68 protein-coding genes (1 of these 68 cut by a window edge) are annotated in these 115343 nt (G+C 52.0%); 40 read left to right on the top strand and 28 right to left on the bottom strand.

From position 1 onward, the window contains the following. The first annotated feature begins 449 nt into the window (after window positions 1-449). The 6 genes from H6624_00840 (at window position 450) to H6624_00815 (ending at window position 7133) form a co-directional block, all read left to right on the top strand. Window positions 450-1190, top strand: coding sequence for a hypothetical protein (locus H6624_00840; protein ID MCB9082855.1), 741 nt, complete (start codon window positions 450-452; stop codon window positions 1188-1190). An 84-nt stretch (window positions 1191-1274) separates the two neighbouring features. Next, on the top strand, window positions 1275-2024 hold the full coding sequence (modA, locus tag H6624_00835) for a molybdate ABC transporter substrate-binding protein (GenBank protein MCB9082854.1): 750 nt from the start codon (window positions 1275-1277) through the stop codon (window positions 2022-2024). Between the two features lie 73 nt (window positions 2025-2097). Then, window positions 2098-3216, top strand: a complete 1119-nt coding sequence (locus H6624_00830; protein ID MCB9082853.1) for an SDR family oxidoreductase — start codon at window positions 2098-2100, stop codon at window positions 3214-3216. After that, window positions 3213-3977: an acetoacetate decarboxylase family protein gene (locus tag H6624_00825; protein ID MCB9082852.1), complete on the top strand. Its 765-nt coding sequence runs from the start codon at window positions 3213-3215 to the stop codon at window positions 3975-3977. Before H6624_00830 ends, H6624_00825 begins: the two co-directional genes overlap by 4 nt. Beyond that, on the top strand, window positions 3970-5283 hold the full coding sequence (locus H6624_00820; GenBank protein MCB9082851.1) for an FAD-dependent oxidoreductase: 1314 nt from the start codon (window positions 3970-3972) through the stop codon (window positions 5281-5283). The genes H6624_00825 and H6624_00820 overlap by 8 nt, the downstream gene beginning before the upstream one ends. Before the next feature lie 47 nt (window positions 5284-5330). Then, a complete protein-coding gene (locus H6624_00815; protein MCB9082850.1) occupies window positions 5331-7133 on the top strand; it encodes an ABC-F family ATP-binding cassette domain-containing protein in 1803 nt (600 codons plus the stop codon). Between the two features lie 306 nt (window positions 7134-7439). Here H6624_00815 and H6624_00810 read toward each other — a convergent pair whose 3' ends face one another. Then, complete coding sequence (locus tag H6624_00810) at window positions 7440-8225, bottom strand: hypothetical protein (protein MCB9082849.1); 786 nt, start codon at window positions 8223-8225, stop codon at window positions 7440-7442. 506 nt (window positions 8226-8731) lie between these two features. Here H6624_00810 and H6624_00805 point away from each other — a divergent pair. Beyond that, window positions 8732-34690, top strand: a complete 25959-nt coding sequence (locus H6624_00805; protein MCB9082848.1) for a choice-of-anchor D domain-containing protein — start codon at window positions 8732-8734, stop codon at window positions 34688-34690. 402 nt (window positions 34691-35092) lie between these two features. Here the strand turns inward: H6624_00805 and H6624_00800 are convergent, their stop codons facing one another. Further along, window positions 35093-36574 (bottom strand): right-handed parallel beta-helix repeat-containing protein, encoded by a 1482-nt coding sequence (locus H6624_00800; GenBank protein ID MCB9082847.1) that lies wholly within the window; start codon window positions 36572-36574, stop codon window positions 35093-35095. Window positions 36575-36883: 309 nt separating this feature from the next. Here H6624_00800 and H6624_00795 point away from each other — a divergent pair, with 309 nt between their 5' ends. Next, on the top strand, window positions 36884-38830 hold the full coding sequence (locus tag H6624_00795) for a TonB-dependent receptor (GenBank protein ID MCB9082846.1): 1947 nt from the start codon (window positions 36884-36886) through the stop codon (window positions 38828-38830). Window positions 38831-39214: 384 nt separating this feature from the next. Here the strand turns inward: H6624_00795 and H6624_00790 are convergent, their stop codons facing one another. Together H6624_00790 and H6624_00785 are read right to left on the bottom strand one after the other, a co-directional pair. Next, window positions 39215-39592, bottom strand: coding sequence for a response regulator (locus H6624_00790; GenBank protein ID MCB9082845.1), 378 nt, complete (start codon window positions 39590-39592; stop codon window positions 39215-39217). A 3-nt stretch (window positions 39593-39595) separates the two neighbouring features. After that, a complete protein-coding gene (locus H6624_00785; protein MCB9082844.1) occupies window positions 39596-41203 on the bottom strand; it encodes a HAMP domain-containing protein in 1608 nt (535 codons plus the stop codon). Between the two features lie 191 nt (window positions 41204-41394). On the opposite strand from H6624_00785, the gene H6624_00780 reads away from it, so the two are divergent. Together H6624_00780 and H6624_00775 are read left to right on the top strand one after the other, a co-directional pair. After that, on the top strand, window positions 41395-42153 hold the full coding sequence (locus H6624_00780) for a PhnD/SsuA/transferrin family substrate-binding protein (protein ID MCB9082843.1): 759 nt from the start codon (window positions 41395-41397) through the stop codon (window positions 42151-42153). Further along, a complete protein-coding gene (locus H6624_00775; GenBank protein MCB9082842.1) occupies window positions 42144-43037 on the top strand; it encodes a hypothetical protein in 894 nt (297 codons plus the stop codon). Before H6624_00780 ends, H6624_00775 begins: the two co-directional genes overlap by 10 nt. 257 nt (window positions 43038-43294) lie before the next feature. Here H6624_00775 and H6624_00770 read toward each other — a convergent pair whose 3' ends face one another. From H6624_00770 to H6624_00755, 4 genes are all read right to left on the bottom strand, one after another. Then, window positions 43295-45619 carry a hypothetical protein gene (locus H6624_00770; GenBank protein ID MCB9082841.1) on the bottom strand — a complete coding sequence of 775 codons (2325 nt, stop codon included), beginning with the start codon at window positions 45617-45619 and terminating at the stop codon, window positions 43295-43297. 474 nt (window positions 45620-46093) lie between these two features. Then, complete coding sequence (locus tag H6624_00765; protein ID MCB9082840.1) at window positions 46094-46657, bottom strand: hypothetical protein; 564 nt, start codon at window positions 46655-46657, stop codon at window positions 46094-46096. A gap of 37 nt (window positions 46658-46694) precedes the next feature. Beyond that, window positions 46695-48716, bottom strand: coding sequence for a hypothetical protein (locus H6624_00760; GenBank protein MCB9082839.1), 2022 nt, complete (start codon window positions 48714-48716; stop codon window positions 46695-46697). A 26-nt stretch (window positions 48717-48742) separates the two neighbouring features. Beyond that, a complete protein-coding gene (locus H6624_00755; protein MCB9082838.1) occupies window positions 48743-49549 on the bottom strand; it encodes a hypothetical protein in 807 nt (268 codons plus the stop codon). 175 nt (window positions 49550-49724) lie between these two features. Here H6624_00755 and H6624_00750 point away from each other — a divergent pair, with 175 nt between their 5' ends. After that, window positions 49725-51077, top strand: a complete 1353-nt coding sequence (locus H6624_00750; GenBank protein MCB9082837.1) for a DsbA family protein — start codon at window positions 49725-49727, stop codon at window positions 51075-51077. Between the two features lie 2 nt (window positions 51078-51079). On the opposite strand, the gene H6624_00745 is transcribed toward H6624_00750, so the two are convergent. Both H6624_00745 and H6624_00740 read right to left on the bottom strand, forming a co-directional pair. Continuing rightward, window positions 51080-51901, bottom strand: coding sequence for an OmpA family protein (locus H6624_00745; GenBank protein ID MCB9082836.1), 822 nt, complete (start codon window positions 51899-51901; stop codon window positions 51080-51082). A gap of 2 nt (window positions 51902-51903) precedes the next feature. Beyond that, a complete protein-coding gene (locus H6624_00740; protein MCB9082835.1) occupies window positions 51904-52701 on the bottom strand; it encodes a MotA/TolQ/ExbB proton channel family protein in 798 nt (265 codons plus the stop codon). A gap of 240 nt (window positions 52702-52941) precedes the next feature. Between H6624_00740 and H6624_00735 the strand changes: the two genes are divergently transcribed. Then, window positions 52942-53994 carry a hypothetical protein gene (locus H6624_00735; protein ID MCB9082834.1) on the top strand — a complete coding sequence of 351 codons (1053 nt, stop codon included), beginning with the start codon at window positions 52942-52944 and terminating at the stop codon, window positions 53992-53994. Between the two features lie 260 nt (window positions 53995-54254). Here the strand turns inward: H6624_00735 and H6624_00730 are convergent, their stop codons facing one another. Further along, window positions 54255-56093, bottom strand: coding sequence for a SpoIIE family protein phosphatase (locus H6624_00730; protein ID MCB9082833.1), 1839 nt, complete (start codon window positions 56091-56093; stop codon window positions 54255-54257). Window positions 56094-56283: 190 nt separating this feature from the next. On the opposite strand from H6624_00730, the gene H6624_00725 reads away from it, so the two are divergent. The 5 genes from H6624_00725 to H6624_00705 all read left to right on the top strand — a co-directional run bounded on the left by H6624_00725 (window position 56284) and on the right by H6624_00705 (window position 60905). Next, a complete protein-coding gene (locus H6624_00725; GenBank protein MCB9082832.1) occupies window positions 56284-56745 on the top strand; it encodes a hypothetical protein in 462 nt (153 codons plus the stop codon). A 184-nt stretch (window positions 56746-56929) separates the two neighbouring features. Then, the gene (modB, locus tag H6624_00720; GenBank protein ID MCB9082831.1) at window positions 56930-57610 is read left to right on the top strand and encodes a molybdate ABC transporter permease subunit; all 681 of its coding nucleotides are present in this window, start codon (window positions 56930-56932) and stop codon (window positions 57608-57610) included. Next, a complete protein-coding gene (gene modC / locus H6624_00715; GenBank protein ID MCB9082830.1) occupies window positions 57607-58683 on the top strand; it encodes a molybdenum ABC transporter ATP-binding protein in 1077 nt (358 codons plus the stop codon). The genes modB and modC overlap by 4 nt, the downstream gene beginning before the upstream one ends. A 207-nt stretch (window positions 58684-58890) precedes the next feature. Then, entirely contained in the window at window positions 58891-60264 is a 1374-nt protein-coding gene (locus tag H6624_00710; protein ID MCB9082829.1) for a hypothetical protein, read from the top strand. 8 nt (window positions 60265-60272) lie between these two features. Continuing rightward, window positions 60273-60905 carry a hypothetical protein gene (locus tag H6624_00705; GenBank protein MCB9082828.1) on the top strand — a complete coding sequence of 211 codons (633 nt, stop codon included), beginning with the start codon at window positions 60273-60275 and terminating at the stop codon, window positions 60903-60905. A gap of 605 nt (window positions 60906-61510) precedes the next feature. Here the strand turns inward: H6624_00705 and H6624_00700 are convergent. Continuing rightward, complete coding sequence (locus H6624_00700; protein MCB9082827.1) at window positions 61511-62596, bottom strand: radical SAM protein; 1086 nt, start codon at window positions 62594-62596, stop codon at window positions 61511-61513. 183 nt (window positions 62597-62779) lie between these two features. Here H6624_00700 and H6624_00695 point away from each other — a divergent pair, with 183 nt between their 5' ends. Beyond that, window positions 62780-63283 carry an outer membrane beta-barrel protein gene (locus H6624_00695; GenBank protein MCB9082826.1) on the top strand — a complete coding sequence of 168 codons (504 nt, stop codon included), beginning with the start codon at window positions 62780-62782 and terminating at the stop codon, window positions 63281-63283. Between the two features lie 111 nt (window positions 63284-63394). Here H6624_00695 and H6624_00690 read toward each other — a convergent pair whose 3' ends face one another. Both H6624_00690 and H6624_00685 read right to left on the bottom strand, forming a co-directional pair. Beyond that, window positions 63395-65260, bottom strand: a complete 1866-nt coding sequence (locus H6624_00690; GenBank protein MCB9082825.1) for a S8 family serine peptidase — start codon at window positions 65258-65260, stop codon at window positions 63395-63397. Window positions 65261-65971: 711 nt separating this feature from the next. Continuing rightward, entirely contained in the window at window positions 65972-67498 is a 1527-nt protein-coding gene (locus H6624_00685) for a SurA N-terminal domain-containing protein (protein ID MCB9082824.1), read from the bottom strand. A 113-nt stretch (window positions 67499-67611) separates the two neighbouring features. On the opposite strand from H6624_00685, the gene mreC reads away from it, so the two are divergent. From mreC to rodA, 4 genes are read left to right on the top strand one after another with little or no spacing between them, the layout of a single operon-like run. Beyond that, window positions 67612-68532: a rod shape-determining protein MreC gene (gene mreC, locus H6624_00680; GenBank protein MCB9082823.1), complete on the top strand. Its 921-nt coding sequence runs from the start codon at window positions 67612-67614 to the stop codon at window positions 68530-68532. Window positions 68533-68535: 3 nt separating this feature from the next. Beyond that, on the top strand, window positions 68536-69078 hold the full coding sequence (locus H6624_00675; GenBank protein ID MCB9082822.1) for a hypothetical protein: 543 nt from the start codon (window positions 68536-68538) through the stop codon (window positions 69076-69078). Further along, window positions 69071-71074 (top strand): penicillin-binding protein 2, encoded by a 2004-nt coding sequence (gene mrdA / locus H6624_00670; protein MCB9082821.1) that lies wholly within the window; start codon window positions 69071-69073, stop codon window positions 71072-71074. Before H6624_00675 ends, mrdA begins: the two co-directional genes overlap by 8 nt. Continuing rightward, window positions 71071-72192: a rod shape-determining protein RodA gene (rodA, locus tag H6624_00665; protein MCB9082820.1), complete on the top strand. Its 1122-nt coding sequence runs from the start codon at window positions 71071-71073 to the stop codon at window positions 72190-72192. Before mrdA ends, rodA begins: the two co-directional genes overlap by 4 nt. On the opposite strand, the gene trxA is transcribed toward rodA, so the two are convergent. Beyond that, on the bottom strand, window positions 72189-72509 hold the full coding sequence (gene trxA / locus H6624_00660) for a thioredoxin (GenBank protein ID MCB9082819.1): 321 nt from the start codon (window positions 72507-72509) through the stop codon (window positions 72189-72191). The genes rodA and trxA overlap by 4 nt on opposite strands. A 178-nt stretch (window positions 72510-72687) precedes the next feature. Between trxA and H6624_00655 the strand changes: the two genes are divergently transcribed. Next, window positions 72688-74625 carry a response regulator gene (locus tag H6624_00655; GenBank protein ID MCB9082818.1) on the top strand — a complete coding sequence of 646 codons (1938 nt, stop codon included), beginning with the start codon at window positions 72688-72690 and terminating at the stop codon, window positions 74623-74625. Window positions 74626-74675: 50 nt separating this feature from the next. Here the strand turns inward: H6624_00655 and H6624_00650 are convergent, their stop codons facing one another. Next, a complete protein-coding gene (locus H6624_00650) occupies window positions 74676-75566 on the bottom strand; it encodes a hypothetical protein (protein ID MCB9082817.1) in 891 nt (296 codons plus the stop codon). 208 nt (window positions 75567-75774) lie between these two features. On the opposite strand from H6624_00650, the gene kdsA reads away from it, so the two are divergent. Next, the gene (gene kdsA / locus H6624_00645) at window positions 75775-76686 is read left to right on the top strand and encodes a 3-deoxy-8-phosphooctulonate synthase (protein MCB9082816.1); all 912 of its coding nucleotides are present in this window, start codon (window positions 75775-75777) and stop codon (window positions 76684-76686) included. Between the two features lie 62 nt (window positions 76687-76748). After that, window positions 76749-77813 carry an LptF/LptG family permease gene (locus H6624_00640; protein MCB9082815.1) on the top strand — a complete coding sequence of 355 codons (1065 nt, stop codon included), beginning with the start codon at window positions 76749-76751 and terminating at the stop codon, window positions 77811-77813. Window positions 77814-77836: 23 nt separating this feature from the next. Here H6624_00640 and H6624_00635 read toward each other — a convergent pair whose 3' ends face one another. The 3 genes from H6624_00635 to H6624_00625 form a co-directional block, all read right to left on the bottom strand. After that, a complete protein-coding gene (locus H6624_00635) occupies window positions 77837-78700 on the bottom strand; it encodes a DNA-protecting protein DprA (protein ID MCB9082814.1) in 864 nt (287 codons plus the stop codon). 97 nt (window positions 78701-78797) lie between these two features. Beyond that, complete coding sequence (locus H6624_00630; GenBank protein ID MCB9082813.1) at window positions 78798-80654, bottom strand: LysM peptidoglycan-binding domain-containing protein; 1857 nt, start codon at window positions 80652-80654, stop codon at window positions 78798-78800. 33 nt (window positions 80655-80687) lie between these two features. Further along, a complete protein-coding gene (locus H6624_00625; protein ID MCB9082812.1) occupies window positions 80688-81359 on the bottom strand; it encodes a tetratricopeptide repeat protein in 672 nt (223 codons plus the stop codon). A gap of 386 nt (window positions 81360-81745) precedes the next feature. Between H6624_00625 and H6624_00620 the strand changes: the two genes are divergently transcribed. Together H6624_00620 and H6624_00615 are read left to right on the top strand one after the other, a co-directional pair. After that, on the top strand, window positions 81746-82651 hold the full coding sequence (locus H6624_00620) for a ComEC/Rec2 family competence protein (GenBank protein MCB9082811.1): 906 nt from the start codon (window positions 81746-81748) through the stop codon (window positions 82649-82651). Continuing rightward, window positions 82615-83415 carry a hydrolase gene (locus H6624_00615; GenBank protein ID MCB9082810.1) on the top strand — a complete coding sequence of 267 codons (801 nt, stop codon included), beginning with the start codon at window positions 82615-82617 and terminating at the stop codon, window positions 83413-83415. Before H6624_00620 ends, H6624_00615 begins: the two co-directional genes overlap by 37 nt. 10 nt (window positions 83416-83425) lie before the next feature. Here the strand turns inward: H6624_00615 and ald are convergent, their stop codons facing one another. Next, window positions 83426-84532: an alanine dehydrogenase gene (ald, locus tag H6624_00610; GenBank protein MCB9082809.1), complete on the bottom strand. Its 1107-nt coding sequence runs from the start codon at window positions 84530-84532 to the stop codon at window positions 83426-83428. 395 nt (window positions 84533-84927) lie between these two features. After that, the gene (locus H6624_00605; protein ID MCB9082808.1) at window positions 84928-85836 is read right to left on the bottom strand and encodes a UDP-3-O-acyl-N-acetylglucosamine deacetylase; all 909 of its coding nucleotides are present in this window, start codon (window positions 85834-85836) and stop codon (window positions 84928-84930) included. A gap of 236 nt (window positions 85837-86072) precedes the next feature. On the opposite strand from H6624_00605, the gene H6624_00600 reads away from it, so the two are divergent. Beyond that, window positions 86073-86381 (top strand): hypothetical protein, encoded by a 309-nt coding sequence (locus H6624_00600; protein ID MCB9082807.1) that lies wholly within the window; start codon window positions 86073-86075, stop codon window positions 86379-86381. 236 nt (window positions 86382-86617) lie between these two features. Further along, window positions 86618-91294: an Ig-like domain-containing protein gene (locus H6624_00595; GenBank protein ID MCB9082806.1), complete on the top strand. Its 4677-nt coding sequence runs from the start codon at window positions 86618-86620 to the stop codon at window positions 91292-91294. Between the two features lie 7 nt (window positions 91295-91301). On the opposite strand, the gene ruvB is transcribed toward H6624_00595, so the two are convergent. From ruvB to ruvC, 3 genes are read right to left on the bottom strand one after another with little or no spacing between them, the layout of a single operon-like run. Further along, window positions 91302-92324 (bottom strand): Holliday junction branch migration DNA helicase RuvB, encoded by a 1023-nt coding sequence (ruvB, locus tag H6624_00590; protein ID MCB9082805.1) that lies wholly within the window; start codon window positions 92322-92324, stop codon window positions 91302-91304. Between the two features lie 55 nt (window positions 92325-92379). Further along, the gene (gene ruvA / locus H6624_00585) at window positions 92380-92958 is read right to left on the bottom strand and encodes a Holliday junction branch migration protein RuvA (GenBank protein MCB9082804.1); all 579 of its coding nucleotides are present in this window, start codon (window positions 92956-92958) and stop codon (window positions 92380-92382) included. Beyond that, window positions 92955-93467, bottom strand: coding sequence for a crossover junction endodeoxyribonuclease RuvC (gene ruvC / locus H6624_00580; GenBank protein MCB9082803.1), 513 nt, complete (start codon window positions 93465-93467; stop codon window positions 92955-92957). Before ruvC ends, ruvA begins: the two co-directional genes overlap by 4 nt. Window positions 93468-93556: 89 nt before the next feature. Between ruvC and H6624_00575 the strand changes: the two genes are divergently transcribed. The 7 genes from H6624_00575 (at window position 93557) to H6624_00545 (ending at window position 105340) form a co-directional block, all read left to right on the top strand. Further along, a complete protein-coding gene (locus H6624_00575) occupies window positions 93557-94414 on the top strand; it encodes a hypothetical protein (GenBank protein ID MCB9082802.1) in 858 nt (285 codons plus the stop codon). Window positions 94415-94530: 116 nt separating this feature from the next. Beyond that, the gene (gene efp, locus H6624_00570) at window positions 94531-95094 is read left to right on the top strand and encodes an elongation factor P (protein MCB9082801.1); all 564 of its coding nucleotides are present in this window, start codon (window positions 94531-94533) and stop codon (window positions 95092-95094) included. A 204-nt stretch (window positions 95095-95298) separates the two neighbouring features. Next, window positions 95299-96351 (top strand): hypothetical protein, encoded by a 1053-nt coding sequence (locus H6624_00565; GenBank protein ID MCB9082800.1) that lies wholly within the window; start codon window positions 95299-95301, stop codon window positions 96349-96351. Next, entirely contained in the window at window positions 96351-100325 is a 3975-nt protein-coding gene (locus H6624_00560; protein MCB9082799.1) for a translocation/assembly module TamB domain-containing protein, read from the top strand. Before H6624_00565 ends, H6624_00560 begins: the two co-directional genes overlap by 1 nt. A 5-nt stretch (window positions 100326-100330) precedes the next feature. After that, window positions 100331-103132: a BamA/TamA family outer membrane protein gene (locus H6624_00555; GenBank protein ID MCB9082798.1), complete on the top strand. Its 2802-nt coding sequence runs from the start codon at window positions 100331-100333 to the stop codon at window positions 103130-103132. Window positions 103133-103339: 207 nt separating this feature from the next. Continuing rightward, on the top strand, window positions 103340-104653 hold the full coding sequence (locus H6624_00550; protein MCB9082797.1) for a proprotein convertase P-domain-containing protein: 1314 nt from the start codon (window positions 103340-103342) through the stop codon (window positions 104651-104653). A gap of 183 nt (window positions 104654-104836) precedes the next feature. After that, window positions 104837-105340 (top strand): hypothetical protein, encoded by a 504-nt coding sequence (locus H6624_00545; GenBank protein MCB9082796.1) that lies wholly within the window; start codon window positions 104837-104839, stop codon window positions 105338-105340. 138 nt (window positions 105341-105478) lie between these two features. On the opposite strand, the gene H6624_00540 is transcribed toward H6624_00545, so the two are convergent. After that, window positions 105479-107164 carry a hypothetical protein gene (locus H6624_00540; protein ID MCB9082795.1) on the bottom strand — a complete coding sequence of 562 codons (1686 nt, stop codon included), beginning with the start codon at window positions 107162-107164 and terminating at the stop codon, window positions 105479-105481. Window positions 107165-107446: 282 nt separating this feature from the next. Between H6624_00540 and H6624_00535 the strand changes: the two genes are divergently transcribed. The 4 genes from H6624_00535 to H6624_00520 all read left to right on the top strand — a co-directional run bounded on the left by H6624_00535 (window position 107447) and on the right by H6624_00520 (window position 112844). Beyond that, window positions 107447-108334, top strand: coding sequence for a hypothetical protein (locus tag H6624_00535; GenBank protein ID MCB9082794.1), 888 nt, complete (start codon window positions 107447-107449; stop codon window positions 108332-108334). Window positions 108335-108441: 107 nt separating this feature from the next. Then, window positions 108442-110487 (top strand): amidohydrolase family protein, encoded by a 2046-nt coding sequence (locus H6624_00530; GenBank protein ID MCB9082793.1) that lies wholly within the window; start codon window positions 108442-108444, stop codon window positions 110485-110487. A 69-nt stretch (window positions 110488-110556) separates the two neighbouring features. Further along, complete coding sequence (locus H6624_00525) at window positions 110557-111858, top strand: NupC/NupG family nucleoside CNT transporter (GenBank protein MCB9082792.1); 1302 nt, start codon at window positions 110557-110559, stop codon at window positions 111856-111858. Beyond that, complete coding sequence (locus tag H6624_00520) at window positions 111855-112844, top strand: hypothetical protein (GenBank protein ID MCB9082791.1); 990 nt, start codon at window positions 111855-111857, stop codon at window positions 112842-112844. The genes H6624_00525 and H6624_00520 overlap by 4 nt, the downstream gene beginning before the upstream one ends. Window positions 112845-113147: 303 nt before the next feature. Here the strand turns inward: H6624_00520 and H6624_00515 are convergent, their stop codons facing one another. The 3 genes from H6624_00515 to H6624_00505 all read right to left on the bottom strand — a co-directional run. Next, window positions 113148-113690 (bottom strand): hypothetical protein, encoded by a 543-nt coding sequence (locus H6624_00515; GenBank protein ID MCB9082790.1) that lies wholly within the window; start codon window positions 113688-113690, stop codon window positions 113148-113150. A gap of 675 nt (window positions 113691-114365) precedes the next feature. After that, the gene (locus H6624_00510) at window positions 114366-115265 is read right to left on the bottom strand and encodes a hypothetical protein (protein ID MCB9082789.1); all 900 of its coding nucleotides are present in this window, start codon (window positions 115263-115265) and stop codon (window positions 114366-114368) included. A 67-nt stretch (window positions 115266-115332) separates the two neighbouring features. Further along, window positions 115333-115343, bottom strand: partial view of a hypothetical protein gene (locus H6624_00505; GenBank protein MCB9082788.1) — the 3' end only. Its footprint extends 3154 nt past the window's final position; the window shows 11 of its 3165 coding nt (coding positions 3155-3165); its start codon lies off the right edge, out of view; it ends in the stop codon at window positions 115333-115335.

The raw sequence follows: 115343 nt of genomic DNA, 5'->3' as shown, positions 1-115343 counted from the left end.
GTAGAATGAAGGGGAGCTCGGGGAGGACTGCAGGGCCCACAAACACTGACCGACACGGAATTCTCCGATCCACTTGCCCTCTTCCTCCTCGTTCTTTTTGTTGTTTTTCACGTTCTATCTGACAAGGAACAATCTCATACGGATTCGGGGGAGGGAAGCGGACCAGACACACCCTCCCCCGAAATTTATTCAGGGGCATTTTGTCCGCTCTTAATCCGAACCCAACATTGGCCGGCGGGGATTTTCAGTCTTTGTGGAATTTTCCCTTCTCTAGGACGGAAATTTTGACAACCTTCCATCTCTTCTGTCGAAAACCCAAGGCTCGTGACAACTTCCTGGTGAATCCGTCAACCACTTTAATTGCGGAATAACAGACTTCCGCTATGTTTGGTCGCGAAAGAACACATACACAAGCAAACCACCCCCAGCTTGTACACAGGAGGAATCTTATGAAAAAAGCGATTTTGGGTGCCATTTCCCTAGCCCTTTCACTCACTGCCGTAGCTGATCCCACCATCAACCCGATGGGTATGGAAACTTACGAAAAACTAGAACTCTATGACCAAGACGGAAAGGACTTCACCGTTGAGGTGGACTACGTTCTGCAGCGTTCTTGTGGAGCCGCCTACATGTATCAGGTTTCAAAGATTGACGAGGAAACAGCCATTGTCACCAAGCGAGCCCTTCCTCGCCGCGCCTACTGCCCCCCGCCTGAGCACTGGCCGCTGGTTCAGCACGGAATCAAATTTGATGTGCCTTCGAGCGGACGCTATTCTCACCTCTACTTGCTCGTTCCCAAAGGATCAAAAGTTGTCCTGCGCGGTTCTGACTATCACAGCAATCTGCCGGCTGGCTTAGGTGCCTTGGACTTGTCCCTGCAGAGCAAGTTTGGTTCTAACCCTGGTTTCATGATCAATATCTCTGGTGAACTCAACAGTCCAAACTACGGCATTGTTCTTGGCAAGCCCAAGGTGGATGAGGCCAAGCGCACTGTTCTGATTCCTGTCCGAGTCACTTACAACTCCCGTGGCGATCTGAACGTGCCAGCTGTTGGCGTTCCTTTCTCAAACACCATTGACATCAACACCTACCAGGAAGGCACCTGGACAGTGGTTCTTGTCGACGGCGATGGTAATAGCCTGCGCAAACAACAAGTCGACGTCTTTAACGTTTACTTCGGCGGCCGATAAGGCTTATAAACAGACAGCTTCCGACTGGGGATTCCACTTGGCATCCCCGACTTCGGAAGCTGTTTTTGTTTTGAGGCCTTTTAAATGAATCGAACAGTTTTACCCATTCTTTGTCTCTTCGCCCTTTTGACCCAGCATCCGGCTGCAAGCGAAGATCTTCATGTCGCGGTGGCCGCCAACTTTTCCCGCACCTTTAAAACTCTCGCCCAAAAGTTTGAGCAAGAATCCGGACACAAGATTTTAATTTCAAGTGGTTCCTCTGGTAATCAATATGCGCAGATCCTTAATGGTGCTCCTTTTCATGTCTTTTTGAGTGCCGATAGCCTGCGACCCCAAAAACTGGAGGAGGCAAAAAAGATTGTTACCGGCACCCGGTTCACCTATGCCCTTGGGATTTTGGCCCTGTGGACCTCGCGACAAAATTTGGATTTGCAGGAAGGTGAAATTCTGAAATCCACTGGTCTAGGCCATATCGCCGTGGCCAACCCGCGCCTGGCTCCCTATGGGATGGCAGCCGAACAAACTCTCAAGGCCTTTGGCCTATGGGACGAGAAAAAAGGGCAACTTGTGCGTGGGGAAAACGTCAATCAAGCCTTCCAATACGTGGAGAGTGGAAATGCCCAAGTGGGATTTGTCGCTCTTTCCCAGGTCCTGAGCCTGGCAGAGAGCAAACGAGGCCAATACTGGAAGGTCCCGAGCCAATATTACAGACCCATTGAGCAGCAGGCTGTCCAGCTGAAGGACTCCAAAGCGGCTAAGGAGCTGTTGGCATTTCTAAAATCACCTGAAAGTCGAAAGATCATTGAGGCTTCGGGATACGATATCCCTCAGTAACCGGTTAAAACTGGCCCCCTTAATTGTTGAGCCGCAAAACTGTGTGCTGACTTTATCCGGGAGTGAGGTCCGAATGCCGAGCCATTTCCGTAAATCCGAATCCTCACCGTCGCGCAGGGCGTATCCGAGGCGCGGCAGGAAACTGACGCGACCCGAAGACGAGCCTGCGGCCGAAAAGGTGCGTGAGGATTTGCGGGGAATGGTCGGCAAAGGACCGATTTTACTGATAAAGGATTTTGCGGCTCAACAATTAAGGGGGCCAGTTTTTAACCTGTGGACCTCGGCCAAGGTCCATCTTTCGGCAGAGAGTGATCTCCCTTACAATAGAGCTATGGCAAAAGAGGTGCCTTTAAAAGGCAAAACCGCCCTTGTCACCGGCGCCGCCTCCGGCATTGGCCGCCAGGTGGCCTGGGATCTTTTTAGCAGAGAAGGTTGTCGGTTGATTCTAGTCGACCGCAACCAAAACGGCATTGAACAACTGGCCGAACAACTCCTGGGTCAATCCAGTCGTAAAGATAATTCCATGACCATTGAGACCATCGCCTGTGATGTTTCGCTGACTCAGGAGATGGATAAACTTCAACATATCACCACTCTCGATATCCTAGTGAACAACGCCGGACTTACCTTCAATGGGACATTTGAATCCTCGCAAATCGAAGACTTTCAACGACTGCTGGATACCAATTTGATGGGCCCTGTGCGGGTGACAAAAACTTTGCTGCCTGCTCTTCTTAAGGGTTCCTCCCCCACCATTGTCAATTTGGCTTCATTGGCCGGATTGATTGGCGCACCCGGAATGTGTCCTTATTCGACTTCCAAATTTGGTCTTATTGGATTTTCTGAAGCCCTGAGTGCGGAGCTGCACGGACGAGTGTTTGTTTCCATGGTCTGTCCCTCGTTTGTGAAGACTGAAATTGCTCACCATGCTTCGTTCAGCTCTTCGGCCAGCGATAAAGACAAAAAGGAGTTCATCGCGCAAATGGATGACATCATCCGCAAGTTTGGCAGCTCCACACAAAAGGTGTCGAGAAAGATCATTAGAGGGATAAAGCGACGGGAGCGATTGGTGGTCATCAATCCCGAAGCCAATGTTCTCTATTTCCTCAAAAGGGTGGCCCCTTCCTTAACGGACTCGGTAGTCTCCAAGGCCTATGGCAAGCTGCTGACCCGTGGGGTGTTTCGCTCATGACTTTTCTCGACCGCAGCCAACAACCCATTCGCTTTGGCGACTTTGAGGCCAAGAGTCCCCTCCTTTATCCCTCAGTCAAAATGATGGGCGGTGTTTTTGTCTCCCCTTTAAAGGCCATCATGGAAATTCTCCCTGAGGGACCCTATCGCCCCCTGCAGGTCAGTCCGACTCACGGGCTGGTGGGACTTCACTGCATGGAGTATGTGGACTCAGACATTGGCCCCTACAATGAAGTCTCTCTCGCCATTGGAGTGCAAAAAAAATCAGCCCTGCCTTTATCTGGTATAAAGATCCTCAAGTCCCTTCTCACCAATCGCTTTGAAGGTCGGGTGATGGATTTGCCCGTCACCACTGAGATCGCCTTACAAGGCGGGGTTGAGGTTTACAACTACCCCAAGTACTTGGCCGATATCAGCTACCGAGAAACCAAGAACTATCGAATCTGTACTGTGCGTGATCGAGAAAGCCAGGATCTTATTGTCGAGTTTGATGGCCGCAAGCTGGAAACCAAGCATCCCTCACGCCCCAATCTTGATTTTCACAACTACCCGGAAAAAGCGGGACGTCACCTTCATGCGCGAGTGGAGATCAATCGCTGCCAAAGTGCGACGAGCTTTTTTCTCCCCCATGCGAGAATCCGCATCGGCTCCCATCCCCACTCGGCCGTGTACCAACGACTGCAGCTGGGCATATTGATGCAGTACTTTTTTGTCCCTGAGGCAGAGGCCGTGCTTTACCCACCAGAGGCATTCAATGGATAGAGGCAAAAAATCCATTGCCATTGTTGGTGGGGGCATCGGCGGACTTACGGCTGCCTATTACCTTTACCCCCACCACAAGATCAGGCTCTTCGAAAAATCGAATCGCTTGGGTGGCAACGCCTACACCTATGTGACCCAGGATGGGCAGTACTTGGACATTGCCGTCGCCGCATTTGGCAAGGCTGGATACCATCACTTTTACGGACTCCTTAACGATCTAGGGATTGAAACCCGCCTCTGTGCCAACTCCTATATGAGCTTGCACAATATGGACAGCAAAGAAGGACTCTACCTCACACCCACCCTGCGCGGAGCCGTTGCCCAGGGGCGTGATTTGGTGAACTTTGCAAACTTCAAAAGTGTCGCCGGCTTGTTTGTGGGACTTCAGTGGGCCTTTCGCCAGCTCGATGCGGGAAAGCTCCACTACCGAACCATGGAAGAGTGTCTACAGATGATTCCTGCATTCAAAGGCGACGCCCGCAGGCTTCTTGTCAGCGCCCTTTGTTTGCTGTCTTCCATGTCAGCACCGGAAATCATGGCCAGTCCGGCTGAGTTTTTTCTACTCAAGCTTAAGCGCCACAATGATGTGATTTCTCCGCGCGCCACCTACAGCGTGCGCTGCGTGGAGGGAGGAACCCAGTCCTACGTCAACGCTTTGGCCGACCGTTTTCGGGAACACATTACTTTTTCGTCTGAAATTAGCAGAATCGTGCGCAATGAGAGCTCTGTACAGGTGGTCATGAGTTCAGGTCAGACAGAGACATTCGATGCCATTATATTGGCACTGAACGCCGATCAAGCATTGGCCCTTTTGGATCATCCGACCAAGGAAGAAAAACGACTTTTGGGTGCCTGGAAATACAAGGAAGGACGCGTGGTCGTCCATCGTGATTACTCTGCCTTCCCGCCCCGAGATCTTATGCAGGCCTACACTTTTTTGTACACGGATCGAGAGGGGAAATTTGAAACATCGGTGAACGGAGCACTTTGGCACGAACCCAATGTCCCTAACGACAGTGAGTACATTTGCACCCAGCACCCAAACTTTGCCATTAACCCTCACCTGATTGAATTTGAAACCACTTTGCGCACGCCCATTTTTGATTTCAAGTCTTTCCCTGTGGTGCCAGAGATGCCGTCACTCAATGGAACTCTCAATACCTTTTACTGCGGTAGCCATTTTGGCTTTGGCCTCCACGACGATGCAGTTCGCTCGGCCATGGAAGTCGCCCAATGCTTAGGCGCCACTGTTAAGGTGAACCTGGAGCCCAAAGCCCTTTCGGCCATTAAAGCCTTGATCGGCTAAGTAAGATCACTTGCCTGGGATGAGCCCATCCTATAGAACTGAGACCTATGTCGACTCTCATCTCCGTCAGCAAATTGGAAAAGACCATGGGATCTAAGCTTCTGTTTGAAGACTTGAGTCTCGGAGTCTTTGAGCGCCAGCGCGTTGGTCTGCTGGGCCCCAATGGTGCGGGAAAGTCCACCTTGCTCAAAATTCTGGCAGGGCTTGAGCTGCCCGATCAGGGCGAAGTGTCTAAGCGAAAGGGACTGGCATTGGTCTATGTCCCCCAGGAGGAAGTCTTCCCTGCCGAAGGAACCGTCCTTGATACGGCGATTGGCAAACTGAGGGCCGCCGGCATGGACGCAGATGAGGCCTTGATTCAAGCACCCATTCATTTGTCCCTGGTTGGCTTCACCGATCACGGTCAGTGCCTCTCCGTTCTGTCAGGCGGTTGGAAAAAGCGCCTGAGCCTGGCGATTGCATTTGCCCAGGAGCCCGAGCTGCTACTGTTGGACGAGCCTACCAATCATATGGATTGGGAAGGGATCTTGTGGCTAGAAGATTTGCTGCAGTCCTTCAAAGGGGCTTTTGTTCTCGTCAGCCACGACCGGGCCTTCCTCAACAGCCTGTGCAATCGCACGGTTGAGATCAATCGTCTGTACCGTGACGGCTATCTCTCCTTTGACTGCCGCTACGAAGATTTCCTTGTAAAGAAGGAAGAGTATATCCAAACTCAACTCACCTTGCAGGAAAGCCTCTCCAACAAAGCCCGGCGGGAAATCGACTGGCTCAGAGCCGGTGTCAAAGCGCGAACGACAAAAAGTCAAAGTCGGATCAAGGAAGCCCATCAGCTCATTGACAATTTGGCTGATGTTAAGGCCCGCAATCAAGCCGGCAAGGCCCGCATCCGCTTGGAAATCGAATCCGGCGGTAAACAATCTAAAAAGTTGATGGAACTAAAGGCTGTGGGTATCCAGTTTTCAGAAAACCCACTGGTAAGTGACCTCAATCTTGTACTAGGTCCCAAGTCCTGTCTAGGTGTCTTGGGTTCCAACGGCAGTGGAAAATCCAGCTTACTCAAGATTTTGGCAGGACAGCTAAGCCCGAGCGGTGGAGAACTGGTGCCGGCTGAAAAGTTACAGATTGTCTACTTTGACCAGAAGAGAGAGGACCTGCCACAAGACATTGATCTGATTGAGTACCTGGGAGACGGATCGGACTACACTTTGTTCAAGGGACAATCTGTTCATGTGGCCTCCTACGCTAGTCGTTTTCTCTTTCAATCGGAGAAAATGCGTTTGAAGATCTCCCAGCTCTCTGGTGGTGAACAGGCTCGGCTATTGATTGCCAAACTGCTGCTGCAACCGGCTGATGTGTTATTGTTGGATGAGCCCACCAATGATTTGGATATTGACAGTATTGAGGTGCTGGAGCAGGCCCTTTTGTCATTTGAAGGCCTGGTCGTCCTCGTCTCCCATGACCGCCAGTTCCTGAACAACTTGTGCACCCGATTTCTCGCCCTAGATGGCAAAGGGAGCTGGCAAGTCTATGCCGATCTCCATCAGTGGCTGCGGGACCGACAGACAGGATCAACGCCTCTGGCAAAGGCCGAGACCAAGAGTTCAAGCCCCGAATCGCGTCCAGCAGCGCCCCAAAAAGTCCGGCTCTCTTACAATGAGAAGCGCCAGCTGGAGACCATCGAAGAGGACATTGAGAAGGCCGAGCAAGACTTGCAACAGGCCCAGGCGGACTTGGAATCGCCAGAGGTCTACTCAGATCACAAAAAAATGGCTGACTGTGTGGAGATGCTGAATCAATGCCAAAAGAAAATCGATGACCTCTACGCCCTTTGGGAAAAAGGCTCCCAATAGCAGCTGGCCCCTTTGATTGTTGATCTCAGCCTCATGAAGGCTGTCTTGGGAGTTCGTCCTCCTGCGATCAATAAGCTTAAAACCTCAGACATAGCGTCCGGCAGCAGCGCTCTCTCTCAGAGCGCAGCACCAAGCCGAACTCGGTTTTAAGCACATTGATCCTCCGGAGTCCGGCCTCGCAATTCAGGTTCCAGTTTTGCCTTCGATCAAGGGATCCGCTTCCCGGCGAGGGTCTCCCTGCTATTTAGTTGGGAAGTGTGAATGCGAGGTGGATCAACAATTAAGGGGCCAGCCGATATCGGGTACCTATTGGGGAAGGTGGCCGGGTTTGACGGCGAATTCGCGGGTGGCGGGGTCGGAGTTGCCGCGGAGGGCGCCGGTAGCGATAAGAATGATGCGGTACTGCCCTGGCTCTAGCTCTTGATCCAACCGCCAGTAAGATTTATTCACTTCCTTTTCCTCAGTAAGCAGGGTCCATTTGTCCTGACCTATCTCTCTGTGAAAGAGCTGAATGTTGACCTTGGCATCTTCGACCGTGCGCCACTCAATGCGCGGACGATCATCGCGTAGAGAAATGTTGGTTATTTCAGGAGAGGGGATCTTGCTCCCATACAGGGTGAAGAAAAACGGATCCGACTTTCGTTGGTAGCTCACCCCACTCTTGGTGAGCACTCCCACTTCCCACATGTATTTTCGTCCGACAGTCAGTTGGACGGGCATACTGCTTTTGAACACCCGTTGGATCCTGGATTTTGCCCGGCCCTCGTTCACCTCCCAAACTCGAAAGTGGTACTCTTTGGCCCCGCGAACGGCATCCCAAATAAAGTTCACTGTCGCCTGAGCACCTTTAGCTTTTATCATCTTGCCATTTGCTGGAGCCTTGAGATCCACCTCAAAGGACCCGGCCAACAGCTCAACCGATTCACTCCACTCTCCCAGTCGCCCACCTTTGGCGACTGAGCGAATGCGAAACTGATAACGGCCCTGGGGCAGCTCAGTTCGATAGGAAGACTTGGGAGTTTTATAGCTCAGCGGCGGGCGAGCGGTGTCCAAAGGTTTAAACTCCAGCTCATAGGAAATGGCACCGGCCATTTCTTCCCAACCTACCTCGACAGTCGCCGTTTCACCCTCTTGTCCATAGGCCAAAGGGAGACAAACTGATAGCGCGAGACAGAAGATCACGCGAAAAATGGAAGTCGATGTGAGCCTAATGATGTGACACCCGGTTGATGTTAAATACGCCTTTATCATTTAAACAGAATTTAAATTGAAAGGCAGCATCAAGTGACTGAAATCATATCTGATCTGGCCCTCTTGATGGCTCACCAAGACCTCGCCAAAAGACAAGACAATTGGCCAAAGTGGTTCACTTTAACTCACCGACTTTGGCCCAATACTGAATGTCTCAGAATGTCTGTCTCAGACTCAGCCTGATTTGTGAGAACTCCTGCAAATTCTCACATCAGGACGCCATTTACTCAACCTAAAGGCCAGATGGGCCGATAGAGCATCTATATAACAGCCGTCAATTTCAACTCAACTGAAGTGAACACGTCGATGACATTGAAACAGACGACAATAAAACTCGCGGAGCGTTGGTGGATTTATTGAGTTTTATTTACAGCCTTAAGCGGTTCTCGCTTGTTCACAGCTTGTGGACCAAGGCCCTCGTCTTGTCTGTTGCGGCTATCACCATCACATCTTGTTCTGAAGGTCCCGGTAACAAGGAAATTTCCGACAAAGGTAGCTTTGGTATCTCACTGGTGGCCAATACCGGCTGTAACCAGTTTGCTGAGCCCGGACAGAAGTTCACCTATCCAGTGGTGGTCAAATCCGTCGACCCACTGGGCGATCCCGTCCCTGGAATCGACATCAAGTTTTCCACCGATGGAACTTCAGGTGTCACCATTCTCACCGAAAGTGCAACATCCGATAGTACCGGATCTGTCGCCACCAACGTCCTGGCTCCCAATGCTCTCAACAAGAGCTTTAATATTTTTGCTGAGATCGCAGGCAGCAAGATCAAAATCAGCTGCGCACTGGCGACCTATCCCGAGCAGCTGTTAGTGATTTCCGATGGTCCCACTTACAACTTTGAAACTGAAGCCGTCGGCGGTTCACGTTCGTACACTTTTGTTCTCGACAACACCGGGACGACCCAGGCCACCAACGTCTTTGGCCAGGTTAAAGATCTTCCCTTCCAGTTTAAGGGCGGGACTTACCCTGGTACCGGTGGAACTTGTGGAACCACGGTCGATGGCGGAAACAGTTGTACACTGGTTGTTGAATTTGCTCCGACAGCTATTGGCTTTAACTCTGGCACCTTAGAGGTCAACTACAAAGATGGGGACATTGATCGCCTTGCTGTGCGATCCATCCAGGGTACAGGCGCTAATCTCGGGAAACTGGAAATCTCAGAAGATCCTTCCTACAACTTTGGCAACGTGGTCGTCGGCAGCACAGCTGATCACACGTTCACCGTTACCAACATCGGGACTCTGCCGGTTACCACCATTACAGCCACAGGCATGGTTGGCTCCTTCCAATTTAAGGGTGGCAGCTATCCAGGCACTGGCGGCGATTGTGCCGCGACCCTCGCTCCGGCTGCTGTTTGTAACGTGGTGGTGACTTTTGCTCCGCTGACATCAGGTCTGAAACTCGATAAGATCGACTTGTCTTATGCCAATGGTGTTGGAACAGATCGCTCGGAACGTGACCTACAAGGTGTGGGCGCCACTCCAGCTCTTCTCGAACTTTCTGATAGTCCGGTCTATGATTACGGTGTGCAGGCGGTCAGCTCGACCACTGACCATACCTTCACCGTCACCAACAATGGAGCTAGTCCGGCCACTTCATTGGCGGCAGGGATTACGTTGGCTCCCTATAGCTACAAAGGAAGTGTCTTCCCCGGAACGGGTGGAACCTGTACCGCCACTCTCAATGCAGCCTCTACTTGTACCATCGTTATTAGCTATTCGCCGACGACCACTGGTCTTCACAGTGGTGTTGTTCGCCTCGATTACAGCGATGGAGCTTCAAGCCAACAGGCGACACGAAATGTTCAAGGTACAGGCGCTAATCTCGGGTATTTGGACATATCTGCTGGCCCGATATACGACTTCTCTTCCAAGCCCATTGGCTCAGTGACAGACTTTACTTTTACAGTCACCAATACTGGTACGGGTCCCGCCTCCTCAGTTTCGGGAACAGGACTCCTTGCCCCCTTTAGTTTTAAGGGTGGCAGCTACCCTGGAACGGGTGGTACATGTGGAGCCAGCTTCACTCCTGCACAAGCTTGTACCATTGTCGTGAGCTTTGCTCCCACCGCCGGTGGAGCCTTCTTTGACACTATTCAGTTGGATTACAACGACAGCGTGAATCCTAAAGCTGCCCTTCGCGACGTGACGGGAACCGGGATTTCCGCGGCCCAGTTGTTGATCTCCAATGCCCCACTATACGACTACGGCACTCAGGCGCTGGGCTCTTCAACTGATTTCACATTTACGGTTGATAACACGGGTGCTGTGACGGCAACGGCTTTGGCCGGAACCGGCTTGGCAGCACCTTTTACTTATAAAGGCGGCAGCTACCCAGGTACGGGTGGAAATTGCGGAGCCTCTCTGGCTGCCGCTGCCTCGTGTTCCATTGTGGTCACCTACTCTCCGACCACCACGGGTGCTCACACCGACACCATCCAAATTGATTATAATGATGGGGCCGTCGCCCAATCGGCGACTCGCGATATCCAAGGGTCAGGAACCAACAACGCGGTCCTGGCGATCAGCGACAATCCACAGTATGACTTCGGAACATTGGGCCTGGGCGCCACAGCCGAACACACCTTCACCGTGGACAACACCGGTGGCATCTCAGCAACAGGTGTCTCCGCCGTTGCCCTGTCGGCCCCTTACTCATTCAAAGGCGGTACCTACCCCGGAACGGGCGGTTCTTGCGGAGCCACACTGGTGGCAGCAGGAAGCTGTAGTATCGTGGTTGTTTTCGCTCCCACCACCACAGGGGTCCATGCCTCGTCCATTCAGTTAGATTATAATGATGGATCAGGTCCCCAATCTTCGGTTCGCAATATTATTGGTCAAGGTGCCGACGCGGCGAACTTAGTTATTTCTGATGGCCCCACCTATGACTTTGGGACCAAAGCAGTCAGCACTCAGACGGACAAGACTTTTAATGTCAATAACGCCGGCGGTTTGACGGCGACAGGGATGAGTGGAGCGGGACTGGCAGCACCCTTTAGCTATAAGGGTGGAAGCTACCCAGGGACCGGTGGAAATTGCGGAGCCACTCTGGCTTCTGGAGCCAGCTGTAATATTGTTGTCGCCTACACGCCGACTGCGACTGGAGTTCACAGCGATACCGTTGAAATCAACTATAACGATGGAACTGGTCCTCAGATTGCGACTCGTGATGTGACAGGAACAGGGGCCACAGTTGCACTGCTGTCACTCTCTGATGGCCCCACTTATGATTACGGCACCCAGGCCATTGGTTCCACCAATGATCATATCTTTACTATGAACAACACTGGTGGCCTGCCCGCCACCGCCCTGTTGGACCTTGGCCTCACAGCTCCTTTTAGTTTTAAAGGTGGCAGCTATCCGGGAACAGGCGGTACCTGTAGCGCCACCCTCGCCGCTTCTGCCAGTTGCGTTCTGGTTGTCACCTACGCACCTACTACGACTGGAATTCACACCGATACCATTCAAGTCTCTTACAACGATGGTCTGGCTCCACAAACCGTCAGCCGCGACCTTCAAGGTACTGGTGCCGCGGCCGCCTTGGTGACTATTTCTGATGGACCCACCTACAATTATGGCAGCCAAGCTGTTGGCTCAGATACCGATCACAGCTTTACTCTTAACAACTCAGGCTCCATCACCGCCACGGCCATGGCGGGAACTGGCCTGGCATCTCCCTTTGCTTTTAAGGGCGGAACATATCCTGGAACTGGCGGAAACTGCGGACTGACTCTTGCAGCGGCAGGGACTTGTACCATTGTGGTCACTTACTCGCCGACAGCCACCGGTGCCCACTCCGACACTATTCAGGTGGACTATAATGATGGAACTTCGACGATCAATGCAACTCGTGACGTTCAAGGTACAGGAACCACAGCTGCCAGTCTGAGTATTTCCGAGGCACCCTTTTATGACTATGGCACCCAGGCTCTTGGCGCCACCGTTGATCACACATTTACCGTCGACAACACCGGTGGCATCCCCGCATCCGCCATGTCTGGCACAGGCTTGGCTGCTCCATTCACATTTAAAGGTGGAAGCTATCCAGGAACTGGGGGATCATGCGGCGCCACTCTTGCTGCAGCGGCCAATTGTACCATTGTTGTGACTTACGTTCCCACTGTGGCAGGCCCTCATTCGGACACCATTCAAATTGATTACGATGACGGCGTCAGTGCCACCAACACCACTCGCGACGTGCAGGGAACAGGTGCTGTTGCTGCCTTCCTATCAATCTCCGACGGCGCCACCTTCGACTTTGGCACTGTTGCTCTGACGGCTACGTCTGAACACTCCTTTACTGTCACCAATACTGGCGGATTAACGGCAACGACCATTGCCGGCTCAGGACTGGTAGCCCCATTTGCATTTAAGGGTGGATCCTACCCTGGCACCGGTGGAACATGTAGTGCCTCACTGGCAGCTGCCGGTACATGTACGATCATTGTCACCTATGCACCGACGGCTTCAGGCGTCCACAACGACACCATTGTTCTCGATTACAACAATGGACTTATTGCCGCTGCAGCTAATCGCGATGTGCAAGGGACTGGAGCTTCAGCAGCCAATATTACCATTTCCGACAGTCCTCTCTATAACTATGGAACTCTGGCTACCTCCTCTTCCGCTGATCACACCTTCGTTGTGAACAATACAGGAGGCGTGACTGCCACCGCCTTGGCTGGCTCAGGCTTAGCTGCTCCATTCACATTTAAAGGTGGGTCCTACCCTGGAACAGGTGGAAACTGCGCGGCCTCTCTCACCGGTGGCACGAGCTGTACCATTGTTGTCAACTATGCACCGACAACCACTGGTGTTCACAACGACACCCTCCAACTTGACTTCAACGATGGAATCGCCGCCAACAGTGCCTCTGTTGACGTCACCGGTACGGGAGCTACGACAGCTCTGTTAGCTATTTCTGATGGTCCTCTTTACGACTTCGGCGGACTCGCCTTGGGCGCATCGGCGACCTATTCTTTCACCATTACTAACAGTGGTGGTGTGGCAGCCACGTCCATGTCGGGCACTGGCCTTATTCCGCCCTTCAGCTTTGATGGTGGTAGCTACCCGGGAACTGGAGGAACTTGCGGAGCCACTCTGGCAAGTGCAGCCAACTGTACAATTGTGGTGAAATTCCTGCCCACAACTAATGGCCTTCACACGGATACCATTCAGGTTGACTATGACGATGGCAGTGGTGCACAAAGCGTGAGTCGGGATGTTCAAGGTACGGGTCTAAGTGCGGCCCTTCTAGTGATTTCTGATGGCCCTACTTATGATTTTGGACCCAAAGCACTTTCATCTGTCACCGAAAAGACGTTTACGGTTAACAATACCGGGGATGTGGCCGCCTCCTCTATGGCCGGTGTGGCCCTCGTAGCCCCTTTTGCCTACAAAGGTGGTGGAGCTTATCCTGGAACGGGCGGAACTTGCGGTGCCGCTCTTGCCAACGGCGCCTCATGTACCATTGTTGTGACTTATTCACCGACGGCCAACGGGCCTCACAGCGACAACTTGAGAGTCAACTACGACAATGGGGTTTCCGCCCAAGTCTCCTCACGACCATTACAAGGTACCGGAGCTGACCCGGCCAACCTGACCATCTCCGATGGTCCCACTTATGATTTCGGTATTCGCTCTGTTGGCTCAACCGTCGATCACACATTCACTGTCGACAATATCGGTGGAGTTCCGGCAACGGCAGTCATTCCATCAAGCCTCACCGCACCCTTCTCCTACAAGGGAGGTCTGTTCCCCGGCACAGGTGGAACTTGCGGCGGAACCATCAACAATGGAACCAATTGTACCATCGTCGTGACCTTTGCACCTGTTTCAGTCAACACCTACGCCGATACCATGCAACTCGATTACAACGATGGCGTAACTCCTCAGTCTGTCGCCCGACCCCTTGCCGGTGAAGGCGCCACCTTGGGCTTCCTCGTGATTTCCGATGGGCCCACATTTGATTATGGTACCCAGGCCACTGGTTCCAGCACCGATCATACCTTTACCGTCAACAACACTGGGGGCATGACCACTACGGGTATTACTCCGGCAGCTATTGGCGCCCCATTTGGTTTCAAAGGCGGCGGCTATCCTGGAACTGGAGGAACTTGCGGAGCCAGTCTGGCAAATGGTGCCAACTGTACGATCGTTGTCACATATGCCCCAAGCATTGCTGGTGTCCACAACGGAACGATCCGCTTGGATTATAATGATGGCGTCAATCCGGCCAACTCCACCCGTGCGGTAACCGGAACTGCGGCCGATCCAGCGGTGTTGTCGATTTCCAATGGACCTACTTACGACTTTGGCGTGATCGCCGTCGGCGCCTCAATTGATTTCACATTTTCAGTAAACAACACCGGCGGCGTTTCTGCGACCGGCGTGAGCGGACTAGGATTGGCTGCTCCCTTTAGCTTTAAAGGTGGTACTTATCCGGGAACAGGCGGTAACTGCGGACCTTCCGTCGCACCTTCGACCAGCTGTAACATTGTCGTAACTTTTGCACCTACGGCGACTGGTCTGTTCCTTGATACAATCCAAATGGATTATCACGATGGTACGGCCAACACCAATGCCACACGGCCTGTGCAAGGAACGGCCTCCTCCCCTGCTCTGCTCACTATTTCTGACGGACCTCTCTATGATTTTGGATCCAAAGCCATTGGTTCCAACACCCAATTCGCATTTACCGTCACCAACATCGGTGGTGTTCCGGCCACGAGCGTAAGTGGAGCCGGTCTTGCAATCCCCTTTACCTTCGCCGGTGGAGCTTATCCGGGCGTGGGTGGAACTTGTACTTCGGTGATCAACAACGGAAGTGCTTGTACGGTTGTTGTGAACTTCTCACCTGTAGCCCCCGGCCTCCAGGTCGACACCATGGACATCAACTACACGGATGGTGTGAGCCCTCAAGTTGTGTCTCGCGATATGCAAGGTATGGCCAGCAGCTCGGCCCTCTTGGCGATTTCTGATGGACCTACGTACGATTTTGGTGCCAAAGCCACCGGCTCTTCAACAGACTACACCTTCACCGTGGATAACACTGGTGATGTGGCAGCCACGGCCATGTCAGGAACCGGCCTGGCAGCACCTTTCACATTTAAAGGTGGCAGCTATCCCGGTACAGGTGGAACTTGTGCTGCCTTCCTCAACGCCCTCTCTAACTGTACGATTGTGGTGACCTATTCGCCGGTTTCAACTGGTGGTCATGCCGATACGGTGCAAATTGACTACTTTGATGGAGTGGTCAGCAAGAATTCCACTCGTGATCTCACCGGTACGGGCGCCGACCCTGCACTGCTCAATATCTCTGGTGGCCCCCTTGTTGATTTTGGCAACAACGCCATTGGCGGTACTGCGACTCAGCTTTTGACCGTCACCAACGCAGGCGGCGTTCCTGCGACAGGCATGGCCGGTTCTGGACTTGCCGCACCCTTTAGCTTTAACGGCGGCACCTATCCTGGTTCGGGAGGAAATTGCGGAGCCACTCTGGCCGCAGGTGCCAACTGTCAGATCCAAGTGGCGTACACTCCCACTGTGACTGGTCTCCATGCAGACACTGTTCAAGTGGACTACAACGATGGGGTTTCCGCACAAAACTCCCAGCGCGATCTACAGGGAACTGGAGTTTTAGCTGGCTTTTTGACCATCACTGACGGCCCCACTTATGACTACGGAACGATTGCGGTCGGCGCTTCAGCTGATCACACCTTTACGATCTCAAATACAGGTGGTGCCACGGCCACGGCAATGAATAGCTCTGCCCTGACAGCACCTTTTAGTTACAAAGGCGGAACCTACCCTGGTACGGGTGGTAACTGTAGCGCTAGCTTAAATGCCGCCGCTAACTGTACCATTGTGGTCACTTACGCCCCAGCGGGAGCCGGTGTTCATTCCGACACCATTCAGATCAACTACAACAATAGTTTGATTGTCACTTCCAGCACCAGGGACATCCAAGGAACTGGCGCCACACCGGCCAGTCTCGCCATCTCTGACGGTCCCACTTACAACTATGGTAATTTAGCTGTTGGCTTGTCTGCGGACAAAACCTTTACTGTGACGAACTCTGGCGGTGTATCCGCGTCCTCAGTTTCGGCCGGCACTTTGACCGCTCCTTTTAGTTACAAAGGCGGAGTTTTCCCCGGTACAGGGGGAACCTGTACCGCGATTATTCCAGGACTTGGCAACTGTACCATCGTCGTCACCTACTCACCGACAGCCACCGGCGTGCATAGTGATACCATTTCGCTTAACTACAATGACGGCATTGGCGCACAAAATACCACAAGGGATATCCAGGGAAGTAGTGCCACTCTCGCGGTGATCACTATTTCGGATGCCGTTCTCTATGATTACGGCACACAGCCATTGGGATCGAACACGGATCACACCTTTAATCTCAATAATACTGGTGGTGTCCCAGCTACAGCTTTGGCTGGAACTGGACTGGCTGCTCCCTTTAGCTACAAAGGCGGAAGCTATCCTGGTACAGGTGGAAGTTGCGGAGCTACCCTTAACAATGGGGTTTCATGTAGCATTGTGGTGACCTACTCGCCCACAGCTCCAGGTCTTCACGCCGACACCATTCAAATTGATTACAACGACGGCTCCAGTGTAGTGAACGCCACCCGCGATGTGCAGGGAACTGGTGCATCGGCCGCCTTCCTGGCTGTCTCGGATGGACCTTTCTACGACTATGGCACCAAGGCCAATGGCTCTACTACAGACTATACCTTTACCGTCGACAACACGGGTTCTATTGCTGCCACCACCATCGCCGGTTCTGGACTGGTTGCTCCCTTTACTTTTAAAGGCGGCAGCTATCCTGGTACGGGCGGAAGCTGTGCTTCCTCACTAGCTGCCGGATCCAACTGTACGATTGTGGTGACCTATGCTCCAACGGTTTCGGGCCTTCACAATGACACCATTCAGTTGGACTATAATGATGGCCTGGCTCCACAGACCAGCACTCGCGATGTACAAGGAACGGGAGCTGCACCGGCATTGTTGTCGATTTCTGATGGACCCACCTATGATTATGGAACGAGGGCCATTGGTGCAGCTGTTGACCACAGCTTCACTGTCGACAACCTGGGTGGCATCACGGCCACAGCTGTGAACAATGTGGCCTTGACGGCCCCCTTCAGTTTCAAGGGCGGAACCTACCCGGGTACAGGCGGTAACTGCGGTGCCACTTTAGCTGCCGGGTCCTCTTGTACCATGGTAGTGACCTACTCACCGGCTTCAAGTGGCCTACACACTGATACGGTTCAACTGGATTACAATAACGGCGTTAACAGCCAGTCATCTACACGGCCTGTTCAAGGAACAGGGGCTTCACTGGGATTCCTCACTCTGTCTGATGGGCCCACCTTTGACTATGGCACTCAGGCCACAGGCTCTGCGACTGATCACACTTTTGTCGTCAACAACACAGGTGGGGTGACCACCACTGGAATGGCTGGTAGCGGTTTGATTCCTCCGTTTGCCTTTAAAGGCGGAAGTTATCCCGGTACCGGTGGTAACTGTACTACCACCTTGGCTCCTGCCGGCACCTGTAACATTGTGGTCACCTACTCTCCCACGGCCAGTGGCGCCCACGCCGATACAATTATTTTGGATTACAACGATGGCGTGGCCGCTCAGTCCGTGACCGGTGATGTACAAGGAACAGGAGCTGCGGCAGCCGTCTTGGCCATCTCAGATGGACCCACCTATGACTTTGGGACCTTTGCAGTTGGTTCTTCCAATGACTACACATTTACCGTGAACAACACCGGTGGAGTGACAGCCGCTGGAATCTCCGGCACTGGATTGGCCGCGCCCTTTACATTTAAAGGTGGCAGCTATCCCGGAACTGGAGGAACTTGCGGAGCCAGCCTGGCGGGAGGCGGAAGCTGTACCCTGGTGGTCAACTATTCACCCACAGCAACAGGTGTTCATACAGACACTATTCAGCTGGATTACAACAATGGGGCTAGCGCTCAGAACTCATTAAGAGATATTCAGGGTACGGCCACTTCTCCAGCCTTAATTGCTATTTCTGACGGACCCACCTATGACTTTGGACCACGGGCCCTAGGGTCAACCTTGGACAAGGCCTTCACCCTCAGCAACAGTGGCGGAGTTCCGGCCACTTCAGTTGCCGGAAGCGGATTGGCCGCTCCCTTTGAGTTCAAGGGCGGAAGCTATCCCGGACTTGGCGGCACCTGCGGAGCCACAATCGCCAACGGTGCCAACTGTACTGTGGTGGTTTCATTCACACCCACAGCACCAGGCCTGGCCTCGGACACATTTGACATTGACTACAATGATGGCGCGGCTGCACAAACATCGAGTCGCGATATCCAAGGTACAGGCAACAGCGCGGCCGTTTTGGCCATCTCTGACGGCCCGACTTACAATTTTAATTCGCAGACAGTGGGCTCAGCGACAGATGCCACGCTGACCATTAACAATACGGGATCAGTCACCGCAACCGCCATTGCCGGATCTGGGCTGGCAGCGCCCTTTACCTTTAAAGGTGGCAGCTTCCCGGGAACCGGTGGAACATGTACGGCCAGCCTTTCAGCTGGTGGCAGCTGTAGCGTGGTTCTGACTTATTCACCCCTGGCGACTGGTGTTCACAATGACACTTTGGTCATCGACTACAACGATGGAGCCAGTCCCAAGACCGCCACTCGTGATGTGACCGGTACGGGAGTGGGAGCTGCCTTGCTGGTGGTTTCCAACTCGCCCCTTTATGATTTCGGTGATGTGGCGACCGGCTCAAGCAAGGAATTCACATTCACCATTAACAATGGTGGCGGTAGCTCAGCTTCAGCCATGAGTGGAACAGGATTGGCCGCGCCTTTCACTTACAAGGGTGGCACTTATCCTGGTACTGGCGGAACTTGTGGAGTCTCTCTCGCCAGTGGGGCTAACTGTACAGTGATTGCTGTCTTTGCCCCAACTGTTACCGGCCTTCAGACAGACACCATGCAAATTGACTATTTTGATGGAGCGGCAGCCCAGTCGGCCACAAGGGATATTCAAGGTACAGGCGTGATCGCAGCCTTCTTGACTGTTTCTGACGGACCGACATTTGATTTCGGCACTAAGGCCCGTGGCTCGAATACAGATCACACCTTCACCATTAACAACACAGGCGGCGCTTCGGCCACCAGTATGGCCGGTGGGGCTCTCGCTGCACCCTACACCTACAAAGGTGGAAGTTATCCAGGAACGGGTGGAACTTGTAGTAGTAGTCTGGCGGTCGCCGGCTCTTGTACGATTGTGGTAACTTTCTCACCCACCACCAATGGCATTCACACCACCACTCTCAACCTCAATTACAACGACGGGGTGGGAGCTGCGGTTGGAGCACGGGACGTTCAGGGTACTGGGGCTGATCCTGCGGTTCTCGCTATTTCTGACGGACCCACTTACAATTTCGGAACTCTCACTGTCGGTGGCACGGCTGACTTTACTTTTACTGTCGATAACAGTGGTGGCGTTCCTTCAACAGTGATGGCGGGATCTGGACTGGCAGCGCCCTATACTTTTAAAGGTGGCAGCTACCCGGGTACCGGCGGAGACTGTTCTGCCAGCCTGGCAGCTGGTGGCAGCTGTACCATGGTGGTGACATTTAATCCCACTATCACTGGTGTGTTTGGCGACACCATTCAGTTGGCTTACAACGACGGCGCTGCTGCCCAATCGGCCACTCGTGATGTGTCTGGTACAGCTGGTACTCCTGCGATCTTGAGTATCTCAAATGCTCCATTCTATGACTTTGGTACCAAACCTCTTGGGTCGGTGACCGACTTTACACTGAGTGTGAACAACACTGGTGGCGCCAACGCAACCAGTGTGGCTGGTAGCGGTCTGGCCGCACCCTTTACATTTAAAGACGGCAGCTACCCAGGAACTGGTGGTACATGTGGCGCTACGATAAATCAGTCTTCAAGCTGTTCCATCGTCGTCACCTACACCCCCACGGCCACAGGCCTGCAGACGGACACTGTGCAACTGGATTACAACGATGGCGTTGCTCCGCAGACCGCCACTCGGGATGTGCAAGGTACGGGTGCAAACGCCGCCTTCCTAGCAATCTCCGATGGTCCTCTTTATGATTTCGGCAATAAAGCCCTTGGCTCAGTCAGTGAACACAGTCTAGTGGTCAACAACACCGGATCTTTGACTGCCACCGGAATCACCGGCTCAGGTCTTGCGGCTCCCTTTGTCTTTAAGGGCGGAAGCTATCCGGGAACTGGTGGTACCTGCTCGGCTTCTCTGGCCGCAGCTGCCAACTGTTCCATTGTCATCACCTATTCGCCGACGGCACTGGGTGCCCATTCGGACACCATGCAATTGGATTACAACGATGGCCTAAGCCCACAGGTTAGCACCCGCGACCTGCAAGGAACAGGCGTGGCCGCAGCCTCTCTGTTGATTTCGGACGGCGCCACCTATGATTACGGCACAAAAGGTATTGGCTCCACATCAGATCACACCTTCACTGTCGACAACACCGGCGGCGTTGACGCCACCAGCATGATGGGCTCTGGCCTTGGCGCACCCTTTAGCTTTAAAGGCGGAAGTTATCCAGGTACGGGTGGAACTTGCGGTGCCTCTTTGGCCGCTGCTGGTTCTTGTACAATTGTCGTGAGCTATGCGCCGACGGCCACTGGTCTGCTGAGTGATACTATCCAGCTTGATTATAACAACGGAGCCACGACTACCAACACGACCCGTGACATTCAGGGTACGGGTGCAAACCTGGCCTTCTTAGCCATTTCCAACGGCCCCACATTTGACTTTGGTACCCGCGCTATTAGCTCCACGGCTGAACATACATTCACTGTGGATAACACCGGTGGTGTGATCGCCACAGCGATGGCAGGATCTGGTCTGGCTGCGCCTTTCAATTTTAAAGGTGGTAGCTACCCAGGAACAGGTGGAACTTGTGCGGCCACCCTCGCTGCTGCCGGCTCGTGTACTATTGTGGTGACTTACTCCCCTTCGGCGGCTGTTGTCAGTAATGATACTTTGGTTTTGGACTACTTTGATGGTGATTCGACCATCAATGCCACTCGCGATATGGTGGGAACCGGCGCACCCAGCGCCCTCCTCAGCATCTCAGATGGACCGGTTTACAACTATGGAGCCCGGGCTGTTGGTTCGGCCACCGATTATACCTTTACTGTCAACAACATAGGTGGCGTGACCGCAACATCAATTGCCAATGCCGCCATCGGCGCCCCTTTTGCGTTCAAAGGCGGATCTTATCCTGGAACAGGCGGATCCTGCGGCGCGAGTTTGGCGGCCTCAACCAATTGTACTCTCGTACTGACCTACTCACCCACAGCGACCGGAGCCCACTCCGATACACTGCAATTGAATTACAATAACGGAGTTTCAGGAGTTAACAGCTCCATCACTGTTCAAGGTAACGGAACTTCACCCGCTGTCTTGGCCATCTCCGATGGACCAACATACAACTACGGAAGTAAAGCCCTCGGTTCATCCACTGACCGCATTTTCACTGTCAACAACACCGGCGGTGTGACGGCCTCGTCCATTGATGGTGTGGGTCTGGCGGCACCTTTTGAATTTAAGGATGGAAGTTACCCAGGTACCGGTGGTTCTTGTGGTCTGACTTTGGCCAATGGTGCCAACTGTACTGTGGTGGTCACATTTAGCCCCACCGCTGCAGGTCCAGCCTCGGACACCATGGACATCACCTACAATGATGGTGCAGCTCCGCAAACAGCCTCTCGTGATTTAACAGGTACAGGCGCTTCTTCAGCCCTGTTAGTGATTTCCAATAATCCGACCTATGATTTTTCCAATAAGCCGGTTGGCTCAACCACTGATGCCACTCTTACTGTTGATAACACCGGTGCTGTCACGGCAACGACCATGGCTGGAAACGGCCTGGCTGCTCCGTTTACATTCAAGGGAGGAAGCTACCCGGGATCAGGCGGAACCTGCGGAGCCTCACTCACTGCTGGTGGAACATGTAGCATTGTCATCACCTATGCTCCGACAGCAACAGGTGCTCATAGCGATACAATTAACATCGACTACAACAATGGCGCCTCACTGGTTGCCGCCACCCGGGATGTGGCAGGTACAGGAGTTGGTCCTGCGACACTGGTTCTTTCCAACTCTCCGCTTTACAACTATGGCACTAAGGCCACTGGCTCCTCTACTGACGCCACCTTAACTTTGGATAACACCGGAGGCTATCAGGCCAGCTCAATTGCAGGTCTAGGATTGGCCGCCCCCTTTAGTTTCAAGGGCGGAACTTACCCTGGCACGGGCGGTAGTTGCGGAACCACTCTATCGGCAGGAAGCAACTGTACGGTCGTGGTGACCTACTCGCCGTCCACAGTTGCCGTACACAGCGACACCATTCAAATTGACTACAACGATGGTGTGAGTGCTCAATCCGAGACCCGTGATGTACAGGGAACTGGGGTTGTGGCCGCGAGCTTGGATATCTCCCATGGCCCCACTTATGACTTTGGCACCAAAGCTCTGGGCTCCAATACGGATCATACGTTTACCATCGATAATACTGGTGGTGCGACAGCAACTGCCATTGCTCCCGGTGTGCTTACCGCACCTTTTACCTTCAAAGGTGGAAGCTATCCCGGAACTGGTGGAACTTGCGCTGGCAGCTTGGCGGCAGCCGGTTCCTGTACAGTGGTTGTCACTTACTCTCCAACGGCAACAGGTATTCACTCGGATACAATGACCTTGAACTATCAAGATGGTGCTGGCGCCGCAGTGTCAAACCGGGATGTTCAAGGTATTGGTGCCAATCCCGCTGTCATCGCCATTTCCAATGCGCCAAACTTTGACTTTGGCACTGTCACCGTTGGGTCTACAACCGATCAAACCTTAACCTTGGATAATACTGGCGGAGTCCCGGCCACGCTGATGAGCGGAACTGGCTTGGCCGCGCCGTTTAGTTTTAAGGATGGCACCTACCCTGGAACAGGTGGCACTTGTACAGCTAGTCTTAATGCCGGTGCCAATTGTACGATTGTGGTTACTTTTAATCCGACCATCGCCGGTGTCTTTAACGATACCGTACAGATCGATTACAACGATGGAGCTGCAGTACAAAACGCCACCCGCGCTTTGGATGGTACAGCTGGGACGGCGGCGATCCTGGCGATTTCCAATGCTCCCTTCTATGATTTTGGCACCAAGCCCCTGGGTTCAAACACAGATCAGACTTTGACTATCAACAACACGGGTGGTTCTCCCGCAACCTCCATGGCGGGAACTGGTTTGGCAGCTCCGTTTACATTCAAAGGTGGAAGCTATCCTGGCGGTGGTGGAACTTGTGCCGCAACACTTGCCAATGGAGCTAACTGTACGATCGTGGTCACCTACTCGCCCACAGCATCGGGTGCTCACAGCGATGCAGTCCAGATTGATTACAATGATGGCGTCAGCGCCCAATCGGCCACTCGCGACGTCCAAGGTTCGGGAGCCAATGCTGCCCTGCTTGTGATTTCTAATAATCCGCTTTACGACTTTGGAACTCTGGCGGTGGGCGCTAGTGGTGATTTCTCGTTTACAGTCAATAACACCGGTGCTCTAACAGCCACGGCAATCACCGGAACTGGTCTGGCCGCTCCATTCACCTACAAAGGCGGAGGCTATCCTGGAACCGGCGGAACATGTGGCGCTTCCCTGGGCTCTGGAGGCAACTGTACTGTTGTGGTCACCTACTCACCCACGGCCGCAGGCTTGCACAGTGATAGCATTCAGCTTGATTACAACGATGGACTTTCTCCGCAGTCGGCAACGAGAGATATTCAGGGTACAGGTGCCGACGCCGCACTGTTGACTATTTCCGATGGTCCTACCTACAACTATGGCACTCAAGCCGTGGGCGCAAATGTAGACAAGACATTCACCGTGACCAATGGTGGTGGCGTCGCTGCTTCCTCCATGGCCCCAGTTGCCCTCACAGCTCCATTTGCATACAAAGGTGGAACCTATCCGGGCACGGGTGGTAACTGTGGTGCTTCACTGGCGGCCAGCGGCAACTGTACTCTTGTCGTCACTTACTCCCCGACGGCCACCGGTCCCCACAGTGATACATTGCAAGTTGATTACAATGATGGCGCGGCTGCCACCAACAGCTCCATTACAGTTCAAGGTACAGGCGCCACTCTTGCCTTCTTGGCCATCTCCCACGGCCCCAGTTTTGACTACGGAACCAGAGCTTTGGGTTCGGCCACGGATAACACCTTTACTGTCGACAACACCGGGGGCGTCACAGCCACCGGCCTGAGTGGCAGCGGATTGGCTGCGCCATTTGACTACAAAGGTGGCTCCTTCCCCGGATCTGGTGGCTCATGTACGGGAACTTTGGCAGCCGGCGCCAACTGTACCATTGTAGTGACCTATTCTCCGACAACGGCCGCCGTACACAATGACACCATTCAAGTTGATTACAATGATGGCAGTGGCGTGGTGGCTTCCACTCGCGACGTCACCGGTACCGGCGCTAATGCGGCACTCTTGTCAATTTCCAATGGTCCAACTTTTGACTTTGGCAGCAAAGCCGTTGGCTCGACCAGCGACCAAACTCTCACCGTCGACAATATTGGTGGTGTTCCCGCCACGGGAATGGCTGGAACCGGATTAGCTGCTCCTTATACATTTAAGGGTGGGGGGTACCCAGGGACAGGCGGAACTTGCGGTGTGACTTTGGCTAACGGCTCCAATTGTACGATTATCGTGACCTTTGCACCTACGGTGACTGGAACCTTTAACGACACTGTTCAAATCGACTACAACAATGGCGCGACCGGGGTCAATTCCACTCGTGACCTACAAGGTACCGGTACTGCACCTGCCTCACTTGAACTCTCAGATATCCCTTATGATTACGGCACCAAGGCGCTAGGTTCCACCACTGATTTCACCTTCACTATGAGTAACACTGGCGGCGTGACCGCAACTTCCATCACCGGATCTGGTCTAGCGGCGCCGTTTGAGTTCAAAGGTGGCGGTTACCCTGGCTTGGGTGGAACCTGTAGCACCACGTTGGCCAATGGCGCCAACTGTACAGTCGTTGTCTCCTTTAGCCCAACGGCAGCTGTCACCTCAAATGACACTATTCTGATTGACTACAATGATGGTGCAGCTCCAGCCCAGGGAACTGGCGCGATTCAGGGTACTGGTAACAGTGCGGCCCTCTTGGTTTTTGCCGATGCACCCACCTATGATTTCTCTAACCGCGCCCTCGGCTCGACTTCAGAATACACTCTGACCGTGAATAACACGGGTGCCGTCACAGCGACGACCATGGCCGGTGCTGGTCTTGCTGCTCCATTTACATTTAAAGGTGGCAGCTATCCGGGAACTGGCGGAAGTTGTGCTGCTTCACTTGTTGCCGCCGGATCTTGTACGGTGGTTGTCCAATACTCTCCCGTCTCCTCAGGCGCTCATTCTGACACCATTGATCTGACCTATAACGATGGCGCTTCAGGGAAAACGGCAAATATTGACCTCACCGGTAATGGTGTGGCGCCGGCTCTTCTTACTCTCTCAAATTCTCCGACCTACAACTACGGAAGTCGAGCGACAGGTTCTTCAACTGATTTCACTTTCACTGTCGACAACACGGGCGGATACCAGGCGACGGCCATGGCTGGATCTGGACTGGCTGCCCCCTACGCGTTTAAAGGTGGAGGTTACCCTGGAAGCGGTGGAACGTGCGGTGTCACCCTGGCCGCAGCTAGCAACTGTACGATTGTGGTCACCTACTCACCCACCGCCACTGGTGTCCATAATGACACCATCGTCGTGGACTACAATGATGGTGCTGCCACTCAGGCGGCTAACCGGGATGTGACCGGTACCGGCGTGATTGCCGCTTATCTAGATATCTCTGATGCCGCCACTTATGACTTTGGTACTAAAGCCACGGGCTCAAGTTCAGATCACACCTTTACCGTTACCAATTCGGGAGGAACCGCAGCCACCGGCATGTCGGGCGCCGCCCTCACCGCCCCCTTTAGCTACAAGGGTGGAACTTACCCAGGTACTGGTGGTGATTGTAGCGCCAGCCTCAACACGGCTGGGACTTGCTCCATTGTGGTGACCTATGCTCCGACGGCTAATGGAATCCACACTGATACTCTGACCATCAACTACAACGATGGCATTGGTGCCCAGGCCTCTAACCGCGACATACAAGGTGCCGGTGCAGACCCTGCTGTAATCAATATTTCAGAGGCTGACCCCTACGACTACGGACAGCGATCTGTTGGCTCTTCGACAGATTATACTTTTACTTTGGACAACTCAGGCGGAGTCATCGCGACCGCCATGAATGGCATGGGATTGGCCGCCCCCTATAGCTTTAAGGACGGCACTTACCCAGGTACTGGTGGAACTTGTACCGGCAGCCTTGCGGCGGCCGCCAACTGTACCATTGTGGTGACATTTGCTCCAGTTGCTACCGGTGTTCAAACTGACACCATCGATATCAACTATAACAACGGGATCAGTGGCCAGGTTTCGAGTCGTGACCTCACCGGTAACGGTGTAAATCCGGCTTTCCTGACCATCGACTCAGGTCCCATTTATGATTTCGGCGAGCAGGCTTTGGGCTCGACGACGGAACACACCTTCACCGTTAACAATACCGGTGGAATTTCCGCCACCGCCATGGGCGGAACAGGCCTGTTGGCTCCCTTTAGATTCAAGGGCGGAGCTTATCCTGGTTCTGGCGGGACCTGCGCGGCCACCCTTAATGCCGCAGCCAGCTGTACAGTAGTAGTCGAATTCTTGCCGACTGCTTTGGGTATTCGCAGTGACACTATTGAAATCAATTACAACGACGGCGGCGGTGTCCAGGTTGCCCTTCGTGCCGTTCAAGGAACAGGTGCTGGTGCGGCCTTCATTACCATCACCGAAGCACCGATTTACGACTTTGGCGTTCAGGCTGTGGGATCCAATACGGACCACACCTTTACTCTCGAAAATACCGGCTCGGTGAAGGCTGTCTCCATGGCCGGATCTGGCTTGGCAGCCCCCTACAGCTTTAAAGGTGGTTCTTATCCCGGTACTGGCGGAACTTGCGGTGTGGAATTGGATAAGGCTCTCACCTGTACTGTCATCGTGACCTTTAGCCCAACCACGTTAACTGGTCCCTTTGCCGACACCTTTATTGTTGATTACAACGACGGTGCCGTTCCTCAGAGTTCGGCCCGTAATGTGACTGGTAACAGTGCTAATCCAGCACTGCTCACCATCACTGACACACCTCTGTATGACTACCTCACTCAAGGTGTGGGCTCAGTCACCGATCACACGTTTACTATCAACAACATCGGTGGCGTCCCTGCCACTGGAATTGCTGAATCCGGATTGTCCCTACCCTTCCTGATGAAGGATGGTTCCTTCCCGGGAACTGGGGGAACTTGCGGATCTGTTTTGTCAAACGGTTCATCATGTACCATTGTTGTCAGTTTCGCTCCGACTGCCAATGGACTCCGATCTGACACCATTGAAGTGGACTACAACGATGGGGCCGGGCCACAGACGGTTACCAACAATGTACAAGGTACCGGTGCACCCTTAGCCAACTTGATTATTTCTGACGGGGCCACTTATGATTTCGGCACCAAAGCCCTAGGCTCGACCACAGAAAAGACCTTCAATATCGACAACACCGGTGGTGTTCCAGCGACAGGCATCACCGGCACTGGACTTGCCACCCCATGGAGCTTCAAAGGCGGATCTTATCCGGGAACTGGCGGTAACTGTGGTGTCACCATTAATGCAGGGGCCACTTGTCAGATTGTGGTCGTCTATTCACCGATTAGTTTGGGTGCCTTGTCCGACACTATAGAAATCAACTACTTTGACTCGGTCAACAACCAAATGGCCACGCGGGATGTATCTGGTACCGGTGCCAATGCTGCTCAGTTGGCCATTTCCGATGGTGCGACCTATGACTTCCTTTCCCACGCCATCGGCTCGGTGACTGAAAAAGTATTTACCGTTAACAACAATGGCGGCGTGGACGCGACCACCATTGTGCCTCAGGCGATCCTCGCTCCCTTCCGCTACAAAGGCTCCACCTATCCTGGTACTGGTGGAACTTGCGGTGTGACTTTAGCGGCTGGTGGCAACTGTACATTGGTGGTCGAGTACGCACCGACGGCAACAGGGACTCAGTCTGACGATATCGTACTTGACTATTATGATGGTGCCGCCAACCAGTTTGTGGATCGAGACATCACCGGTACCTCAACTAATCCCGCCAACCTGCAGATCAGCGACGGCGCTACTTACAACTTTGGCACTTGGGCCATCGGTGCAACGACGGAGAAGACCTTCACCATCAACAATACCGGTGGAACTGACGCCACCGCCATGGCGGAAGTCGCCCTTGCCCTCCCCTATGCCTTTAAAGACGGCAGCTACCCTGGGACTGGTGGAAATTGCGGCGCCACTTTGGCCTTTGGGACTGGCTGTACCGTGGTTGTGACCTTTAACCCGACGGCTAGTCAGGTCTACAACACCACCTTGCAGATCAACTATTTTGACGGCGCCAACGGTCAAGTTGCGGCCCGGCCGATTACCGGTACCGGTGGAAGTGCGGCCTTGCTCAATATCTCAGAAACCGATCCTTATGATTATGGCCTCCAGGCGCTGGGCTCAAACACGGATCATGTCTTTACCGTGACCAATGACGGCTCGGTTTCGGCTACTTCCATGGCCGGTGTGGCCATTGCCGCTCCCTTCTCTTGGAAGGGCGGAACATATCCTGGTACGGGCGGAACATGTAATACCAGCCTGACCGCTTCCTCCAGCTGTTCTGTCGTTGTCACCTACTCTCCCACTGTTGTGGGTGCCCAATCCACCACCTTCCAGATCTCCTACAACGATGGTGTGGTCGGCCAGGTTTCAAGCCGAGATGTGCAAGGTACAGCCGACAACGGAGCCATCCTGTCGGTCTCGGATGATCCATGGAATTTTGGAACTCTTCCTGCTGGAGCCAGTACAGAAAAACTCTTTACCGTCTCCAATACCGGTGGAGTGGCAGCCACTAGCATTACGGGTGTTGGTCTTGCCGCCCCCTTTGCCTTCAAAGGTGGCAGTTATCCAGGAACTGGTGGAACTTGCGGTGCCACACTAGGTATCGGTGGTTCTTGTACGATTTATGTGACCTACAGCCCAACGGCTGCGGGAAGCTTTAACGACACGGCCCAAATCAACTATTGGGATGGAGCCGTGGCCCAAAGTGCGACTTTGGATCTCTCTGGGTCTGCTGTCTCTAACGCTCTGCTTGTGATCAGTGATGGAGCAACCTACAACTACGGAACAAGGGCAACAGGGTCACAAACTGACTTCACATTCACTGTGACAAATACAGGTGGCTTTAATGCCACTTTGGTGTCGGGAGTGGGATTGGCCGCCCCCTTTACCTATGCCGGTGGCACATTCCCTGGATCTGGCGGAACATGTACCGCCACCATTTCCACCGGTGGCAACTGTACCATGGTCGTGCGCTACGCACCGACCGCTACGGGTGTCCACAATGATACCATTGATATCCAGTACAACAATGGTGCCTCAACAGTGAGCTCTTACCGAGCGGTGACCGGTACGGGCGCCAACCCTGCAAGTTTGAGTATTTCCAACAGTCCCTTCTACGACTATGGCACTCAAGCTCTGACGTCGAACACTGACTATACTTTTACGGTGACCAACTCGGGCGGAGTGCCAGCAACGACAGTGATTGAATCCACTGGTCAACCACTAGCAGCGCCCTTTGACTTTGTTGGTGGTAACTACCCTGGAACCGGTGGTACTTGTACCGGAACCATTAACAATGGCGCCAATTGTACGATTGTCGTGCGCTATACACCGACGGCGACTGGATTTTTAAGTGACAACATTGTCCTCAGTTACGACAATGGTGCTTCCACCCAGTCCACTTCGCGGGAAGTTCGTGGTACTGGTGCCAACGCTGCTGTTCTCGCCTGGACCGATGGAGCCACGTATGACTTTGGCTCGGTGGCTGTGGGTTCTTATGTGGACCGCACCTTTTCCATCATCAATAACGGCGGTGTGGCCGCTACGAGCATGGTCTTGTTTGGAATTGGTGGAGATTTCATCTATGTGGGCGGCTCTTACCCGGGAACAGGCGGAACTTGCGGAACAACACTGAATCCTTCAAATACATGTGACGTGGTCATTCGCTTCCAGCCCACTTCGGCCACGCCCAAATTCACAACCATGAGTATGCAATATGACGATGGCGCTGGCCTACAGAGCGAGGGCATTGACCTCCTCGGTAGTGGTGCCGCCTTGGCCTTCCTGACGATTTCTGATGGTGGAACTTACTCCTACGGAACTCAGGCGATTAGCTCGACCACACCTCATACATTTACGCTAACCAATATTGGTACTGTGGGAGCCACAGCTATTGCTGGAAGTGGCCTGGCTGGAGCCTTTGCCTTCGCTGGTGGCGGTACATTCCCAGGCGGTGGAACTTGCGGTGCGACCTTGGGTGCTGGGGCCTCGTGTACCTTTATTGCCAACTTTACACCGCCGAGTGGTGGTTCCTTTAACGATACGATTGTGATTGATTTCCATGACGGCGCGCAGATGCAGAACCGCAACCGGGACGTGACCGGTATCGGTGCCACCGCAGGTCAAATCACCTTTACTCCTGACCCGCGTGATTTTGGCACCCGCGCTAATGGCTCCAACACCGATGGCACTATCACCCTGGACAACGTGGGTGGTGTACCGACGACTGCTATGGGTAGCACAAGTCTTGCGGCTCCCTTCCAGTACAAGGGTGGAAGTTACCCGGGAACTGGTGGTACTTGTAACACCACTCTATCGGCCGGTAGCACTTGTACTCTCATTGTCACCTATTCACCGACCGCAGTTGGCTTCCTCAACGACGACGTGACCATCGACTACCATGACGGTGCGGTCACGACTTCCGCCACCGGCTGGGTCCAGGGTACGGGTGCATTGCCTGCAACTCTGAACTTCTCCGAAGGTGACCCCTACAACTTTGGCACGATGGCGACAGGATCTTCCACTGATCACACCATTACCATCTCCAACGACGGTGGCGTGACGGCCACTCCCATGTTGGGAACGGGACTTGCCGCACCCTACACGTTTAAAGGTGGTTTCTACCCTGGTACGGGTGGTAACTGCGGAAGTTCTCTGGCGCCAGCGGCCACTTGTACCATTGTGATCAATTATTCTCCAGTGACCATTGGAACTCACAATGACACCATTAATATTTCTTACAACAACGGCGTGGGTTCAACTTCAGCCAACCTCAACGTGACAGGTGTGGGTCAAGGTCCTGCGGATCTCTCGCTGAGCACCAGCAGTGTAAATTGGGGCACTAAAGCCGTTAATTCAACCAATGACTACACCATTACTATTACCAACGTGGGATCTCTGCAGGCGACATCTATGGGTAGCGTGGGTGCGGCAGCTCCATTTAGTTTTAAAGGCGGCAGCTACCCAGGTTCTGGTGGTAACTGCGGAGCCACTCTCAACAACGCCACGGCCTGTACGATTGTCCTCGAATACGCTCCCACCGTTTTGGGATTGGCCAGTGACACAATCGTCATTGATTTCCACGACGGGGTTCAGGCCCAGACGCGCAATATTTCGGTGCAAGGTACAGCAGCCAACCCGGCGGTACTCGCCATCTCTAACTCGCCCAACTATGACTTTGGAACGGTGCAAGTGGGTAACACACCCAATGTATTGCTAACGATTTCTAATACTGGCGGCGTCGAAGCCAACCCCGTATTCCCGTCCGGAACACCGGCTCCCTACCAGTTCACAGGCGGCACTTATCCTGGAACCGGCGGAACCTGCTCAACCAGTCTTGCAGCTAGTGCCAACTGTACGATCGACGTGACCTTTGCACCGACGATCGCTGGAAACTTCAACTCCGGGTACTACATCACCATCAACTACTTTGACGGGGTGAGTGCTCAAGTGGTGAGCCGCGAAGTGCGTGGTATTGCCACCAGCCCTGCCGTTCTGGTGATCTCTGATGCCACGACTTACAACTTTGGCAGCCAGACGGTGAACTCAGTGACGGATAAGACATTCACCATTACCAATAACGGCTCACTTCAGGCCACTGTGATGACAGGTACGGGCCTGGCCGCACCTTTTACATTCAAAGGCGGAAGTTACCCCGGTGGTGGTTCTTGCGGGGCCACTCTCAACGGTGGTCAAAACTGTACCATCGTGGTGTCCTTCCAGCCCACAGCGGCCAGTGTGTATAACGACACCATCCAAATTGACTACAATGACGGCGTTCAAGCCCAGTCTTCACTGAGACCCGTTACAGGTACTGGTGCCACCAGTGGATTCTGCGTGGGCAAACTCGCCAATGCACCTTTTGCTAGCGGAACAGGCTCAGGTGGAGACCCCTACACCATCTGTACCATCACCCAGTTGGCTCAGATCAACAGCTACCGTTCTTCCAGCTTTAAGTTGATGGACACCCTGGACTTCAGCGGCCAGTCCTTCACTCCTCTCGGTGGAGTTTCAGGGTCGAACGAATTCACTGGTACTTTTGATGGTAACAACCTGGCGATCAACAATATTAGCTACTCAAGCTCCAACAATTTGGTGGGCTTCTTTGGAGAGACCACGGGATCTGCGGCGATCAAGAACGTGGTTCTCAACAATATCACCATCTCAGGTAACAACTATGTGGGCGGCCTCGTCGGTCGTCTCAACGGTGGCTCGGTCACCAACAGTTTTGTCAACAGCGGTACGGTCACTGGTAACAACTCGTCCACCGCTGGAGACGGCGTGGGCGGTTTGATTGGTAGCATGTCGGGCGGGACCACAGTCTCCCGTTCGGGATCGGGCGCCGCAGTGGTTGGACCTTACAATGGTGGAGGCTTGGTCGGCTACGCCGGAGGCAACATCAGTGAGTCCTATGCAACTGGTACAGTCACCGGTGCCACCCAAGACACTGGCGGTCTGGTGGGTGAATTGGCTGCCAACATTTCTGACAGCTACGCAAAAGGAAATGTCAGTGGTAACAACGGGGCTGGTGGTCTGGTCGGTCAATTTGCATCGGGCACCATCGACCGGGCTTACTCGAAGGGTAACGTCACAGGCAGCTCCAACCTTGGTGGTCTGATTGGATTTGGCTCCGGCACCACTAATAACTCTTTCTGGGATACCAATACCAGTGGTCAAGCCTCCAGCGCAGGAGGAACAGGTCAAAACACCAACAACATGAAGGATCAAACAACATATACCACTTGGGACTTTGTCACTATGTGGAAGCGGGAAGCCAATAACTATCCTGCCCTGGCCTACTTGAATCACAGTACTCCTCCAGTCGTACCTGCGAGCATTACCTTCAACGAAAAGTTTGAAGCTGCCGGAACAGATCAAACTTGGAACGCCGCCGTCACAGATACCGGTAACGTCTTTGACGATGATGCCGCTTCAAGTGCGGTGGGCTCACCCACAGGTTGGGGCTCTCAGTGTTTGAAAGTCGATCTCGATGGCACTTCGGGAACCAGGGCGTATCGCAATACCGGTGTCACCGCCATGAATCAATCCTGGTACAGCTTTCAAGTGGTGATCACGGATTTTGGAACACTGGGCGACAATATCACCCTGGCACAGGCCATGAACTCAGCTGCAACTGCGACAGCCTGGGAAGCGCGACTGAAGGACACGGGTTCCAATAAGCGCTTGAGCTTTATGGTCTACGCCAATGGATCTCCCACGGAGTACCAGTGGCCTTCTAGTGGTACTCTCGAGTTGAACCAGGTCTATGCCGTTGAAATCAACTGGGATATCGACATGAACAAGTGGCGCGTTCTGGTGAATGGCAATAACGTCGCAAGTGGCAACCTATCAGGCAGTGCCACCACTCTGGCCATTGGCCATCAAATTGTGGGCGCGGACACAGGTCCAACGACAACCAACACCATCTATTATTTGGATCGATTCCATGTGACCGAGCCGCTTTATCCAGCCGCCATGAGCATGGATACGGAAGCCACCATCACCTTGACTTATAACGACGAGAACGCCGATCAGGCCCAGTCCTGCTCGCTCTACAATATGCAAAACGTGACGGTCACCACACCTTGTCTGTGTAACTCCGGCACTTGTACAGTGGGCGTGACCGGCACCAGTGGCTACACCGGTGCCGCGAGGTTTGACTACCGGGTGAACGCCAACGGGCAGCAGTCCAATATGGGTACCGCTTCTCTCGACATCCAGTAAAACTGCACCATGTTTTGCTATTGATCTCAAGTACCAGGCCGCCTGAGGGTCCAGACTCCTGCGATCAATACGCTTAAAACCTCAGACATACGTCGGGCAGCGGCGCTCTCGCTCAGAGCGCAGCACCAAGCCGAACTCGGTTTTAACCATATTGATCCTCCGGAGTCTGCCCCCCTAACCGGCCAATTGCAAATGGGCTCACAAAACCCGGTGGCGCTGACGCGACCCGTTCGGCTGAGCCTATTCCCATCGGTCACTCAGCCTCCTGCGCCTGCGGCCGAAAAGGTGCGTGAGGATTTGCGGAGAATGGTCGGCAAAGGACCAGCTTCGCAGACAAAGGGTTTTGTGGGTCAACGACTAAGAGAACTTAGATTCATTTGGTTGTAGATCGTTATTTGGTATTCATTGAAAGGCGCCGATGGTGGGGGGCTGAAGGAAGGCTGTGCCGTCGGCGTCTTCAGGGAGGTAATCTTGGGAGATGCCTCTACCACGTGCAGGGCTGTTTGTGATGAGGTGGACATCGCCTGATGGCAAATTGACAAATCCTGGGTTCTGGCCAATCACTCCACCGGTTTCTGTGACGGGCAAAGTGGGTGTGGAACTTCCTGGATTGTTGTGGGCAAACCAAAGGTTGTTGCGAAAGACAAAGGACTCGGGCCGTGTGTTAGCGCCAACATTGACATGGGAGGAGACCTGCCCAGAGCTAAAATAGAATATGTTATTGTCAATTACATTATTTTGCGCTGGCAAAAACTCATAGCCTCCACTGGAGACGGTTTCTTGAAGAATGCGAATGGGCCACCGTGTGGGATTGACAATTGTGTTTTGCGCAGCCAAACCATCGACGACACCAACAAATGAAATGGCATTTTCCCCACCAATGATCACATTGCCCAAAACGCGTATCCGTCGGGCCTCGGCATTTGCCTGATTATTCACCAATGGGGGACGAAAGTATTCAAAGCCGGTCGAACCGCCAGCATTGATGGCCCTCTGTCCAGCATTTTCAAAGCGATTCCACAGGACATCGATGTCGGTGGAACCACCTTTGGTTTGAATGGAGTTCGATCCACCATTGCGGAACTCATTGTAAGCGATCACGCCCCGATGACAGCCGACACAGTCGATGCCACTCCCTGCCTGCACATTGCTAATCACCGAGTTCAGGACAAAGAAGTCGTTTAAGCCCGATAACTTCAGACCATCGTGGTTGCCCCCCGTGCCAATATTGCGAACTTCAATATCGCGAAAGATCACGTATCGAGCGGCGTCGGCATTTGCGTACTCGGCAGCATCGTCACAATTGATTCCGTTGAGCGAAGAATTTTGAAAGACAATATCGTGAACCACCAGGTAGCGCGGCCTTCTGAGATGAATGGCATTTGAACCGCCCTGAATGACAGGCTTAGCTTGCCCGGGAACTCCACCAATCCAAATGGGTGCCGAAGCATTGCCGCGAATGTCTGAAAATGATCCACCGCCAGCGTAGGTGCCTGGATGAAGCCGAATGGCCGTTCCCGGGGCCACCCCTCCGCTTACTGCACGTCCGAGGCTAGCATAGGGCCGCTGAGAAGAACCATCGCCAGTGGAGTCATTGCCTGCAGGTGAAGGTACCACATGGACTTCCCTGACTGGCTGGAGACCATCTTCCCAAGTGGAGAGGCCTCCCTCTTCAACGGGAGGCGGGGGCGCTACTGGAGGTTCCCCTCCTCCTCCTCCGCCGCCACTACCGCCACCAGTCCCATTGTGAGACGACGATGAATCCTGCAAACGAGAATTAAATCCCTCGTTCACAGCCGAGCAGTTTTGAAAACCCAATAACAAAAGGAATAAAGAAGAACAGACGACGGAAACCCGCCAGCCAACAAAGTGATTCCCCATCACGATGATGCCCCCTGGCCCCAAGGACCATTAAACCCCCAACTGTTAAACTGGCAAATCACATACCAGCTAGACTCCCAATAGGCCCGATTAGGTCGACTAGGCCCTTGACAGTGCCCAGTCCATTGCCATTTATTCGGCGAGACAAAAGCATTTCAATTTATTGGCCGATGTTCAGAGAAAGAGCGAAAATCGGTTCGGCAATCCTTAAGCAATTCTTCACACCTTATTCACAGCGTTAGCCAAGGAATACCTCTCGACCACAGCCAACATCATAGGAGAAGATGGCTTCTTTCAAGGGGATGTTCTTCTATGAAGCTCAAAGTTGCACTTGTCCTAGCCCTCTTTCACCTCAGCCTTCCCACCTTCGCCTCAGGTCATTCGGATCGACTGGAAGATGAAATGGAAATGTTTAAACAGGAAAGTGTCGATCACACTATTACGACGTCCACTCAAACCCCGCAAAAGTCCTCTTTAGCTCCTTCAGTGATTTCAGTCCTCACTGCTCAAGAACTCAAAGCCTTGGGCGTGACATCTCTGCACCAGGCATTCAATTACATTCCCGGAGTGGTGGTCACTGAGACCTACTTCGGCTACTCAGCGGTGAACTTTCGCGGCCTTTTGCAAACCCACTACAACAATAAAGCCCTGATGCTCATCAACGGCCACCCCATGCGGGAGACGGTCAATGGCTCTTTCCACCTGGAAATGGTGCCCATCAACGTCATTGAAAGAATTGAAGTCATCCGCGGGCCCGGTTCGTCGCTTTATGGCACCAATGCCTTAGCTGGTGTGATTAACATCATCACCAAATCAGCTCATAATGAGGAAGGTTCGGCTACCAAGATTTCAGCCATGGGCGGCAGCTACAGCACGGTGGGCGGAGATCTATTTTTTAGCCGAACGAGCGAGAGTCGCAAGACAGTGATTGCTTTTTCTGGCCTCGACACCAAAGGCTATCCCTTTGAGGTGGAAGCCGATGAATTGGCCCAATCGGGAACCATTGATTACGACAATGACCTTTATAACTTCTTTGTCGAACACAAAAAAGGCTCGGTGACTCTCATGGGCGGGTACTTCCGCCAGAACAAGGCGAAGTTTGGCATTATCCCCCGTCTCCAGCACAGTGGTCCCACTCAATATGAGGGCTACTTCGCCGATGCCCATTGGAGCAGACAGCTCGACGATAAGCTCACCCTCTCCACCCGCCTGCGCTACGACGAACTGGAACGCAACAGTCTGGCGCGAAACCTCCCCACTGATGTTGAAATGATCAATCGTGGCTACCAAGCGGGAGCTGAAGTCGGCCTGGCCTGGAAACGGGATGATTCCCTGCAAGTTCTCACTGGCCTCAACTACGAGTTCTCCCATGCCGACCCCTATCTTTTTGAAGAAGTGGCCACCGGTAATCCCACGGCTTCGAGCCCTTGGCGCGATAGTCACAGCGTGAGCGACTACTCTTTGTTTGCCCAAGCACTTTACAATCACGACACTCCCCACCAGTGGACCTTTGGTGGACGCTTTAACCACAACGAGGACTCAAAGGGCGTATTCAGTCCGCGCGTCGGTTACGTGTGGGCGGTCAATCCAACGACCACCTTTAAGGCTTTGTATGCTCAGGCCTTCCGCAACCCTGACTTTTTTGAGAAACAGGTCAACACTCCCGGTGTGCTCATTGGTGATGATAAACTGGAACATGAAAAGGTGCAGTCGCTGGACCTGGCTCTGGAATTGATCCCGGAGGATTCCAACCTCAAACATGTGGCCAACGTGTTTTACTTGGTGGCTTCAGACATCATTTCCCGTGCTGCAACCGCCACTCCCGGGGAATTTCAGTACAAAAATGGCTCTGACAACCACTTTTGGGGCCTTGAGTACTCCTTAAAGACAGGAATGGTGAACCATCGCTCCTGGTTTTTAAGCTACAGTTACAAGGAAGGCCACGACGACACCAACGATGTAGCACTCAAATACTTGGCCAAGCACTCCGGGTCAGCTGGCTTAACATGGCAGGTTGGTTCTCAGTTGGCCGCTAGTCCTAACATGATTTACGTGGGACGAAGAGAAGACGTGGGTGATTTTGCTCTGTTCAACCTAACCCTGAGCTATGCCATCAACAAGGATTGGTCGGCTTCTCTTATTGGGCACAACTTGGCGGATAAGGAGTACCAGTATCCAGAGTACATTCGTGGTAATCTGGACGGCATTCCCGGAGGCCCTGGCGTTTCAGGCTACCTAAAAATCACCGGTTCCCTGTAACCATATTTACCTGAGAAAGCGGAAAACACAGAGTACTGGCCTCCTTAATTGGTGCTCCACAAAATCATGGACCACCTTTATCTGAGAAGGAGGGCCGATTGCCGAGCCTTTTCCGGAAATCCGAATCCTCGCCGTCGCGCAGGGCGTATCCGAACTGCGGCGGCAAAGCTGACGCGATCCGTTCGGCTGAGCCTATTCCCTTCGGTCACTCAGCCTCCTGCGCCTGCGGCCGATAAGGCGCGTGAGGATTTGCGGAGAATGGTCGGCAAAGGACCGACTTCACTGATAAAGGATTTTGTGGATCAACAATTAAGGGGGCCAGTTCGTAATTGATCGAAGGAGGCCGGACGCTCATGGCAGGAGCTTTAAGGCTGAGATTAACAATCAAGGGGGGCAGTTTTTATAGTCTTCGATGGCCTTCAGTAGGCCACTGACAAAGACGGGTTTGCTCAATATGGGCACACCGGCTTTTTCGGCATCGGCCAGATCATCACTGCCTTTGGCATGCCCGGTGACAAAAATAAAGGCAGTATCAAGACCCCGTTCTCTTACCTGCTCAAAAACACGGACACCATTGAGCCCCCCGGGCATGTTGACATCACAGACAATGAAATCAAAAACGTGATCCTTGAGGATTTCCAAGGCCTCTTTGCCTTCGTAGGCAATCTGCACTTCAAAGTCCTCCTCTTCCAAAGCCATCTGTAGGAGCTCGACAAAATCTCTTTCATCATCAATAAGAAGAATTCGACGCTTTTCACCCATCTCTTAGCCCACCATCTTTGTCGGTCGATCGGAAGACTCCGCCTCAACTGAGACCTTACCAGGCTCTTCAACAGAAAGCGATTTGTTCTTGGCATTGGCCTTGGGAAGAAAGACTGAGAACTTGGTCCCCTTGCCCATCTGACTTTCGACTTGGATGTCTCCACCCATATCCTTAATGATTGAGTAACACAAACTTAACCCCAAACCAGTCCCCTTCCCCACTTCTTTGGTTGTAAAGAAGGGGTCGAACAAACGGGCCAAGTTCTCCTCAGGAATTCCGCTGGCGTTGTCCTCAACCTGTACCGCCAGAAAGTCACAGGTGGTCGCCACCTTCAGACTGATTTGCTTAACAGAATCTTGAGTTTTGTCAGAATAGGCATCCACAGCATTTTGCAGGAGGTTCTGAAAGACCGATATCAAATCGCCCTTGACCCCTTCTATGATAACTGGGTCTTCTGGCACCTCAACGTGAAATTCAATATTGTTTTTGGACATCACTGGCGAGGCAAAGAACTTCAGATCATCAATCAGGCCAGAGAGGGGAATTTCCGTCTTTTCTGTTTCCGCGCTCTGGCGGGCAAAGAGCTTTACATGATTGATCACCTGGGTGATGCGCTCAACGGCGCGAAAGACCTTTTGGGAGTCGGTTTCGATTTTGGTAATCTCCTCGCCACTCAGGCTGGACTTCTTCAATCGCCTCAGGAGAGTTTCTAGGTACATGACAATAATATTCAGCGGATTATTGATTTCATGGGCAATCCCGGCACTCATAATTCCCAAGGCGGCCATTTTGCCCGACTGGACGAGTGCGATCTGTGCACTCTTAAGAGCCTGAGTTCTTTCTTCCACCCGCTGCTCCAATGAGGCGTTAATCGCCTTAATCTCGTCAATCTTGGACACAATGTTCTGTCTCATGATTTCGAACGACTGCCCCAGATCACCAATCTCGTCATCACGATCCAGGGACAAGGGGTGATCATACTCTCCACCCGCGATGTTCTCTGCTGCCGAAGTCAATTCGCGAAGAGGTCTTCCCACCCAGCGGCCAATCCTCTGACTAAGAAGATAGGTTCCCAACAACAGGGCGCCAATAAATCCCAGAGCCAGAATCAGAGATTCCGCCTGCTTGCTCTCATGTTCTTTTTGGATTTGTGCCATGGCTTGGTCGAAGCCTTGGCTGTCGAAGTCAATTCTTAGAACATACTCTTTGTCTTCATAGGCGAGGAGACTCTCGGCGCGAAACACAGGACGCGCCTCTTCGTCCTGAATCCTGACCAATCCTCCTAGGGGACCCGACACATCCACCTTTTGCAGAATGCGAATATCTTGATCGGCCGAAATCACCAAGCCTGTCTCTTTAGCCGCAATGGTGATGCTCCTAATCTGATCATCAGAAGTCGCCGTGTCAGCAATCAAATTGTGCAGAGTGGAGTAGTCCAAGGAGGAAAAGGCAAGACGAAAGGCATTGCCAATGGTGGCCGAATAAGTGGCGGCCTTGGCCTGCAGCTGAGCTTGTTGGCTCTGCTTCTCCGCCGCACTCACGCGACCAAAAAGACTGCCTATCTGCCAGGAGGTCACCAGGACTACGGTGAGAACAGCGGTCACGCTCAAAGCGAAGACCTTAAGTAGAATACTCCTCTCCAGACGCCCTTTTATGTCATTCCCCCTGAGTAATAGACTGATAAATACTCATCGTCATGACTTGGAGGGGACTCGAATGGATTTTCACTCACAGGGCTGCCTCAAACAGAGACGAGAATCCATTTAAGGTTGGGACCTGCCCAACCGAATGGTGCAGGGAGATGAAATGGCTTATTGGGACTTTGTTGGCTTTCGCGAGTCTTTCTGGTGCGGCTGTGGACGAGTCCCAGCTGCTCTATTTTAATCCCATTGCCACGGTCAGTTCCAACCGGCTCAAAAGAGACTTTGACTCATTCTTAAACAGTGAATTCCAGACCTCTGGACAAAAGGCACCCACATTTCAGCCCGTGGTGAAACTTCAAGATTTCCTCTCTTATGTGACGACTAACCGCCCGTCCTTTTTGATCACTTCATCCGTTGTTCTCAAAACACATGGACTCGACAAAGACTACAGACCGATAGCCTCCCTGGTGTGTAAGGATTCCGCCCAAGGCAAGCTGCTTTTTTTAGCTAACAAAAGCCTGACAAAAAAAGGACAATTGCTACTTGCTTCGAGTCACAACCAGGCTATTCTTGCCGAACTCTTTTCCCCAAAGATGGGACAGAAGGTGAAAGGCTGTCGAGTCATTCAGACTAAAAAGGACATCGACGGTATTTTGGCCCTGATCAATGGACAGGTGGATTTGGCAGTGACTAGTGAAAGCGTCTATTCTCTCATGGCTGAGACCAATCGTGAGGCCCTGAAGGGACTCCAGACCATTGAGAAATCCAAGCGCATGCCTTCTCCCCAACTCTTTGTTCGCCAGGGCCAGGCAAAAGAAGAGACGACCAAGCTCCTGGCTCGCGCCTTGAAATCCATGATGAGAAAAACCGAGGGCAAGAATGTTCTTAAAAGCATGGGGTGTGAAGAATGGCAGTAAAGTTCCTTCGACCCTTATTTCTTTTTGCTTTCTTTGCTTCTAGCTTCTCTGCTCTTGCTGGCCAATTTGTCATCTTGAAGAGCAACGATTTGAACATTTACAAATCAACAATTCAGGCTTTTAAAGAAGACATGGTCGGTCATCAAGTTGTTGAAATCGACCTGGCAGGAAAAAAGAGTAGTGCCGAGATGGCGGTGGAGGATTTGGACAAAAATCCACCAACCGCTGTTTTTGCTCTCGGAACCCTTGCCGCTAAAACCTTTCTGGCTCTGAAGAACAAGGACATTCCCTGCCTGTACACATTTGTCCTGCGTATCGATGAAATCCAAAAAGATTTCTCAGGACGAAAAATCCGCGGGATTTCCATCGAAGTCCCAGCCAAAACCTTGGAACAACAAGTGAGGATGATCCTTCCCTCTGTTAAGACGATTAAGAGCTTTGCTTCCAGCTCCTCCACCATGGGTAATGTTGCAGACAAAGACACTGTGACCGTCAACTCTGGTAAGGAAATGATTAAGAAGCTTGAGGACTCCAAGGCTCAAGGCGAGGCCGCCTATTGGCTCCACCCAGACCCGGCACTCATGGCAAATGTGGATTTCAAATCGGTGGCGGAAGCCTCAAGAAAAAGCCGTGTGCCCTTGATTGTGTTTAGCGAAGCCTTTGTTCGTGCAGGGGGATTTATTTCCGTGAGCCTCAACTACGAAACTCTTGGCCATCAGGCCGCTGCCATTCTTTCGGCCGCGCTGGAAACCAATGATTGGTCTCAACAACTGGACACTCCCATAGGCACCTCTCTGGTGGTCAATAAAAACCTGGCCAAGGAATTTGGCTATCAGATCTCTGACAGAATCTACCGCCTTATGGTTGATGTCGTCGTTGATTAGACGAGCCCCGCATGTTTTGTTGATCTCGGACGTCCCACTCCGCCTTTGAGGGTCCGAACTCTTCCGTCAATACGCTTAAAACCTCAGACATACGTCCGGCAGCAGCGCTCTCGCTCAGAGCGCAGCACCAAGCCGAACTCGGTTTTAAACATATTGACCTGCAGAGTTCGCCCCTCAAAAGCATTTTGGAAAACATCTTCGATCCGGGGACTACCGCCCCGTCGGGCGGTAGATATGGTCTGCTCGGAGTTTAGAGATTAGAGGGAGTTGACGAGTTTTTGCCAGATACCTGTCTTGTCGGCGGCGAATCCGGTGGCCAAGGGTCGGTGACGCTCGGGGCGGCACTGGAGCTCTCCGCCACTTTTTTGTAAACGAAAGGCCAGCCGGTCGGCACGGATGAAATCATCGTAAACGCAAATGCGTTGGATAAAGGGACGAGTGGCCAGCTTTGCTTCCAGCTCATCGAACTTGAGTACCAGCTTTGCTTCCTTTGATTGCACCTGAGTTCCTTTACAGAACTTCTTCTCCGCCTTCTCAGGCCAGTCCATTCCAGAAATGAGGGTCAACAGACACAGATGTGCCAAAGTCTCCCGATTGGGAGCAAAGCCAGTTCCATCTTTGGGCTCTTTGTTTTTTTCCGCCGCTTCGTAAAGATCCTCCAAGGCCCAGCCGATGTTTTTGGCAAAAAAGCTGCGGAACTCGGTCAATGTATTTCCCGAAATGGTCTGGGCGGCCGAAACATCCTTTTTGACCTGATAGGCGGTCAAATTCGCTCTCGCCAACAGATTGTAAATGTCAGATCCCGCTTGAAAGAGCACATCTTCCACATCGTCGGGCGCTTCACCCTTGCAAATGCGATTGGTCAGATCATCCCTGACCAATCGGCTCATGCGATTGGGTAAAAACACATTGTTATTATCCAATCGAAACTCATTGTAGACTGACTGGATGGCATTTTGCGCTGGCGTCAGTTTAATCACTGGATCAATGGTCCAATCATCAGTGGCGTTGGGCGCATCCAACAGAACCGTCACTGCATCCACCCGTTTCACCACATCGTCCACCAACAACTTTTCCTGGGCAGCCCGATCTGGAATCTCATGATAGGAGTACTGGCGAAGGAAATGATTCACGCGCACAAAGGCACCCAAGGGTGAAGTGTCTGTAATAGATCTTGAGGAAACGCTTCGCACCAAGGTGGCGTTGTCCACACTGACGGTGGCGTTAAATTCACGCACCACTTCGTCGTAGCGCAAAGTAAAAACTCCAGCAGGGCCAAAAAGATTTCTCTTCAGGTCATCAAGCTGAGTATTGACGAGATTCATGCGGTCAATATAACTCGCGTAGGGCTCGTTGGTATTGGGCGGAGTCACCTGAGTGATGGAATACAAAAAGGCGTTTGGGGACTCTGTAAAAGGAGATTGACTGCGAGGGACGGCATTGCCTCCACCTGGATCATGGTAGAAGACCCCAGAAATCAAAGCCCTCAAAGCCTCACGCAGAACCCGCTCTCGGGTATTACCACGATCAATCTTTTGCTGAGCCTCATTAAAGACCCCTTCGGCCACCCGGCGCATGGAATTGGCGTTGTTCACCAGTCGAAACTGCTCATCAATCTTGGCCGCATGATCTTTGTCGACAGGCTGAACCCCATTGACCACCTTGTCGAGCCACCCGTAGAGAATGGGCAAGCGCCTTTCCATGAGGTCCACACCGTAGAAAAAACCGTCAATGCGGTTTTCCGGCCAACGATCCAAATCTGCCAATTCGAGGGCATCCTGGGCCTGACAATATTCACGGGTAAAGGCTTCCAAACCACAGGTGAGTGCGACCGGCATCCGGGATTTCTTGGTCTCGTGCATGGAGCGGGAAATGGGCATGGTACGCGCAAATACAATTCCGGTTTCGAGAAGTTTCGCCAGGGTCTGAATTCCCGCCCCTATGAGTCCAGGCGCAAAGCTTCCCGCCAAGCCAAGAATTTGCGTACCAATCTGCATCCCTGCGGAAGGATTATCCGCATAGCATTTGGAAATGGCATCCACATCTGAAATCAATGCCGAAAGGTAATTGCGCACATTTTCCATCCCCTGGGCCAAGCGTTGATCACCACTGGGATTGAGTCCAGCTGACACCTTGGCTCGCGCCTGGGTCAGTTGAAAGCGCGCATAACTATAGTCGTCTACCAACACGGCCCGCACATCAGGAGGCAAATTGGGGTCCTGCAAAGACACGGACAAATCATTGACCACTTCTTCCCACATCTTCTCATTGGTGAAGTCCCCATTATCCAACATACGCTGGAGTTCGGAGTTCAACCCTTGAGAGGCAGCAATGGATCTTTCCATTCCGGAACAAGTGGATTTCTCACGCAAGGTCTCAAGGACGGCACTGAGAGTTTGCGCCCGACGAATAGCCGAATGGGTCCAAGGCCCCATGTGACAACCTTGTGAAAAGGCATCGAGCATTTCATCAACAGCTGCTGATCGGGAGTCCGAGCCAAAATCAAAGTCAAAGGCTTGGGCCCGCAAACCAGCGAATGACAGAACAACAGCGACAACAACAACCTGAATCGATCTCATCATGTAGATCATCCTTCTCATTCCGTGAAAAGGGCATGGGGTACCCTCTTGGTTCAAATAAGGTTAAGAACACCAAACTTTGGTCCTGTTTGCCACCCAATTCGACCCCTATGCACCGCAAAATCCCCACCCAGCGAACTTTTCGCTCACATTCCCACCCCTCAATTTGGGATGTGCTTCCAAGGATTCTAAAACTGGCCCTTTAATTGATAGTCCAAAAAACTGCGTGCTGCCTTTGTCCGGGAATAGGTCCGGTTGCCGAGCCATTCCCGTAAATCCGAATCCTCACCGTCGCGCAGGGCGTATCCGGGGTGCGGCGGCCTAGCTGACGCACTCCGAAGACGAGCCTGCGGCCGAAAAGGTGCGTGAGGATTTGCGGAGAATGGTCGGCAAAGGACCGTTTTCACTGATAAAGGATTTTTTGGAATGAGATTGAGGCCCAGCTAACGCAGGAGATGGCCCCTTTTCATCAGTCGACTAGAGGAAGTAGGTGACGCCGAAAAGCGCGCGCACAGTCACCCCCGTCACCGTCACCGTCGAAAACCCATAACCCAAGCCCGTCCCCATTTGGAATTCGAGACCAAGATTGGGAGTCACTTGGTAGATCATACCGCCGGCGACGGAGAGATCGAGAGTGGTGCTGTAGGTGGCGAGGACGAGACCGAAAGGAATCGCAAGAACTTGAGCAATCCCCCCATTCCAGCTCCAGTAGTAGCGGGTTTTAGGGATGTTGGCGATCTGGACGAACTTCTCTTTGCGAACGTCTTTGCGGCCGCGGGACCAAAGGTAGTAAGTGCGCCCGACGCCGGCATAGGTATAGTTGACCCGATTGTCGCCCAATTCCATGGCCATGATGGCGCGAGTGGTGAAGGACTCATCACGGCCACGAAAGACCTCTAGTTCCACATCGAGTGTGGTGGGCACACTAAAAGTTCGGCCTTCCACGTTGGAGCCAGAATAAGTGCCTTGCATGAGGCCGGCGCGAAGATGAACCTGGTATTTGGCACCTTTATCAATAGCCCAAGCAGAGGAGGCGCCCATGAGAGAGATCAGGATTAGGATCCAGCCAGCCTTGGATTTAGGCTGCCTGTTCGGTTGATCCCCAGTCAGTGTCCACTCCTTGGTTGGAAAGCCACTTTTTGAGTAGCTCGTCGGCGGTATCCTTTACACGCCCATCGTTGCGAATGGAATCCCGAGAGATTTGCACAAAGTCCCCCCACAGCTTGGCCCTGTCTTTTTGGATTTGTGCTTTCATGGATTCATTTTTTTCAATTTCACGGAATTCATCATTAATAATCTCACGCAGCCGGCCTGTAGCACCAATGGCTTCGAGCAGAATCTTGCGTTCCTCTTCTTCACGGGAGTAAATCAAGGCAGCTCGCTGGTTGGTAGGCATACGACCTAATAGTATACGCAGCTTGTCCGCCGGTAAAGTGAGGATCAACTCGGCTGGAAAATATCGGTTGGTGGCTTCGAGAATCTGTTCAGTGGCCCCAGAGGAGATGAGCATCTTGAAAACCTCGTGCTCCTTTTCGGGCCCCAGGTAACGGATGAGTTCGACCGCTTTGTTGACCAAAGGTACTTGGTGTTTGGCTTTGTCCTGACGGATTTCCATTAACATGGGGTGCAGGGTGGCGGCCAGGGACTGAATGCTGTCCTGGGTAAAGCTCAAACCTTCATCAAACAATCCCGAGATTTCCTCTTCAGGGAGCATCTTAAGTATTCGACCCACCTGTGAGGCCTGGAGAATATTGATAAAGGCCGCACCTAAGCGACTGTCACGCTTGATGCACTCAACACAATCGGTGATGGTCATGCTGGAGAGTAAGGTCTTCAGATCATCAGGAAGCTCCACCGTGTTGACCAGGAAGTTCTCTACCATTTGCTCTACAATAAAGCCTTCGGCCCGCTGGATAGAAGTGGCATCAATAATCATGAGGGAGGCCTTTTTGAGCTTTAGCTTTAGATCGTCGTCAAGCCCGCCGAAGACGGGGACCAAAGTCTCAACGGGAACCATTTTTGTCAAAGCGGCGATAGCCCTTTGCGATTCAGAGGTCTCCATGTTCAACCACAGTTTGATTAGGTAAGCTGCTGTTTCGGGATATTGCTCAGCCATTCTCCTGAATTGATCAAAGCCGCCTTCGCCTGAGCCACTTCCACCTGTGGCTAAACCTTCACGCACTGCCAGCATCTCGCCTTGATCCCGATCTGGGTCTTCGGACTTCACTTGGTTATTCTGCTGAGCTTCCGCCGCCGCCTTGGCTTGGTTCACTTGGGCCGCCATAACGGCCACCTTTTGACTCTCGATGGTCTTGAATCCACTGACAAACAAAAGAAGAAGCAGGGTCGCGGCAAGAATACCAATGGGCAGCTTAAAGACCATCACCGCTTCCTGCCAGGTTTTGGGAAGTTCGGGAACCTTATTGACATCCTTTTCTTTGATGGAGCCGTCTTCTTTTATTTCGGCTGGTTCTTTTCCTGCTGCGGCATTGATCGCATTGGCGATTTGCATGTTGCTTTTGAGAATAGCCTCACCAATGGATTTTGCGGCTTCAAGATTAACCCGAGCGATTTCCAGATTCCTGGATCTCTGGAAGGCATCACCAACAAAGCGGATGCGCTTGGTGCGAACATCCACCCGACCGCCCCCATAGGCTTGAGTGACACTGGAGATGAACTCACGGGCCTGCTTTTCCTGAATGGAGGTCACTGTTTGGTCTAGAGAAAGGGTCACAACCATCCCGGCCAAGCGACTAAAAACAGTTTCGGTGCCACTCAAAAGAGCCCTTTTGTAGGCGGCACTGTCTTTGTTAATACCCAACTTAGCCAAAGGAAAGGCATCCCCATTTTTGGCCTTTCCCTGATCCACGCCAAAGCTTTTGCCAGCTGCCAGGCGAAGGTTGACATGAACGATAAATTTAGGTCTCTCCACGACCGCCTCAATCGCCTCAGTGAGCTTTTCTTCAATAGTCTTCTGCAATTCGACTCGTTGCCAATCGATGGGAACGGCATAAACCCCCACATCCTCACTCTGGGCAAGCGAGTTCCCCCCAAAAAGGGTGGATAAGATCATCATAGTGGTGAGAAATCCTGCCTTCATGAGCTTCCTAAATTCCGTTCCCGTCCTTATTTAGCCTTTTTTTTCGGTTTGCGACGGCGCTTCTTTTTGGTTTTCTTGCTGGGTCGCTTCTTCTTAGATTTGCCGTCCACCGAACCTTTTTCATCATCGCCCTCATCCGTGGCCGCTGGGGCACGCTCTAACTCGTATTGGCGCGCCAACTCGTCCCCGTCAATGTTCAGCTTTTTCTCCAGGGTGTCCCGCATTTGGGCCGAGGGAACACTTTTGGGATTGTACTTCAGAGACAGAGCATAGGCCGCCAGGGCGTCCCGGTATTTTTTTTGTAGAAACAAGATTCCACCCTTGAGTTCATAGGCGGAGGAGAGATAGGGCCACTTTTCCTCAATGTAGCGCAGGTGATTGAGGGCCTCACCGTAGCTTTCCAAAGAAATAAACTTACGGACTTCAAATAGCCGGTCGATGGCAATGTTCAAACTCTGAGCATCGGCGAGGGTGTTGCCCGGCCCTTTTGCCTGGCCCTGTTCGCTGTCGACGAGCTGCAGAGCAAAATCGAGCTTCATGTCCACGGCGGCAGCCTCGGTAACAAGGACCGACTCGGTTTTAAAATCATCTTTACGAACTTCTACGATCACAGGCCCCGAGTCCGCATCTGCGGTCTTTAGCTGCTCTTGAGTCAAAACCACGGGTGTGACACCCACCTCGACAGCTTCGCCAGCACCAACGGGACGGACAAAGACCTTGGCCTTTTCAGGGACGCTATTGACGGTCATGGTCACTGTGGAACAACTCCACAGGCCAGTGGAAATGAGGGCAATTGCCCATAGATGTAAATTCAATGACTCACGAACCTTCAAACTGAGTCTCCAATCTATAGTATACGAATCGGAAAATCGTCCCTGCGGCTCAAGGTAGGCCACGGCTGGGGCCAAAATTCCCGTCTATGGTCGGTACTGGCAATTGGTCCAGCTCCCCATTTTGAATTGATGACTCTCCCCTCCTGGGCCTAAAATGCCTTTTGAGGAGATAATTATGATAAAGATGATCGTTTCCCTGGTTGCTGCCCTTGTCACCCTGTTGGTCGTGATTTTGGTGTTCAAGCCCTTTGAAAAAGCCAAACTTGCCCAAGGTCCAGTGGTGATTGCCGAAGTTCCCTTAAGAATTGAGTACAGCCCTGATTTAAAAGAGGGTGTGTTCGCCCAATTTGGCGATCTGGAGCTCAGTGAATCCGGAGTGATAGAGAAGTCCAAGTCTCTTGAAGACTACCAGGAGCGCGAACTGAAGGCACTGGCGGAGGCCGCCCTCAAAAAACTGGGTGCTGGTGGCGATGGGGCGATCAACCTTGAGGTTTTCATGGCACCGCCGATGGCTGAGTACGATACTTCCAGACTAGGCCTCGGGAAAAACCTCAACCTCACTTTTTCCCCGCGCAGGCAGGACGGAAAAGTGATCAACCTCAATGGCAACCTGTTGGAGCGTAAAGATCTTCCCCTCAATCAAATCCGTTTTTCCGAGTTAAAAACCCAGCAGCTTCAGGAAGCCGTCAATGTCTTACAGAGTGTGTTTTCTCGCCAATTGCTCCTCAAAAAGGCCAAGGAAAACGGTACGAATATTGAGCAGCTGATCAAGACACAAATCATCAAAGAGGAACTGGTAGTAACCGACCAGGACGTGGACCAGTTTATCGCCGACAAAGGGGTCTCCATCGGGCCTGGCGAAAAGCGCTTGCGGGCTCAACTCCACGCCATTGTCTTGGAAAACAAGCGTAAAGAAATGCTTGATGCCTATGTCCAATCAGCCTTTGCCAATGAGATGGCTAAGGTGGGTTTTAAACCTCCGACCTACGCCATTCCCTTGAGTGACAACCAAGCCCTCATTCGTCAGCGAACAGACAAGGACAAGGGACCGGCCTTTTTTGTCTTCTCGGACTTTATGTGCTCCCCTTGTGTCAAGCTGGCGGCTGATCTCATGTCCATTCGCCAGGAACTTCAGGACAAAGTGCGCATTGGTTTTGTTCACCTGTTTTCTGAGGGAAATTGGCAGTCACGCTTGTTAGCCGAAGCCTCTTTTTGTTTGAACTTCCAGAGACCCGAATTATTTTGGGCCTTTTACGAAAGAGCCACCAAGGAAACGGAAGAAATAAGTGAAGAAAAGATTCACGAGATGGCTCGGGAAATTGGTGCTGACCATGACAATTTTCAGTCGTGTATGATCAAACAGACTTTTAAGGCAGAAGTCGACAACCAACTTAAGTACGCTCAGGATTTGGGAGTCACCACACCGCCGACAGTGATCGTGGGTCACGAGGTTTTTACTGGAAGTGTCTCCCGCGACCAGATCCTGAGGGCTCTTTCTAATCAGTCATCGATTCAGGCAGGTAAGTAGAGTTATTGATTCGCCGGTGGCGGCGGTGGAGGAAGAGGGCGGCCTTGAGATGCTCCCTGGTCCTTTAGCTTTTGAGCTTCAGCATTGGCCTTAGCCTCGGCTCTTTGTTGGGCGCTGTGAGCAATGCTTTCAGACGGCTGCTTAATGATTCCTGGGGACACCACCTTAATCACCACGCGACGGTTTTTTTCGCGATTTTCCGGAATAGGCACACCCTTTTCGTCCCGGTTGGGATAGGCTGGACGGGTTTCAGCATAGCCAAGGGCGACCATCATTTTTGGGTCATAGCCAGTAGAAATAAACTCTTTGACCACGCTCGCGGCACGGGCGGCAGAAAGCTCCCAGTTTGAAGGAAAGCGGCGGGTGTGAATGGGTGAATCATCGGTGTGACCGCCGACGAGAATTTCAGCATCTTCAACGCTATTTGAAATCAGCCCAGCAATCATTTTCATGGTGGCTTTTACATGAGGTTTTAGGTCTGAACTTCCGGAATCAAACAGGAGGTTACTGCGAAAGGTAATTTCCATCCCATCAGAAGGGGTCTGCACATCGATCTGACCCATAATGGGATGACTCCCCTCCTCCGTTTTTTGCTTCAATTGAGTGGCCAATTCTTCCTGGGGAGAAACATAGGAACCACCAAAGGACTTGGCCAGCCCCTCTCTCACCTTCTCCGCTTCTCCGGTTTTAGTGGAGGCAAACACATACATGAGAACAAAAAATCCAAAGAGGAGGGTCATCAGGTCCGAGTAGGAGATGAGCCAAATCTCCTCATCCCCATGATCCTCTTCTTCATGCCCATGGTGGCCGTCAGCTCCCAACATACCTAGGCGCCTCCACCATCGAGATCTTTCCAGTTCAATCGCTCATTGGGAAGCAGATAGGAATTGAGTTCTTCGGCAAGAAGAATGCGGTTCTTCTTTTGTGAGATCAATTTAACACCTTCCACAATCATCTTGTTTTTGGCGTAGACCTCGCGTGCGCCCTCGGCCAGATTTTCCGCAATGGGTAGGACAACCAAGTTGGCCAAGGCAATACCATAGAGAGTGGCCACAAGGGCAACCGCCATAGCCGGACCAATGTTACTCTCAGAGCCCGGCTGACCCAGAGTTTGCAGCAGAGCGATCATACCCAGAACCGCTCCCATCAGACCCATGGCCGGTGGGAACTTACCCAGTGCTTTAAACTTTTTGGCGTCCTCCAGGTAGCGGTAATAGATGGTATTGGTGCGTAGACTGAGAATCTCGATGAGTTCTTTTTCGTCGAGAAAGTCATCCATCAATACACCCATGGCTTCGCGAATAAAGGGGTCCTTTGAACTCTCGACCAAAGTCGGCAGATTGGCATTGTTGGCCCGGTACGCCTCAGAAAGAATCATCAGTTCTTTGATCAAGCCCACATAATCAACTTTATATGTTTTGATCATGCGGTGATAAAAGACCTTGAGCATGACAAAAATGCGATCAATTTGAAACGCAATGGCGGCAACTGCTGCAGTACCGCCAAAGACAATGAGGCCCGCGTGGAAATCCAAAAATGCCGCCGGATTATTGGTTGCCGTAAACACACCAAAGCCAAAGACGGTGCCGGCCATTACCAAGGCGACAATGGATTTAAAATTCATGTAAAGCCCTCACGCAAATGATGACAAACCTTGGATATCTTTAGAAAATACACTGTAGTCAGCGGGTTCGCAACGCATCGGGAGGTCGAGGCGAGTTGTTTAAGATCAAAGTCCCCGGTCCGAAGGTCCATATTTGGTGAAATATTGGTACGAAACTACATCCACTCTTTCGCTATTCCGATCCATATAAGTAAGTGAAATTATATCCTCTTGTAGGAGTGGGATAAGAAGCAATTTTCTATGTTAGAAAGAATTAAAAACTTAGGAAAAATCGAATGGCTTTTGATTGGCGTCGCCTCTGTGGTGCTGGTTGCTTCCATTGCTTTGCATTCCACTTACAAACAGCTATTCTTTTCTGAAAAAGTCTCCCCAGAAGACGTGATTGCCAAAGTGGTGAGTTCAAGTAAGAACACCCGCCGCCGCTCCCCAGACAGTTTTGAGTTCAAAGAACTCAAGCCGGAAGATGTGCTTGCCAATGGCGATTATATTTTCTCCGGTGAAGGCTCTCAGATCATGGTCAAGTTTGTGAACGGACCTCGTATCATGATTGGCGAGCAAAGCCTGATTGTTCTGCGCGAAATTGATGGTCAACCCGACCTGAAGATTGAGCAAGGCGCCATCTCTGGTGCCTTCGAAGAGAGCGACGAGATTGAGATATTGACTGAAAAAGAAGCCGTCATTCTCAATGGCGAAAAGGACTCTCAGTTTACCGTCTCATATATGGAAGGCGGAGGCCTTGAAATCGGTAGTTTTGATCGCAACGTCCAGGTCGAGTACAACGGCAAAAAGGTGAATCTGAAAAACCAAAAGGCGACCGTGACCAAGTCGGCAGGGGTCAAAGTAAAAGAAAACGATGGTGAAGGCGGCGGCAAGGCCAAAGACACGGCCGGCACGCCTCCCGCAGATACCCAGCCACGGATGCCATCTGGTCTTGAGGTGGGAACCCCCCAGAATGCCAGTCGCATTACCTTAAATCCCCCCTACCCCCAACAGAACCATGTATTTATACATAATACGGGTGGACAAATCCCGGTATTCCCCAAGACCCAATGCCAAGGCTCCTGCGAGCTCAAACTGTCGGTGGACGGAGTTACCGCTGTAACCAAAAAGTTTGAAAGGGACATGGTCCCCTTTATCTTTTTAAAGGTTAAATCTGGCATTGAAGCCACCGTTCGTTGGGAGTTCTCTGATGGTAGTCAGACTCTGACCGGCGACTTTTTGGTTAAGAAGAACAACCAGAAGAACTTCCAGGATGCGTTCAAGCGTCAAGTTCCCGTCGAAGTAATGAACTAAACCTGTCCCCTTAACTGTTAATCCACAAAGTCCTTTATCAGTGACAACAGGTCCGTTGCCGACCATTCTCCGCAAATCCTCACGCGCCTTTCGGCCGCAGGCGCGTCTTCGGACTGCGTCAGCATTGCTGCCGCAGTTCGGATACGCCCATGCGCGACGGCAGAGGATTCGGATTTCCGGGAATGGCTCGTCAATCGGACCTTTGTCTCGGACAAAGGCGGCACATGGCTTTGCGGATCAACAGTTAAGGGGACCCGTTTTTAGGCTTTGAATTGGAAGGCGAAGAGGGTGACGTCGTCGACGAGAGGCGCGTTTTGCTGGTGGCTATTGAGGGTCTTTTTGAGGTTTTCAAACTTGGTTTTGACCGCCGCCTTGCCGCTGAAGTTGTCGCAAATGAGCTTAATAAACTGGCGCTCGCCCAGGCCCTCTCCGGCTGGATTGGCGAGATCAATCACACCATCTGTGTAGAGAAGAACAGTATCACCGGGGTTGAGCTGATATTCGACGTCCTTGTACTCAGCCCCTGCCTTCTCGCCCAGTCGACTTCCTTCGGAGTCACACAAGGGCACAAAGTCCTTCTTCTTTAGCTTATCCGATACGGGCAAAACATAGGGTGGTTCGTGGCTGGCATTGGCATAGACCACCTTGCCGCTGGTAAAATCCACCGACATGAGAAAAAAGGTCATCAAAGTATTGCCCTTTGCCGTGGCGTTGATGGCATGATTCATTACCTTAAGGGCCATGGCTGGAGTGACGTCCTCCATTTCCTCAACTATTGACGACACAGCCTTTGCCGCCGCAGTCACCATGGCGGCCGGCGCACCGTGACCGGTCACATCGCCAATCCAGATGAATGCCCGATCTTCGCCCATCATCGAGTAATGATACCAGTCGCCTCCCGCCTCACTGGCAGGATGGAAATACCCGACGATATCCAAAGGTCCCAAGGTCGCCTGATCAGGAGGGAACAGCGTTTCCTGAATGAGCTTTACTGTTTCCAACTCATTCACCAGGCGGGCCTTCTCGGCTGTTTCGTTCATCAAACGTGAGACTTCGCCAGCCATAAAGGAAATACTGTCACCCAACAGGCTGACTTCGTCCTTGGATTTGACGTCGATTTTGACGTCAAAATTACCACCAGCGATTTCTTTGGTGGCTTCCACCAGGCGGCTAAGTGCTGAAGTCAGGCCGAAGGAGGCGATCACGCCGATAATGATGGTCACACTGATCAGGGACAAAACAAAAAGCAAGGACTCCACGATCAGGGTGTCAATTGCCTTAAGAGCAGCCGCCTTTTCCACCAGAGATGCGACGAAAAGCCCCCCCTTTCCCACCTTGGAAAAGGACACCAACATGGGGTGACCGTCTTTGGTCTTGATCTCAGCAATACCGACCGGGAAGCGATTATTGAATATCGGCGTAAAAAACTCCGTGGTCGTGACCTGCGCCTTACTCTTGGTCTTGCGCATGTATTTGGGCTCCATGGAGATAAAGTTGTTGCGGCTAACCAGGTACTGCCGGTAAGCCGATGGTGTGGCAAAGGCCTCATAAAGGTCGGGAGCATTGTAGAGAGAAAGTACGACCACGTGCTTTTGTTCATCGCCGTATTTTTGGGCAATCAAAAAGAAACGCTTGGCCTCGGCGACATCCTGAACAGCAAATCCCACCTCGCCTGCCGTCTTAAGCATGAGGTCAAAAACCTCACCACCTGGATCGTAATTTTTGATTGATCTGTTTTCCAAGTACAGCTGATCCGCCTTGGCGTACCGACCATTGCCCATATGTTTGAACAAAAACAGGTGCTCAACTCGGTTCTGGCGGATGAAAAACTCATAGGAGAGCTTTGAGAACTTCATGGCGCCGGTATCGATGGACTTGACGATGGGGTCCATCAGCTTTTCGTGTGCGTCCAGTTCGATCTTGACCTGAGTCGCCAGGGCCTTGGATACAATTACTGAAGAGTCAAAGATGTAGGCCTTCTTGTCCTTGGTGAACAGATTGATGGCCATCAGGGCATAGAGGGCTAAACCAGCCGTCGGCATGAGAATGAGGAGAGCGAGGAGTTTGTACCTCAGTGAAAAATACTTGATACTGGCCATTCCCTGCTGAGTCTTACCCTGACGTTGAATGATCTAAGTCGAATGATTTGATTATATTGTCCATATTATCAGGAGGGTACGGGAATCTGCCCGGCCTGGAAAAAGGTCGCGGTTTGAGAACAAAGGATCTGGTTTTTAGCCCATATTTTGCTATCGTTAAAATGACAAAGACGAGTCAAGGGGGCTGCTCGTGACCAAACACAAACACAAGCGCTACATCCGCAACTACCTCATCAACCCCTACTTGCAAATGCGTTTTAGTTTCTACTTTCTCATTGGGTTTTTGATTTCCATGACCGTTGTCCATGGTTTTCTCTTCTGGAAGATGCATACTTTTATGGAAGACTTCACCAAACACTACCCAATTCAGGGCCCCTTTCACCTCCAGCTCCACGATATCTTTAACAGTCTCATCATTTCGACCGTGGTCACTGTCGCTCTGGCCAGTTTGGGAATCTTTATTATTTCCATTGGCTATTCTCACAAATTTGCCGGTCCAGCCTATGTTTTAAAGGCCTCTATTGAAAAGATGATCAATGGCGACTATGAGATCCGCCCAGGATTAAGAGAAGGCGACGAACTGGTAGAGGTCGCTGAAGCCCTAAAAAAACTTGCTAAACAACAACAGGAAAAGAACTCAAAACCTGACTGAGCCCCAACTGGTGGACTGCCCAAGAAGTTTTTTCAAGACGCAACCGAGGAAGCTGTAGGGACAATACCGCAACGAGGCAGCAAGGTATAAAAAGCTTTTGGGGCGACTCACAGGGGTGACAATTGCGCCTTCGTGGAGTACCTGAGAATCATTCTTGAATTTCCACTCAAACCTGGATGGGTCCATGTTATCCGGCGAGGACATTTTAGCACTGGGAGTAACCCTCCGCCTTGCTGGCTTGACCACCCTCCTTCTCCTGGTGGTTTGCACTCCTCTCGCTTGGTGGATGGCCCGCAGTGAAAATCGCATAAAGCCAATTGTCGAATCTGTCATCGCCCTTCCACTGATCCTTCCCCCCACGGTATTGGGTTTTTATCTGTTGGTTTTGCTTGGGCCCGAGGGGCTCATCGGCTGGGTTATGACTTCCCTAGGCCTTCACCCCCTCGCCTTCACCTTTGCGGGTCTGGTCATCGGCTCTTTTTTCTACTCTCTGCCATTTGTGGTTCAACCACTGCAGGATGCCTTTATTGCCGTAGGTAAACAGCCCTTAGAATTGGCGGCCACCCTAGGGGCAAACCCATGGGATCGTTTCTTCCGCGTCGCTTTGCCCCTTGCCCGCCCCGGCTTTCTCACCGCCACGGTATTGGGCTTTGCTCACACTGTGGGCGAATTCGGTGTGGTATTGATGATTGGGGGAAACATCCCTGGCAAAACCCAGGTCCTTTCCATCGCTATTTTTGATCACGTCGAGGCCATGGACTACACAAGGGCTCATTTGCTGTCGGCGGGAATGCTGATCCTGTCTTTCGCCCTTCTCCTTATCGTCTATGGACTCAACCGCCGCCATAAGGTGGTGAAGTCATGAGTCTTGTCCAAGGACAGTTTCACCACACGTCTTCCGCTTTCACCTTGGATGTGCAATTTGCCTTTGCGGGCATGGGAGTCACAGCACTTTTTGGGCCTTCGGGTTGCGGTAAGACCACCTTCCTTCGCTTGATGGCGGGACTGGATATGTGCACCGAGGGAGAACTGCTGGTATCGGGCAGGGCATGGCAAACAACGGACAGCTTTTTGCCCCCCCACCTAAGATCTTTGGGCTATGTATTTCAAAACGGACAGTTGTTTGAGCATCTCAATGTACAACAAAATCTGCAGTTTGGATTTGACCGCACACCAAAGTCTGAGCGACGTATCCAATTGCAGCAGGCGGTTGAGCTCCTGCAACTGCAGCCTTATTTGCATCGCTCTCCTCGTCAGCTGTCGGGAGGGCAAAAACAGCGGGTGGCCATGGGCATGGCCATTCTCCGCTCACCCCAACTGTTGTTGATGGATGAGCCCCTGTCTGGCCTTGATGAAGTGAGCAAGTCTGAAATCCTGCCCTTTATCTCTCAGCTGGCACATGAGGTAAAGATCCCTATAATCTATGTAAGCCATTCTTTGGACGAAGTCGTTCGCCTGGCTGACGACTTGGTTTTGATGGACGAGGGACGGTTTGTGGTACACGGCTCTCTATCGCAAGTCCTAACGGATTTTGCTCATCCTTTGGCCTTATGTGAAAACGCCGGATCTTTGGTGCAGGCCCAAGTGAAATCTTATGACCAGCAAAACCATCTCTTATGCTTGGGCTTTCCGGGTGGAGAATTTTTAACGCCAGGAAACGAACTACCTCTAGGCGAACAGGTTCGTCTACGCATCATGGCAAGGGATGTGAGCCTCACCCTTAATCAACCTGATTCGAGCACCATCCTTAATGTGCTACCGGCAAAACTCATGGAGATGAGGGAGTACGGTACGGCACAAACAATGGTAAAACTCCATCTTGGGGAAACAGCTCTCCTCGCCCGCATCACCCGCAAATCCGCTCAGGCTCTGGATTTGCAGCCAAACATGAATGTCTATGTTCAGGTTAAGAGTGCTGTGTTAAGCGCCCGGCGTTAAGCTATTTGGTTCCAGGTCCTCAAACGGGATGCAACATGACAAAGGAATCTCGCTTGAGAGATCCCTTTGTCATGTTGCATCCCGTTTGAGGACCTGGAACCAAATAGCACTCGACAATCCCCTCGCCCCTCTAGCACCATAATGGCACCAAAAGTTTGCCAATCCGGGGACGGCAAAATCATGTGAGCCTTGCACAAGGAGGGGAAGATGCCAGGCTGTAATACGACGTTGCTGCGCACCTGCGTAGTTATCGGTGTTCTGTTTGTTAGTTGCATTTCAGCACATGCTAAAGAAACAGGTAAGAATGGTCTGCTTCCGGTGATGGACAAGGATTTTGCCTGCACTTCGCCCGAGGCTGCCCAACGCTACCAACGGGATTACTCCATCAATGTGCGGTCCTTTGGCGGTGATGAAAGGTGCAACTCTGACATAGATACTAAAAAGCTCTACAACGATTTGCAGATCGTGGAAGAGGGCCGTTTTGGTGGCTCCGACACCAATGTGTTTATTCAAAACTTTGTCGATAGGGACCGCTACTATAATTGGTTGTCCTCGATGACCTATGGTGTTCGCCGCGGACACGATGTTCCCTGGGCGACGGCCTACAACTCGGGCGGCTACTTCACCATGCAGGATGGCTGGACTAAACTCTCCACCTTGGGCCGCGTGGGCACGATTATTCATGAAGCCCGTCACACCGAGGGCTACGGACATCGGGCCTGCAACTACGGCCCCTACAGTGATACTAACCTTCCTGGCTGTGACCGCAGCGTGCAAGAAGGCGGCTCTCATGGAGTGGAAATGGAGTACTACTCGCGAGTGGTGCTTCAGGGGGTGAATTTTCACCCGGCCTACAAAGCCATGGCACGACTCATGGCATTGGGGCGAGCTAACTTTGTCTTTAATCAAAAGGCCATGGGCACCCAGGATCGCCTTCTTGCTCTTGCCGGCCAACAAGCACATCTGATAAGCGAGACCGATAGCCTTCAAGCAGAGATTCCCAGTCCTGTTGGTTTTGTTCTTAAGCGCACCTCATTTGGCGCCAGTCTCTTTAGTGGTCAGGAAGCTATCGCCTTGGACCTTTATGCTCACGAGGACGAGGAAATGCCTCTCAGTGATGATTTTTCCTATTTTAAGATCATTCACATGGAACAGCACATTCCAGCCATTGACATGGAAGAGTTTGACATCCGGGACAAACGCTATCTGGTGAGCCTCGATGATCAGGGCAACGTAAGGTCCTTTGTATTTCGCAACGCCCAGTGGTCACGACCTCTATCCATTCAAGGAGCTGTGCGCTTGACGACGGTTGCGCCCAATGGCGTACAGGGTCTGTTCGTGGTGAAGCAAGACGGAAGACTCTGCCGCCTCGATCCTGACCGTATGAGCTGCCCCGATGTGGCCAAAGGACTGTGGCCCCAAGACGTGAAGGCTATGACTTATTTGGGGCAGGAACTTTACCATCTTAAAACCGACGGCCAGGTGATCCACTCGGTGACCGGCCAAGGGTTTGCTCCTCTGCAGGGACAAATAGTGGAGCAAATGACTTCGGTTCCGACTTACGATTCTTTCCAACTCTAGGTAGTGGGATGTCAAAGGTCACCCATCGGATAAAGGTGTATTTACTCCTCACCGGCAGCCTGGCCGCCATGGCCTGGCTGCTGTTAGGAGAAAATCCAAAGCAAGTTGATCGGCAAAATTCTTTCGCCCAAAAGGCCCGTGGGGCTTCGATCACAACGGACTTGTCTTCCTCGGCACCCCCCTGGCGAAAGCCTCACCAGGGTCAGGACTCAACTTCCGCCTTAGCCTTGAACGAATTCGTCAAAAAGGAAGCCACACTTGTTGGTCAACCGGACCAGGATCCACAGGAAACCCTTTTACGCCTAAAAACGGTCGCCGGCCAACTGGGACAGGAGCAGTTCGAAAGATTAAAGGCCCTCGCCCTAGATTTGTCCCTGCCCGGGGATGAGCGTTTTTTGTCTGCCTATCTGCTCAGCCTCAACCAGACTGAAGCCTCCATGAGCTCCCTCAAAAGCCTGGCTCTGGCTCCCTTGCCCAAGAGTAAAATGGATGCCCGTCTCTATGATCAGGAAATCATGATCCGCGGCCAGGCCCTGGAAGGATTAGCCCAATCAACCAAGGCCAAAGAGCACCTCACTGATTTCCTGCGCCACCAGGACAACGTGCCCCTCGCCGAACACGCCCAACGATTGATTCACTAGCCCCCACTCACAGTCTAGATTCCGCTTGTGGTAAACTGACCCACTTGATTGTTGATCCACAAAATCTTGTGCTCTCATTGCCCAGGAATAGGTCCGAATGCCGAGCCATTTCCGGAAATCCGAATCCTCGCCGTCGCGCAGGGCGTATCCGAACTGCGGCGGCAAGGCTGACGCAGTCCGTTCGGCTGAGCCTATTCCCTTCGGTCACTCAGCCTCCTGCGCCTGCGGCCGATAAGGCGCGTGAGGATTTGCGGAGAATGGTCGGCAAAGGACCGACATCCCTGACAATGGATTTTGTGGCTCAACAATCAAGTGGGTCAGTTTAGACAACTTCTGCTCCCGCACGATGCCGGCGAGGGCAGGAGCCCGCGTCTGACTTTGCAGATCCGCTCCCTCTCCGTCACACCAACCCGGTTAGTTCACTTGGCGAAGCTTCAAACTTGTCATTTGCGGATTTTTTCTTGGGGTTCCTGTAAAGGAAGACCTCCGGCAAGCGGGACGCGTTCGCGGGCGAAGCCTGCGATGCCGGCGAGGGCAGGAGCCCGCGTCTGACTTTGCAGGAACCCCAAGAAAAAATCTGCAAATGACAAAAAGCGGAGCCCAAACTAATCAAAAAGAGCAAGTTCCTGGGCCGAATAACTAGCCGGCATCTTAGATTCAAAATCAAACTCGTAGTTGGGAGAAAACTCCAAAAGCGGCGACACATTGACCACCGCCTGATCATCAAAGTCAGGCAGGGATTTGAGGTCATCGATCAGACTTTGCGCTTCCTCTCCCCTCCCAGGTTGCACCATGATGCGGATACCGATGTAGCGGTATTGCAGGTTCGGCTCTTTGGCCTTTGCTTGAACCAAAGACCCGATGACCGCCAAGAACTTCTCCTTGTTGTAGAACTCAAAATGAACACTAAAGGTCAGGCCTGCGTAGCGGATCAAGTCCAAATAATATTCAGGTAAGCGGCTGCCATTGGTAGTCACATGAATCCAGTGGTTTTCTTTCGGACTCTTAACCGGCACCCTGCCGTGGACCTCCCTAACAAAGTCAAGAAAGTCGGGATTCATAGTGGGCTCGCCACCACCAAATATGAACTTACACAGATCACCCTTTAAAAAAGAGTTCTCTATATTGGTCATGGCATGGGTGAGGCTGCCCAAACTCTTATGAGCTTCAAATCGGTTGCTGGTCGCCGGCGGGCAATAGCTACAGGCGTAGTTGCAGCGACGACCCAAATCCCACAGGACCTGCTTCGCTGGAATTTCATTCTGGTAAAAATTCTGAACCGCCACATAGTCTCGCGCGGGCTCCTGTTCCACCTCAACTGGGGTGATATGGTAGGCCTGGTAGCGGTTCTTCAATCGCTTGAACTTGCGTAATGCCATGTCGGTTCCACAGGTACAGAAGCGACGGGTACATTTGACGTACTTCATGCGGTTGTAGAAGTTGACCTCAAACACATTGCCAATAAAGCCACCCTCGCGACAAACCGAACCGTAAATGCTGCCATCATGGGTGATGTACATGTTTTCCACACCGGCTGTGCAGTGCCAACCCCGCCAGCGGTTAAGGCCACGGGCCATCAGCTCTTCTGCGGAATAGGAAAAGCTCTCACCTTGTTCATTGATCATGCGGATAGACTTATTGGTCGCGCGTGAGCCGCGTAAAGCCCCCGTATCATCAGATGATGCGGACAATCTTGGTCTCCTTTGGTGACTCAATCACCCCTAGACTGGGCCCGACCAGTTTAGCAACTGTCCCCCGCTTGTAAAGAGACATCAGTCGCCTTCTTGCCAACCTCCTGTTGACTCAGGGCGCAGAACTTGTCTCTTTCCCAATGATTCGGGAAGATATTGCTTCAAATCAAAGGAGAGACGGGAATGAAATTTTGGGCACTAGCGCTTGCGCTCTTGATTTGGGCTCCCCTGCAAAGTCGGGCAGCCTCCAGTGAGACCACTTATGACATCTACAACCATGCCGTCTATGGCACCATCGGCTTTGCCCGTGGGGGCTTGGTGATTGGTGGTGAATACGAATACCCCTATGACCGCACCTTTGGATTGGGTGGTTTGGCTCGCTACTACAGCAAGGACAAGGACAAGGGCGAACCCAGCGTGTTTGTGATTGGCGGCTTTGTACGCCCCCATTTCAACCGCCGCGAGTGGGACCTCTATGTCTCACCCGGATTTAACCTGATGATGATCGACGGCAATAACAATGACGAGACAGTTCTCGGCCCCAGTCTGTCATTTGGACTTCTTTATCAAATGAAGAGAACCATGGCCATGGGCGTGGACCACACCGTGTGGGCTGGATGGTTTAATGATGATTTCCGCGGGGTCATTCTTACCGACCTCATGTTCAAGATGCGTTTTAGCTTCTAGGACCAGAGCCAGCCAAAAAGAAAGGGCCGAGAAATCTCGGCCCTTTACAACCCCGGCTTTTTACTCGTACGCTCCTTGCGCCTTTAGGAGACAGCCTCAGAAGTCAGAACTTCACGAGGCTTTCTTGAGGCCCTTCGTCCATTTGCTAATCGCACTGAGTGCCAATGGCCCGGTCTTCTCTTCATCGAAGGCCACCCCATAGGACTTCTGTGCCTCACTCCACACAACTTTACCCTCAACCTGCACCTGGTCTTTCCCGTCAGGGCTGGTTATGGTCATGTTGACCACACCACCTTGATCCAGCCATGCGTTGGTGTCGATACGGACACCACCCAGGGAGATTGAACTCACTTCACCGACCAGCTTGCGTCCATCGAGATTCATGGTCACGGCCGTCTGGATATCATAGCGAGGATGACGGCGACGGTTGACCGGATCGCGACTGCGCAACCAGGTTCGCAATGCTATGGGCAGAGCAAACAAAGCCAGGATGACCAGAATGTACCAAGTCTCCAGTCCCCGGCCCAGAGGAGGAGGACCACCTCTTCCCTGCCCGTTGTTAAATTCCTGATAGAGTTTTGAAACCAAACCACAACCGCCACCACCGTCCGTCAGCTCACTGGCCAGCTCGCGGCTCATGTATGACGGATCATAAGCAGGTTGAGAGGTTTCGATAGCTGCCCCACCTGCCGCGATGATTGAGGCCGAGGCATTAACCCGGGCTTCAGTCATGACCTTATTTATCAAGTGACTGACTGGGTCCGCTTCGGCATCAATAATTGATTTGACCTGATAGCCAAGCATCTCCGGGGCAGAGGCTTTCATCAGCGCCGCAATCCCCGAGACAAACGGAGCGGCCATACTGGTTCCCGACATTTGAGTCCAGGTTCCCCCTGGATAGGTGCTCAAAACATTGAGGCCGGGACTTCCCACATGAACAGTGCCAACTCCAAAATTTGAAAAATAGGCTAGGTAATCCAAGTTAGTTGTGGCTGCAATCGAAAGAACGTGGGGCACATTGTAGGTGGCGGGATACATGGGTTGAGCATCGTTGTTTGTCGCTGAGTTACCGGCTGCCGCAACGAAAGTGGCGCCACGATCATAGGTCGCCACCACCGCATCCAAGAGCGCGGCACTGTAAGAAGGCCCACCCCATGAATTGTTAAGAACTACGGCTCCGTTGTTGAGAGCATAGTAGATGGCCTCAATAGCATCAGATGTTGTCCCCATTCCACTGCCGTCGAGGAACTTGAGAGCCATAATGCGAATGGCGGACTGATCAATGGGGTCTTCCATAATATCGAGACCGACCTTAAGAACAATCCCGGCCACATGGGTCCCATGGCCATCGTCGTCCCACACATTGGAGGAGTTATAGGCAAAGTTGTAGCCGTTAACATCATCCACATAGCCATTGCCATCATCATCAATACCGTTGCCGGCAATTTCATCTTCATTAATCCACAGGGCATTACTGTCCACAAACACCGGATGATTGACATCGAGGCCGGTATCGATAATGGCGACGATGGGGCGGTAGTCACCGGAAAAAGACTGCATGGATTGATAGACTTCGGCCAATCCAATCTGGGTTTCATAGGCCGCCGTGGGATCACCCTGAGCGATGGCCATGACCTGATCCCGATTGTAGACACGCTCAGCCTCAAAATCAGTGGACTTCCTAAATATATAGTTGGGTTCTGCGTAAAGCACATCAGGATCGCTCTTGAGCTCAGCCACCGCCTGTTCAACGCTTTGGCCAGGCTTGACCTGGAAGTGGTGCATATTGAGCTTGCCCCAGGAGCGCTTGAGATTCATCTCTTTTTGAGAATGGGCTTTGCCCAAAAACGCGTAGGAAGCCTGACTTCCCACCTGGGACTTGAGTCGGACAATTACTTCGCCAGGGACATAATCTTGTGCCCAAGCCGTCCCTGCCCCTATGAGGCCTAATAAGCATACGTACCGGAATAACATCATATTTGAATGTCCTCGCCACTTAATACTTCGGACCAAAGGCGAGGAAGGTTAAACCTGCCCCCCAAAAAAGAGCCCCTCTAAAGGTAATTTTTTTGGAAAAGTTGTGCACAACTGCACTTCTGCAACAGGCCGCTTACATTCGATCTGATTTCCAACTCAGGGCCCCAATACCCCACCATCTCATCTCGAGACAATCGCGGTAGGATTCAAATCATACCCTGCCCCTGTTTATGGAATCGCAAAACCTTGAGTCGCCTTTTTCTGGGGACGAGGGCCTTGAGCCGACCATTCCCGGAAATCCGAATCCTCCGCCGTCGCGCGGGAGTTATTTGAGCCCCCCAAAGAGGAGTAGGCTCAACTAACTGGGCAAAGCCCGTCTGAGGCGCCGTAAAAAAACTGACGCGACCCGTTCGGCTGAGCCTATTCCCTTCGGTCACTCAGCCTCCTACGCCCACGGCCGAAAGGCACGTGAGGATTTGCGGAGGATGGTCGGCTAAGGACCAAGGCAACTGAAGAAGGATTTTGCGGATCAAAAAATAGAGGGTCCGTCCAACGAAGAAGATGAGTCGTTTAAATCAGCCTTACTCAGGAGCTGGTCAAAAGGGTTTGGATACAAGGCGGATGGGCCCGAACGAGAGGAGGCGTACTCCTCGTACGTTGGAGCGAGAGAGGGTCCATCCAACGCTGTAGACGAACCCTTTTCACCAGCTCCTACTCTTGTTGGCCGAGAAGTTGCCCATTCATGGTTATCTGCGCTTTCTCTCTGTGCCCCTTCAGCCAGTCCTCAAACACCGGACCGGTTTTGCGGAAAGAGTGAAAGCGGGCCTGGTCAGCAAAACTCAGATCTTCGCCTTCATCTTTGCTGGTGGAAATCTTCTTGATCTTAACCAGGTAGTACTTGCCACCGGCCTCAAGGAGTTCCGGAACCATGGCTCCAGCCTTGTTGATCTCAAGAGCCGCATTGAGAACTTTCTCTTTGTCTCCGAGCTTCGGAAGAGTCGGGGCGCCCAGAGAAAAATCGCCGGTTTCTTCCCACTTCAGGCTTAACTTTTTTACCATTGAATCAAGTGAACCCGCGTTGTTTTCCTTAGCCATGGCCTCAATTTTCTCTACGGTGTCCTTCACCTGACTCTCAGCCAGCACCTTTTTAGCAGCAGCCAGTTTGACGGATTCGAACTCTTTGGTGCCACCTTGTTTATGGTCCGTCACTTTGATCAAGTGATAGCCAAATGGCGATTTCACCGGATCACTGATTTTGCCGACTTCAGTTTTAAAGGCTACCTCTTCAAACTCCTTCACCATGCGACCCTTGGCAAAATAGCCCAGGTCTCCCTGCTTGGCTTTGCTACCATCATCTTCACTTAACTCAGAGGCCAGCTTGCCAAAGTCTTCACTCTTAGCTCTCTCAGCGATCTCTTTGATCTTGGCCAGTGCTGCGTCTTCGCTGGCTTTATCATCCATTTTGGATTTGATGAGAATGTGCTGGGCCTTCACCTCTTCTTTGGTGGTGTACTCTGCCTTGTTCTTATCGTAGTACGCCTGGGTTGCCTTCATGCCCTCTTCGCTGCCCAAAAAGCCTGAGGCATCGGCATCCGAGGGGCTGATCCCAGCGGCCAGGGAACGGCGGTCAAACTCCACGTAAGACAGGTTGATCTGCATTTGACGCAACCGCTTTTCCCGCTCCAATTCCTCTTGAACAGGGTACAGGGCCTTTGAAAAAGTCTCTTGCACCTTCTGCCCCATCACATCCTTACGCACCTTTTCCTCAAATTCATTGGTCGTCATGCGATTAGAGCGGAGCAAGTCCTCATAACGGTCCCGACGGAAGCGACCCTCCTCCTGAAAGGCAGGGATTTCCAAAATTCGATCGCGAACTTCAGCATCTGAAGCCAAAAAACCGGCTTCCGCGGCCGACTGGGCGAGTACTTCAGCCGAAATCAGATCTTCGAGCGCCCGTCTGCGAATGGAGTCATAGAAGAGTTGACGCTGAGAATCAGGAAGGTCTCCTAAGCGCATCCGCAGCTGCTCTTCCTGGCGGCGCACCCGAATCTTGTACTCAGAGATGGGGATGACCTGGTTATTGACGACTGCAGCCGCTCCCCCGCCGGAAAGGCTGCTCAACGGGCCTGTCTGAAAGAAAAAGGCAAAGACGAGAATGATGGCCCCAAACATAATGTAGGCCACGATGCTTTTGCCCCGACCGGGTTTACGGAGTTTATCCAGAGTGCTTTTAATCATGACAGGCTCCTTCGCAATATCCCGGGTAGCTTCACTATTTTTGTGAGGATTTTCAAGGAGATTGTTGGAATGATGTTCGCTCTTTGCTACTTTATTTCAGTGCGGGAGTGGGCGTGAATTTTTTCTCTTTGGATCTCAGAAAAATTTTGCTGGTGCTGGCCGTCGTGGCCCTGCCCCTATTGGTGGCCAATCTTCAGCGCGATGCGGCTGATGAAGTGCCATGGTACGCCCGTCCCTTCACCTTTTTGACCGGAATCATCCAAAATACCTACTCTTCCTTCAGCTCCGGAGTGCGGGGCACTACGGCCATGTATCTCAACCTGATTGATATCAAAAAGCACAATAGGGTTCTGACTCAAGACAATGCTGAATTGAGAGCCCAGTTGGGTGCCTTGACTGAGCTCAAAATGGAGAACCAGCGACTCAATGAACTCCTCGCCTTTCGCCAAAAGAGCAAAATGGATCTTCTTGCCGCCAAGGTGGTAGGGCGTGACCTATTGGCGGACCATCACTCTATCACCATCAATCGCGGCAGCAACAACGGCATTGCCAAAAATATGGCCGCCATCACCACCGGCGGGGTGGTGGGATACGTGTTTAGAGTGGAACCTTTCACCTCACAAATTCTACTCCTTGTTGATCGCTACGCCGTTATTGACGCCATTGTGCAAAGATCTCGAGCCCGGGGAATTGTCGAGGGGCGCAGTCCGGATGGATGCCGTTTGCGTTACCTGAATCGCAGCGACGATGTGCAAATGGGTGATCTGGTGGTGACGAGCGGTCTAGACAATATTTTCCCCAAAGGATTCCCCGTTGGCCTCGTCACTTCGGTGGCAAAGAGTCGCTACGGCATGACCCAGGAAGTGGAACTGAAACCAGCGATCAATGCTTCTATTTTGGAAGAGGTGTTTATTGTCACCAATGCCCAACATGAGGACTTCACGCCCAAAGCTGAAGAACAGAAATCAGCAGGCGGAACTGAGGCGACGAACAAAGATGCCAAGCCCGCTGCTGAAGAAGTAAAGGCCAATTGATTCATGCGTGAACTTGGTTTTTTTCTTGGAAACTACCTGCTTTTTCTCGCCATCACAGCCCTGTTGGCAGGCCTGGAGTGTTCCCTTTGGCTTCAGCTTTTTGGTGATTTCCCAGGACCTAATCTGTGGGTTCCCACTCTGGTTTTCTGGAGTCTCTATCGACGGGCCGAAGAAGGGGTGCCGATGATATATCTTTTGACCCTGCTCCTCGGCTCTCTGACTGCGACTAGCGGAGGCATCTTTCTCCTCGTCAATGTCACCCTATTTGCAGTGATGTTTGTGCTCAAGCAAAGGATATACACATCCGGGGCCACCAATTTTATGCTGATCTGCGGAGCGGCCAGCTTTTCTGTGCCCCTCTTGCACACCCTCTTTTCCTGGGGCTACGAGGACAATCCTCTCACCAACCCGGCCTGGTTTCATTGGGCCCTAGAGCCTTTACTTACCATGTTGGCAGCCCTGCCGCTGCTTCAAATATTTTATTTATTTGATCATCTGACCCACAAAGAACGACCCAAGGAAATGGAAGCACTCGGCCATGAGTAGCAAGTACATTTCCAATTCAGAAGAAGAAGCCAAATCCTACCTACCCAGATATCGGCTTCTGTATATTCTGGTGTTGGGATCAGGATTTATTATCTTTGCCCGACTTTGGTATTTGCAGATCATCATGGGCACTGAACTCCGCGATTTCTCGGAAAAAAACCTGATCAAGGAAACTAAAATCCCAGCGCCACGTGGACTCATATTGGATCGTGAGGGACGGGTTTTGGTGGACAACCTCCCTGGCTTTGAGGCCACCATTTCTCCTCAGTATGCGGTGAAACTGAAGGAAACCTCTAGCGCCATCAGTCCTATTTTGGATTCCCCAGCCAACACCATTGTGACCACAGTCAAGCGCAGCCGCCGCAAAAATGGCCCCTTTCGCCCGGTCAAAATCAAAGAGAATCTCAGCCTCGACGAAGTCTATCGCCTCAAGCTTTTGCGTCTGGATCATCCAGGCCTCAACATCAATGAGGCCATCACCCGCCACTATCCCCTCCTGGAAAGTGGCGCACAGCTTTTTGGTTATGTCGCGGAGATCTCCAAAGAACAGATTTCAAAATTCAATAATAAATTTCGCGTTGTCTTTAACTTTGAACAGGGTGACATCATCGGCAAAAATGGATTGGAGGAGGTCTGGGAGCGATATCTGCGCGGCCTGGATGGCATTTCCATTGTTGAAGTGGATGCCCGCGGCCGAAGAACAGATGCAGACTCCCCTAGGGCCTTTGGCTTTAAGCCCCAAGATGCCATTCCCGGCCATAATTTGATTTTGACCATAGACCGAGATATTCAGCAGGCCGCGTACACCGCCATGAACCGCGAGGACCACATTGGCCCGCGCGTGGGCAGTCTGGTCGCCCTTAAGTCCAACGGCGAAGTCCTCGCCTGGCTGAGTTCTCCCTCCTATGACCCGAACAGCTTTTCCACCGGAATCTCACCCGAGGTTTGGGGAAAATTGATCAATGATCCCTTTCGTCCCCTACGTAATCGAGTTATTCAGGACCACTACTCCCCAGGTTCCACTTTTAAACCCATTGTTGCCCTGGCGGCTCTTCAGGAAAAGGTAATCACTCCAAATACCGTCGTTCACGCACCCGGATTTATACGCTTTGGTCGGCGCATCTACCACGATCACATGAAGGGGGGACACGGAAACGTCACAGTAGCTGAAGCCATCGAACGCTCATCCAATGTGTTTTTCTACAAAATGGGCATTGCCCTTGGCATCGACAAAATGGCTGGCTACGCCAAACTCTTAGGCCTGGGCAATTATACGGGCATCAATATGTCCAACGAAGTTCCCGGTTTAATTCCCACACGCGATTGGAAGTTGAAGCAGATGGGTGAGGAATGGCAACCTGGGGAAAACCTCAGCAATGCCATCGGCCAAGGATATGTTTTGACCAACGCTTTGCAAATGGCCATGGCCTATTCCACCATTGGCCAAGAAGGACCTCTCTACCGCCCCTTTGTGGTGAAAAAGATAATTAACCAGGACAATGAACTTATTAAGGAATTCCAACCACACCTAATCCGTGATGCAAGCCAGCCCAACGAGGAAGGCCTTTTTATATCCAAGGAGACCTTCAAGACGGTCAAAAAAGGAATGTGGAGAGTTGCCAATGGTGAACGTGGCACCGCGAGGTGGTGGAAGATACCAGGAGTTGAAATGGCCGGTAAAACCGGAACTGTCCAAATGCGTTCTTATTCAGCGGATCAAATCTACGACAAGTGCGAAGAACGCCCCTTTAATCAACGACACCATGGGTGGTTTGTGGGCTTCGCACCAGCTGATAAGCCTGAGATCACGGTTGCGGTTCTGGCTGAACATGCCTGTCACGGCTCAACGGGTGGTGCTCCGGTGGCGCGGGACGTGATCTTGGCCTACATGGAAAAATATCATCCCGATTGGATTAGTAAGCCCAAGCCGAAGGTGAAGATAGCCCCCAAAAAACCTGAGCCAGAACATGTCTCTACGGAAGAGGAGCTGGAATGAAGTCAGCCATTCAGGTGGAGGAACGTACATTTACCAAGCGCCTTGACCTCAGCTTTGCCATTGTCATACTGGGTTTAAACCTCATCGGCCTGATCAACTTATACAGCGCCACCCACGGCGTTCACGATGTGGGAACCAATCGCCTGTTTATCAATCAAATTGCCTGGCTCCTTGCTGGCTGGGGATTCTTTTTTGTTATTACCTTAATCAACTACGAGATTTTTGGCCGTCTCGCCTATTTGCTCTATGGTCTCAATGTGGCGGCTCTAGGTGCGGTGATGGTGGTGGGTAGACGGATTCTCGGCGCCCAGCGCTGGCTGGATCTGGGATTTTTCCACTATCAACCATCGGAAACAATGAAGCTCACACTGATTTTGGTCCTCGCCAAATACCTCAGTCACAAAGACGTGCGTAAAGGTCTTGGCTACAAAGATCTTGTCATTCCGGGGCTGATTGTCGGCGTCCCCTTTGCTCTGGTTGTGAAACAACCAGATTTGGGAACGGCCATGCTGTTGGTCTTTATTGCCATGTCCATGATCATGTTTGTGCGAGTTAAGAAATCGATTCTGGCTGCCTGTTTGGCTATCGGATTGGTGGCAGCTCCCATGGTGTGGAATTTTGGACTCAAGCCTTACCAGAAAAATCGCATTCTCACCTTTGTCTATCCCGGTCGCGACCCACGTGGGGCAGGTTACAACAGCATCCAATCCAAGATTGCCGTGGGTAGCGGCAAGATCCTGGGCAAAGGTTTCCGCAAAGGAACCCAATCCCAATTGGAATTTCTCCCTGAGCGGCACACAGACTTTATCTACAGCGTTCTGAGCGAAGAACACGGCTTTATTGGCAGCATGCTCACTCTCGGTCTATTCATGGTCCTATTGGTGATGGGGATTCGCATTGCCAGCCAGGGCCGGGATAAGTTTGGCGCCCTCGTGGTGGTGGGCGTCCTGTCCTATATCTTTTGGCATATGTTTATCAACATCGGCATGGTGATTGGCATTTTGCCAATTGTGGGAGTCCCTCTCCCACTTTTGAGTTACGGTGGAACTGGAATGCTGTCCACCATGGTGGGATTGGGACTCATTTCCTCAATCGCCTATCGGCGCTATCTGTTTTAGATATGCTGCTGAAGCATGGCCAAAATGTCTTCTTTTGGTAGGTTGCCAGTCACCTGTCCGACTTGCTGGCCACCCTTAAACAGAATCATGGTGGGAATTCCGCGGACACCATATTTGACTGGAGTTGCTTGATTCTCATCCACATTCAGCTTGAGGATTTTGACTGAACTGCCTAATTCTGCAGCAATCTCATCCAATTTGGGGGCCAGAGCACGACAGGGACCACACCATTCAGCCCAAAAATCCACCAGTACTGGGGTGCTGGATTTGAGAACATCTGAATCGAAACTTGAATCTGTTACCGCGTTGGTCGCCATCTTATCTCCTCCTATGGTCTGGGATATTGTTGCAAAATAAGAAAAGGAGCAACCAAATCCCCTCATCTCGTTTGACTCCCAATATGTGGCGTCATTTGACGCTGTCAAGCCCTGGACTTTAGTCAGCTTTCGCCATTCTTGCCTTATATGACTCCCAGCGCAGACCGATAGGTAAGTGATGCAAAAACAGGATGTTAAAATCCTTCTTGTTGAGGATGATGAAACTGTTGGGGCCGCTGTTGAAGAGGCCTTCCAAAGGGCAGGGTATCCCTGTCGCTGGGCCACTTCGGCCGACGAAGCCATGTCAGCCTTTAAAATTACTGATTACAAAGTCGTTATTCTCGATTGCATGCTCCCTAAAGTGAACGGGATCCAATTAGGCGAAGAGTTCCGCAAGATGGCTGGAGATGATTTCAAAATCCTTTTGGTCAGCGGTATTTTCAAGGACCGCTCCTTCTCCAATGATGCCATTCGCAAGGTCAAGGCTGACGGCTTTTACGTCAAACCTTTTGATATTCAGACCCTGGTCAACAAGGTCGACACCACCTTTGAAGAGGACCTGGAGCCCGATCGGGACCCTTTGTTTCAACTGATGGCAAGCGATGGGCACACCGCCCGAGAGAGACTCAAAGCCATTGAAGAAACAGAAACCATTCATGGATTTGATTTGCCCTGGGTCTACTCCCTGTTAGTCGGAACGAACCTGTCGGGACATTTGAATCTCCTCACCGCTGACGGCGAAGTGTCTTCGGTGGCCATTTCCAACGGCGAAATCGTTCAGGTCAACGTCAATGACAAGACCTCCTACTTTGGCATTCTTCTCGTTGAACACGGATTTACCTCCAGTGAAGAAGTGGAAGAAAGTCTCAACTACCCGAGTGAGAAACCGCTTGGTGAGAGGCTGGTTGAAGCCAACGCCATGAGCCCCCACGCGATTCGCATTATTCGCCGGGAGCAAATGGCCATTCGCCTCAGTAAGACCGTCCAGGACACTTCGATTCAGGTGAGTTTTCTTGAGCACCAGGTGAAAGAGAGCGATGTGTCGATTAACTCGGCCAATCTGGCCACCCTTCTCAATGACTGGGTCAGCTCGAAAGTGACCTATGAGTGGCTCCGTGCCTACTACACTCCCTGGATGGAGCATTCGGTGAAGTTCGGACCAGAGAAGAGTCAGTATGAGCTGGTCAAAAGCCAATCCTTGCTTGGACCGGTGCCCAATTTGCTCAAGATGGTGGACAATCGCAAAACTCTGCAGGAGATTTTGGACACTTCATCCATATATGAGCAAAAAGTTTTGCGTGCCCTTCACTTTTTGTTCCTGGAAAGAATTCTTGTCTTCGACAACCGCCGCTTCAACTCTGTTGACTACTCCGGAAAGGTCAAGCGACTCAAGGTGATGTTGGAAGATTTTGAAATGCAAAACTATTACGAAATCTTGGGACTCAGTCAAAAAGCCCGGGACAAGGAAATCAACAGGGCCTATCTGGAGCTAGCGAAGGTTCTGCATCCTGACAAATTAGACCCGGGGGCACCAAAAGAAGCCCATGAACTCCAGCAAGCCGTCTTTGCCCGCATTGCCGATGCCTATGATGTCCTGCGGGACCGCAATCGAAGATCTGCATATGTGCAGGAGCTGGAGATGGGTCTCGCCGACGAAGTACTGAGAATGGAGGCCGCCTTTGAAGACGCAGTGACCTTCCTGCACAGGGGTCGCTACCAAAAGGCCTTGGAAATTCTCGATGAAATCCGCAAAAAGAAGAACCAACGTGGCGATTTGATCATCTTCCATGTGTGGGCCAAAATCAAAGTGGGTTGCCCCCAAAGCAAGCAGGAGAAATTCATCGCTGATGTGGGCTATGAACTCAATCAGGTTCCTCCGGAAGAAAGACACTCGGCCAATTACATCTTCGTCAAGGGTCTTTACTTCAAACTCATCGGGCGCTTCGACAAGGCCTATACCTACTTCAAACACGCCAGCACTATGGACCCCTCACTCATGTCTGCAAAAAGGGAGTTAGTGGCTCTCGAAGGCAAAGATAATGCGCGGGGAACTACCGGCGAGCTCACCGGTGTCTTCAGCAAATTTTTTGCTGTGGGCAAAAAGAAGTCTTCCTAAATCATAAATGCAGTTAAAGTGATAAGCGGGGCGTTTATTTTGATAGTAGGCTAAGACTTTTTCTTGTTCTTGCCTTCTGTAAACAGCTGTTTGACGAAGCCCTGTCGCTCTTCCTCCAGGTCTTTGAGACCAACAGTATCCTCTGTGCGACGAAGTTCTTTATTCATGGCCACCACTTTTTCCCGGGTAAAGCCATTCTCGGTGGGTTCGGGAAGCTCATCGAGATATTTACGAAAGCGGGCTTCTCTGACTTCAGATGGTAAACCCTCGACCGCGTATTGGTTTTGACCGGTCTCCAGACTCAACTCCCCGGCGGCCTCCAGCTCCTCCTCGATGGAGCGAGAAGCTTGACTCGCACCCGGGGCCTCCCCTTTGAGATACTGGGCCTCAGACTCTGCCTTTTCCCCTTTAATAAGAGTCACGTCTTGACTAGGTTCACTGGGGCTTGCCGAGTGAGGAGGCATGGTGGGATCTGGATCGATTGGTCCCGTTGAGTCGCCCTTGAGAATGGTCAGGTCCCCTTCCTCATCGGGCTGTAAGCTTGCCTTCATGCGATTGTATTTCTCCATGAGGGCTGCTGCGTCCACTCCCCCCACGTTGGCGATGATTTCCAGCAGCTTTTGCACATTGACGGGACTTTCCAGGTGCCCATCCACGTTTTTGAGATTCTCAAAGTCGATCTCGTCCCGCTGTTGGGGGTGAATGAGAAGAATAAACTGGGGAATGCCTTGAGGACGCCGCGTGGACTCGGCCAGCTCAATGCCGTTGACCCGACGCCCATTAGCGGTAGCCAAAACCACTTGGGGGTTAAAACCCAGTTGCTTACCAGCGAAAGCACGCTGCGATTGGACTCCATCCACGTCGAACCCCAATTTCTTCATCAGGGTCTGCAGGTAGACCATTTCGCCATAATCATCAATTGCCAAAAGAACACGCAACATAGCTGTATTTATTATCTTCTTTTCGGAAGCAAAGGGTCAACACTCCCCAGACTCCTCCGTCCCACAGACTGACCTTTGACAAATTTGACACCTAATATTAAGCCCTAGGTCACGGAACCATTGCTTTGAATTTACCTCCAGTATGGAGCTGCTCTCGGGCCAAGGGTTTGCTAAACTGGGAAGGCTTGAGCCTGCCGAAAGGGACATTATGGATACCAAGACTCGCGTAGAAACAGTTGAACTTCCGACCCGTGAATTTCGTGTTCCCACTCCAAAGGGAACGGATTTGGTCGCCGGCCAGGGACATGACCTCTTGCTGATCGCCGGCCCCTGTGTGATTGACAGTAAAGAGCTGATTCATGAAACCGCCAAAAAACTGGCCGACATCAGTCAACGCTTAGGAATTGGTCTGATTTTTAAGTCCAGTTTTGAAAAAGATAATCGTGGAAGTGAAAAGAACTGGCGTGGCCCCATGGCCGAAGAAGGTCTCAAGATTTTGGCCGGTGTCCGTGAGGAATTTGGCCTGCCGGTAACCACGGACATTCACCGCGTGGACGAGGTGCCCATGGTGGCCGAACACGTGGACGTGCTACAAATTCCGGCCTATATGTGCCAACAAACTTCACTAGTGATTGCCTGTGGTGAAACCGGGCGTCCGGTTAACATCAAGAAAGGTCAGTTTCTCGCTCCTGAAGGAATGGGCGGTGCGGTTTCAAAAATTCGCTCAACGGGAAACAAAAATGTGTTGCTGACTGAGCGGGGCACCTGTTTTGGCTACAATCGTCTGGTTGCAGATATGCGGTCCATTCCTGTTATGCAGGAGTTGGGCGCTCCTGTTTGTTTTGATGCCACCCATGTGGTGCGATTGTACGGCATTTCCAGTGCTGATCCTGCGGGAGGCGAGCCTCGCTACGTGCCTCACTTGATTCTCGGTGCGGTAGCAGCAGGCTGTGATGCTTTGTTCATCGAGACCCATCCCCGCCCGATGGAAGCCAAATGTGATGCCGCTTCACAATTGGACCTAAGTCATTTTGAAAATATGGTCAAGATGGCGATGAATGTTCGCAAGGCGATTGGAAAGCCGGAGAACGTGGGAACTTTTGTTCCAACTACCAATTAAGGAAAACCCCTTTGTTTGACTTCTTGCGCGCTCGGTTGGCTATTCTCTACATCTTGGTTGAGATGATCCCCAGTTTTATTCTTGGCGCGCTGATATTTATTTTTATTCTTCTGATTTTTCAGGCTCTACGCCTCACCGAGTTTGTCCTCGTCCACGGGGTGAAGGTACAGGACATTTTGCAGATGATTGTTTATCTTTCGGTGAGCTTTCTTCCCATCATCCTGCCCATGAGCCTGTTGTTCGCGGTATTGCTCACTTATGGACGACTCAGTGGAGACTCAGAGATTGTCGCCATGAAGTCTCTGGGACTCAATTTAAAACACCTGTCCTTACCCGCCATCGTCTTGGGAGCCGTGACGGTAGTGATTTCCGCCCAGGCGGCCTTCTACCTGGCTCCCTGGGGAAACCGAAGATTTGAAGTCATGATCAATGAGCTGGGTCGCCTGAAGGCCAGCGCCACCATTCGCGAAGGCATTTTCTCCGAAGGTTTTTTTGATATGGTGGTGTACGCCAATAACGTAGACTCAAAAGAAGGAACGCTACGCAAGGTCTTCATTTTTGATGAGCGAGATCCAAAGTCACCTCTCACCATTATTGCCCGGGAAGGCAAAGTACTGCAGTCTCAAACCCGAGAGGGAAATTCAGCTCTCCTGCGCCTTCTCGATGGAAACATTCATCGCACCAATGATGCTGCCTACACCAAAATCAATTTTGAAAGCTACGACATCAATCTTTTTGATCCCATCACTATTGAAGAGAAAAAGAAATCCATGCTGTCCCACACCCTGGCCGATATCAATGCCGGTCTAAAAGACCCGGACCTGGAGCCCCAAGACAGGAGAAAGCTTTTGGTTGAGTTCCATCGCCGCTCAGCCCTGGCTGCTGCCTGCTTGATCTTTGCCCTGTTGGGAGTGGGCTTCGGAACCTCCGCCAACCGGCGCTCAGCTCGGGGCGGTGGTTTTGCCATTTGCCTGGGTATCATTGTTAGCTATTGGCTTCTCTACATTGTCTTTGAGAATCTCACCAAGGGAAGCGCCACCCTGCCAGTTGGTCCTATGGTTTGGGTGACCAATATCCTCTTTGCCTTGATTACTGCTTGGAGCCTGAAAAGAGCTTCCCGCGCCTAACATAAGGTACCGAGTTTCTTTTGTTACAGCAGGCCTGCCAGGTCCACATGATCCCGCAAGGGCGTCGCTCCATCGTAGACCAGGTCCAATCCGCCCAAGCCCTGCTCCGAGTTTGGATGTCCGGGCAAAACAGCAACTGTTCGTCCATAGTTCATTGCTGCCCGGGCCGTGATCATGGTGCCACTGCGGCGACAGGCATCAACCGCCAATACCACCTTGGAAAGGCTGGCGATCAGGTGATTGCGCTGGTGGAAGTTCTGCTTTTGCATCCTTTCCCAGGGCGCAAAGGGGCTGACAATGGAGCCACCCCCGGCCAACACGCCTGAATACCAGTCGCCGATTTGCTGTGGATAGGGATTCAAAATTCCGCTCGGCAAAAACACTGCCGTCGGCCTTTCTGAGCGCAAACACAGAGAATGGGCGACTTGATCAGTGCCCCGTGCTCCACCACTGAGTACTAACACCTCGCGCTCCGCGAAAAGTAAACGCAGGTTTTTTTCCAACCAGGAGCGCGAATCCCCACTTAAATTTCGGCTACCCACCACAGCCAAATGCCCGCCCTGCGTCCAATGACTTGAACCCATGTAGGTAAGCACCAATGGGGGCTGGTCGAGCTGCAAAAAATCTTGGGGATAGTCCGGCTGACCGTAAACCAAACACCGAACTCCCCCACTTTCAAGACGTCGATGGTACTCCCGAGCCCTTTCCCACCATTGGGGATCCTCAGCAAAAAAGCGCAAGACCTCCACTGGCCAAGGCCCTCGAACAAACCAGTACTGGGGTTCGTCCTGCAGTTGATGGCTGCACACAAAGTGCCCCAGATTGAGGGCCCTGGTCTGCCAATGCAGATAACTGAGATAAAAGTAGGAATCTGGCTCTTGTTTCATTGCCCTCTATCAGAGCAACATTTGGACCTGGCAGATCTCAAGCGCTGATGGCGAAAACGAACAGTGGTGTCCGCCCGCCGCCCCTCTCCGGACATCATCAATCGAGATCGAACTCGTCTGCCTCTTCATCGTCCAGATCGTCCAATGCATCCTGGGTGAGATCATCCTCGGTGGCTCCTTTACCGCCACCCTTTTCGCTGGCTGCCGAAAGTAGTTCGCCCCGTCCGGTCAAATCGCCAGCTCGAATATCCTCAAACGCTCGCAAAACGACCGCTGTCGACAGGGTCGGAGTGACACGGGCAATCTTCAACCAGCCAATGGGCCTCGAGTTCTCATTAACGATCGAGCCCTCAACCCGCACCGCTCGATTGGAGCGAATGGGCAGCACCTGACCTGGCGCCAGTCCATCATTTGAACCGCGATTCAAGTAGGCCACTGACTGGGCGGTGAATGTTCTGCGCTTGGAGTCTTCGGTACCCCCATAGATTTGCGCCACCACTGAGCTACGTGGCCCGGACATGGCCAGTGAAACCTGATCCACCCGGCCCTTCACCACTTTGGAACCTACATTGATGGGATTTTGCGCCTTCAAAACCAAAGACCGAAAGAGATCGTACTCTTCAGCCAATCCACTATCTTTGTTCGCCACGGTATCAGACAAGGACACCACGCCTTGAACTTCAATGCCAACCCCGTAATTATCCTGGTCCTCGACCAGATCCGACACTCGCTCGAGTGGACCCGTGTCCTGAATGACGAGCATCTTGTCTCCAGGCTTTCCCATGCCCTTTTTCACTAACACATAAACATACTGAAAGTCCGACGCTGACAGACCACCAGTTTCAGCCTCTTTAATTTCTCCAATGGTTTCAGGAGTTTTCTCATCAACATAATTTAACAACATCATTCGGGTTTGAGATAAAAGATCCGGGCGCTTGCCAAAGGCAATGCCCAATTCATCATAGACACCAAGAATGTTATCGTTTTGCCATTCCGGAAAACTGGGCGGGAATTTTTTGACCACTGACCGACTGACTCTCTCCGGCGGTGGAATTTCAATGTCCTCAATGCCCGCTCGGGGACCGGCTTTATCTGGAACTGGTTTTGTAGGCACCGCCGCTTGTTGAGGTTCTTCCTCTTCAGTTTTTTCCTGGGCTGCCTCCTCCTCAATCACCACTTCGTCCTCGGTCACCTCTCCACCATCGGATGTATCTCCCGCACCTTCTCCTTCAGTTACCGTAAAAGCGGGGGCGTCGGATTCATCACCCAACAGGAAGCGAATTTGATTTCCCGGCTCTATCAAGTGAGGGTTGCCAATGCGTTTATTCAAGGACCAAATTTTGGGCCAAAAGTTTCCATCGCTAAAAAAGGCCTCTGAAATCCCCCAAAGCGTGTCCCCTCTTTGAATACCATAGGTTTCACTTTCTCGCCCACCTACGATGACTGACCACTGCTCCTGTGGAGTAGGTTCGCTATGATAATTGATATAGATGTCGTAAAGGCGAGCCTCATAGGCCATGTCCGGCTGATCAAAGTCTTCCGTTGGCAGCTGGCCCGGCTCAGGCTGGGAGGCGTATTCTTCCTCTGGCAAGGCTTCAGCAGGAGGGAGTTCCTCGACCACGTCGCCGCCGCCTTCTTCAGAGATTGGCTCCAATTCCATTTCTTCGGGTGCCGCCTGCAGGGGTTCTTCAGGAACATCTAGTATGCCCTCTTCGGGGACATTTTCGTCACCGGCAAAGCCCTCTTCCTCGCCTTCACCCTCCTCTTCACCTTCGAGGGCAAAAGGGTCCCCTTCTTCTAAGGACTCATCCAACTCTTCATCGCCAAAACCCTCTTCACCTTCCAAATCCTGAAAGTCATCTTCCTGGGCCCAGGCTGACGTTGAATGAAAAACGACGATTGAGTGAGTTCCCACACTAAGGGCGAGAAACAGAATGAATCCTAAGACTCTCATTTAGAACTTCCTTGTTCTAAAAACGCTGTCCGTTCAGTTGTTGTTCTTACCTAAAAGCCTCAATTCATAAGCAGCGCGCTGGGATTCCGGGCTCCCAGGGTATTCTTTGATCACCTGTGCCAATACCAAGCGACTCTGCTCAATCAAATTCAATCTCTTGTAAATCACACCCTTGGCAAAAAGCGCTGCGACTCGCTTATTCCCTTTCGGATGTTGTTTAATCACTTCTTCCAGCCGACGAATCGCCGGATTGTAAGCTTCATTTTGCATGAGTAAGAGAGCGTCCAGATAAAGAGCGTTGTCGACGTGGGCCGACTTTGGATATTTTGTCTTCAAAAGCGAACTTGCTGCACGCAGGGATGCAGCATCCCGACCGCGAAAAGAATCAATCGCCTTGCTGTAAAGCTGCTTTTCCGTCAGCTTGGCAAACTCCTTAGACATGCGATTTTTCTTATGATCGAAGAGAACCTGATTGTTCAACACCTGGGTCGGTCGAACAGGATTTTTGATTTGCCCTTTGTGCTGTCCTTTAGCGAGCTCCTTCAACACCAGAGCTTGATTTTTCAGATCCTCAGTTTGCTGCTGCTGTTGTTGATGAGTCATTTGATTCACTGGGGCAGACTTGGGCTTGGCCGCACGGGCCTCGTTCACCCCAAGCAGGACAAAACAACCAGCAAATAATATGGATAGCCTAACTGAAGACATACGAGGATCCCCCTCATCCACCAACCTCTGTTAAAGCCTAGCGGATTTGACACAATTTGCAAAGACATTCCCTCTTCGGGTCCGTTACCCCTTCCTCCTATCAAACTACGAACAAACGCCTGTTTCCACTGAAATTCTCATGATTTTTGGACTTATCCACAGGGTATGTGGAATTCTCCGCCTCCACGACCTTAGACTTGCGATTGGATCGGGATTACAGCGGATTGCTTAACGATTAATCACACCTAAGTAATTGAATTAAAACAATTTAACTTGAAAACTACAATTTCAAAAATTGATTCTTACAGTCCAAATGACAGCCGAATTGCGGATTACTTAAATGCCCTGTCACAGATACTGATCACTATGGGTGGCCCATTGATAGCATGGCAACACTAGTGATGGTGCTTCCCTTGCTATTTCTTTTGATTTTGCCACTGAGCCTTAATCTTGATCTGCTCACTCTGTTAGCAGATTGGACCGAGAGTTTCCCCCAATTCTGTGTGGGTAGATTCCACATTGGCACCTACACCCCCCTCTATAAGGCCTTATGCTGTGGCGCTTCTATGCCTAAGAATTCACCAACATTCCTTCTCTTCCGCCACCTGGGGCTTATTCATCTGTTAGTTGTTTCAGGACTCCATCTGCTCATTGTTGAGCGTGCACTTTATTATGTTTTACAGAGAAGGACAGGATCGAAACGACTCTCGGTTTTACTGTTATTCTCTTTCGTGGCCACCTGCCGATTTGCTCCACCGGTCACCCGAGCCTTCAGTCAGAAGTTACTCGGATATTGGGGAAGTTCTTGGTCCACCCATTGGCCCTCACCACTGAGAGTTTTTTTATGCGGAACCCTCCTGCTGTGCCTGTTTCCCAAGTGGGGGAATAGTCTCTCCCTGCAACTCAGTTGGACGGCCGCCCTCATCTTGTGCCTAAAGGCAGGCCCTCTACAACTGGGTGGGCTCTTGTATGTGGCTCTACTTCCTTTCCTCCTTCCATTGGGTTTACCCCACCCCTTAAGCCTTTTGTTTTCGTGTTGGGCTGCCGGTTTGGTTTTATTTCCTCTCATGATTTGTGCCTGGTTGATTTGGCTCCTTCCCGAATTGCATCGATGGGTGGATCCGTGCACGGAGTCGCTAATTACTGTTCTTGAACAACTGAGCCAACTTATCCCTCCTCCTCTTGAGGTTTCACACGACCTTCCTCACCATTGGCTTTGGCTTTACATCTTCATTTTGAACCTAGGAATATACCTATGGGACGTGACAAAACTCAGACGGCAGTACTGGTGATTCTTGTCCTGCTGACACCCCATCGCCTCAACCCTAACCACAAAAACCGTTGGATCCTGTGGAATGTGGGTCAGGGTCAGTGGTTCACCTACTCCACTCCAACCGTTTGCCATCACCTTGATATGGGCGGTGAGTTTGTTTCTTGGCAAAAAGTCCGCATGGAGTGCGGAGGCAAATCCAATCAGCTTCACATTTCCCATTGGGACTGGGATCACCTGTCTTTTTTGCGAAAAGCCACGGCGTTGTTACCTCACCTATGCCTCATCCAACCACCCCAAGGACCGAGGCCAGTGAGCCTCACTAAACTCACCTCGGTCAATAGCATCCCTCCCTGCGCCGTGAACTCAGCTACAAAAGTATGGCGGGAACTCAAATGGACAATTCGCACGGGAACCAGAGCCAGTGCTAATGACTACAGTCGAGTGATGATTTCCCGCCATCAGGTTTTGCTCCCGGGAGATTCGACCACACCCCAAGAGAGGCGATGGGCCCGACGCCTATCAGGTCGCGAAAGTCGCAACATCAAGCTTCTCGTCCTTGGCCACCATGGCAGTAAGACCAGTACTTCAGATGAACTTCTCGACCGGATTCCGTTCCTACAATCGGCCTGGGTCAGCGCGCGAAAACGCCGCTACGGCCATCCTCACTCGACGGTTGTGAAGCGATTGAGAGATCGCAAAATCCCTTTATTGAGGACAGAAGATTGGGGAAACCTGATTCTCGTGGACGGGAACCCGGTCTCAGTTCAATCCGGGTCCCGCTGATGGACAGTTGTTACAACTGGTAAGGACGATACTCCATGTCCAGGTCGCGTGCCACCGGCTCATAGGCGACGTAACCACCATACACATTCAAGCCTTTGTACAAAGCAGGATCTTTGGCTATGGCCTCTTCCACTCCCATACGGGCCAGCATAGAAGCGTAGCGGAAGGTGGCATTGGTCAGTGCAAAAGTCGACGTGCGAGCCACCACTCCGGGCATATTGGGCACACAGTAGTGAAGGACACCGTCAATCTCATAGGTGGGATGTGTGTGGGAAGTGGGCTTACAGGTCTCAATGCATCCGCCCTGATCGACAGCCACGTCCACAACCACACTACCTTTTGACATGGTAGAAATCATTTCTTTGGTCACCAGCTTGGGCGCTTTACTTCCGGCGACCAGAACTCCACCAATTAAGAGATCACAACGGTGAACTTCGCGCTCGATGTTCTGGGTGTTGGAATAAAGTGTCCGTACACGGCCCTGGAAGATATCATCCAGGTACTCCAACCGCTTGGCATTGACATCCAGGATAGTGACGTCTGCACCCAATCCGACGGCCATTTTCGCCGCATTTGTTCCCACAATACCACCACCAATGATGGTAACCTTGCCCGCGTAGGTTCCTGTTACACCACCAAGTAGAATGCCTTTTCCGCCATGATCCTTTTGTAGGTAAAAAGCACCGATTTGGGTGGCCAGCCGTCCGGCCACTTCACTCATTGGCGTCAATAAAGGCAGGTTGCCGTCTTCATCCTGAATGGTCTCATAGGCAACTGCTTTCACTTTGCGTTCACACAAAACCTTGGTCAACTTGGGCTCTGCCGCCAGATGCAGATAAGTGTAGAGAACCTGGTTTTCTTTGAGTAGATCGTACTCATCTGGAAGGGGCTCTTTCACCTTCACGATCATGTCCGCACCGGCATAGACATCCTTAATGGTGTCGACGATCTTAGCTCCAGCTTTTTCGTATTCCTGGTTGGTGATCTGGCTGCCCATTCCGGCGTTGTTTTCCACCAGGACTGTGTGGCCCTCTTGAACCAGTTGGCGCACGCCAGCTTCCGTCATTCCCACCCGATTCTCACTGATCTTTATTTCCTTGGGCACACCGATAATCATGGATTTGCTCCTTTAACAGTTGTCAAAAACGCCGATTGAAAACCGCTCCTTTGTATTTGAAGGACCGCGCCCCGTCAACGACCAGGATTTCACCCACACACCTCAAGCCAGCATTTTCTCGGCCTCCAAGATTTTGCACTCCTTTTTCTGGGGTGGCTGTCCAATGGGAAGGCGTTCCCGTGAATCCGAATCCTCCGCCGTCGCGCGGGGCGTATCCGAAGTGCGGCAGCTTTGCTGACGCGCTCCGAAGACGCGCCCGCGGCCGAAAGGCGCGTGAGGATTTACGGAGAAGGCTTGCCCATTGGACAGCCACCCCAGAAAAAGGATCTTGGAGGCCCCTTAATGGACATGCCCACGTCGACGACGCAGCAACGCAGAAGTTAAGCCTTTCGGGGTTAACTGAAGGCCCAGAGGTGGCGGCCGGTCATACTATCTTCCGGCAAATCCGCCCCCAACTCAATATGCCGATAACTCTCCGGCGACTCCAAAATCGTCCGCACCAACCGATTCATGACGTCATGACCTGCCTTGTACAGAACTAGGTGACCCATAAGGGGCATCCCCAAAGTCACCAGATCTCCCAGTGCATCGAGGACTTTGTGACGCACAAATTCATTGGGGAAGCGCAGGCCTTCGGGATTGAGGATATCGGTGTGATCCAAGACAATAGCGTTATCCAAACTACCGCCGCGGGCGAGGCCCCTGGCTCTCATAGCTTCTACGTCCCTCAAAAAACCAAAGGTACGGGCCCGAGCCACTTCGCGGGCAAAGGAGTGCTCGTTGATGTCCAGGTCCATCGTTTGTCGGCCAATTTTGGGATGAGGGAATTCAATGGTGCAGGTTACGCGAAGCCCATTATAGGGAACGACATAGGCATGTTTGTCTTCGGTTCCGTAGTAGATGGGCTGACTGATGTAGGCGTATTTGCGAGGCTCACCCTGTTCAACGACCCCGGCTTCAAGGAGAGCATCAAGAAAGATCTTGGCACTACCATCACCAATGGGGATCTCGGGCCCATCGAGTTCAATAAACAGATTATCGATGCGAAAGGCGGCTAACGCCGAAAGACAGTGTTCAACGGTGGAAACAGAAAAGGCCGATCCACCTAAAGTGGTGGCCATGTTAGTGGCTTGGACAAATTCGGCGCGGGTGGAAATAGCCGGACAGCCGGGGAGGTCGTTGCGCACAAAGTAAATGCCAGTGCCTTCGGGGGCCGGACAAAATGTGAGAATGGTCGGCTCTCCGGTGTGGAGACCGATCCCTTTGACTTCAACCTTTTTACGAATGGTTCTCTGCAAAAACATAACAATCCACTTCCACTACAATCTGGGTGCCACCCAGACCTTTAACTAGAGCTGCCTAATGTTATGAAATCAGAAGCTTTTTTAAATGGACTTTGGCCCAAGTCAATAACAAAGAGCATCAAGTGTGTCTTTTACCACACATTGGTGTGTCTAAACCCCCTCAATGGCCCATCTGCAGGTCCAGACCTGCTGGGCCTGGGGTTTCAGGAGTTATCGCCCAGGGTTAAAATGGAAGCATGGCTTCATTTCACATATTCCGGCCGCGACTGTCGGCCTTAAGATGGTTGCGGATTTTGGCGGCAAGCTCGGCTTTGTCGACTTGTCTGTCCTGCGCCACAGGTTCGGGGACCATCGGCATGGAGGAGTTGGACGAAAATAACCAAGCCAATGGCGCCGCCTATTTAGTCGATGCCATGCACGTGCGGCGGCCCATGCCTGGACACAAAGATTGGAAGCCGCTGCAGTTTTACTTCAAGCACTGCACGGAAATGGGTGAAGAGATTTACTACTCCAAAACCTCCTACGACTGCACGGACCCCTTCTAACCTTAGCCCTTAATGACTAGGTCAGAACGCCTCTGCTTCTCGCGGGTGACAACGGGAGAACCCCTGATTAAGGGACTCTTAAGATATCCGTCTCACCTTGAATCAATGGTTTTTCTGATTGAAATCAAAATATCAAAAGTCTTTCACAAGTCCGCTTACACCTTTATCCCCCTCTGTAAATCACCGAAAATAAAGGGTGAGGGCGGCAGTGATAGCCGCAAAAAATGAGACTAAAAATGGAACGCGGAACGTTGTCGGAATTTCCCAAATATCGAACCCAACTCTCGTTGGCGGGCCTTGTGGCCGCGGGCTTCTTTTGCGTCATTAGTCTTCTGCTTCTCTCGTGTTCAGCTGACAACAAAATCTCTGGTTCAGTAAAAGGTAAGGGCAATCCTTACCTGGCGATTGAGACTGCAGCCAACGGATCAGGACAAAAAATCACTGACATTCAGATCAACCCCAATGAAATCCAAACCATTTGGGCGGTGGAGCGCAACGGGGTTCACGCCTTTGAACGCATGGCCGATGTGGCTTGGGTGTCATCTGGTGGAGTCGGGACACTCAGCATCTCCCCTGACGGTCACTCGGCGACCTTTACGGCACTGACTCCTGGATCGGGAACCATTAGAGCTTTTAATGATGACTTTGAAACCACCATTAATGTCTATGTGAGTAGCTACTACCCACCGGGAGATGCCACTCTGGCTCTAGCTGATCCCACCACGGGTTCAAATCTTTATGCCAGGCAAAGTCTTATCAATGTCACTATTGGCAGCGATGGAGATGCGGAGGGCTGGTGCTTGAGCTTGGTACAAAACACCCGTCCAGCCAACGGAGCTGCTTGTAACGGCGGAACCGGACCGGATCAAGGCTGGTATGGCACACGCCCGACCATGTTCACGTTTCCGGCGGGTGATACGACTTACACCATTTACATGTGGACTCGGGCCACAGCCGAAAAACTGGCATCTAGCAATGCGGTCAGCCAGTCCATCACTGTGGACAGCCAACCGCCACCGGCGCCAACGGTGAGTCTGCAGGACCCGCTAACGGCTTCGACCACCCAAACCTATGATCCGACAATTGCCATCAGCATCACCAATGATATGGATGCGATGAAGTGGTGTGTGCAGGACTGGGATGCCAGTGGCTCGGCACCAGCGGCCCCACTTTACAACGACGCCTGCTTTGTCACTTCAAGACCCACTAACCACACCTTTGCGGCCAGCGGAAATCGCAACATCAGTGTTTACACTTTGGACGTCGCCAGTAACGTGTCCACCACCGCCGGAACTCATAATATTACTTATACGCCCAACACTCCGCCGGTGGCCAACGATGACAGTGCGACCACTGGTTCAGCGGTCGCCCTTAACATCAATGTTCTGGCTAACGACACCGACCCCAATGGGGACAATCCACTTTACACGATAAGCAAAACCAACGGTACAAATGGGACGGTGGTGATCGAAGCCGATGATAGCGTCACCTACACTCCCGGTGCTGGCTTTTATGGCACTGATACCTTTACCTACACCATCGATGACGGTCGCGGGGGGACAGATACCGGCACCGTCACTGTGACAGTGATTTCTCCTTACACCTGGACAGGAAACACGGGTGACGGATTGTGGTCCACCACCGGCAACTGGTGTGGGACTGTCACAGCGGGTGTCTGTGATCACAACGGGGCTCCTCCTGGCGGATCGGACGTCGCGGTTTTCAACAGTTTTTGTGTCAACTGTAACGCCAATATGAACGTGCCGATTAACGTGGGTGGTGTGGACATGGAGCCCTCTTACGCGGGCACCATCACCCAGAACGCAGGACAGAGCGTGACCATTGGCTCCAGTGGTTGGGTGCAGGAGGCGGGGAACTTTGTCGGTGGCGACCAGAACTTCCTGGTACCCTCAGGCAGCATCACCATTTATGACGGCTCCTTTACGGCGCCCTCGGCCATTCTGGGAGTACGCAACAATTTTATCATCGACGAATCTCCCGGCTCACCCACCTTTGTGCACAACTCGGGCACATTACAGTTTCTCACCGGATCGGTTCAATCGACACTGGATTCTGGCAGCCAAGCTCTGAATCACTTGGTCGTGACCAAGACAAGCGGTGGATTCAATCTCACTGTGACCGGAACATCGGTCGTCAATGGTGATTTATCCATGACGATGGGAACCTCCAAGTTGGCTGCGGGTATCATCAGCGTCAGTGGCAATGTGGATATTGTTTCCCATGGCGGAAGTTCTTCCATGGGAACAGTCAATTTTGTGGGTAGTGGAGCCCAGTCCCTCACCGTAGGCGCCGGCCAATATGCCCCAAACCTGCAGATCAACAAACCTTCAGGCACCCTCACCTTCCTGAGTACTATCCAAATTGCCAACAACTATACCTGGCTTCAGGGGGCGGTGGACCCGAACGGGCAAACTCTGCTTTTTTCCGGAGCCTACCAATCCAATGTCACTCCCGGTGCCACGGTCTTTCCTCATGTTGTTTTGGCGAGAACTTTGAGTGGCTACCATGTGACTCTGCTCTCGGACATGAACGTTGTCGACTTGGACTTAGATAGCGCTGCGGGAGCCGGGCTTCGTGGAGCAGGCAAAGCAAAAGTCACAGGCAATGTCGATCTGACTGGCGGAGCTTTCGGTGGCTCGGACGGAACAATTGAAATCGTTGGTAGCGGACCGCAAACCATTACGGGAATCGCCGGCGCGCGGCTTCCAAATCTCATTATCAATAAGCCAGCTGACACTCTATTTTTATCTGGTGAGATTTACTCCCAGCAAAGCTGGACTCATGTTTTGGGTGCGGTAAATGCGGGCACCTCACTAGTTCGATTTGTTGACGGTACCCATGTCACCATTGACGCCACTGGCATGGAGTTCAATGATGTTATTTTTGCCAAAGGATCCGGCGGCTATAACACGACAATCGTAGGTGCGATGACCGTCGCTGGAAACCTGGACATCAATATGGGGACCACTTCAAGGCTAAACAGCGGAGAAATCAGAGTTAAGGGCAACGTATCCCTCACAGCCCACCAGGCGACAAGCAACGCCGCCATTACCCTGATCGGAACGGCCCCACAGACCATTTCACAGACGGACGACCAACAGTATTGGCCGACAGGTATGTTGACCATTGATTCGTCCGGCGGCGTCACCATGATGTCCAACCTCTATTTGGGCGGAGCCGGGCATCACTTCAAAATGCAGTCGGGAAATTTTGCCCTCAACAACTATGACTTTCTCGACATTGACACTTTCTATATGGAAGTGGGCCCCACTTTTGACAACACCAATGGACGTCTGAGTTACATCACTTGTGGCGGACCGGCGGCCTGCCCGCGCAATGACACGACTCTCAATCCTTACACCTTTGTTGGCGGCGGTGGAAATGACAACTTTTCTAATCCCCTCAATTGGTGCGGCGATTTGACCACTGGCAATTGCACCAGAAACTGGCCAGCCCCCGGGCCGACCAGTGTGGTCTATATCGATAGCAACTGTGCCGCCTGCAATATCACCATGGACGACAACGTTAACGTCAAAGGCATCCGGGTTTTTAGCGGCTACAGTGGCACCATCACCCAGGCGGCGACCAAGACAATCACCGTGGGTGCGAGAGACTGGCAGCACGCCGGTGGAACTTTTAATGGTGGGGACAGTTTGATTTCCATGGAAAAACTCACCCTCAACGGGGGCACCTTTAACTCCACCACCGGCACTTTGCAATTGGGCTGGAACGCCACTTCGTCGTCTCCCAATTACACCGTTCTGCAGATTACGGGCGGTACTTTTAACCACAATAGCGGTCACGTGAACTTTGCCATCAATGGCAGCTCAGGCCTCAGCCCCAGCTTTGTGGTGGACGTGAACTCGACGTTGACCTTGAATACCGTCACAGTCGACGGCGCCTTTGCCAACCCCAGTTATCCGGCCCACTTAGACCTTGCCAGCGGTGACTCCATCACAGTTTTGGGAACCATGGTCCACAACGATGGCTGGCTGGATGGCGGCACCTGGGATGTGGACGGTCAATTCCAGATCAGCAATACTTCAGATGGGGGCACGGCCACCATCTTGTTCAACGACCCCGCTTTCGACCAATCCTATCAGTGTACGGGAGGAACTACCGCCAATGTGCAAGTCGCCCTTGGTGGAGGGGTGCGCCTGACACCATCAGGGAGCACTTGCAAATTCCGCAGCCTGAACATTGTCTCGGGCGAATTTGTCGCGCCAACGGGCTTTTTGTACTTGGGTTATGCCCACAACGCCACGGCTGAGGTCCCCATCATGAGCATGAGTCCAGGAGCCCTCTTCAACCACAATGGCGGGACTGTTGCTTTTTCCGGTGGTGCCACGTCGGCAACCGTTTACCCCAGTTTTCTGGTGGATCTAGACGGATTGGTAGTTTTTAACCATGTTGTTTTTGATGGTCGATTTTACAGCCCCTCCTACGAAAGGCCCTTCCGCATTGGCACTGGTGACACCCTCGCCACCGAAGGCACCTTGCTGTTGAACTATGGCTCAACAGCTGACGGGGCCCTGGAGGCCAGAAGAGATGTCATGATTACCTCTACCTATGATGGTGGCAATTCGCCTCTATCGTTTAAGGGTTCTATTCAGCAGAATCTCACTATCACAAGTGGCGGCGTCTTCCCTACTGGGGCAAGCGTGATCGACAACTTGAATGGCGTGCGGTTGAACTCCAATTGGACTCTGGGTGGGGCCGGACAGAGCCTATCCATTGTGAACGGCGACTTGGATCTGCAAACTTACACCCTCAATGTCAATGGCAACTTAGACGTGAGTGCGGGGGCCGATATCGTTTGCTCCAGCGGCAGCTACACCGCCGGTTCCACTTCAGGCGCCGGCTTCCCCGTCACCTGCCTAAATTCTTTCTAAGTGTCATTTAAGCGAAATCAATGCCTTTATCGGCCAAGGTCTGCAAGTGCTCTTTGGATGTGGTGGTGATCACCCGCCCGCGAGGGGTCTTCTGCAGTAAACCTTCTTGAATCAAAAATGGTTCGTACACTTCTTCGAGAGTGTCGGGTTCTTCCGACAAAGCTGCCGCCATGGTGTCAATTCCCACCGGGCCACCTTCAAACTTGTGATGAATCAAATGTAAAATCCGCCGATCCATGTTGTCCAAGCCCAACTGATCCACTTCCAGTTGATCCAAGGCATAGGAGGCTAGATCCCCATGAATCACCCCATCGCCCTTGACCTGAGCGTAATCCCTCACTCGCTTCAACAATCGGTTGGCCACACGCGGAGTTCCCCGGGAGCGACGGGCGATTTCCACTGCCCCTTTCTGATCGAGCCTTATTCCCAATAGATCCGCCGAACGGTAGAGAATCTCCTGGAGAGCTTCACGATCATAAAAACTCAGTCGCTCTAAAATCCCAAAGCGATCGCGGAAGGGCGCCTTCAAAAGACCGGCTCGAGTGGTGGCCCCCACCAAAGTAAATGGAGCCAACTGAAAACGCATGGTCCGCGCCCCCAAACCCTCACCGGAAATAATGTCCAGGTGATAGTCTTCCATGGCCGAATACAAATACTCTTCCACATCCCGATTAAGGCGATGGATCTCATCAATAAAAAACAGGGAGTTCGGGCGAAGACTGGTGAGGATGGCTGCCAAATCCCCTTTGCGGTGAAGCGCCGGCCCACTGGTGCAGCGAATCTCCACACCCAAGCTGTGAGCGATGATATGAGCCAAAGTGGTCTTTCCCAGTCCGGGAGGTCCACAGAGCAAAGTGTGATCCAATGGCTCGCCTCGCAGCTTGGCTGCCTCGACAAAGACCTTGAGCTTGTCTTTGACCTTGGTTTGACCAGGAAATTCTTCAAAACAGGTCGGCCGCAAAGCGCGATCCAAAGGTTTGTCTTCCTCTTTGGGCAAGCCGTTAATGATGCGATCCTGATCAATATCCAAAGTTCACTCCTTTGTGTTCACACGAAAATTCGAATTCAATCATTGAAATCCAAATCTAAAAATGACTGGACAAGACCCGCAGGCCCTCACGAATACCGGCTGGAACATCCAGCTTGGGATCGACCTTGTCTATGGCCTTCTCCACTTCATTCAAACGGAAGCCCAAATTCACCAGGGCTGATATGATTTCCTCACGTGGGCCAATCTTAGGCGAATGTCTTTCCTCTTCCGCTAGCACCAGCTTACCTTTGAGCGTGAGGATCATTTGCTCGGCGGTCTTTTTGCCTACCTTCGGCAGTCGCGAAAGACCCTTCACATCCCCGTCCTCAATCATGCGGATAACATGATCCAGAGGTGCTCCACTTAGAATTTTTAAGGCCAGCTTGGGACCAATGCCATTAACTTTTGTCAGGGACAAGAACAGCTGTTTCTCCGCCGGACGGGAAAAGCCAAACAACTGGAAAACATCTTCGCGCACATGGGTGTAGATCCACAACTGGATGACCCCGATTTGTGCCATGGCCTCGTCCAAAGTGTTTTGTGAACAGTGAACTTCGTAGCCGACACCCTGAACTTCCAGGATCAAAGTTTCCCCATCCTGAAACTTCACTTCACCTTTGAGGTAGCCTATCATGGATTCTCCATCATCATTTGTTTAAGGCGAGTTTCACTCTCATTCACCAAAGCGCGGGCAACGGCCAAAGCTAGGGCATCTGTGGCATCGTGACGAATGCCAGTGGTATCCAGCCGTAACCAACTGGAAACCGCCAGAGCCACCTGATCCTTACTGGCAGCCCCATACCCGGTCACGGCTTTTTTGACTGCGCGGGGAGCCATCTCGTGGAGTTGACAACCAAACTGAGCCGTCATGGCGAGACAAACCCCCCTTGCATGTCCGAGCTTAAAAGCACTGTCCACGTTGGGGCCAAGAAAGACTTTTTCGACCACCACATCTGTGGGCCGCCACTGCTCCATCACTCTCCCCAGCTGACCAGATAACTCATGGAGCCGAGCGGCAAACGAGGCCCGCCCACCCAGCTGGAGGACTCCATGACTTAAATACTCGATCTTATCCTGATGAGATTTGAGGATTCCATATCCGGTGTACTGGCTGCCAGGGTCCAAACCCAAGATGATTCCCATTGGCCGTCGTCCCCCTCGAAGTTGATAGTCCCATTAAACGACAAGCCCTCAAGTGTTGCAACCCCGAGGTGGCGGTGCCAAGATAAGGCATGGACGAGATCAACCCGGAATTTATTGAGCGCTACCAGCTGCTCTACGAGCAAAATCCGAAATCCAAGATATTTGCTCCCTTGGCAGAAGCCTACCGCAAGATGGGCCTAACCAACGAGGCTCTGGAAATCGCCGAATCCGGAGTGAGTATCCATCCCACCTTTGCCGGCGGACATGTCGCGTTAGGAAAGATCCTTTTGGATCTCAATCGGCTGCAAGAAGCAACCATAGCCCTGCAAAAGGCGGCGGACCTGGCTCCGGAAAATATCATGGCCCAATCAACCTTGGCCGACCTATTGCTCAAACAGAAGGACCCAAAAGGTGCGCTCAAGGCCTATAAGATGCTCCTGTTTCTCCAGCCAGAGAACCAACGAGCGCAAAAAGCAGTGCGCAAACTGGAAAGCCTAACCGCCGACGAATATGAACCCGATGTTTTTGCCATGCAGCCCTTAAGGGAAACCGTCCGGCAATGGGATGGGATGAGTGAGGAAACTCGCATTTCACTCAATCCCGAACCCAGCCAGGCAGATGAGCAGCAACTCAGTACCAAACAATCCAAGAGCCTTGAACGATTGATTTCCCTGGCAGATGCCTTTTTGGTTCGCAATGATGTGGATCGGGCGCAGGAAGCCATGGAGGAAGCTGAAAGACAGTTTGGTCAGCATCCGGAAATCATTAAACGTTTTCGCCTGCTCAACCAGCGCCACCTAGCAACTGAAGCCGAACAGGAGGCCGAACCAAAGAAAGGCCAGCCACCCCTCAGTCGCGAGGACCAGGCCAAAGAGAACAAAGTTCAGTACCTGAAAAAACTCCTCAGCCACTTTAATCATGTTCGGGTCACGCGAAGCTCAAAATAACCCACAATATCGCTGATTTAAGGGGGCAAAGCGTCGATCCTCACTCACTCTCCTCTTTTGTTTACATCGGACGCCGCTTCAATTAAAACGGAGCCTCACAACAAAAGGTGGAAAGAATGGTATCGACCAGCGAATTTAAAAAGGGCCTTAAGATTCTCATTGATAACGAACCCTACGTTATTACTGATTTTCAACACGTGAAGCCGGGTAAGGGAAATCAATTCACCCGTACCAAACTCAAGCACCTGATCAACGACTCCAATTTAGAGCGCACAATTAAATCAGGTGAAAAATTTCCGGTCCCAGATGTCCACTATCAAAATATGAACTTCCTTTACAAGGACGAGACCGGCTTTAACTTTATGGACCAGACTTCTTTTGAGCAGTTTTCTCTCAGTGAAGAAGTCCTAGGGGATGCGGTTCATTTTTTAATCGAGAACATGGAAGTCAATGTTTGTATCTACAATGACCGTGCTGTTGGCGTAGAACTTCCCAACTCCGTTGTTCTAAGAGTTACTCAGACTGATCCCGGATTAAAAGGCAACACCGTCACGAATACATTTAAGCCGGCCACCCTGGAAACTGGCTATGTGGTTCAGGTTCCTCTGCACATTAATGAAGGGGACACCTTGAAAATCGACACTCGCAGTGGCGAGTATGTTGGTCGAGTGAACGAGTAGATTGACAACACCTAAGGCTCGGCAATAAATGCCCACTTCCGGCCGAGGGACTGGGCATAATGTTCCCCAAAAAAGGATGCTGATGGCCTTAGGTAAAATCCTTGAAAATAAAATCATCGCAAGGGCTTAATGCTCAAAGTCAGGCCTCGTCCTGGGGTCCATGGGGATTGATAATATAGAAGCAGCGGCTGTGGAGGCTTCTTCTTGGATCCCAAAACCGAACGTGAAATCAGTCAATTACTCAAGCGCTGGTCCAACCCGGAAAAGGTGGCTGAGATTCTTGCTGGAAAACTGGCAGAACCAGATTTGCGTATCGAAGAGGAACTGAGCCTTTTCAATTTCTTGATTCATTCAGGTCGCTTTCGTTCCATGATCAAACCGCTGCAAACACGAATTAAGACCGGCAAACCTCTGCCTTGGGGGGCCTTGGTCGAAGTGTTTGCACGAAATAAAATCAGACCTACCAAAGAAGTGATGGACGCTCTTTTCACTGGGGCCTTAGAACAGGGAATGCTGGAGAACCTAATTCAATCCCGTGGCTGGGATGACTATGACGGCCGCTTTAAGCCTTTGCGGGAAGAGCTGCAGGAACGACTCCGTGATGATTTAGATCGCAAGAAAGAGGTCCTTAAGGAAAAGTTGGGATTTCTCTCCAATCACCGCATGATTGAAGAGGAGGAGAAAGTCCTTTCCCTGCTCATGCGCATGTTCCCTGAGGACAGTGAAATCCAGGCTCACCACTTGGAGTTCCAAGAGCGATGGGCGCGAAACGTACTGGCCAGCCAACGACAAGGCTACATCAATATTGAAGCCCTCATAAAAGGGGCGATTAAGTGGACCCAGAAAGAGGAAGAACTCCTTGCTCTGTGGCTAGAGGAAGCCGAGAAGATTAGCAAAAACAGACCTGCGTTGGCCTATTCCCTTTGCCTGTTTTTTTATTTCATAGAAGCATTCCCACAGGCCTTGACCATCCTGCACCTAGCACCCAGTTCCACACAAAAGGACTGGCTCATTCTTGATTTGCTCATTGAGTGTCGCCGATTCGTGGAGTGCCTGGCTGCTGTCGATCGGGTGGAACTCGCCTACGCTGACGATCCGGAGACCACATTTGGTGCCGCCTATATCCGTGCCCGGGCTTTGCACGGTTTGGGTCAGAACTCGCAGGCGCTGGAGATTCTACAAAGCATCGTCAACGTCCGTCCTAACTACCGGTCGGCCAAAACTCTCATTCACGAGTGGGCCGGAGGGATCGGTTAATGGCTGACTTCTGGGAAAAGTGGAAAAGGACCTTTCTGGCGCTAACCGCCTTTGGTGGTCTGGCCTTCACTTTGGGTTTTTCCTACAAGTACCATCTGCCACGCCTAAAATCATGGCTCATGGTGGAGATTGAGGAACAATCCCAACGCCATCTCCCTCTTCGCCTGTGGCCGCAGACGGTGGAAATCCAGATTCTCCCACCCCGCATCCGCTTTTCTGAGATCCGGATCTTACCAAAGGCTCCGATTGATCACGCCGTATCTCCATCCTCTCTTGATGCTCTTGAATTGAGTATCAATTGGTTGGCCTTGTTCCGCGGTCACCTGCGCCTGTCTGAGGTGGAGCTAATCAAACCCCACATTCATCTAAAGGTTCCTCGCCTGCTAACCAAGGGCGAGCCAGTGGTTGGCCCACAACCCCCTAAGGAACCATCCAATGTCCGCCTCAAGTCATTCTATGGAATTCCGCTTGATAGTCTCAGAATTACCGGACTCAACCTGGTGGCCGAAGCCGAAAATGAAAGTCTCTTTCTGAGGCTCAAAGATGCAAATCTCGAAATTGAAAATCGCTTTGATGCTTTTCTCCTCGACGCCAACCTGTCTTCGGTGCGTATGGAGAAGGCCGACCTCCCCCCACTTGACCTCAGTTTTGAAACCCGCTTTCTGATTGACGATGAAAGCCTGCAGGTCTCAGCTCTCAAGGTGAAAAAACAATCCTCCTTTCTCGTCGCCTCGGGTTATCTGAAAGGAGAACTACTTACAGGCGGCCTGCGCACTGGGAAGTTGAATAGCCGAACACACTTTAGTCTTCCTGAACTCAGACTCCTCGCCCAGGGTTATCTGGAAAAAACCAAGCTTCCTGAGCTTAAGGGTTCAGCAGATGTCGATTTAGAACTTAAGTGGGAAGTCGACCGCTATCCCGATATCTTGTTCCGCACCCGCACCCGTGATGTCATGATCGATAAATTTGTCATTGGCGCCCTGGAATCCGAAGGGGTGGTCTCCCAGGAGAATATTCAACTCAAACGGTTGAGCCTAAGCAATTCTGCAGGACGCATCCATTTGCATAACAGCAAGATAGAGCGTAAGGACGAATGGAAATTCTCCACCACCCTAGCAGCCGAACAACTGGAACTGCGTCAACTGCTCATGAACGTGACTGTTCCTGAAACTCCATTACATTTGGACATTGCCGGCAGCCTCCCCTGCGCTGGACAATTTAAACCATTCAAAGTCGATTGCAAAGGGCAGCTCTTTGGTTCCAACCTAAGCGTTCACTCAGGTGGAGAAGATCGTTTCCCTATCGTCGATATTGAAAAGTTTAATGCCCAGGGCGAGGTGTCTGTTGATGCGGAAAAAGTCACCTACAAAGCCGATTTGCAGGTGGGTGAGAACAGTAAAGGAAAGTCGGATGGCATCATTGGCTTTAAGACTGGGTTCAACATCAATTACATAGGCGACCATCTCGATTTCAAAGATGTCAAGAATTTGGCCAAACTCAAACTTGAAGGAACAGGTCAAGTCAAAGGCAACACGGAAGGCAACAGCAAGCACGCGACCATCAAAATGGACATCGAAGGCAATAACATGTGGCTCGGGGATTTTGGCCTTGGTCGAATCGAGTCAGAAATGCGCTACAAAGAGGGTGTTCTCACTTTTCGCAAGATGAAGGGTCTTTTTCAGACCTCCCGTTACTCGGGTAATCTGTCCATCAACCTTCCCAAAAGACGTCTGTACATCACGGGCAAATTTCCCTACGCCGACCTAGAGGATATGCGAACACTTTTGGGACGCCACTACCTATTGCCTCTCCCGGTATCAGGAACCGGCTCGGGCGAAGTGAAGGTGTGGGGGCCACTCGTTCTGAACCGCCTCAACTTTGACCTCAAAAGCTCCTTTTACCGTGGCAGCTTGGCCCATGAATCTTTTGACGAACTGATCGTCCACGCTCACGCCCGAGACGGAAATATCAGATCGGACAATATCCACCTCTCCAAATCTTCCAGCCGAGTGACGGTTAACGGCAGCCTCAGTTCTGGTGGTCACTTGGATTTGGTGCTGCTCGGCCGGGATTTGCGGCTTGAGCAGTCAGAAAACCTGGAAAAGCTCGATCTTAACATGACAGGTATTCTCGACTTCACCACCTCACTCAGAGGCCCAATCAGACATCCAAAAACCGACTTGCACGGCCGCCTATCCCGCTTGGTGGTTGCTGACCGCCCCTATGAGGATTCCAACTTCAAGATGAAGTTTACTTCCCAGACCATTCAAGGTGGCGGGAACTTTATGGGAGACCTGATTAAAACCAACTTTATCCTGCCAATTACAGACGATGCTCCCTTTCGCCTGTTTGTGGAAACCAAAGCTCTTAATTTTACACAACTCTTCAATGTCTTCTCGGGCATGGCCAACAAAAAGGACTTTGAGGCCCGCCTCACTTCCACAGTGGATCTTCGTGCAGACAGAGGCGGCATATTCAAAAGCACAGGGTCAGTCAAAATTGATGACGTTCTAATTCGCCGAGGTGCAGTGAGCATGGCGGCGCCGAAACCTATTGCTCTTAACGTCAAAGATGGAGTGGTTAATTCGGAGAACTTCAATCTGGTTGGGCATAGCACCTACATCACTCTTTTGGCCAAAGACTCATCCATAGATAGCCTCAATGTGAATGTTAACGGCAAGGTGGACATGAGCTTGGGTTTACTGTTTACCCCCTTTCTTACTGACCTCAGAGGGACTCTGTCGGTTTCCGGCCAGCTCAAGGGCAAAATTGAGGATCCAGAACTCCTGGGGTCGGCCTTTATTGACAATGGTCTTGTGCGGATTAAAAACTTTCCGGAAGCTGTGGAGCAGGTTCGAGCTGATTTGTTGTTCAGTCACAAAAACATTCTCATTAATGCCGCAAATGGGAGCTTGGGCGGAGGCCCGTTTACAGCCGATGGTAAAATTCGCATCAACAAATTCAATGAAATTCCAATTAACATCAAAGGACAATTTAAAGACATCAGTCTTGAAGTCCCAAAGGGCGTCAGGACTAAGGGGTCCGGGAACTTTTTTGTCAAAGGCGATTGGTTCCCCTATACACTCGGTGGTGAGCTCAATGTCACCTATGGCGATGTCACCATGGAATTAGGTGACACATCTGGCGGCCCCGGAAAGATCAAGCCCTCTAGCTTTCTTCCCGATTTTCTCCTTCGGGACACCTTCCAACCGGTGGTGCTTGATTGGCGTGTTAACCTCCAAAGGCCCATTTTGGTCAAAAACTCAATCGTTGATAGCCAGGTGAGTGGTAGCCTTAAGGTGAAAGGTCGAGTCGACTCCCCCCAACTTCTCGGTCAGCTGAGTCTGGTTAAAGACGGAAAAGTCTTCTTTAGAGAGACCCCTTTTGACGTCACTACTGGTCGAATTGAATTTAATGGAGAGGAGACTGAAAACCCCACGATCTTCCTCACCGCCAACGCCCGGGTCAAAGACGAGTATGACATCAGCCTGCTCATCCAAGGCAAGGCCAAAGATCCAAAGATCAATCTGACCAGTCAACCCCCGCTGACAGAGTCCGAGATCATCAGTCTATTGGCGCTGGGAATTGCTCCCAATGCCGAAGAAAAACCCTTCGACGCGAATGAGCTCGCCACCCAGACCACATTGCAAATTGGTTCAGCGCTCCTCCAGAAGCCATTAGGCAACATCAATAAACTCACTGGCGTCGAGGTTGATGTCTCAGGAGCCACGGGTGCCGATGGCACGGTGGTTCCCAACTTGACCTTGAAAAAGCAATTCAATCCCAAGCTTGGCGTCTCCGCGAGTCGCACGGTGGAGACCAGTCCCACCAACAATGCCAAGGTTGAGTACAAATTTAATCGTAACTTCTCCGTATTTGGCACCTGGGAAAACAAAGAAGGAACCCCCGAGGTCAAGGATACGGCCGCTGACAAGGTGGGAATTGATTTGGAGTATAGGGTGGAGTTTAAATAGGCAACATGCATCGTCTGCTGTACCTGATTTTCATGATTACTCTCTCATGGACTCACCAAGCCCAGTCCCAAGTTCTTAAGATACAGGGCGCCTCCGAGTCGGTGGTCTCCTCCGTTCGCAAGAAGTACCCTCAACTATTTGACAAGACCTCCTCCCTCTCTGAAATCGATGAAATCGTTCGACAGTTGATGAAGGCCGGAACTTTTGAGAAGATCACTGCCTACCAACAGACCAATGGCAACATTATTGTAGATGTACAAACTCTTAGGCGGATCTCCGCAGTGGAGATTCACGGCCATAACATCACATCTACGGCCGCGATCAGGGATCTTCTGGCCCTCAAACCAGGTGATCGATTTGAACGAAAAACCATCATGGAGGCCGGGGAACGCCTAAAGGAGTTCTATGGCGAGAGCGGCTACTACAACACGGTGGTGGAAGTAAAATTTATTAACTCCGGCGAAAACCAGGTGGAGATCCACTTTGAAATTGATGAAAAGGCTCCTTGCCGGATCTTTGGCATTGAGTTCATGTCCCCCAATAAGGTCCTAAACGAGCGCCTGCAAAGGCGCACGCGCAAGTTCTACAAGGATCCCCTCACTACCGGGATGTTTCAGGAGATCCAAAAGGCTATCGAGGAGGTCCTTAAGCGTGACCGGTTTCTCCAATCTACAATTGGCACTCCGGAGATTTTGTACAATCCCGATCGGACGGAAGCCCGCTTAAAATACGCCGTCAAAGAGCCTTTCAGGTATGACCATTTCTTTTATGGTAACGACCAACTTTCGGTTTTTGATCTCTTTCGTGCCATCAATCTCGATGAAGTGACTTTGAGTTCAGGAGACCCAGTGATTGAAGTCACTGACAAAGTAAGGCAGAAGTACCTACAAACCGGGTTTGCCCACATTCAAATCAAATCAGATGTGGTGGAGGATCCCAAGAACTTTACCCGCGCAGTGAAGATCTATATCAGTGAGGGGCCTCTCGTCAAAATTGGGGTTTTTGAGGTGACGGGCCGTATTTCCCGCCCATCCAAATACTACTCTCGGTTCATCAGGGACAATTCCTCGGATCTGATCAGAAAGGGTCTTTACAACCGTAAGGACATCGAGGCCGGGCACCAGAACCTGCTCAATAATTTGCGCAATCAAGGCTACCTGAAGGCCAAAATCCAGTCCCTGCGGACAGAGTATGTCAATAGGAAGTCGGAGGCACGGGTTCGCCTGGTCATGGACGAAGGGCCCCTGACCCAGGTAAGAAAGATCTCTTTTAAAGGTGCTACGGCCTTTACTGAGCTGGAACTGGCCAGCGTCGTAAAGATCAAGGTCAATGCCCCACTTAAACTTTCTGATCTTGAACAGAGCATTGTACAACTCAAAGCCTTTTATCGCGACCGCGGTTATCTGGAAATGCACATCAAAAACCTAGATGACCAACTGGTCGACTACAACGATCGCGGCACCCAGGCCAATATCACCTTTGAAATCGTAGAGGGACCAAAGGTCATTGTGTCCTCCATAGCCATTGAGGGGAACACCTTCACTAAGGACTTCGTGGTTTTGCGCGAGATTGATTTTGCCATTGGCGACGTGCTGACTCCGGAAAAAATTGAGGAATCGCGGGTACGTCTGAACCGGATGGGCATTTTTTCCCAGGTTGGCATCACCACCGTAGAAGAGGGAACCAAGGTCTCCCAGAGAACAGTTCGCATCACTGTTTCCGAGAGAGACCCAGGTCTGTTTAAAATCGGTGTGGGAGCCGATAGTGAACGGGAACTCACTTTGCGCCAATTCACCGCCTTTTCCTATAACAACATTGGCGGCACAGCTCAGGGTATCTCGGGCCGGGTGGAACTTGGTTACAACCCAACAGAAGTGAAGTACCTCACTCACCGAGTGACCGCCGGATATTTTCGACCCTTTTTCTGGAACTCGCGGACCCGAGGACGTGTCAATGGAACCCGTCAACAGTTGGTTACTGACTTCGACAGCGAAAACAATTTGATTGAGGTGACCGACAGCAGCCGACTTGATCTTCTGCTGGAGAGGGATCTGACCTCACAAACCAAACTCACCTGGAGGCTGTGGAGTATCGATTCGGTCAAAACCTTTGGCGTGGCTGGAAAGTGTGACGACGCCACGGCCATTAAATGTAAAAGTGAGCTGGATCAGATCGCCACCATCGGACCCACCATCGACGTGGACTTCCGAGACAATCCCTTTCTCCCCACCAAGGGCTCTCACCTGCGCTGGAGTTTGTTTTACTCGGATCCAAGCCTAGGTTCTTCTAGTAACGTTGAATTCGTAAAGTCCGAGGCCAGCTACACCTATTTGTGGAATTTGGGCTCTCCCCACCTGGTTTGGGCCAATCAATTGCGCGGCGGGTACGTGGCCAACCTAAGTGACTTGCAGGGAAGTAGCGTGCCTGACTCGCACATTTTCTTTTTGGGTGGAACAAGCTCGATCCGTGGATTTAGCGGTTCTGGAGCCGCGGAACGCATTCCCAACGCCTATGAGTTTGCTAACAACGAAGTGGTCGTGGACCAGGATAGTCACTACTATTTGATTCGCAGTGAATTCCGCTACCCCATCTACGGGATTGTTGGAGGGGTCTTGTTCTATGACGGTGGCTTGGTACAGGTCACTGGGCACAAATTTGAAAAACCCTATCGCCACTCGGCAGGCTTTGGCGTCCGCTTCAATACCCCGGTCGGACCCGTCAGCATCGATATGGGATTCAAGCTGGACCGCAAGAAGGATCGCAACGAAGATCCGTGGCGGGTTCACTTCTTTATCGGCACCTTTTAGTAGGCAGGCTAAGACAATCTATCTGCTGGGTCCGGCGACTGAAGACCATTTTGTCAAAGGCCTGAAAGCCAATAGTTACGCTTTTTTTAGAGATCGGTTAACCTGTTCAAGCAGCCCATGTGTCCACACACATGGGGACTGGACCAAAGCAAGACTCTCTAGGATGGGGGGTTTTGAGCTTTTCCGGTTCCAAGGAAGGGGAAAAAAATGGGGGAGCGACGCCTACTTGCGGCCATGGTCACGGCCGCTTTACTGGTATCTTGTGACCAATCAAGTGTTCCACGACAACACCAACAAACAGGAGAAGACCCTAAGGTCATTAAGCCAGATGTCATATATGGCTCAGATGACCGCCGGGATCTCTACGAGGTACAAAACCCACTGCTGTTGGACTTAGCCGCCAGCACGGTGGCATTAATGCAGAGCCGAGATCTGCAAAGGCAGACTGACGGCAGCTACAAAATCCAATCGATGCAGTTTGGCTCAGCCTACGGCCTCTGCCGAAGCGAACCTTACTTCGAGCAAAAGATCGCAGCCTTTTGTTCCGGCTTTCTCGTGGCACCGGATGCCATCGCCACCGCCGGACACTGTATTCGCTCAGCCAGTGATTGTCGCAACACCAAATTTGTTTTTGGCTTTGCGGTAACTGCCCCTGGCATCCAAACTGAGTCCGTCGATGAAACTCAGGTGTACTCCTGTGTCGATATCATTCAGTCGGATGTAGGTAATGGCGGTCGCGACTACTCCGTGGTTCGACTGGATCGGCCAGTTATGGGAAGACCAGTGCTGGAACTGCGCCGACAGGGAACCATCGCCGACGAGCAGGAACTCGTTGTCATCGGTCATCCAGCCGGACTACCGGTGAAGGTGGCCGGAGGAGCCAAAGTACGTTCGGTGAGTGCAGAATTCTTCTCTGCCAATCTGGACACCTATGGAGGCAATTCCGGATCCGCAGTGTTCAATGCGCAAACCGGTGAGGTTGAAGGGATTCTCGTTCGCGGGGAAACCGACTTCCAGTCTCGCGGTGGCTGCCGAGTCTCCTACCAATGCAGTGATTCGGGCTGTCGCGGTGAGGACGTGACCAAAATTTCCTACGTCGTGGAGGCTCTGCAAACCAGTGGCGGAGGCGGCGGAGGAGAACCCGAAACCTATCAAGTTTCATTTGCTGGTCCCGTCCCTATTCCTGACAACCAGCCACAGGGAGTTGTGGCCCAGGTGGAGGCTGATCGCGCACCCGAAGGCCGAAGGGTCTTAGCGCATGTGAAAATTGACCACTCCTGGCGCGGCGATTTACGCGTAAGCCTGACTGCTCCCGATGGAACGGAAGTACTACTGCACAATCGCAGCGGTGGCTCCAAAGATGACATCAATGGAACTTTTGGTGCCGATCTGGAAAGTGCCGAAGATCTTGCCCCACTCTCAGCAGTGAGTGCTACGGGCACCTGGACTCTACGAGTCTCTGATCATGCCCGCCGGGATGTGGGCTCCATTCAATCCTTTCAGTTGCAATTTGCCCCGTGAATACGGGGCAAATGCCCTTCTTATAGTGTCAATCTACTAAGCAGTCCATTTCGTCAATTAGTTGGTCGCTTTCTCAAAATGACTCATAAACCTAAAGAATTTGTGCCTCGTATTGAGAGGGATAGTGTGTAAGCCCGACGAATGGCGGTAAACTAGACAATGCGTGTCCAGGGAGGACTGTTTATGAGATTGGGATGGAAAACTGTATCCATTGTTGCTGCTGTGTCTACAGGATTGATCGCGAGTGGTAAAACCACACCGACGCCCGCGCCAACCGATGAGCGTACCGTCGTGACAATGAAAGATGACCGAGGTCGCTTGAGAACATTCACTGAGGCCAGTCCAAGTGAAATTGCTGCGATCTTTGATACACCACTAAATGATGCCAACGCCTTTGTTATGCGCGCCCGCAATGCGGACTGCAAAAAGGTGGATCAGGATATTGAACTCCAAGCCGGCTATTTGATGGAGTTACCCTTTATCATTGAAACCCTCAATGATTCCAAGGTACCCGTTTTGTCCGGCTCTCAAAAGGAAACTCTCAGTCGAGTTCCCTTATGCGAACCTTACCTGATGGATCTAAAGATCATCGCCAACCAGCTCAATGGTTGGAAGTTGGAAAAGAAGGAAACGCCCACTTCCCTTGGGAAGGAAAAACAGGATTCAGACCTGGGAGACGATTCCTAGTTTAGATTGAAGTTTGGTTTTGTGACCTGTTGATAAGTCTTTATGTGGGGACGGCGCCAGGACGGGGCCAGTCAAAAAGGGGCAAAAAAAAGGAGCCAAGATGGCTCCTTTTTTTATGTTCAATATCTAAAATCTTGATTACTGAGCTCCGGATGTCCCACCACCGCCGGCCTGCACACCTGCCAAGGGTCCGCAGCCCACCATGGTGCCACGCTGACAGGAACGTTGGATCACCTGGGAGTGGATGCGGAAATTGCTGTGCCCAAAGGAGCTGGCTATTCCCACTTGATTGGCGCCCACTCTCTGCCCAGTGGTATTGGCGGCAAACACAGAACCGCTCCCACTGCCAGTTTCATTTCCACCGCCAAATCCGGGGAAACTACCCTGGCCACCATTACCGCCGACACCATTTTGACCATTTTGTTCACCTGACGGCTGACGCCCAGGTGAAGAGGTGTTGTCCGAATAGCGCTGACTCGGATCTACATTGGAAGTGGTGCTCCCCGCTCCGGCTCCGCCCGCTGGCAATACCGCCTTCGGCAGCGGATTACTACCGGGTGCCGATCCATACTGGTTTTGATAAGCGTACAAGGCTCCACCGTTGGCGGTACAGATAGGGTCGTTGGTACAAAGAGAACAGGAGTTGGCCAAATCCTCAGGCGAATATTGACCAGAGAAGTTGTTAGCAAGTTCGCGACAACTGGGACAGTTATTGCGATTGGCGCTGTCGCTCTGTGAACAATAGTTGTGAGCCGCCTGTTTGCGACAGAAAGCCGCATTGGGCTGAGTGGTCCCGGTGCTATCACAATAGTGAGAAGTAAAGGCCGAGCAGCCAGTGGCAGTCGGGTCTTGATCACACTTCACAAGAAAGGACTCCTGACAGTTCGGCAAGGTCGCTGACTCTTCCGAGTCACAAGTGTTGCTGGCGCTTTCGTCGTCGTCATCGTCGTCATCATCATCGTCGTCGCCTTTTTCACCATCCTTCTTGCCTTTTTTGTAGCCTTCTTTTTCGCCCTTTTTCTTACCAAACATATAGCCGGCCAAACCACCGACACCGGCACCTAAGGCACCGGCCATCCAAGGGTTCATGCCGTCGTCCTCTTTTTCACCCTTTGCTCCGTCTGGGCCACCCAGTTGGGGGTAGTTTGATGCTCCTGTCGCGGCTACTGATCGGGTCTTATCACCAACATCTCCATACTGTTGACCTGCTCCACCCATATGAGCTGTTTGTCCGCTAGATCGTTTTACGATATCGGCAAAATACTCACCGCAGACATTAGCCCCTTCCGACGCCACCCTCGCATTTGTCGATGCCGCTTCTCCATCAGTTTTACACTGAGCCGCCTGTTGAGATGTAGAATTAGCACAAGGAACCTTGTCTTGAGCCATTTTACTTAGTTTCTGGGAAGCCTTTTGGCATTTCGAGACACAATCCCTTCCGGCAGCTGTACACTCTTGAGCTAAGTAAGCATTTGATTGCTTACCAAAATCCGATACACAACTACCTTCACCAGAATTGTTATTGATTCCTGATCCAGAAGAGCAAGCTGGAAGGGCCCAAGATCCTAGAGCATTCACATTGGCATTGGTTTTCACAATACATCTGTTGTAAGCTTCATACCCAGCCTTCTCACAATCGTTTTGGTAAACCTCTTTACCATAACCATTTGCGTTCTTGGGCATTGCGGGAGGAGCAATTCCTCCACTAGTTTCGGGGGTCTCCGTCGCAACAGCCTGGCCTGAAAAAGAAACGAACACCAGGGCAAAGCAAATAGCAGCAACGGCCTTCGCCCTACACACATTAAAAGGGACTAGGGTTTTCATGAATTTTCCTCCACCGGAAAAAATTCGAAACTTTTAGCGTCAAAGGTCAGAATTTGGAGAGTCATACCTTGCTCTATATATATCGGAGACGGCCAATATGACTTTAGTTGAGACACCCTCCAGCCAAAATTGTATCATATTAAAGAGGCAAAAATGGTCACCGAACTTGCGGAGTGTCTCACTCTGATACAGATTTTCGGGGTAGAAATGAATGATTAAGAGTCTTTAAGGTTACTGTCGAACTCTTGCCATCTCTAAAAAGCCGAAGTAGCCTGCAACAATATGGGAACACTCTTTGCCTTTTTAACCAGTGAGGATCTTTCGACCCCAATCCGCGAGGATCAGCTGCTGATTAAGGCCATGAATCATTTGGGCCACCAGGTGGACTTTGTGCCCTGGCAAAGGCTGGAAAACCCCAGCCAGTACCAAGGCGGAGTTTTGGTCCGCACCACTTGGGATTACACCGAACACCTGGATGACTTTCTGCAGACTCTCAAAGATGTGGAGTACTCCCAGGTTCCCCTCTACAACCCCTACCGCCTGATTCGCTGGAACGGGACCAAGTCCTATTTGCGAGATTTGGAATTGGAAGGGGTCAATATCCCATTGAGCTTTTGGTTCGAAGATGTGAGTGAAGTACAACCGGGACTGCTGTGGCCGCCGGGAAGTCCAGCCAAGTCCTGGGTGTTGAAACCCCAGGTTTCAGCCGGTGCCCGTGGCACTCACCTCCTACACCAGATCGAGGACTGGGAGAAAATCAAAGAGTCCTACCAAGCGCAGGACTGGGGTCCTTTTATGATCCAGGAGTATCTGCCCGCAGTGGCGGATCAGGGGGAGATTTCCCTTGTCTATTTGGGAGGTGAGTACTCCCACGCTGTGCAGAAACGCCCGCGCGGCGGGGACTTCCGCGTCCAGGAGGAGCATGGGGGACACACAAAAATTTTCACTCCCGACACTCAGCTCATTCAGCACGGTCTTAACATTCTGGCCCTCCTCGAAGAGCGCCCCCTCTATGCCCGAGTGGACGTCATTCCCCACCCGGATCAACTCAAATGGCTCCTAATTGAGCTGGAGCTGATCGAGCCCCAGCTCTTCCTCGACTATGCCCCGGAAAGTCCGGCTCGACTGGCCCATTTGCTCCACCAAAGAGCTGAAAAGCCCGGGAAATAATTCCTGACCCCTATTGAAAAGATCCCAATTTTCCCTCTGAAACTGGCGGCTTGGGCCCTGGTGAACTATCAATTCCTTATCAACCAAAATTGAAGAAGGGGAACTCCATGATCCGCCGTCTCTCCAAGCTGGCCTTGATCGCTCTACTGTTTGGACTTGTTGCCTACATTGAGGCCCATGCCGCTCCCCCCACCCGTCGCCCGGATCTACCGACTCACGATGGCGTCTGGTACATCGGCGGCTACCTTCCAGAAAGTCCCGACAAAAAAGTATGGGTGCGCATCAAGGACGACACCATCACCGGTGTCCTTAAGAAAAAGCCCCGGGCCTCAAGCAAAACTTTAGTGATTGAAACTGACGACTGGCTGTTTCCAGGTTTGGTGGATCTTCACAACCATTTGCTCTACAATATTCTACCCCTGTGGCCCGAAGCCAAAGGCCAATTCAACAGCCGCTTTGAGTGGCGCAGTGAATATGCACCCTATGCCCAGGTCAAAAAGCGCATTCGGCCCTTTAAAGACAAACCCTGTGCCGCCACCCGCTGGGCGGAACTCAAAGCCGTTGTTTCTGGTGTGACAGCGATCGCCGGCGTAGGTGGCATTTCCGCTTGGGACTGTGCCCGCAACTTTGGCCCCCTCAACGTGGAGATTCCAGGTGAATTGGGCAAGAACCGTGGTCTTAAAAACTCATTTGAAGTTCTCCAGCCGGCTCTGGTTGGCAAAGTTTATCTCCGCCACATCCTTCCGCGCATCAAGTCCGGCATGACCTACGATCAGGCCTATGAAGTCTTTGTCATGGAACACGAATTCGACAAATGGGTCAGCAGTTTTCAAAACCAACCTCACACGCTAGAGAATGGCGCTATCCTGACCTTTGGCTCTGGAAAAGGAATGATTTTGGCAAAGTCCCTGGATGGACAAAACTTTTCCTCAGTTAAGAAGGAGCAGGAGTTTCTGCGTTCCCAACTGGAAGCCAGTCCATTTTCTTTCCGTAGCCGACAGATCACCGATTGGATTTCATGGATGTACGGAGACTCTCGTAAGAGTGGCTACTTGAAAGCCTCGCGGACAGAAAATGAGGCCTGGCGCTACATTGCGGAAAACGGCGTCTATGATCTTCCCCGTGCAGAACGCAAATATGCCGGCGGCTTGGAGCAGACTCGACGGGATATCATTGCCCGCTTGCGAGACCCAGATGCTCTCCCCTTCGTCACTCACATCGCTGAAGGTCATCCCGACGATGACTACACAAAAAATGAATACGACTACTACCAAGGCATGGACCTGGCCCAACCCGGCACCATTCTCGTTCACGGCGTGGGCATGACCGAAGAGGACTTTGCCAATGCCGCGGCCAACGACGTCACCCTGGTGTGGTCGCCCTTTTCCAATCTGCTCCTCTATGGCGAAACCATGAATATCGAAATGGCTCTAAAAAAGGGCGTCAACGTGGCCATGGGTCCGGACTGGTCGCCCACTGGCAGCAAAAGTCTTCTTGATGAAATGCGCCTGGCCTGGGAATACATTCGCGCTAGAGGCCTCAAGGTTCCAGCCAAAGCCATTGCCGACATGACGACAGTCAACGCGGCCAAGGCCGTGGGACTGGACAACTATGGATTAATAAAAAAAGGCCACTGGGCCAATCTCACGGTCGTCCGCCGCCGCAACCAGCCTCTCTATGATGACGTCGAGTGGACGGGCTACCACGATCTTGTGACCTCATACCAACGGGATATCCAGTTGGTGGTGATCGCCGGTCACCCCATGTATGGGGAAATCGAATGGATGGCTCAGGTGCAGAAGAAATTTGGCACCGCTGACAGTCTGGAGCTATTGCCCTTTAAAGGAGCCCAGGTGGGTGAGCCCTGTGAAAAGCAGAAGGCCTTGTGGCTGCGTGAACTCCCTGAGCCGGATCTGGATTCGGCACAAGAACTCCAAGCTCACTTGCAGGACAAGATCGACTCCAACTTTGGCGGCTCAGCCGACCACTGGACCCTGGACACCCTGTTTGCCTGCGAGGACAAAGTCTATCGTGAGCGGTTTTTCACCTTCATTCCTGAAGAGTGGCCGGAGAACAAGAAACTGCGCAAGGACCGACGCCGGGAGTCCAACCTAAAGGACAATTGGCACCCATTTGACATGATGATCTGGTAAAGAGCTTCCCAGAGCCATAAGGCTCTGGTAGGCAGCTAGGTGTGGAAACCGCAGTAGAGGGGAAAATCCGTGGATAGATTTATCGGGGTCGCAGGAATTATTGTTTTTGTTTTGTTGGCCTTTCTGTTGTCCGAAAAACGCAACAAGATCTCCTGGAAGCTGGTTGGCTGGGGAATGATCCTGCAAGTGGTGTTAGCTCTTTTGGTCCTGGGAATTCCTGCTCTCGGCTACCAGGGACTTCTTCACGACCTGTTTGTCTGGGCCAATGATGCTATCATTGCCCTGCTCAAGTTCACCGAAGAAGGCAGCCGCTTCATCTTTGGTCAACTTCTCGATTTTGAAAAGTCGGGCTTTATCTTTGCCTTTCAGGTTCTGCCCACCATTATCTTTATGGCCTCTCTCATGGCGATTCTCTATCACATGGGAGTCATGCAAATCATTGTTCGCGGTATTGCCTGGGTCATGCAAAGAACCATGGGAATCAGTGGGGCAGAGTCCCTGTCGGTGGCCGCCAATATTTTTGTCGGACAAACGGAGGCCCCCCTCGTGGTTCGCCCCTATGTGGCCACCATGACCCGCTCGGAACTCTTGGCGGTGATGACGGGCGGAATGGCCACGGTTGCCGGTGGTGTGATGGCAGCCTATGTCATGCTGCTCAAAGATCGCATCCCCGACATTGCCGGTCACTTGCTCACTGCCAGTGTGATGTCAGCACCTGCAGCTTTGGCTATTGCCAAACTGCTCATTCCTGAAACAAAAACACCTGAGACTTTAGGTTCCATCCCCAAAGGTTCCAAGGAAAAGGTAGATCGCAATCTCATTGAGGCGGCAGCCCGTGGTGCTGGAGAAGGCTTAAGTCTGGCCCTCAATGTGGCGGCCATGCTGTTGGCCTTTATCGCCCTGATCGCCCTGATCAATGCTGTGTTTAAGACTGTCGGGGTATGGATTGGATTTGAAACCTGGGGGGTCGACGCTGTCCCTCACCTGATCCGCGGCGACAAAGTGCCTGAGCTGACTTTTGAAGTGGTGCTCGGCTGGATATTTGCCCCCATGGCCTGGATCATGGGCATTCCCTGGGAAGAGGCCGGAGTTGCCGGCACCCTGCTTGGGGAAAAGATTGTTCTCAATGAATTCGTCGCCTATTTGCACCTCTCTCAGCTGGCCAGCCATCTCAGTGATCGCTCAGTGGTGATTCTCTCCTACGCCCTATGCGGATTTGCCAACTTCTCGTCTATTGCCATTCAAATTGGCGGCATTGGCGGGATCGCACCAACTCGAAAATCGGACTTGGCAGAGTTGGGAATTCGTTCTGTAATAGGGGGAAGTTTGGCCGCTTTTCTTACGGCCACCATTGCAGGAATCTTAATTTGAAGTTTTGCCGATCTTTTGGCCTCTTGATGTTACTTACCTTTGCGGCACCTTCCTCTTTAGCCGCCGGTGTCTCTGAGGACCCAACTTATGGACTCCAATATTGTACTGACAAGGAAGACCTGAAAATCAAGGATCTACGTCCCCAAGAGGACGACCCTGCCACCCAATTGGAAAAAACGCAAATCCTCCCCGCCAACTACGGTCCCGCTTTAGTCGCCGTCGTTGCCCACGGTCTAAACCTGCGTCCGAGCAAGATGGCCGACGTCACCTCGGCTCTCAGAACCCTCGGAGCCGAAGTCTATCAGGTGGGGCTACCTGGTCATCGGGGATACCTTCCTGACGATGGCAGCGACCCCTACACGGCCTGGATGGGCCACTTAAGAGCCACTTTGTGTTTGGCCTCTCAAAGTGCCCGCAGTAAATCAGTTCCTTTGGTTTTTGTGGGCTTTTCCCTTTCAGCAGCTCTTTATCTGGACATTGTCGGACAAAAAACCGAGTCGCTGTTCAAGGTGGACTCCATGGTGCTTTTTGCGCCAGCCATTTCCCTGCGCTTTTACTCTTATTTTGTGAAGGCCTTTTTTCTATTTGGCGATGAGTACTATCTCAACAGCTGGAGTCCGGCTGCCTACCGTTGGCACCCAGGCGCAAAGATGAAACACTACCGCAGCCTGTTTCGCTCCATCGACAGCCTTCACCATCATGCAGATTCTGATTACAATATTCCCACCCTGGTAATGATCGATCCCAAGGACGAATTGGTCAGCCCTTCAGGCATCAAAAGTTTTATAGAAAAACACAAGCTGACCAATTGGCAGCTAAAAGAGGTCTCCAATAAAGAGTCCACTCTCAAGGACAAGATCCATCATTTGATTATCAGCCAGGAAGCGGTTGGCCCCAAGACCTGGACCCAAATGCGCCGGGATCTGCTTACTCACCTCTACCAAACCACCGGCCTCGGGGACCCGCCCCTACCGCCAGGTTTTTAAAAACGGACCCCTTAATTGTTGGTCTCACTCTCCACCACCCCTGCCAGCTAAAAACCCAAGGACCCCTGTCGCCGGGCTGCGAAGGCCTTGGTCGAAGACATTTCCAGAGCCCGATCTGGAAGCTGCCGGACTCCGGAGGATCAATGTGCTTAAAACCGAGTTCGGCTTGGTGCTGCGCTCTGAGCGAGAGCGCTGCTGCCAAACGTATGTCTGAGGTTTTAAGCGTATTGATCGCAGGAGTTCGGCCAGCCAAGACAGGGTCTTGATGCTGAGATCAGCAATAAAGGGGCCGGATTTTACCAATTACCCGCGGACGGCTTCTGTCCACTCGGCAGGAGCAAATTTCTTGGCCGCTGCCCAAATTGCGAAGAGAACTCCGCTGTAGAAGAGGTTACCCAACAACTCGTTGTGGAAGAAGGGAATGGCCATCACATAGGATTGGACCAATCCAGCTCCAGTGCGGGGATAAAGCCCAGCAAAGGCCCAAACGAAGAAGTTGGAGAGGGTGAAAAACACCAAACTGGAAGACAGAATTCCAAAGGGAAGACGCTTGGCCAAAGGAGCTGCTCCTTCACCCTTACTGCCCACCCAGCGGCCGATACCAACGCCGGCAATGAGGCTCACATACACGGGCAGCATTTGGTCATGAAAGCCCAGTCCAAAATCAGAGATCAGCATGCCGAGAGCGGGAACCACCAGTGCCCAACGCAGGTCGCGGAACAATGCACCGGCAAAAAGAGCCATCGCCATCAAGGGTGTGAAATTAGGCGGATGAGGAAGCCAACGACTTGCGGCTGCCAACAGGACAAGAGCACTCAGAAGAAAAATACGATAGGACTTATTCATGACCAGTTCTCCTTTAGCCCCCAAAAATAAGTGAGCACCCCCCAAGAGTCAACGCGCAGCAATCCCCACCCGAATCTAGAACACCGCCCCATAACCTCCCCTTCACAGATTGGTCAAAAAGGTTCCTAATTGTTGATCCAAAAAATCCTTTATCAGGGAGCCGGTCCTTTGCCGACCATTCTCCGTAAATCCTCACGCGCCTTTCGGGCGCAGGCGCGTCTTCGGGTCGCATCAGCTTTGCTGCTGCGCCTCGGATACGCCCATGCGCGACGGCGGAGGATTCGGATTCACGGAAATGGCTCGGCAATCGGACCTATTCCCGGACAAAGGCAGCACACAGTTTTGTGGCTCAACATTTGAGAACGCCAGGTACAAAGCAATTGCCATTTCCGAGACTGAGGGGCCGGGCTCCGGAGGATCAATATGCTTAAAACCGAGTTCGGCTTGGTGCTGCGCTCTGAGCGAGAGCGCTGCTGCCAAACGTATGTCTGAGGTTTTAAGCTTGTTGATCGCAGGAGGCCGGAAGCTCAATAGAAATGCCGTGATTCCGAGGCTGGTCAAAAGGGTTCAGATCCAAGGCAAGCGGGGTCGAGCGAGTGCAGGCGTACTTACTGGTACGTTGGAACGAGCGAGAGCCCGCTTAACGAAGGAGATGGACCCTTTTCACCGGCCGAATTAGAAGGAGTAGGAGGCGCCAACGGACCACTCCGTCACCATCTCGTCGAAGACCACCAACTCCAGCCCCCCCATCTTCTCCACCTGGCTGTCCTGACCATAGCTGGCTGACAAGGACAACTTGTCGTTCCAGGCATAGTCGGCACCGAGGCTGAAGGTATAGCGGTGGACAGGAGGATTGCGCAATCCCAAGGCACTAAAGCTGTTTTTAAAGCCCACCTCTTCATAGACCAGGTAGGAATACCCACCTGATCCCGAGAGGCTGATCTTATCGTTGAGCTTGTAACCTGAAGACAGTGACAATCCGGTAGTCCAGTGGCGCAAAGGACGACCGCCATTGGCTCCATAGAGAGTTGGTGTCGTTTTGTAGCGATTGAGATAATAGGTTCCAAAGACAGTTGCACCCAGAGTCAGCTTGTCATCAAAAAATTTGTCGGAAAGCTTAAACGAGAGACCTGGCTTAGTGAGAATATCGGCCCGTTGAGACAACTCTGAAGTCGGCAAAGTGAGCTTAAACTTTCCACTCAGGCTCATTCCGTAAAAGTCCTTGGACAATGTGCGCGACAAGGCAAAGGATGTGTCTGACGACTGAAATTCGGACTGACCTTGGTACACGTAAGACAACTGGGTGATCCCTTGGATCACACTCAATGAAGATGAATCCGACAACTTATAACCCGCAGACAGTTCATAGAACATGTAAGGGTCAATGTCGTCACGGAAACCACCATTGTATGAGGCCGAGACGCCAGCGGACCAAGGAGACTTGGGCTCCTCGTCCTTTTTCACTTGGGTCTGCACCCCAGCAGTTGTTTCGGGAGCTGGCGTTTCAGCAAAAGCCGATGATGCCAGAAGGCCGAAAATCGCCACAGTGGAAAAAATCAATCTCAAAATCGTCATTCAAGCCTCGAGTTGAGGGCCTCCGGCGCTATCAAGAACCGGGAGGCCAGCTAAACAAACCCTCAGATCACTGACACT

It is taken from the genome of Pseudobdellovibrionaceae bacterium, assembly GCA_020635075.1.
Lineage (GTDB): Bacteria > Bdellovibrionota > Bdellovibrionia > Bdellovibrionales > UBA1609 > JADZEO01.
Note: the sequence above shows the minus strand (reverse complement) of the source record. Positions and strands in the feature narration are given on the sequence as shown.

Bases quoted from the DNA above. Each gene is read 5' to 3' on its own strand.
- H6624_00555 (MCB9082798.1), top strand. From the start codon at position 100,331: ATGCATCGTCTGCTGTACCTGATTTTCATGATTACTCTCTCATGGACT.
- H6624_00605 (MCB9082808.1), bottom strand. From the start codon at position 85,836: ATGTTTTTGCAGAGAACCATTCGTAAAAAGGTTGAAGTCAAAGGGATC.
- H6624_00840 (MCB9082855.1), top strand. From the start codon at position 450: ATGAAAAAAGCGATTTTGGGTGCCATTTCCCTAGCCCTTTCACTCACT.
- H6624_00675 (MCB9082822.1), top strand. From the start codon at position 68,536: ATGCGTGAACTTGGTTTTTTTCTTGGAAACTACCTGCTTTTTCTCGCC.
- H6624_00685 (MCB9082824.1), bottom strand. From the start codon at position 67,498: ATGATTAAAAGCACTCTGGATAAACTCCGTAAACCCGGTCGGGGCAAA.
- H6624_00630 (MCB9082813.1), bottom strand. From the start codon at position 80,654: ATGAGAGTCTTAGGATTCATTCTGTTTCTCGCCCTTAGTGTGGGAACT.
- H6624_00600 (MCB9082807.1), top strand. From the start codon at position 86,073: ATGGCTTCATTTCACATATTCCGGCCGCGACTGTCGGCCTTAAGATGG.
- H6624_00595 (MCB9082806.1), top strand. From the start codon at position 86,618: ATGGAACGCGGAACGTTGTCGGAATTTCCCAAATATCGAACCCAACTC.
- rodA (MCB9082820.1), top strand. From the start codon at position 71,071: ATGAAGTCAGCCATTCAGGTGGAGGAACGTACATTTACCAAGCGCCTT.
- H6624_00560 (MCB9082799.1), top strand. From the start codon at position 96,351: ATGGCTGACTTCTGGGAAAAGTGGAAAAGGACCTTTCTGGCGCTAACC.
- H6624_00695 (MCB9082826.1), top strand. From the start codon at position 62,780: ATGAAATTTTGGGCACTAGCGCTTGCGCTCTTGATTTGGGCTCCCCTG.
- H6624_00740 (MCB9082835.1), bottom strand. From the start codon at position 52,701: ATGAATTTTAAATCCATTGTCGCCTTGGTAATGGCCGGCACCGTCTTT.
- H6624_00750 (MCB9082837.1), top strand. From the start codon at position 49,725: ATGATAAAGATGATCGTTTCCCTGGTTGCTGCCCTTGTCACCCTGTTG.
- H6624_00545 (MCB9082796.1), top strand. From the start codon at position 104,837: ATGAGATTGGGATGGAAAACTGTATCCATTGTTGCTGCTGTGTCTACA.
- H6624_00775 (MCB9082842.1), top strand. From the start codon at position 42,144: ATGGCAGTAAAGTTCCTTCGACCCTTATTTCTTTTTGCTTTCTTTGCT.
- H6624_00705 (MCB9082828.1), top strand. From the start codon at position 60,273: ATGTCAAAGGTCACCCATCGGATAAAGGTGTATTTACTCCTCACCGGC.
- H6624_00810 (MCB9082849.1), bottom strand. From the start codon at position 8,225: ATGGCCGGTGCCATTTCCTATGAGCTGGAGTTTAAACCTTTGGACACC.
- modA (MCB9082854.1), top strand. From the start codon at position 1,275: ATGAATCGAACAGTTTTACCCATTCTTTGTCTCTTCGCCCTTTTGACC.
- H6624_00515 (MCB9082790.1), bottom strand. From the start codon at position 113,690: ATGAATAAGTCCTATCGTATTTTTCTTCTGAGTGCTCTTGTCCTGTTG.
- H6624_00615 (MCB9082810.1), top strand. From the start codon at position 82,615: ATGGGACGTGACAAAACTCAGACGGCAGTACTGGTGATTCTTGTCCTG.
- modB (MCB9082831.1), top strand. From the start codon at position 56,930: ATGTTATCCGGCGAGGACATTTTAGCACTGGGAGTAACCCTCCGCCTT.
- H6624_00640 (MCB9082815.1), top strand. From the start codon at position 76,749: ATGATCCCCAGTTTTATTCTTGGCGCGCTGATATTTATTTTTATTCTT.
- H6624_00690 (MCB9082825.1), bottom strand. From the start codon at position 65,260: ATGATGTTATTCCGGTACGTATGCTTATTAGGCCTCATAGGGGCAGGG.
- H6624_00730 (MCB9082833.1), bottom strand. From the start codon at position 56,093: ATGGCCAGTATCAAGTATTTTTCACTGAGGTACAAACTCCTCGCTCTC.
- H6624_00650 (MCB9082817.1), bottom strand. From the start codon at position 75,566: ATGTTGCGTGTTCTTTTGGCAATTGATGATTATGGCGAAATGGTCTAC.
- H6624_00735 (MCB9082834.1), top strand. From the start codon at position 52,942: ATGTTAGAAAGAATTAAAAACTTAGGAAAAATCGAATGGCTTTTGATT.
- H6624_00790 (MCB9082845.1), bottom strand. From the start codon at position 39,592: ATGGGTGAAAAGCGTCGAATTCTTCTTATTGATGATGAAAGAGATTTT.
- H6624_00795 (MCB9082846.1), top strand. From the start codon at position 36,884: ATGAAGCTCAAAGTTGCACTTGTCCTAGCCCTCTTTCACCTCAGCCTT.
- H6624_00550 (MCB9082797.1), top strand. From the start codon at position 103,340: ATGGGGGAGCGACGCCTACTTGCGGCCATGGTCACGGCCGCTTTACTG.
- modC (MCB9082830.1), top strand. From the start codon at position 57,607: ATGAGTCTTGTCCAAGGACAGTTTCACCACACGTCTTCCGCTTTCACC.
- H6624_00655 (MCB9082818.1), top strand. From the start codon at position 72,688: ATGCAAAAACAGGATGTTAAAATCCTTCTTGTTGAGGATGATGAAACT.
- trxA (MCB9082819.1), bottom strand. From the start codon at position 72,509: ATGGCGACCAACGCGGTAACAGATTCAAGTTTCGATTCAGATGTTCTC.
- H6624_00710 (MCB9082829.1), top strand. From the start codon at position 58,891: ATGCCAGGCTGTAATACGACGTTGCTGCGCACCTGCGTAGTTATCGGT.
- H6624_00820 (MCB9082851.1), top strand. From the start codon at position 3,970: ATGGATAGAGGCAAAAAATCCATTGCCATTGTTGGTGGGGGCATCGGC.
- efp (MCB9082801.1), top strand. From the start codon at position 94,531: ATGGTATCGACCAGCGAATTTAAAAAGGGCCTTAAGATTCTCATTGAT.
- H6624_00625 (MCB9082812.1), bottom strand. From the start codon at position 81,359: ATGTCTTCAGTTAGGCTATCCATATTATTTGCTGGTTGTTTTGTCCTG.
- H6624_00770 (MCB9082841.1), bottom strand. From the start codon at position 45,619: ATGATGAGATCGATTCAGGTTGTTGTTGTCGCTGTTGTTCTGTCATTC.
- H6624_00620 (MCB9082811.1), top strand. From the start codon at position 81,746: ATGGCAACACTAGTGATGGTGCTTCCCTTGCTATTTCTTTTGATTTTG.
- ruvC (MCB9082803.1), bottom strand. From the start codon at position 93,467: ATGGGAATCATCTTGGGTTTGGACCCTGGCAGCCAGTACACCGGATAT.
- ald (MCB9082809.1), bottom strand. From the start codon at position 84,532: ATGATTATCGGTGTGCCCAAGGAAATAAAGATCAGTGAGAATCGGGTG.
- mrdA (MCB9082821.1), top strand. From the start codon at position 69,071: ATGAGTAGCAAGTACATTTCCAATTCAGAAGAAGAAGCCAAATCCTAC.
- H6624_00830 (MCB9082853.1), top strand. From the start codon at position 2,098: ATGCCGAGCCATTTCCGTAAATCCGAATCCTCACCGTCGCGCAGGGCG.
- H6624_00815 (MCB9082850.1), top strand. From the start codon at position 5,331: ATGTCGACTCTCATCTCCGTCAGCAAATTGGAAAAGACCATGGGATCT.
- H6624_00745 (MCB9082836.1), bottom strand. From the start codon at position 51,901: ATGTTGGGAGCTGACGGCCACCATGGGCATGAAGAAGAGGATCATGGG.
- H6624_00575 (MCB9082802.1), top strand. From the start codon at position 93,557: ATGGACGAGATCAACCCGGAATTTATTGAGCGCTACCAGCTGCTCTAC.
- H6624_00540 (MCB9082795.1), bottom strand. From the start codon at position 107,164: ATGAAAACCCTAGTCCCTTTTAATGTGTGTAGGGCGAAGGCCGTTGCT.
- H6624_00760 (MCB9082839.1), bottom strand. From the start codon at position 48,716: ATGAAGGCAGGATTTCTCACCACTATGATGATCTTATCCACCCTTTTT.
- ruvA (MCB9082804.1), bottom strand. From the start codon at position 92,958: ATGATAGGCTACCTCAAAGGTGAAGTGAAGTTTCAGGATGGGGAAACT.
- H6624_00780 (MCB9082843.1), top strand. From the start codon at position 41,395: ATGAAATGGCTTATTGGGACTTTGTTGGCTTTCGCGAGTCTTTCTGGT.
- H6624_00825 (MCB9082852.1), top strand. From the start codon at position 3,213: ATGACTTTTCTCGACCGCAGCCAACAACCCATTCGCTTTGGCGACTTT.
- H6624_00535 (MCB9082794.1), top strand. From the start codon at position 107,447: ATGGGAACACTCTTTGCCTTTTTAACCAGTGAGGATCTTTCGACCCCA.
- H6624_00530 (MCB9082793.1), top strand. From the start codon at position 108,442: ATGATCCGCCGTCTCTCCAAGCTGGCCTTGATCGCTCTACTGTTTGGA.
- H6624_00635 (MCB9082814.1), bottom strand. From the start codon at position 78,700: ATGAAACAAGAGCCAGATTCCTACTTTTATCTCAGTTATCTGCATTGG.
- H6624_00765 (MCB9082840.1), bottom strand. From the start codon at position 46,657: ATGGGCGCCTCCTCTGCTTGGGCTATTGATAAAGGTGCCAAATACCAG.
- H6624_00510 (MCB9082789.1), bottom strand. From the start codon at position 115,265: ATGACGATTTTGAGATTGATTTTTTCCACTGTGGCGATTTTCGGCCTT.
- kdsA (MCB9082816.1), top strand. From the start codon at position 75,775: ATGGATACCAAGACTCGCGTAGAAACAGTTGAACTTCCGACCCGTGAA.